This is a genomic window from Massilia sp. PWRC2 (assembly GCF_049896725.1).
GTDB lineage: Bacteria > Pseudomonadota > Gammaproteobacteria > Burkholderiales > Burkholderiaceae_D > JAFCUW01.
Map to the genome: position 1 here is coordinate 225,974 of NZ_JAFCUW010000006.1, position 95,074 is coordinate 321,047.

The 95,074-nt window shown below is 62.1% G+C and carries 94 protein-coding genes, 1 tRNA gene and 1 pseudogene; 58 read left to right on the forward strand and 38 right to left on the reverse strand.

Annotated elements, in window-relative coordinates:
- Positions 1 to 10 precede the first annotated feature (10 nt).
- Positions 11 to 1,960 (reverse strand): phosphatase PAP2 family protein, encoded by a 1,950-nt coding sequence (locus tag ACP7BZ_RS13945; protein WP_426114089.1) that lies wholly within the window; start codon positions 1,958 to 1,960, stop codon positions 11 to 13.
- 326 nt (positions 1,961 to 2,286) lie between these two features.
- Between ACP7BZ_RS13945 and ACP7BZ_RS13950 the strand changes: the two genes are divergently transcribed.
- The 5 genes and pseudogenes from ACP7BZ_RS13950 to ACP7BZ_RS13970 all read left to right on the forward strand — a co-directional run.
- Complete coding sequence (locus ACP7BZ_RS13950; RefSeq protein WP_426114091.1) at positions 2,287 to 3,174, forward strand: helix-turn-helix transcriptional regulator; 888 nt, start codon at positions 2,287 to 2,289, stop codon at positions 3,172 to 3,174.
- Positions 3,175 to 3,325: 151 nt separating this feature from the next.
- Complete coding sequence (locus tag ACP7BZ_RS13955; protein ID WP_426114093.1) at positions 3,326 to 4,360, forward strand: AraC family transcriptional regulator ligand-binding domain-containing protein; 1,035 nt, start codon at positions 3,326 to 3,328, stop codon at positions 4,358 to 4,360.
- A 167-nt stretch (positions 4,361 to 4,527) separates the two neighbouring features.
- Positions 4,528 to 5,178, forward strand: a complete 651-nt coding sequence (locus tag ACP7BZ_RS13960; RefSeq protein WP_426114095.1) for a 3-hydroxyacyl-CoA dehydrogenase NAD-binding domain-containing protein — start codon at positions 4,528 to 4,530, stop codon at positions 5,176 to 5,178.
- Between the two features lie 107 nt (positions 5,179 to 5,285).
- Positions 5,286 to 5,489: a hypothetical protein gene (locus ACP7BZ_RS13965; protein ID WP_426114097.1), complete on the forward strand. Its 204-nt coding sequence runs from the start codon at positions 5,286 to 5,288 to the stop codon at positions 5,487 to 5,489.
- Between the two features lie 422 nt (positions 5,490 to 5,911).
- Positions 5,912 to 7,339: pseudogene (locus tag ACP7BZ_RS13970) on the forward strand (IS1182 family transposase); the annotation flags it as partial.
- Between the two features lie 310 nt (positions 7,340 to 7,649).
- On the opposite strand, the gene glmS reads toward ACP7BZ_RS13970, so the two are convergent.
- Entirely contained in the window at positions 7,650 to 9,479 is a 1,830-nt protein-coding gene (gene glmS, locus ACP7BZ_RS13975; RefSeq protein ID WP_426114099.1) for a glutamine--fructose-6-phosphate transaminase (isomerizing), read from the reverse strand.
- A gap of 163 nt (positions 9,480 to 9,642) precedes the next feature.
- On the opposite strand from glmS, the gene ACP7BZ_RS13980 reads away from it, so the two are divergent.
- Complete coding sequence (locus tag ACP7BZ_RS13980) at positions 9,643 to 10,110, forward strand: Lrp/AsnC family transcriptional regulator (RefSeq protein ID WP_426114101.1); 468 nt, start codon at positions 9,643 to 9,645, stop codon at positions 10,108 to 10,110.
- Positions 10,111 to 10,125: 15 nt separating this feature from the next.
- Here the strand turns inward: ACP7BZ_RS13980 and glmU are convergent, their stop codons facing one another.
- Positions 10,126 to 11,505, reverse strand: coding sequence for a bifunctional UDP-N-acetylglucosamine diphosphorylase/glucosamine-1-phosphate N-acetyltransferase GlmU (glmU, locus tag ACP7BZ_RS13985; protein WP_426114103.1), 1,380 nt, complete (start codon positions 11,503 to 11,505; stop codon positions 10,126 to 10,128).
- Positions 11,506 to 11,533: 28 nt separating this feature from the next.
- Between glmU and ACP7BZ_RS13990 the strand changes: the two genes are divergently transcribed.
- The 5 genes from ACP7BZ_RS13990 (at position 11,534) to ACP7BZ_RS14010 (ending at position 14,766) form a co-directional block, all read left to right on the forward strand.
- Entirely contained in the window at positions 11,534 to 12,433 is a 900-nt protein-coding gene (locus ACP7BZ_RS13990) for a DUF6279 family lipoprotein (protein ID WP_426114105.1), read from the forward strand.
- 53 nt (positions 12,434 to 12,486) lie between these two features.
- A complete protein-coding gene (gene rsmD / locus ACP7BZ_RS13995; RefSeq protein WP_426114107.1) occupies positions 12,487 to 13,137 on the forward strand; it encodes a 16S rRNA (guanine(966)-N(2))-methyltransferase RsmD in 651 nt (216 codons plus the stop codon).
- A gap of 124 nt (positions 13,138 to 13,261) precedes the next feature.
- Positions 13,262 to 13,807, forward strand: a complete 546-nt coding sequence (gene coaD, locus ACP7BZ_RS14000) for a pantetheine-phosphate adenylyltransferase (RefSeq protein ID WP_426114109.1) — start codon at positions 13,262 to 13,264, stop codon at positions 13,805 to 13,807.
- 10 nt (positions 13,808 to 13,817) lie between these two features.
- Entirely contained in the window at positions 13,818 to 14,075 is a 258-nt protein-coding gene (locus ACP7BZ_RS14005; protein WP_426114111.1) for a YfhL family 4Fe-4S dicluster ferredoxin, read from the forward strand.
- Positions 14,076 to 14,169: 94 nt separating this feature from the next.
- Entirely contained in the window at positions 14,170 to 14,766 is a 597-nt protein-coding gene (locus ACP7BZ_RS14010; RefSeq protein WP_426114113.1) for a chalcone isomerase family protein, read from the forward strand.
- 78 nt (positions 14,767 to 14,844) lie between these two features.
- Here ACP7BZ_RS14010 and ACP7BZ_RS14015 read toward each other — a convergent pair whose 3' ends face one another.
- On the reverse strand, positions 14,845 to 15,132 hold the full coding sequence (locus ACP7BZ_RS14015) for a hypothetical protein (protein ID WP_426114115.1): 288 nt from the start codon (positions 15,130 to 15,132) through the stop codon (positions 14,845 to 14,847).
- Between the two features lie 162 nt (positions 15,133 to 15,294).
- Between ACP7BZ_RS14015 and ACP7BZ_RS14020 the strand changes: the two genes are divergently transcribed.
- Positions 15,295 to 16,257, forward strand: a complete 963-nt coding sequence (locus tag ACP7BZ_RS14020; RefSeq protein WP_426114117.1) for a LysR family transcriptional regulator — start codon at positions 15,295 to 15,297, stop codon at positions 16,255 to 16,257.
- Positions 16,258 to 16,283: 26 nt separating this feature from the next.
- On the opposite strand, the gene ACP7BZ_RS14025 is transcribed toward ACP7BZ_RS14020, so the two are convergent.
- Entirely contained in the window at positions 16,284 to 16,739 is a 456-nt protein-coding gene (locus ACP7BZ_RS14025; protein ID WP_426114119.1) for an Lrp/AsnC ligand binding domain-containing protein, read from the reverse strand.
- A 284-nt stretch (positions 16,740 to 17,023) separates the two neighbouring features.
- Between ACP7BZ_RS14025 and putA the strand changes: the two genes are divergently transcribed.
- Positions 17,024 to 20,665, forward strand: coding sequence for a trifunctional transcriptional regulator/proline dehydrogenase/L-glutamate gamma-semialdehyde dehydrogenase (gene putA, locus ACP7BZ_RS14030; RefSeq protein WP_426114121.1), 3,642 nt, complete (start codon positions 17,024 to 17,026; stop codon positions 20,663 to 20,665).
- A gap of 12 nt (positions 20,666 to 20,677) precedes the next feature.
- Here putA and ACP7BZ_RS14035 read toward each other — a convergent pair whose 3' ends face one another.
- Positions 20,678 to 21,505, reverse strand: coding sequence for a 5'-methylthioadenosine/adenosylhomocysteine nucleosidase (locus ACP7BZ_RS14035; protein ID WP_426114123.1), 828 nt, complete (start codon positions 21,503 to 21,505; stop codon positions 20,678 to 20,680).
- Between the two features lie 674 nt (positions 21,506 to 22,179).
- Between ACP7BZ_RS14035 and ACP7BZ_RS14040 the strand changes: the two genes are divergently transcribed.
- The 7 genes from ACP7BZ_RS14040 (at position 22,180) to ACP7BZ_RS14070 (ending at position 29,935) form a co-directional block, all read left to right on the forward strand.
- Entirely contained in the window at positions 22,180 to 23,232 is a 1,053-nt protein-coding gene (locus ACP7BZ_RS14040) for an NAD(P)H-dependent flavin oxidoreductase (protein WP_426114125.1), read from the forward strand.
- A 30-nt stretch (positions 23,233 to 23,262) separates the two neighbouring features.
- The gene (locus ACP7BZ_RS14045; protein WP_426114127.1) at positions 23,263 to 24,891 is read left to right on the forward strand and encodes a GMC family oxidoreductase; all 1,629 of its coding nucleotides are present in this window, start codon (positions 23,263 to 23,265) and stop codon (positions 24,889 to 24,891) included.
- A gap of 174 nt (positions 24,892 to 25,065) precedes the next feature.
- Positions 25,066 to 25,836: an ABC transporter ATP-binding protein gene (locus ACP7BZ_RS14050; protein WP_426114129.1), complete on the forward strand. Its 771-nt coding sequence runs from the start codon at positions 25,066 to 25,068 to the stop codon at positions 25,834 to 25,836.
- Entirely contained in the window at positions 25,836 to 26,543 is a 708-nt protein-coding gene (locus ACP7BZ_RS14055; RefSeq protein WP_426114131.1) for an ABC transporter ATP-binding protein, read from the forward strand. Before ACP7BZ_RS14050 ends, ACP7BZ_RS14055 begins: the two co-directional genes overlap by 1 nt.
- Before the next feature lie 63 nt (positions 26,544 to 26,606).
- Positions 26,607 to 27,815 (forward strand): ABC transporter substrate-binding protein, encoded by a 1,209-nt coding sequence (locus ACP7BZ_RS14060; protein WP_426114133.1) that lies wholly within the window; start codon positions 26,607 to 26,609, stop codon positions 27,813 to 27,815.
- A 242-nt stretch (positions 27,816 to 28,057) separates the two neighbouring features.
- A complete protein-coding gene (locus tag ACP7BZ_RS14065; protein ID WP_426114135.1) occupies positions 28,058 to 28,942 on the forward strand; it encodes a branched-chain amino acid ABC transporter permease in 885 nt (294 codons plus the stop codon).
- Positions 28,943 to 28,951: 9 nt separating this feature from the next.
- On the forward strand, positions 28,952 to 29,935 hold the full coding sequence (locus ACP7BZ_RS14070; protein ID WP_426114137.1) for a branched-chain amino acid ABC transporter permease: 984 nt from the start codon (positions 28,952 to 28,954) through the stop codon (positions 29,933 to 29,935).
- 196 nt (positions 29,936 to 30,131) lie between these two features.
- On the opposite strand, the gene ACP7BZ_RS14075 is transcribed toward ACP7BZ_RS14070, so the two are convergent.
- From ACP7BZ_RS14075 to ACP7BZ_RS14085, 3 genes are all read right to left on the reverse strand, one after another.
- A complete protein-coding gene (locus tag ACP7BZ_RS14075; protein ID WP_426114139.1) occupies positions 30,132 to 30,758 on the reverse strand; it encodes a DUF1294 domain-containing protein in 627 nt (208 codons plus the stop codon).
- A gap of 223 nt (positions 30,759 to 30,981) precedes the next feature.
- Positions 30,982 to 31,431: a cupin domain-containing protein gene (locus ACP7BZ_RS14080; RefSeq protein WP_426114141.1), complete on the reverse strand. Its 450-nt coding sequence runs from the start codon at positions 31,429 to 31,431 to the stop codon at positions 30,982 to 30,984.
- An 85-nt stretch (positions 31,432 to 31,516) separates the two neighbouring features.
- Entirely contained in the window at positions 31,517 to 32,674 is a 1,158-nt protein-coding gene (locus ACP7BZ_RS14085; protein WP_426114143.1) for an iron-containing alcohol dehydrogenase, read from the reverse strand.
- A 123-nt stretch (positions 32,675 to 32,797) separates the two neighbouring features.
- Between ACP7BZ_RS14085 and ACP7BZ_RS14090 the strand changes: the two genes are divergently transcribed.
- The 19 genes from ACP7BZ_RS14090 to ACP7BZ_RS14180 all read left to right on the forward strand — a co-directional run bounded on the left by ACP7BZ_RS14090 (position 32,798) and on the right by ACP7BZ_RS14180 (position 49,311).
- Positions 32,798 to 33,562, forward strand: coding sequence for a sulfite exporter TauE/SafE family protein (locus tag ACP7BZ_RS14090; protein ID WP_426114145.1), 765 nt, complete (start codon positions 32,798 to 32,800; stop codon positions 33,560 to 33,562).
- 192 nt (positions 33,563 to 33,754) lie between these two features.
- On the forward strand, positions 33,755 to 35,683 hold the full coding sequence (gene mnmG, locus ACP7BZ_RS14095; protein ID WP_426114147.1) for a tRNA uridine-5-carboxymethylaminomethyl(34) synthesis enzyme MnmG: 1,929 nt from the start codon (positions 33,755 to 33,757) through the stop codon (positions 35,681 to 35,683).
- Positions 35,683 to 36,342: a 16S rRNA (guanine(527)-N(7))-methyltransferase RsmG gene (gene rsmG / locus ACP7BZ_RS14100; protein ID WP_426114149.1), complete on the forward strand. Its 660-nt coding sequence runs from the start codon at positions 35,683 to 35,685 to the stop codon at positions 36,340 to 36,342. The genes mnmG and rsmG overlap by 1 nt, the downstream gene beginning before the upstream one ends.
- Before the next feature lie 126 nt (positions 36,343 to 36,468).
- Positions 36,469 to 37,239, forward strand: a complete 771-nt coding sequence (locus ACP7BZ_RS14105; RefSeq protein WP_426114150.1) for a ParA family protein — start codon at positions 36,469 to 36,471, stop codon at positions 37,237 to 37,239.
- A 62-nt stretch (positions 37,240 to 37,301) separates the two neighbouring features.
- Positions 37,302 to 38,183, forward strand: coding sequence for a ParB/RepB/Spo0J family partition protein (locus ACP7BZ_RS14110; protein ID WP_426114151.1), 882 nt, complete (start codon positions 37,302 to 37,304; stop codon positions 38,181 to 38,183).
- A gap of 272 nt (positions 38,184 to 38,455) precedes the next feature.
- Positions 38,456 to 38,794: an ATP synthase subunit I gene (locus ACP7BZ_RS14115; protein WP_426114152.1), complete on the forward strand. Its 339-nt coding sequence runs from the start codon at positions 38,456 to 38,458 to the stop codon at positions 38,792 to 38,794.
- 2 nt (positions 38,795 to 38,796) lie between these two features.
- Complete coding sequence (gene atpB, locus ACP7BZ_RS14120) at positions 38,797 to 39,681, forward strand: F0F1 ATP synthase subunit A (protein WP_426114154.1); 885 nt, start codon at positions 38,797 to 38,799, stop codon at positions 39,679 to 39,681.
- 95 nt (positions 39,682 to 39,776) lie between these two features.
- Complete coding sequence (gene atpE, locus ACP7BZ_RS14125) at positions 39,777 to 40,019, forward strand: F0F1 ATP synthase subunit C (RefSeq protein WP_426114155.1); 243 nt, start codon at positions 39,777 to 39,779, stop codon at positions 40,017 to 40,019.
- A gap of 71 nt (positions 40,020 to 40,090) precedes the next feature.
- Positions 40,091 to 40,561, forward strand: a complete 471-nt coding sequence (locus tag ACP7BZ_RS14130) for a F0F1 ATP synthase subunit B (RefSeq protein ID WP_426114157.1) — start codon at positions 40,091 to 40,093, stop codon at positions 40,559 to 40,561.
- 2 nt (positions 40,562 to 40,563) lie between these two features.
- Positions 40,564 to 41,097: a F0F1 ATP synthase subunit delta gene (locus tag ACP7BZ_RS14135; RefSeq protein WP_426114159.1), complete on the forward strand. Its 534-nt coding sequence runs from the start codon at positions 40,564 to 40,566 to the stop codon at positions 41,095 to 41,097.
- Between the two features lie 69 nt (positions 41,098 to 41,166).
- Positions 41,167 to 42,708, forward strand: coding sequence for a F0F1 ATP synthase subunit alpha (gene atpA, locus ACP7BZ_RS14140; protein ID WP_426114161.1), 1,542 nt, complete (start codon positions 41,167 to 41,169; stop codon positions 42,706 to 42,708).
- A 60-nt stretch (positions 42,709 to 42,768) separates the two neighbouring features.
- Positions 42,769 to 43,644 (forward strand): F0F1 ATP synthase subunit gamma, encoded by an 876-nt coding sequence (atpG, locus tag ACP7BZ_RS14145; RefSeq protein ID WP_426114163.1) that lies wholly within the window; start codon positions 42,769 to 42,771, stop codon positions 43,642 to 43,644.
- Between the two features lie 33 nt (positions 43,645 to 43,677).
- On the forward strand, positions 43,678 to 45,078 hold the full coding sequence (gene atpD, locus ACP7BZ_RS14150; RefSeq protein WP_426114165.1) for a F0F1 ATP synthase subunit beta: 1,401 nt from the start codon (positions 43,678 to 43,680) through the stop codon (positions 45,076 to 45,078).
- Between the two features lie 33 nt (positions 45,079 to 45,111).
- Positions 45,112 to 45,534 (forward strand): F0F1 ATP synthase subunit epsilon, encoded by a 423-nt coding sequence (locus ACP7BZ_RS14155; RefSeq protein ID WP_426114167.1) that lies wholly within the window; start codon positions 45,112 to 45,114, stop codon positions 45,532 to 45,534.
- 254 nt (positions 45,535 to 45,788) lie between these two features.
- Entirely contained in the window at positions 45,789 to 46,346 is a 558-nt protein-coding gene (locus ACP7BZ_RS14160) for a cysteine hydrolase family protein (RefSeq protein ID WP_426114169.1), read from the forward strand.
- A 7-nt stretch (positions 46,347 to 46,353) separates the two neighbouring features.
- Positions 46,354 to 47,358, forward strand: a complete 1,005-nt coding sequence (locus ACP7BZ_RS14165; RefSeq protein ID WP_426114171.1) for a GlxA family transcriptional regulator — start codon at positions 46,354 to 46,356, stop codon at positions 47,356 to 47,358.
- 67 nt (positions 47,359 to 47,425) lie between these two features.
- Positions 47,426 to 47,863 (forward strand): CoA-binding protein, encoded by a 438-nt coding sequence (locus ACP7BZ_RS14170; RefSeq protein WP_426114173.1) that lies wholly within the window; start codon positions 47,426 to 47,428, stop codon positions 47,861 to 47,863.
- The gene (locus ACP7BZ_RS14175) at positions 47,860 to 48,690 is read left to right on the forward strand and encodes a PPK2 family polyphosphate kinase (RefSeq protein WP_426114175.1); all 831 of its coding nucleotides are present in this window, start codon (positions 47,860 to 47,862) and stop codon (positions 48,688 to 48,690) included. Before ACP7BZ_RS14170 ends, ACP7BZ_RS14175 begins: the two co-directional genes overlap by 4 nt.
- Positions 48,691 to 48,735: 45 nt before the next feature.
- Positions 48,736 to 49,311, forward strand: coding sequence for a glutathione peroxidase (locus ACP7BZ_RS14180; RefSeq protein ID WP_426114177.1), 576 nt, complete (start codon positions 48,736 to 48,738; stop codon positions 49,309 to 49,311).
- A gap of 3 nt (positions 49,312 to 49,314) precedes the next feature.
- Here ACP7BZ_RS14180 and ACP7BZ_RS14185 read toward each other — a convergent pair whose 3' ends face one another.
- Genes ACP7BZ_RS14185 through ACP7BZ_RS14195 form a run of 3 tightly spaced genes read right to left on the reverse strand, consistent with a single transcriptional unit; the run spans position 49,315 to position 52,528 of the window.
- Entirely contained in the window at positions 49,315 to 51,150 is a 1,836-nt protein-coding gene (locus ACP7BZ_RS14185) for a chorismate-binding protein (RefSeq protein WP_426114179.1), read from the reverse strand.
- 18 nt (positions 51,151 to 51,168) lie between these two features.
- A complete protein-coding gene (gene slmA, locus ACP7BZ_RS14190) occupies positions 51,169 to 51,747 on the reverse strand; it encodes a nucleoid occlusion factor SlmA (RefSeq protein ID WP_426114180.1) in 579 nt (192 codons plus the stop codon).
- A 43-nt stretch (positions 51,748 to 51,790) separates the two neighbouring features.
- The gene (locus tag ACP7BZ_RS14195; protein WP_426114182.1) at positions 51,791 to 52,528 is read right to left on the reverse strand and encodes an HAD-IA family hydrolase; all 738 of its coding nucleotides are present in this window, start codon (positions 52,526 to 52,528) and stop codon (positions 51,791 to 51,793) included.
- A 60-nt stretch (positions 52,529 to 52,588) separates the two neighbouring features.
- Between ACP7BZ_RS14195 and ACP7BZ_RS14200 the strand changes: the two genes are divergently transcribed.
- A complete protein-coding gene (locus ACP7BZ_RS14200; protein ID WP_426114184.1) occupies positions 52,589 to 53,470 on the forward strand; it encodes a TraB/GumN family protein in 882 nt (293 codons plus the stop codon).
- 69 nt (positions 53,471 to 53,539) lie between these two features.
- Here the strand turns inward: ACP7BZ_RS14200 and ACP7BZ_RS14205 are convergent.
- Both ACP7BZ_RS14205 and argB read right to left on the reverse strand, forming a co-directional pair.
- A tRNA-Thr gene (locus ACP7BZ_RS14205) sits at positions 53,540 to 53,614 on the reverse strand.
- 165 nt (positions 53,615 to 53,779) lie between these two features.
- Positions 53,780 to 54,706, reverse strand: coding sequence for an acetylglutamate kinase (gene argB / locus ACP7BZ_RS14210; RefSeq protein WP_426114186.1), 927 nt, complete (start codon positions 54,704 to 54,706; stop codon positions 53,780 to 53,782).
- A gap of 159 nt (positions 54,707 to 54,865) precedes the next feature.
- On the opposite strand from argB, the gene ACP7BZ_RS14215 reads away from it, so the two are divergent.
- Entirely contained in the window at positions 54,866 to 55,066 is a 201-nt protein-coding gene (locus tag ACP7BZ_RS14215; protein WP_426114188.1) for a cysteine-rich CWC family protein, read from the forward strand.
- Here ACP7BZ_RS14215 and ACP7BZ_RS14220 read toward each other — a convergent pair.
- The gene (locus ACP7BZ_RS14220) at positions 55,063 to 56,298 is read right to left on the reverse strand and encodes an extracellular catalytic domain type 1 short-chain-length polyhydroxyalkanoate depolymerase (protein ID WP_426114190.1); all 1,236 of its coding nucleotides are present in this window, start codon (positions 56,296 to 56,298) and stop codon (positions 55,063 to 55,065) included. The genes ACP7BZ_RS14215 and ACP7BZ_RS14220 overlap by 4 nt on opposite strands.
- 23 nt (positions 56,299 to 56,321) lie before the next feature.
- Positions 56,322 to 56,735: a CopG family transcriptional regulator gene (locus ACP7BZ_RS14225; RefSeq protein WP_426114281.1), complete on the reverse strand. Its 414-nt coding sequence runs from the start codon at positions 56,733 to 56,735 to the stop codon at positions 56,322 to 56,324.
- 122 nt (positions 56,736 to 56,857) lie between these two features.
- Between ACP7BZ_RS14225 and ACP7BZ_RS14230 the strand changes: the two genes are divergently transcribed.
- From ACP7BZ_RS14230 to ACP7BZ_RS14250, 5 genes are all read left to right on the forward strand, one after another.
- Positions 56,858 to 57,328 carry a thioesterase family protein gene (locus ACP7BZ_RS14230; RefSeq protein WP_426114191.1) on the forward strand — a complete coding sequence of 157 codons (471 nt, stop codon included), beginning with the start codon at positions 56,858 to 56,860 and terminating at the stop codon, positions 57,326 to 57,328.
- Positions 57,325 to 57,558, forward strand: a complete 234-nt coding sequence (locus ACP7BZ_RS14235) for a DUF1289 domain-containing protein (RefSeq protein WP_426114193.1) — start codon at positions 57,325 to 57,327, stop codon at positions 57,556 to 57,558. Before ACP7BZ_RS14230 ends, ACP7BZ_RS14235 begins: the two co-directional genes overlap by 4 nt.
- Positions 57,559 to 58,014, forward strand: a complete 456-nt coding sequence (locus ACP7BZ_RS14240) for a hypothetical protein (protein ID WP_426114195.1) — start codon at positions 57,559 to 57,561, stop codon at positions 58,012 to 58,014. It abuts the gene before it with no gap.
- Complete coding sequence (locus ACP7BZ_RS14245; protein ID WP_426114197.1) at positions 58,011 to 58,937, forward strand: MBL fold metallo-hydrolase; 927 nt, start codon at positions 58,011 to 58,013, stop codon at positions 58,935 to 58,937. Before ACP7BZ_RS14240 ends, ACP7BZ_RS14245 begins: the two co-directional genes overlap by 4 nt.
- A 165-nt stretch (positions 58,938 to 59,102) precedes the next feature.
- A complete protein-coding gene (locus ACP7BZ_RS14250) occupies positions 59,103 to 60,056 on the forward strand; it encodes an NAD(P)H-dependent flavin oxidoreductase (RefSeq protein WP_426114199.1) in 954 nt (317 codons plus the stop codon).
- 70 nt (positions 60,057 to 60,126) lie between these two features.
- Here ACP7BZ_RS14250 and ACP7BZ_RS14255 read toward each other — a convergent pair whose 3' ends face one another.
- From ACP7BZ_RS14255 to ACP7BZ_RS14285, 7 genes are all read right to left on the reverse strand, one after another.
- A complete protein-coding gene (locus ACP7BZ_RS14255; RefSeq protein WP_426114201.1) occupies positions 60,127 to 61,383 on the reverse strand; it encodes a phenylacetate--CoA ligase family protein in 1,257 nt (418 codons plus the stop codon).
- A gap of 41 nt (positions 61,384 to 61,424) precedes the next feature.
- Positions 61,425 to 62,240 (reverse strand): ABC transporter ATP-binding protein, encoded by an 816-nt coding sequence (locus ACP7BZ_RS14260; protein WP_426114203.1) that lies wholly within the window; start codon positions 62,238 to 62,240, stop codon positions 61,425 to 61,427.
- Positions 62,241 to 62,338: 98 nt separating this feature from the next.
- The gene (locus ACP7BZ_RS14265; protein WP_426114205.1) at positions 62,339 to 63,652 is read right to left on the reverse strand and encodes an ABC transporter substrate-binding protein; all 1,314 of its coding nucleotides are present in this window, start codon (positions 63,650 to 63,652) and stop codon (positions 62,339 to 62,341) included.
- A 44-nt stretch (positions 63,653 to 63,696) separates the two neighbouring features.
- Positions 63,697 to 64,755 carry a branched-chain amino acid ABC transporter permease gene (locus ACP7BZ_RS14270; RefSeq protein ID WP_426114207.1) on the reverse strand — a complete coding sequence of 353 codons (1,059 nt, stop codon included), beginning with the start codon at positions 64,753 to 64,755 and terminating at the stop codon, positions 63,697 to 63,699.
- Positions 64,755 to 65,651 (reverse strand): branched-chain amino acid ABC transporter permease, encoded by an 897-nt coding sequence (locus ACP7BZ_RS14275; RefSeq protein WP_426114209.1) that lies wholly within the window; start codon positions 65,649 to 65,651, stop codon positions 64,755 to 64,757. Before ACP7BZ_RS14275 ends, ACP7BZ_RS14270 begins: the two co-directional genes overlap by 1 nt.
- 11 nt (positions 65,652 to 65,662) lie before the next feature.
- Complete coding sequence (locus ACP7BZ_RS14280; protein WP_426114211.1) at positions 65,663 to 66,514, reverse strand: ABC transporter ATP-binding protein; 852 nt, start codon at positions 66,512 to 66,514, stop codon at positions 65,663 to 65,665.
- Entirely contained in the window at positions 66,511 to 68,439 is a 1,929-nt protein-coding gene (locus ACP7BZ_RS14285) for an AMP-dependent synthetase/ligase (protein WP_426114283.1), read from the reverse strand. The genes ACP7BZ_RS14280 and ACP7BZ_RS14285 overlap by 4 nt, the downstream gene beginning before the upstream one ends.
- Positions 68,440 to 68,622: 183 nt before the next feature.
- Here ACP7BZ_RS14285 and ACP7BZ_RS14290 point away from each other — a divergent pair, with 183 nt between their 5' ends.
- From ACP7BZ_RS14290 to ACP7BZ_RS14330, 9 genes are all read left to right on the forward strand, one after another.
- Entirely contained in the window at positions 68,623 to 69,309 is a 687-nt protein-coding gene (locus ACP7BZ_RS14290) for a Crp/Fnr family transcriptional regulator (protein WP_426114213.1), read from the forward strand.
- A gap of 60 nt (positions 69,310 to 69,369) precedes the next feature.
- The gene (locus ACP7BZ_RS14295; RefSeq protein ID WP_426114215.1) at positions 69,370 to 71,217 is read left to right on the forward strand and encodes a M24 family metallopeptidase; all 1,848 of its coding nucleotides are present in this window, start codon (positions 69,370 to 69,372) and stop codon (positions 71,215 to 71,217) included.
- Entirely contained in the window at positions 71,217 to 71,483 is a 267-nt protein-coding gene (locus ACP7BZ_RS14300) for a hypothetical protein (protein ID WP_426114217.1), read from the forward strand. The genes ACP7BZ_RS14295 and ACP7BZ_RS14300 overlap by 1 nt, the downstream gene beginning before the upstream one ends.
- Positions 71,484 to 71,487: 4 nt before the next feature.
- A complete protein-coding gene (locus tag ACP7BZ_RS14305; RefSeq protein WP_426114219.1) occupies positions 71,488 to 72,231 on the forward strand; it encodes an MgtC/SapB family protein in 744 nt (247 codons plus the stop codon).
- A 22-nt stretch (positions 72,232 to 72,253) separates the two neighbouring features.
- A complete protein-coding gene (locus ACP7BZ_RS14310; RefSeq protein ID WP_426114221.1) occupies positions 72,254 to 72,832 on the forward strand; it encodes a DUF924 family protein in 579 nt (192 codons plus the stop codon).
- On the forward strand, positions 72,833 to 73,651 hold the full coding sequence (locus ACP7BZ_RS14315) for a Rossmann-like and DUF2520 domain-containing protein (protein ID WP_426114223.1): 819 nt from the start codon (positions 72,833 to 72,835) through the stop codon (positions 73,649 to 73,651). It abuts the gene before it with no gap.
- Positions 73,648 to 74,154 carry a GNAT family N-acetyltransferase gene (locus tag ACP7BZ_RS14320; RefSeq protein WP_426114225.1) on the forward strand — a complete coding sequence of 169 codons (507 nt, stop codon included), beginning with the start codon at positions 73,648 to 73,650 and terminating at the stop codon, positions 74,152 to 74,154. Before ACP7BZ_RS14315 ends, ACP7BZ_RS14320 begins: the two co-directional genes overlap by 4 nt.
- Positions 74,151 to 74,756 (forward strand): alpha-ketoglutarate-dependent dioxygenase AlkB family protein, encoded by a 606-nt coding sequence (locus ACP7BZ_RS14325; protein WP_426114227.1) that lies wholly within the window; start codon positions 74,151 to 74,153, stop codon positions 74,754 to 74,756. The genes ACP7BZ_RS14320 and ACP7BZ_RS14325 overlap by 4 nt, the downstream gene beginning before the upstream one ends.
- Before the next feature lie 300 nt (positions 74,757 to 75,056).
- Positions 75,057 to 75,617, forward strand: a complete 561-nt coding sequence (locus ACP7BZ_RS14330; protein ID WP_426114229.1) for a porin family protein — start codon at positions 75,057 to 75,059, stop codon at positions 75,615 to 75,617.
- Positions 75,618 to 75,702: 85 nt separating this feature from the next.
- On the opposite strand, the gene ettA is transcribed toward ACP7BZ_RS14330, so the two are convergent.
- Together ettA and rarD are read right to left on the reverse strand one after the other, a co-directional pair.
- Positions 75,703 to 77,370 (reverse strand): energy-dependent translational throttle protein EttA, encoded by a 1,668-nt coding sequence (gene ettA / locus ACP7BZ_RS14335; protein WP_426114231.1) that lies wholly within the window; start codon positions 77,368 to 77,370, stop codon positions 75,703 to 75,705.
- Between the two features lie 77 nt (positions 77,371 to 77,447).
- Positions 77,448 to 78,323: an EamA family transporter RarD gene (gene rarD / locus ACP7BZ_RS14340; RefSeq protein ID WP_426114233.1), complete on the reverse strand. Its 876-nt coding sequence runs from the start codon at positions 78,321 to 78,323 to the stop codon at positions 77,448 to 77,450.
- 568 nt (positions 78,324 to 78,891) lie between these two features.
- Here rarD and ACP7BZ_RS14345 point away from each other — a divergent pair.
- Complete coding sequence (locus tag ACP7BZ_RS14345; protein ID WP_426114235.1) at positions 78,892 to 80,769, forward strand: potassium transporter Kup; 1,878 nt, start codon at positions 78,892 to 78,894, stop codon at positions 80,767 to 80,769.
- A 101-nt stretch (positions 80,770 to 80,870) separates the two neighbouring features.
- Complete coding sequence (locus ACP7BZ_RS14350; protein ID WP_426114237.1) at positions 80,871 to 81,302, forward strand: FKBP-type peptidyl-prolyl cis-trans isomerase; 432 nt, start codon at positions 80,871 to 80,873, stop codon at positions 81,300 to 81,302.
- Between the two features lie 70 nt (positions 81,303 to 81,372).
- Here ACP7BZ_RS14350 and ACP7BZ_RS14355 read toward each other — a convergent pair whose 3' ends face one another.
- The 10 genes from ACP7BZ_RS14355 to ACP7BZ_RS14400 form a co-directional block, all read right to left on the reverse strand.
- Positions 81,373 to 81,906 carry a cytochrome b gene (locus tag ACP7BZ_RS14355; protein ID WP_426114239.1) on the reverse strand — a complete coding sequence of 178 codons (534 nt, stop codon included), beginning with the start codon at positions 81,904 to 81,906 and terminating at the stop codon, positions 81,373 to 81,375.
- An 87-nt stretch (positions 81,907 to 81,993) separates the two neighbouring features.
- Complete coding sequence (locus tag ACP7BZ_RS14360; protein WP_426114241.1) at positions 81,994 to 82,479, reverse strand: GNAT family N-acetyltransferase; 486 nt, start codon at positions 82,477 to 82,479, stop codon at positions 81,994 to 81,996.
- Positions 82,476 to 83,519, reverse strand: coding sequence for a histone deacetylase family protein (locus ACP7BZ_RS14365; protein ID WP_426114243.1), 1,044 nt, complete (start codon positions 83,517 to 83,519; stop codon positions 82,476 to 82,478). The genes ACP7BZ_RS14360 and ACP7BZ_RS14365 overlap by 4 nt, the downstream gene beginning before the upstream one ends.
- Positions 83,520 to 83,570: 51 nt before the next feature.
- Positions 83,571 to 85,163 carry a glutamate--cysteine ligase gene (gene gshA / locus ACP7BZ_RS14370; RefSeq protein ID WP_426114245.1) on the reverse strand — a complete coding sequence of 531 codons (1,593 nt, stop codon included), beginning with the start codon at positions 85,161 to 85,163 and terminating at the stop codon, positions 83,571 to 83,573.
- A gap of 253 nt (positions 85,164 to 85,416) precedes the next feature.
- Positions 85,417 to 87,237 carry a DUF885 domain-containing protein gene (locus ACP7BZ_RS14375; RefSeq protein WP_426114247.1) on the reverse strand — a complete coding sequence of 607 codons (1,821 nt, stop codon included), beginning with the start codon at positions 87,235 to 87,237 and terminating at the stop codon, positions 85,417 to 85,419.
- Positions 87,238 to 87,303: 66 nt separating this feature from the next.
- Positions 87,304 to 88,134: a peptide chain release factor N(5)-glutamine methyltransferase gene (prmC, locus tag ACP7BZ_RS14380; protein WP_426114249.1), complete on the reverse strand. Its 831-nt coding sequence runs from the start codon at positions 88,132 to 88,134 to the stop codon at positions 87,304 to 87,306.
- Positions 88,131 to 88,601, reverse strand: coding sequence for a disulfide bond formation protein B (locus tag ACP7BZ_RS14385; RefSeq protein WP_426114251.1), 471 nt, complete (start codon positions 88,599 to 88,601; stop codon positions 88,131 to 88,133). The genes prmC and ACP7BZ_RS14385 overlap by 4 nt, the downstream gene beginning before the upstream one ends.
- 182 nt (positions 88,602 to 88,783) lie before the next feature.
- A complete protein-coding gene (prfA, locus tag ACP7BZ_RS14390; protein ID WP_426114253.1) occupies positions 88,784 to 89,860 on the reverse strand; it encodes a peptide chain release factor 1 in 1,077 nt (358 codons plus the stop codon).
- Positions 89,861 to 89,944: 84 nt separating this feature from the next.
- Positions 89,945 to 91,219 carry a glutamyl-tRNA reductase gene (gene hemA / locus ACP7BZ_RS14395; RefSeq protein ID WP_426114255.1) on the reverse strand — a complete coding sequence of 425 codons (1,275 nt, stop codon included), beginning with the start codon at positions 91,217 to 91,219 and terminating at the stop codon, positions 89,945 to 89,947.
- 199 nt (positions 91,220 to 91,418) lie between these two features.
- Complete coding sequence (locus ACP7BZ_RS14400; RefSeq protein WP_426114257.1) at positions 91,419 to 92,108, reverse strand: response regulator transcription factor; 690 nt, start codon at positions 92,106 to 92,108, stop codon at positions 91,419 to 91,421.
- 242 nt (positions 92,109 to 92,350) lie between these two features.
- Here ACP7BZ_RS14400 and ACP7BZ_RS14405 point away from each other — a divergent pair, with 242 nt between their 5' ends.
- Positions 92,351 to 92,860: a hypothetical protein gene (locus ACP7BZ_RS14405; RefSeq protein ID WP_426114259.1), complete on the forward strand. Its 510-nt coding sequence runs from the start codon at positions 92,351 to 92,353 to the stop codon at positions 92,858 to 92,860.
- A 76-nt stretch (positions 92,861 to 92,936) separates the two neighbouring features.
- Here the strand turns inward: ACP7BZ_RS14405 and minE are convergent, their stop codons facing one another.
- From minE to minC, 3 genes are read right to left on the reverse strand one after another with little or no spacing between them, the layout of a single operon-like run.
- Positions 92,937 to 93,188 carry a cell division topological specificity factor MinE gene (minE, locus tag ACP7BZ_RS14410; protein WP_426114261.1) on the reverse strand — a complete coding sequence of 84 codons (252 nt, stop codon included), beginning with the start codon at positions 93,186 to 93,188 and terminating at the stop codon, positions 92,937 to 92,939.
- Position 93,189: 1 nt separating this feature from the next.
- Positions 93,190 to 94,005: a septum site-determining protein MinD gene (minD, locus tag ACP7BZ_RS14415; RefSeq protein ID WP_426114263.1), complete on the reverse strand. Its 816-nt coding sequence runs from the start codon at positions 94,003 to 94,005 to the stop codon at positions 93,190 to 93,192.
- Positions 94,006 to 94,029: 24 nt separating this feature from the next.
- Positions 94,030 to 94,785, reverse strand: a complete 756-nt coding sequence (gene minC, locus ACP7BZ_RS14420) for a septum site-determining protein MinC (protein ID WP_426114265.1) — start codon at positions 94,783 to 94,785, stop codon at positions 94,030 to 94,032.
- Positions 94,786 to 95,074: the final 289 nt, after the last annotated feature.

Sequence of the window (95,074 nt, forward strand, 5' to 3'; positions counted from 1 at the left end):
ACTTTTACCATCAGCTGCCCAGGCGCAGCTGCAGGCCGGTGGCGCTGTAGGTCGGCGTGACCGTAAAGCCGTCGACGGTGATGGTGTCGAACTTGCCTTTCAGGCTGGCCGCGCTGATCACCATCAGGGTGTCGCCGGATGCTGGTTTGACGCCGTCCTGGAAGGTGATGCGCAAGCTGCCGCCGGCAATGGTGGCGGTGCCGGTGACGCTCAGGCGCCCCTGCTGGGCAGCGCCCAGGCGCAATTGCAGGGTCGCGCCGGCCAGCTGCGTATATTGACCGCCGATCACCAGCACGCCAGGAGCGTTGCTAAGCACGTTGGCGCCGCTGGCGACATACACGTCGCCGCTACCGAACGCGCTGCCCGACTGCGCTTCGAGGGTGCCGGCGTCGACTTGCGCGCCGCCAGTCCAGCTGTTGTTGCCGCCCAGCTGCAGCACGCCCGTGCCCTGCTTGACCAGCTTGCCGCTACCGCTGATGTCGTTGCGCCAGCGATCGGCGGCGTTGACGCCGCCTTTGCTGGCATCCATGTTGACGACGACATTGCCGCTAAAGGCGCCGTAACCATCGGCAGCAGCGAACAAGTTTAAACGGCCCCAGCCTTCAGCGTCGTCGAGCACCGGGTAGCCGGAACCGATGGCGGTGGTTTTGAGCACCACGCGGCGCTGGGCATCGTCGAGGTAAGGCAGGCGGCTTTCGAGCAGCACTTCGGCGCCCTTCGGCACCACTGCCGGCGCACCGGTGGCGCCGATGGTCGGCAAGCCATAAGTCATGCGGCGCAGATAATTGGCCTTGTTGGTGGCGTAATCGGCAAAGCGGTCATTGGCGGCGGTGCCCGACACCGCGTAACTGGCGAAGGTGGTGGCGCTGGTGTTGGTGGCTTTCATGAGGGTGTCATGGGCCTGGCTGAGGGCGGCGGCGCGGGTGGTGGCGCCGGCGGCGATCAGGTTGGCGGCGGCGATCGCTTGCGCCTGCACGCGGCCGCTGATCACATCGAGCGGCGAGTGCATGCCGGCGAGGATGCGGTTTTCACCGAGTTCGAGACCGCGGCCGACCAGTTGCTGATAGCGCTCGGGCAGTACGTAGGCCATGGCGACAGCGTTGCGGGTGGCTTCCGCTGCGTGACCGCTGGTAAAGCCGCCGTCGGTGTTGGGGGTGGTGCTGATGGCGGGCACCAGTTGTGGCAGTACCTGCACCGCGCTACTCCAGCGGAACGGCCGCGCGTATTTATAAAACCGCTTGGCCGGCTCGGTCGAACCGTTGGTGCCCATCGCATTGATCAGGTCGATGACCTTGCCGAATTCAGGGTTGGCATCGCCACCGATGCCGTTGTTGTTACCGCCATCATCGTATTTGACGGTGGCGGCATCGGCCGGGATGCCGTTGATGGTGGTGGTCTGGCGGCTGGCCGTGCGCCAGGCAGTGGTCAGCGGGCCCATCCCTTCGGTCACGCTATAGCCCTTGCCGCGGCGGTCATCGACGTAGGCCATCAAGACTTGCTCGGCGCTGCGGTTGGCGGTGGCCTTGACGACGTAATCGATATTCGCACTGTGGACGGTGGCATTGACGATGGTGCCGCCAGCGCTGCCATCGTTGGGCACGCCGGTCCAGGCGGACGCCGCCACTGCGGCAAAGCCGTCGACGGCGGGGGCAGGGGAGCCGGCATCGACCAGTTCGGTCAACGGTTTCCAGATCGCCAGCATGCCGCCGAGCACGCGCACACCGGCATTGGTGGCCAGAGTAGCGTAGCGGGCGTCGCCGCGCTGGTTGCTGGCGACACTGTCGACGAAGGCGGTGCCAGCCGGCACTGGGGCGGTGTCGGCGGCGCCCTGGTCAGCCGGTGCTGCTGGCACCACCAGGGCAGCGTCGGTGTTGTCCGAACCGCCGCAGGCGCTCAGTACGAGCAGGGCGCCAATCGACAGGGCAAGGGGGAGGCGGCGCAGGGCGGCACGATGGTACATGAAATAATCCTTCGGTGCGTTAGTGAGAGTTGGTTACAAAACCGCTGCGATGATACGAACGGTGTGTGACACCTTGATGACTGCGCCAAACTGGCGTTCGGTGCGCCAGCGCTGTCCTGCACTGTCGTACACTGTCGTACACTGTCCTGCAGTGTCGTGCTGTGCGCTGCAGTATCCGGCGGTGTCCTGCGGTGTCCTTATTTGTCATGCCGATTGTCCTGAACCGCACTCGCGATCCATTGCGCGCACTGGGACAATGACCGGGTCTACTCCAAGGAGCCATCCATGTCCAAGCACCGACAGTCCCAACGACCATTCTGGCTGCCTTGCCGCGCCGCGCTCGCCCGGCGGGGGCGATCATGACGCCGTATGCGAGCGGGCGAGGCAGCGCGCCGGCGGGCGTGCTGGAAGCGCGCTGTGACGCCCTGCATATCTGCCTCTTTGGCCGGGTTGCCGCTGACGGTGGCGAACGCGCGCTGGCTGAGCACGAGATCACCGCGCCGCGCATACGGGCCGCCGCATTGCTGACCTACCGCGGCGCCTGCGGCACGTCGCGGCAGATCCGGGTGAGCGACCGGCATGTCTCCATCATTCCCGCCGGCCATGCTTATACGGCCGAATGGAACGCCGACGCCGAGATCACCCGTTTGAGCGTCAAGCCGGGCTTTCTCACTGCGCTGGCCAGGGCGAACGGCCATCGCGGCGTTGAAATCATGCCCCAGTACGCTTGCGTCGATCCTTTCATGTGGCATCTGGCGCGCTCGATTGAACAACAAATGCGCAGCCGGCGTGTGCTCGAGCAGTCGTACGTCGAGTCGCTTGCTATGGTCATCGGCCAGCATCTGCTGGCGACCTATACGGATACCTCGCTGTCCGCGTCGAGCCCGGGCGGGCTGCCGCGCTACAAGATTCGGCGCGCCATCGAGTTCATTCGCGCGCACTTCAAGGAAGACATCGGCTTTAAGGATATCGCCGCGCAACTGGACATGAGTCCATTTCACTTTGCGCGCATGTTCAAGGAATCGACGCAGGAATCGCCGCACCAGTTCATCATGCGTTGTCGAATCGAAGCGGCCAAGAAAATGCTGATCGAAAGCGAGCAATCGATTGCCGATATCGCCGACGAGGTGGGCTACAAAAGCCAGAGTTATTTCACCACGCGCTTTGCCCGGCTGGTCGGCTTGACCCCCGCTGCATTTCGCAGCGCTCGCTAGCGAGCTAACCGGGGGTGATGGCGCGCTGGCCGGCGCTGCCATCGATTGACTAACCAACAGTAGATATGCTACCCTGCAGCCGAAGCGACATCAGCGTGGTGCCGAAGCGGCGCATCACTCCCGGTGGTTTGCATTGGTAGGCGAGGGGCGGGTGGCAGCACTGCAAAATATCGGTTCGACCGAGCACATTTATCCGGTCTACAAGATCGCGCCATTGATTGCGTACCTGCGCACTGCCGGTATGGCGGACCAGCTCGCACTCACGGGGGCCGGCATGACCCTTGACGATTTGCGCGACCCTTACTTTTGTATCTCACGGCGCCAGGTCGCCACCGTGTTCAACAATTTCCTGCGACTGGCGCCGCCATCGACGAGCCCGCTAAAATTGGGCGCCGCATTTCAGCTGACCGATTTCGGCTTTTTCGGTTACGGCTTGCTCAGCAGCGTCGACGTCCGCCAGGCGATCGCGTTCGGCATGGCATACCGGGAACTGGCCACGCCCATCGTCGACGTCGAGTTCGACGAATCGGGCGATCAGGCGGCGTGGATCATCCGCGCCCTGCCCGACTTCGCGCTGAGCCGCGCGATGCAACGCTTCGTCGAAGAGTACCAGAGCGGCATCCTGCTGGCAGTGCACAAAAACGTCACGGGCGATGCCTTCCAGCTGTGTTCAGCGCGCTTCGCTTTCGATGCGCCGGCCTCGCTGGCACCGTATCAAGGGCTGTTGAACTGTCCCGTCGAGTTTGCCGCCGCCTGCACCGAGTTACGGTTCGACAAAGCGTGGCTGGAACGCAAACCCATCGGCGCGCATGCCGTCACGTTCCAGCTGGTTACCGACGCCTGTCATGAACTGCTCGACCGCATCGACAACCGGCGTGGCATGGTTGGCGAAATCTACCGGCAACTACTGAGTCAATCGGGCCAGTTTCCCTCGCTCGAAGCGATGGCCACGCGCCTGCATGTGCACCCGCGTACGCTGCGCCGCAAGATCATCAGCGAAGGTACGACGTATCAAAAAATCATCGACGAGGTCCGCTTCCGGCTGGCCTCGACCTATCTGACGCGCACCCGGATGAACCACGATGCGATTGCCGAACGGCTGGGCTTGAGCGACGCCTCGAGTTTTCGCCGGGCGTTCAAGCGCTGGGCACAGCTGGCGCCCACCGAATTCAAAAAGCGCGCCTGACCGCGCCACCCCTGCCGATCTACCCGACGCCAGTGACGCCCTGCGCACAGGCGCGCTAAACGCGCATGGATGCGAAAGACGCCGGCGCCGGCGCGACCTATTATTGCCAAGGGCTGTGGCGAACGCGCCGCAGACCCGTTTTCCCTTACCGCAAACGGAGAAGTCACATGAGCAACCCGATCACCAGGGTCGCCGTCGTCGGTACCGGCATCGGCACCGGCATGATTGGCGCCAGCTGGGCAGCGCTGTTGTTGGCGCATGGCCTGCAGGTGAGCGCCACCGATATCGCAGCGGGTGCCGAGGCCGCATTACGGCACTACATTGACCAGGCCTGGCCCGCACTCGAACAGCGCGGCCTGGCCGACGGCGCCGACCGTGGCAACTTGCGGTTTACCACCGACCTGGCCGATGCTGTCGCTGACGCTGAACTGGTGCAGGAAAATGCGCCCGAGCGGCTCGAGGTCAAGTTCTCTCTCTACGACCAGCTCGACGCGCTGCTACCGGCCAAGACACTGATTGCATCGAGTTCATCGGGATGGACCATGGCGGCCATCCTGGCCAGCTGCCAGCGCCACCCGGAGCGCTGCGTGATCGGCCACCCGCTCCATCCACCGCACTTGATTCCGCTCGTCGACGTGGCCGGCGGTGCGCTGACAGCGGCGTCGACGATCACGCGTGCCACGGCGTTCTATGACAGTCTGGGCAAGCGCACCATCCGCCTGCACAGGGACCTCGCGGGCCATGGCGCCAGCCAGCTGGCGACCGCAGCAGCAACGACAGCAGCGCGCATTTTTACAAGCAGTGCAGCCCTGCGCTGACGGCGCAGCCCGCGGCGGCGCGCGGCCATGACAGGTGTTCGCGCAGCAGGCGCGCTGGCAGTTTCCTCATCCATCCGACAACGCATTTGACCTTTTGGAGAATCACCATGGACGTTCGACCATTCACTTGCCTGCTGCCCTTGCTGGGATTGACGGCGTTAATCATCGGCTGCGCCACCGATCAACATGTGGCTCCAGACAATGCCGTGGCCGGTCGCTCACGGGCCGATGTGAAGGCGGAGGCGATTGCCGAGACCAGGGAACACCGGGCCACCTTGACCGTGTCGGAGGAAGCGATTTTGAAAAAATAAACTGGCGGCTGCTGGTGGGCGCCATCGTTGGGCTGCGCAGCAAACGTATGCAGCCGCACCACTACGATGGTCACCACATCGGATGAAACACGCCGGTTTAGTAAAGTCCTGCGTTCCGATACCGGCGAACGCAGGCGACTTCGAGCAAAAAGCAGGCGACCAGGCCCGCAAGACCAAAGGCGCCCTGAACAAGGGCCGCTGCCATCAGGGGCAACACGCCGAGCCAACATACGAGCTGGTAAGTCAGGGGTAGCGCTTGATAGTGACGGGCTTTTTCAGGCGACCCTCTGAATTCATGTATCAGGATTTCTACACATATTCGACTGTCCGGTTTCGGCCCAGGCTGTGTAAAAACGTAAGCCGATGTAAACGAAACCTGATCGGTAAACGTTAAGCCAGTATCTCATCACTTGGGGTGCGAAATGAAGCGCTTTATCGAAGGTGCGGACCGCGGCCAGTCGACGATGCTCCCCGAGTTACTGGACGACTATGTCGACGCAGACAACCAGGTTCGGGTGGTCGATGTATTTGTCGATCAGCTTGACCTTGCCAGCCTTGGATTCGAGCGCGTGCAGCCAGCTGTGACGGGGCGGCCTGCCTACCATCCGAGCGTGCTTCTCAAGCTGTACATTTACGGCTACCTCAATCGGATACAGTCGAGCCGGCGTCTGGAGCGCGAAGCTCAGCGGAACATCGAATTGATGTGGTTGATCGGACGTCTAAAACCGGACTTCAAGACGATCGCTAACTTCAGAAAAGACAATGGCAGATCGATGCGCAATGTATGCCGTCAGTTCGTCATTTTGTGCCAGCAGCTTGATCTCTTTTCGGATGCAGTCGTCGCTATCGACGGCAGCAAATTCAAAGCGGTGAACAGCAGCGATCGCAATTTCACCGACGCAAAGCTGAAACGGCGGATGGAAGAGATCGAAGCAAGCATCGGTCGTTACCTGACCGAGCTCGACAGCGCCGACAGGCAGGAACCCGGCGCCGCAAAACCAAAACGCGTGCGGCTGGAAGAGAAAATAACGGCATTAAAATTGCAGATGGCCTCGCTCAAGGAAATGGGAGCAAAGCTTGTAGAGACTGGCGAAACACAGATCTCGCTGACAGATCCCGATGCCCGATCTATGATGACACGCGGTAGCGGCATCGTCGGCTACAACGTGCATACTGCAGTCGATGCGAAGCACCATTTGATCGTTGAGCACGAGGTGACCAACAACGGCAGCGACCGTGATCAATTATCTGCAATGGCCAAGAAAGCACGCAGCGCAATTGGAACAACAGAGCTGACGGCGCTTGCCGACAGGGGCTACTTCAATGGCAAGGAAATACTGGCGTGCCATGATGCCGGCATCTCCACCTTGGTGCCGCCGACGAAAACCTCAAACGCCAAAGCTGATGGGCGATTTGACAAGGCCGACTTCGTCTACGATCCGGAAAAGAATGAATATCGGTGCCCGGCAGGTCAATCACTCATTTGGCGTTTTGCGACCGTCGAAAAAGGGATGACGAATCATCGATATTGGAGCTCGAATTGCAAGGATTGTCCGCTCAAAGAAAAGTGTATGCCGAGTCCGCAGCGGCGCGTGACCCGCTGGGAACATCAGCACGTGCTTGAAAAGATGCAGGCACGTCTCGAACAAACGCCGGATGCGATGCGAATTCGACGTTGCACGGTTGAGCATCCATACGGCACCATCAAAGCCTGGATGGGGGCGACGCATTTCCTGACAAAGGGGTTGGAGCGCGTGAAGACGGAGATGAGCCTGCACGTCCTTGCCTATAACCTCAGACGACTGATCGCCATCCTCGGCATTGCGGATATGATGAAGGCCATCAAGGCTTTTATCCATTTGCGAGGCTTAAAAGCGGCGCTTCTGGCGATTGCCTCGGCATTTCGAAGGGGAAGTCCGATAAAACGATACAGCGCCGTACAACGCGTTTTAGCCCCTCAAATATAGCTTGGCGGCCCGAGCTTGCGATTGTGGGAACAGGATTGCGTTTTTACACAGCCTGGGCCGAAAGCGGAAGTACCTTCTAGGAACATGTCCACCTCGGAGTCTTGTGTCAAACATCACTGTTTTGTATCGAACGTTATTGTTTTTTGTCTGACTTTATTGTTCGTCCACACCCAGTCCGCTGACCATTCCAGCGTTATTCCACCGTCACCGACTTCGCCAGATTCCTCGGCTTGTCGACATCGGTGCCCCGCGCCAGCGCCGTGTGATACGCCAGCAACTGCAAAGCCGCAACGTGCAGGATTGGTGACAACAAGCCATAGTGTTCCGGCAAGCGAATGACGTGCACGCCATCGCCTGAGGTGATGCGCGAGTCGACGTCGGCAAACACGTACAGCTGGCCGCCCCGTGCGCGTACTTCCTGCATGTTCGATTTGAGCTTTTCCAGCAGGGCGTCATTGGGCGCGATGGTGACGACCGGCATTTCTTCGGTGACCAGCGCCAGCGGGCCGTGTTTGAGCTCGCCGGCCGGATAGGCTTCGGCATGGATGTAGGAAATTTCTTTCAGTTTCAGCGCGCCTTCAAGGGCGATTGGATAGTGGATGCCGCGGCCAAGGAACAGGGCGTTTTCTTTGCGGGCAAAGTCTTCTGCCCAGGCGATGATTTGCGGCTCCAGCGCCAGCACGGCCGACAGCGCCACCGGCAAATGGCGCATCTGTTTCAAATACGTCGCTTCGTCGGCGTCGGACAAGCGGCCGTTGACCTTGGCCAGCGTCAGGGTCAGCAAGAACAGCGCGGCCAGCTGGGTGGTAAATGCCTTGGTGGAGGCGACGCCCACTTCGACACCGGCACGGGTGATGTACGCTAGTGAGCACTCACGCACCATCGCGCTGGTGGAGACGTTGCAGATCGTCAGGGTGTGGCGCATACCCAGGCTGCGCGCGTGCTTGAGCGCTGCCAGGGTGTCGGCCGTCTCACCCGACTGGCTGATGGTGACGACCAGGGTCTTGGCGTTCGGCACGCTGTCGCGGTAGCGGTATTCGCTGGCAATTTCGACGGCGACCGGCACCTTGGCCACCGATTCGATCCAGTATTTGGCCGTCAAGCCCGCATAATAACTGGTGCCACAGGCAAGGATCAGGACGCGGTCGATGTCGGCAAACACCAGCGCGGCATTGTCGCCGAACAGTTCGGGGGTGATGCCGGCGACGCCTTCGAGGGTGTCGCCGATCACGCGCGGCTGTTCGAAAATTTCTTTTTGCATGTAGTGGCGGTAGGGGCCCAGCTCGGCTGCGCCGGTGTGCGCATGCACGGTTTTGACTTCGCGGTTGGCGGCGCGGCCATCGACGTCGACGATCCAGTAGCGGCCCAGTTGCAGGTCGACGACATCGCCTTCTTCCAGGTAGACGATCTGGTCGGTGGTGCCGGCCAGCGCCATGGCGTCGGAGGCGACAAAATTTTCACCCTGGCCAACACCAAGGATCAACGGCGAACCCTGGCGTGCAGCGACCACGCGGTGCGGCTCTTCGCGGCAAAACACGGCAATGGCGTACGCACCGTGCAAGCGCTTGACGGCCTGCTGGACGGTGTCGAACAAATCGCCGTTGTACATCTGGTCGACCAGGTGGGCAATGACTTCGGTGTCGGTCTGGCTCTCGAACACATAACCCTGGGCGCTCAGTTCGGCGCGCAGTTCGTCGTGGTTTTCAATAATGCCGTTGTGGACCAGGGCGATGCGGGCCGATTCTTCGGTGGGCGAAAAATGCGGGTGCGCATTGTGCGAGGCGGGGGCACCGTGGGTGGCCCAGCGGGTGTGGGCAATGCCAGTAAACCCTTGCAGGCCGATGTCGGCCATCTGGGTTTCCAGTTCGGCCACGCGCGCCGTGCTGCGCGAGCGCTGCAGGCGGCCGTCGACGTGCAGGGCGACGCCGCATGAATCATAGCCACGGTATTCGAGACGCTTGAGACCCTCGATCAGGATCGGGGTGATATTGCGCTGCGCTACCGCGCCGACGATTCCGCACATGATTGCCTCACTTGAATTAGATGAAAGAATTGTATCCTAGATGAAACTACATGAAATATGCTAACGAGTTCTTGCTGTTTATGAAATTTGCTGTCAAGCGTGTACCGCCATGAAATATAATTTCAGGATGCGTCATAATCCTTTTTTTAAGATGAGGTAACGCATGGTGCATAGCGATTTCGACGACCTTGATCGTCGTATTTTGAACACATTGCAGCAAGACGCTTCGCTCAACAATGCGCAATTGGCCGAACGGGTGCGGGTGTCGCCGCCGACTTGTTTGCGCCGGGTCAAGCTGTTGACCGATGCGGGGGTGATCACGCGCCAGGTGGCGCTGGTCGATCCCGCCAGGGTGGGCGCCCAGCTGAGCGCGATTGTCGAGATTTCGCTGGATGTCAATGCGGCCGAAAAAATGGCCGAGTTCGAGGCGCTGGTGGCGCTCGAACCCGCTGTGCTGCAATGCTATCGGGTGGCGCCGGGGCCCGATTTTGTGTTGATGGTGCAAGTGGCGGACATGCCGGCCTACCACGCGCTGGCGCACCGGCTGTTTGCCACGCACGCCAACGTGCGCAACGTCAAAACCTATTTTTCTACTTTTAGAAGCAAGTTCGAAACACGTATCGCCGTCTAGACAATGGGCGTCTGTTTACGGCTTGGCAATTTTGACGGGACGCTGCCAGCTGTCAATGGTGATTTGCCTGGCCCGTGACATGGTCAGTTTGCCCGCCGGCGCATTGCGCGTGAGCGTGGTGCCGGCGCCGATGGTGGCGCCGGCACCCACGGTCACCGGTGCCACCAGTTGCGAGTCGCTGCCGATAAAGGCGTCGTCTTCGATGATAGTACGGAACTTGTTGACGCCATCGTAGTTGCAGGTGATGGTGCCAGCGCCAATATTGACGCGCGCCCCCACCGTCGAGTCGCCGATGTAGGCGAGGTGATTGGCCTTGCTGTGGGCAGCGACGGTGCTGTTTTTGACTTCCACGAAATTGCCGATGTGGACTTCTTGCCCCAGTTCGGCGCCCGGGCGCAGGCGCGCATACGGGCCGATCTGCGCTTGCGGGCCCACCTGCGCCCCTTCGATATGGCAAAACGGCTTGATCTGGACGCCAGCGCCAATCGCCGAATTGACCAGCACGCTATGGGCGCCCACCCGTACGCCGTTCGCCAGCGTGACAGCCCCTTCGAACACGCAGCCGACATCGATGGTGACGTCGCGCCCGCAGGTAAGGCTGCCGCGGATGTCGATGCGGGCCGGGTCCATCAGGGTCACACCCTGCTCGAGCAGGGTATGGGCCAGGTTCAGCTGGTACCGCCGCTCGAGCTCGGCCAGTTGCACCTTGCTGTTGACCCCTGCCACTTCCCATTCTGCTGCGGGCTGGGCCGATACCACCGTCATGCCTTCGGCCACCGCCTTGGCGACGATATCGGTGAGGTAGTACTCGCCCTGCGCATTGTTGTTTGACAGTGAACTGAGCCAGTCGCGCAAGCGGGCCGTCGGCGCCACCATGATGCCGCTATTAATCTCGCAAATGCTGCGCTCGGCGGCAGTCGCATCTTTTTCTTCGACGATGCGCACGATCTTGCCGTTTTCGCGCACCATGCGGCCCAGGCCAAAGGGATTGGCCTGTTCCACCGTCAAGATGCCCAGCTTGTCATTGCCGGCCGCCACCACCAGGCGGCGCAGCGAAGCGGCACTGGTCAGCGGGACGTCGCCGTACAGGATCAGGGTGGGCACACTGTCGTCGAGCTGGGGCAGGGCTTGCATGACGGCGTGGCCGGTGCCCAGTTGCGGCTCCTGCAGGGCGGTATCGATGGCGGCGTGCGCACCGGTGTGTTGGCGGGCGACCATTTCGGGCACCGCGGCGCCGCCATGCCCGTAAATCACGCATAATTTGCCAGGTGAAAGTTCACGCGCTGTATCAATCACGTGTTGCAACAATGGCTTGCCTGCCAGCGGATGCAGCACTTTCGGCAGCGCCGATTGCATGCGTTTTCCCATACCGGCAGCGAGGATGACAACGTTCATGAGCAGCACTTTTGAAAGAGTTATATAGATGAAAAATTTTAACACGGCCCATCGCGTTGCCAGCCGACTTCGCCTGCTATTGCTGATCGCACTGATGGCCAGCGTGGCCGCCTGCAGCAGCATCCGCTTCACCTACAACCACGGCGACACCGTGCTGTACTGGTGGCTGAACAACTATCTGGACCTCGACAGCGATCAGTCCGGCTTCGTCAAACGCGATATCGACAACCTGTTCCAGTGGCATCGCAAGACCCAGCTCAAAGACTATGTGCAGCTGCTGCAAACGGGACAGCGGCAGCTGGGCGGCAGCATGACGGCCACCGATTTACACGCGAACTATGACCAGGTGCGTTCGCGTACCGAATTGCTCGCTTTTAAGGCACTACCCGAACTGGCCGACCTGGCGTTGACCGTCAAACCGGAACAGATCGCCCAAATGGAACGCAAGTTTGCCAAGAACAACGACGACTACCGTAAGAAATTCATGCGCGGTGACCTCGAAGAGCAGCAAAAGGCGCGCTTTAAAAAATCGATGGAGCAGTTCGACCTGTGGTTCGGCCATTTTAGTTCAGAGCAGGAAGCAGTATTGCGCAAGGCCTCCGATGCGCGCGCGCTCAATAACGATATCTGGCTCGACGAGCGGGTCCGTCGCCAGCAGCGCATCGTCGCCGTGCTGCGCAAGGTGCAGCGCGATAAACTGGGGAAAGACGCCACCGTCACCCAGCTGCACGGCCTGGTGCGCGAACTGTTCGATCGCATGGATGCGCCCGATCGCAAGGCGTTTTTTGACAGCTATGAAGAACAAACCATTCAAATGATATTGACCGCCGTCAAGATCGCCACGCCCGCCCAAAAAGCCCATGCGCAAAAACGCATGGCCGGCTGGATCGACGACTTTAATGTGCTGGCCACCCAGCCACAAACTTGAGCGGCCACTGATCGCGCCACTGCCAATGTTATAGTTGCGTTATAGTTGCGGCCATGCAAAAAAAGCCCGCCAAAGTCCCCGTTCACCGTCCGCCGCCACCGAAGCATGTGCGCATTATCGGCGGCGCCTGGAAACGCAGCCAGTTGCCCGTGCTCGATGCACTGGGCTTACGGCCCACCCCCGATCGCGTGCGCGAAACGGTGTTCAACTGGATCAGCCACCTGTGGGATCACAGCTGGCAATCGGCCAACGTACTCGACCTGTTTGCCGGTAGTGGCGCCCTCGGTTTCGAGGCGGCCAGCCGCGGCGCGGCTGCCGTCACCGTCATCGATGCCCACCCGCAGGTGGCGCGCCAGTTGCAAGAGATCAAGGAAAAGCTGCATGCCGAGACAGTCACGGTGCAGCGCGCCGATGCCTTGACGGCAGCGGCTTCGCTGGCCGCGCGCGGTGCCCGCTACGACTTGGTATTTCTCGATCCGCCTTACCAGCAGGATTTATTGTCAAAGTCACTGCCGCTGTGCGTGCCGCTACTCAATGCTGGGGCGCTGGTGTATGTCGAGTCGGGCACCCGGCTGCCCTTTCCCGAAGGGGCGCAAGAGGGCGATGCTGCGCCGCCCGCCTGGCTGGCGCCGTGGTTGCCGGTGCGCGAAGACAAGGCCGGCGTGGTGTTTTATTATCTGTTGCAACTGCGGACGACGCCGTAAGGATGCGGTCGATTGCCCGGCGCCGCTTGCGCCAACCTGGACAATCCCAGCCCCGTTATAGGGCAGATAATCCTTTTTCGGGCATAATGCGCCTTCTATATGAGTGCATCTTCAGGGAGCCGCAATGGTTGTAGCCGTATATCCAGGTACCTTCGATCCCCTCACCCGTGGCCATGAAGACCTGGTGCGCCGGGCGTCCGGACTGTTCGAGGGTCTGGTGGTCGGCGTTGCCGACAGCAAGAACAAGCGTCCCTTTTTCTCGCTCGACGAGCGCCTCGAAATTGCCAACGAAGTCCTTGGGCATTATCCAAACGTCAAGGTCGAAAGCTTTTCCGGCTTGTTGAAGGATTTTGTTCGCAAGCACGACGCCAGGGTGATCGTGCGCGGCTTGCGCGCAGTTTCCGATTTCGAATACGAATTTCAAATGGCTGGCATGAACCGCTATTTGCTGCCTGATGTCGAAACCCTGTTTTTGACGCCTTCGGACCAGTATCAGTTCATCTCCGGCACCATCGTGCGCGAAATCGCCATCCTCGGCGGCGATGTGTCGAAGTTCGTCTTTCCCTCGGTTGACCGCTGGCTACAAAAGAAAATCGTCAGCATGGCCGAAGCGGCCGCGATTGCCGCCGATATCGCCGCCCACGTGGCAGCGCAATCGGGCACCCCTTAAGAAACACGCCATGGCACTGCTGATTACCGACGACTGCATCAACTGCGACGTGTGCGAACCCGAATGCCCGAACGAGGCCATTTATATGGGTGCGGAGATCTATGAGATCGATCCGAACAAATGCACCGAGTGCGTCGGCCATTTCGATGAGCCGCAGTGCCAACAAGTCTGTCCGGTCAGTTGCATCCCCTTCGATCCGGCCTGGCGCGAATCGCCTGAACAATTGATGGTCAAGTACGAACGCTTGGCCGCCGCCAAGCTCGCCTGATCTCGAAAGCGCTCAGCGCTTGTTACCATTGGTGTACGCCCGTGCTATATTCGGCGCGCACGAACCCGGTAATTAAACAACAACGGAGACAACCATGGTTGCGACACGACTCAATCTGAAACACTGGTGCGCCGGCACGCTGATCGCCCTGGCCGTCGCCCAGGGCAGCGTTGCCGCTGAAGTGAATGGCATCAAATTCGACGACACCACCAAAGTGGCTGGCAAGGAACTGGTCTTGAATGGCGCCGGTGTGCGCACCAAGGTCATTTTCAAGGTGTACGCGGCGGGCCTGTATCTGGGCGAAAAGAAAAACACGGTTGCCGACATCCTCAAGCAGGAAGGCCCGCGCCGCGTCACCCTCGTCATGATGCGCGATGTCAGCTCGGCCGATTTCGGCGATGCCTTTTTGAAAGGCATCAGCGACAACACCGACGCCGCCGAAAAAGCCCGCTACGCCGGCCAGATCGCCAAATTCGGCGAATTGTTTGGCGCCATTCCCGGCGTCAAGAAGGGCGATGTCATGCACCTCGACCTGATTCCCGCTGCCGGTACCCAGGCTGAACTCAATGGTAAAAAACTGGGAGAAATTATCAGCGATCCAGGCTTTTACAATGCCATGCTGCGTATCTGGCTGGGTGACAAGCCGGCCGACAGCCACCTCAAGGGCGCTTTGCTGGGTGTGGCGCGCTGAGTGGCGCGCCAGCACGCTCAACAATAAAAAAGCGGCGCCGAGGAAACCCCGGCGCCGCTTTTTTTGGTGCGACTCGTATCAGCCGCGGGCGACGATCGAATGCAATTCCGCGGTCTGGCTGACGCCCTGCGCCGAATTGATGGTTTTTTGCATCAGCTTGGTGTCGCGCAGCCGGCGCCGGGCAGCCAGCGCATCGCGCGTCAGGCGCGGCCGCAACACCAGCACGGTGGCGCGCGCGATACCGCTCAGCAGGGGTTTGAACAACAGCGCCAGGGCGGCGGTGGCGGACACGCCGAGGATCAGGTTGACGATCGGCAGGACCGGCACGCCGGCAGCGGTTTGAAACATGCTTGAAGTGAACGACACGGTAGATCCAATGAATTAGCTTACTATCGAAGAACTATAGTGCAACGCAACATATAAATCTAATTCCAATTTTCAATACCGATTATATGAACGCTGAATGGTTTGATGTATATTGGCATTTCCATGCCTGCTGCATGAATTACCAACTCTTTTATTCTTGCCATGAGCTTTCTCACCCTTGATCTGAACTTGCTGCGCGTGTTCGATGCCGTCATGACGGAACAGAACTTGACGCGCGCCGCCGGCCACCTGGCGATGACCCAACCGGCAGTGTCGAACGCCATCAAGCGCTTGCGTGAAAGCCTGGGCGATGATTTGTTGATCCGCACCGCGTATGGCGTCAAACCGACGCCCCGTGCCGAGCAACTGTGGCCGGCCGTGCGTCAGGCGCTGGCGGGGCTGGAAGCGGCGGTGGCGCCGGGCACCTTCGATGTCTCAAAAGCCAACACCACCTTCCGCATGGCGATGGCCGATGCCACCGCCGCGTTTTGGCTGCCTTCCTTGATGCGTGCCATCGAGCACGAAGCACCCGGCGTCACCGTGCGCATGGTGCCCTTGACCACGCGCGAGCCGCGGCCTTTGCTGTTACGCGGCGACATCGATCTGGCTGTCGGCTTTTTTCCCGGGGTGGCCGCGCAGTTGTCGTCCGAGACCGGCTCGCCCGTGCGTCATGAGCGCCTCTATTCAGGGCGCTATGTGTGTGTGATGCGCAAGGATCATCCGCTGGCCAAGCAGGAATTGACACTCGACCGTTATGTTACTGCTAACCATTTATTGGTCAGCTTTTCGGGCCGCGCCCATGGCTTGACCGACGAGGCGCTGGCCCAGCTGGGGCGCGAACGCCGTATTTTATTGACCGTCAACCAGTTTTTTACGGCTGGCCGTGTGGTCGCCAATTCCGACCTGATCACCGTGTTACCAAAACACTTGATTGCGTCGACCGGTACCGCCGACGCCCTGGTATGGCGCGAATTGCCGTTCAGTTTGCCGGCGGTGCACATTGACATGCTCTGGCATGAGCGCGATGCGCGCAGTCCCGCCCACATCTGGCTGCGCCGGCATTTTGAAAGCGTCAATCTGCGCGCAGCGCCGTCGCACAAGGTGGCGGCCAAGCTGCAGGATTAAGCACGAAAAATGGCAGCCGCAGCAGCTCAGCGAATCGGCAGCTTGGTGGTATTTTTGACTTCTTCCATCACCGCATAGGTGTGGGTTTCACGCACGCCTTTTTGCAACAGCGTTTTGCCGAGAAATTCGCGGTAGGCCGCCATGTCTTTGACACGCGCCTTGACCAGGTAATCGAAGCCACCTGCCACCATGTGGCATTCGAGCACTTCAGGGATCAGCTGCACGCTGTTTTTAAAGGCATCGAACACTTCCGGCGTGGTGCGATCGAGCACCACTTCAATAAATACCAGCAGCGAGACGTCGAGCAACTGCGGATTGAGCTGGGCGGTGTAACCCATGATGTAGCCCAATTCATGCAATTTGCGTACCCGTTCAAGGCAGGCGGCGGGCGACAGATTGACCCGCGCAGCCAGTTCGACGTTGCTGATACGGCCGTCATTTTGCAGTTCGGCGAGAATTTTCTTGCTGATCTTGTCAAGCATGCGGGTGCACTCCCAATATAAATATTATTTGGTTAAATTGTCTCACCAAAAACTATCTATGGCTAGCATTCCGTAATACCAGAATTAATCCAGAAGAAACCCCACTACAATCGAATCAATTTTTTGGCGTCCGGCGCCGCGCGATGGCCTGCGTGTGCTGCTGGCTCTGTGACGCGCGTTGTAACGCGCTTTGTAACGTATTTTGTAACCTTCCTTTCCTGTTGCGGTGTTTGTCTGTTTCAACACAGCTGTTTCGTACCGTTCTTGCCTATAAAGAGTTCACCATGAATATTGCCGCCCCTTCGGCCGTGACCGACCTGCCGTTTGCCGCCTTGCTCGCTGAAATCAAACCGCCGCAATCGGCACTGCGCGCCGCCGTCACCGCTGCCTACCGGCGCGCCGAAGCCGATGCCGTGGCGTGGCTGCTCGGTGAGCGTGCGCGCGCCAATGAGGACGCCGCCCCGCTGGCCCATCGGCTGGTCGAGCAAGTCCGCGCCAAGCGCACGCGGGCGTCGGGCGTCGATGCCTTGATGCATGAGTTTTCCCTGTCGTCGGAAGAGGGCGTTGCCCTGATGTGCCTGGCCGAAGCCTTGCTGCGCATCCCCGACAGCGCCACCGCTGACCGCTTGATCGCCGACAAGATCAGCAAGGGTGACTGGCGCCGCCACCTGGGCGAATCACCTTCTCTGTTCGTTAACGCCGCCACCTGGGGCTTGTTGATTACCGGTAAATTAGTCGGCAGCAACAGCGAGCAGGGCCTTGGTTCTGCTTTGACCAAATTGATTGGCAAGGGCGGCGAGCCGCTGATCCGCAAGGGTGTCGATCTGGCCATGCGCATGCTGGGCAACCAGTTCGTCACCGGCCAGACCATCGACGATGCCTTGAAAAACAGCCGCCCCAACGAGGCGCGCGGCTACCGCTATTCGTACGACATGCTGGGCGAAGCGGCGCTGACGGCGGACGATGCGCAAGCGTATTACCAGTCTTACGAAACGGCCATCCACGCCATCGGCAAGGCCTCGAACGGCCGCGGCATCAACGACGGCCCCGGTATTTCGATCAAGTTATCGGCCCTGCATCCCCGCTATAGCCGGGCCCAGCATGCGCGCGTGATGAATGAATTGCTGCCACGCGTGCGCACCCTGGTGCTGCTGGCCAAACAGTACAACATCGGCATCAATATCGATGCGGAAGAAGCCGAGCGCCTGGAGATTTCGCTCGATTTGATGGAAGCACTGGCCTTCGATCCGGCATTAGCCGGCTTTGGCGGTATTGGCTTCGTGGTCCAGGCCTATCAAAAACGCTGCCCCTTCGTCATCGATTTCCTGATCGACCTGGCGCGCCGCAGTGCTCGCACATTCATGGTGCGACTGGTCAAGGGCGCCTATTGGGATGCTGAAATCAAGCGCGCCCAGGTCGATGGCATGGCCGGCTTTCCCGTCTACACCCGCAAGGTGTACACCGATGTCAGCTATCTGACCTGCGCCCGCAAGCTGCTGTCGGCATCAGCGAGCCTGTATCCGCAGTTTGCTACCCATAACGCCCACACCCTGGCCGTTATTTATACTTGGGCAAAAGCCGACGGCATTGACAATTACGAGTTCCAGTGCCTGCACGGCATGGGCGAAACCCTGTACGACCAGGTGGTGGGCAGCGCCAATCTGAACAAGGCGTGCCGCATTTATGCACCGGTCGGTTCGCACGAAACCCTGCTCGCCTACCTGGTGCGGCGTTTGCTGGAAAACGGCGCCAATTCGTCATTCGTCAACCAGATCGTCGATCCGCAAGTGTCGATCGCTTCGCTGATTGCCGACCCGTTCGAGGTGGCGGCGCGGCTCAATGGCGCGCCCCATCCAGCCATCGCCCTGCCGCGCCAGTTATTTGGCAGCGAGCGCGCCAATTCGGCCGGGCTCGATTTGAGCAATGAAAATGTGCTCACCGCGCTGGCAGCTACCCTCAGCCGCCCACGTAGCTATGCGGCCACGCCGCTGATCGCTGCCGCGTTTGAAGCCGAAACAGCCGCGCGCACGCTGCGCAATCCCGCCGATCACCGTGACATCGTCGGCAGCGTCACCGATGCCAGCGCCGCCCAGGTCGACGCGGCACTGACCGCCGCCAGCGCTGCCGCCCCCTCCTGGCAGGGGCAAAGCCCGCAGATGCGCGCCGCCCTGCTGCTGCAAGTGGCCGACCTGTTCGAAGCGAACTGCCAGGAATTGATGGCGCTGGCCGTGCGCGAAGCAGGCAAATCGTTGCCCAATGCAATCGCCGAAGTACGCGAAGCGGTCGATTTCCTCCGTTATTATGCGCACCAGGCCGCCACCAGCGCGCCGTCGACGGCGCTGGGAACGGTGGTGTGTATCAGTCCATGGAATTTCCCACTGGCGATTTTTACGGGACAAGTGGCCGCCGCCCTGGTGGCCGGCAATGTGGTGCTGGCCAAACCGGCCGAGCAAACCCCCTTGATTGCGCACCGCGCCGTCGAGTTGTTTTACCAGGCCGGTATGCCGTTCGCTGCACTCCAGTTATTGCCTGGCCGCGGCGACATAATTGGCGCTGCCTTGACTGCCGACAGCCGTGTGCGCGGGGTGATTTTTACCGGTTCGACCGAAGTGGCGCAATTGATTAACCGCACCCTGGCAGCGCGCAGCATCAAGGAAAACATCGAGATCGCCCTGATTGCCGAGACCGGTGGCCAGAATGCACTGATCGTCGATTCTTCGGCTCTGCCCGAGCAGGTGGTGCAAGACGTCCTCAGTTCGGCATTCGACAGTGCCGGCCAGCGCTGCTCGGCCTTGCGGGTGCTGTTCTTGCAGGAAGAAATTGCCGATAAAACCATCCGCATGCTCAAGGGTGCGATGCAAGAGTTGCGCGTGGGCGTGCCCGATCGCCTGGCTACCGACATCGGTCCCGTCATTGATGCCGAAGCGCGCGACAGTTTATTGGCCCATATTGCCCGCACCAGGGCGACCGCACGCGCGTATTTTGCCCTCGAGTTGCCCGCCAGTTTGAGCGAGCACGGTACCTTCGTCGCCCCCACCGTGCTGGAAATCGGATCGCTGGCCGAATTGACCCACGAAGTGTTCGGACCCGTGCTGCACATCATCCGCTACCGCCGTGCCGATTTGCCGCAACTGGTCGAATCGATCAATGCCAGCGGTTTTGGCTTGACCCTGGGCGTCCATTCGCGCATCGATGAAACCATCGATTTTATAAGCCAGCGCGCCCATGTTGGCAATATCTATGTAAACCGCAATATTGTCGGCGCCGTTGTCGGCGTGCAGCCGTTTGGTGGTGAAGGCAAATCGGGCACCGGCCCCAAGGCCGGTGGTCCCCTGTATCTTAAACGGCTGCAACTGGCGGCGTCCGAGCTGCCGGCCGCCGGCGCGCGCGCGCCAATGCCGGTGCTGGATGCTCTGGCCGACTGGTCTGGTGCGAACGGCCACGCCGGCGTCGTCGCTCATATTCGACGCTATCAACAGGCAAGCGTACTTGGCGACAGCATCGTTTTGCCCGGTCCTACGGGCGAGCGCAACACGCTCGCTTTTGCTGCGCGGGGCCTGGTGCTGTGCGCGGCCGGTAGCGCGGCCACCTTGCTCAATCAACTTGCCGCTGTATTTGCCACGGGCAATCGCGCGGTCGTCTTGCGCGAACAGTGGATGGTGGGCTTGCCGCCAGCAGTGTTGCAGCACGTCCAAGTGGTCGACACGCTGGCAGCTGCCACTGGCTTCCAGGTGGCACTGGTCGATGCGCAGGCAGGCGCGGCGCTGGCAACGCCGCTGGCCAGTGGCGATGGTGCCCTGGTCAGCCTGATCACTACCACTGCCGAGGCTGCCATTCCCCTGTGGCGCCTGGTGGCTGAGCGCGCGTTGTGTATCAATACCACTGCGGCCGGCGGTAACGCCAGTTTGATGACGCTGGGCGTTTAATTGAGCGTGTAATCAGGCAACTGGACCGGATTGCCGGTCCGGCTTGCAACTGGGCTTGCAACTAGGCCCACAACTGAGCTCGCAAAAGCGTTGAATAATATAAAACGCATACTGGGCGGCCACCGCCTGCACGAAGTGCAGGAAATCGGTGGCCGCTGCTTCATTGGCGTTGTCGGAAATCGTGCGCATCACAGTAAACGGCACGTTCAAGTCGAAACATACCTGGGCCACCGCCGCCCCTTCCATTTCTACCGCCAGCAAACCCGGATGGTTGTCCCTGAGGCGGGCGATGCGTGCTGCGCTATCGATAAACTGGTCGCCACTGGCCACCACCCCCTGGTGTACGCGCACTTGCTGTAGACCAAACAGATGGCGATCAGCCAGGCTGATGGCAACTGCCAGATCGCTGGCGACGAAGCTGGTGCTGGCCTGCAACAGGCGCTTGGTCAAACAACGGTCGCTTTTAAAATAACTGATCCCCGTCAACGGTACTTCGTAGGCGGGGAACAGGGGACTGGCATCCATATCATGCTGCACCAGGCAATCGGCGACAACGATGTCGCCCACTTGCACCCCATTGCCACCTGAACCGGCCACGCCGGTGAATAACAGGTGAGTTATCCCAAACTTTTCCACCAACAAGGTTGCCGTCATGGCGGCAGCGACCTTGCCGATCCGGGACAGCACGCACACAGCGTCGATCCCCCACAAGGTGCCGGTGGTGTAGTCACGGCGGCCGTGGATGTGCGTGGTGGCCCCTTGCATGGCTTCTACCAGCCCTTGTTGCTCTTCCTGCAGGGCGCTAATGATGCCGAGACGGCCGATTGGATGGCGATTCATGGTGTCGGTGGCGTACAGACGATGTTAAAAAGCGGCTTGCCAGCACTTGTCCACTGCTTCTGGTTGTTTACTGTTTTATACAAAGATAGGTATACAAAGGTAGTAGTAATAGTAGGCATCGATGGCTTCTGTGGATAAGTCACTAATTATCAACAGCTTCAATGGTTTACGCGATTGACAAGAGGACTTGAAAACATTGTATCGAAGGGGGACGGTTGTTGGACAATTTTGCGACGGTGTGACTCTGACCAGGTTTTGCACAACTAGCCCTGTGGATATCCAACAGCTTATCCACAAGCGGTGTGGCAAGGGCGTTTCTGGCTCTGGCTTTCTTTTGTTGGCTTTCAGCATTTTTTTTGAAATTTAACAAAATAGTCACTTTTTTGAAGCGGTCGCGCTTTCGCGCTTTTTCGGTTTTTTTTGTTTTTTGCTCTTGTTTTGTTTACTTAACAAAGTAGGTATACAAGTTTAGTAGTAGTAGTTAACACTGCCCGTTTTCTGTGGATAAGCCCATATTTTTCCATTAAATCAAGCGCTTGCGGGTTGTACAAGGGTGTTAACGATTCTGTATGATGGCAGAAGCAATTCTGGACAAAAATAGGGCTGTGCATAAAATGGGGTTTATCCACAATCGGTGCCTGTGGATATTCAGACACTTATCCACAGGAGCCCCCATGGATGCCCTAAAACTGTTCAATTCGCGACGCCTGCCCGTCATCCAGGGCCCGATGGCTGGTGGTTTTTGTACGCCAGAGCTGATTGCTGCCGTCTGCAATGCTGGCGGTCTTGGTAGTCTGCCCGGCTCGCTCCTCTCTGTCGCCGCCTTGCGCGATCAGGTCGCCGCCATTCGCTCGTTGACCAATCAACCGTTTTTTTTGAATTTTTTTGTGCAATCGGTGCCCGCGCCCGATGACAGTGCCATCGCTGCGGCCAGCCAATTGTTGCGTCCCATCTGGCAGCAACTGGGCTGGGATGAACTGCCGCGGCCGTCACAGTGGTGCCAGGATTTTCATGCCCAGTTCGAGACCTTGCTGGAATTGCGCCCGGCGCTGGCCAGTTTTACCTTCGATATCCTGTCTTCGCAGCAGGTGGAACGCCTGCACGGCGCCGGCATCCTGGTGCTGGGGACGGTCACCACGGTGGCCGAGGCAGTGGCCTGGCAAGCGGTCGGTGCCGATGCGGTGATCGCCTCGGGCATCGAGGCCGGTGGCCATCGCGGCACCTTTATTGGCCGTCAGGAGGAGGCAACGCTGACGGCGCGCGAATTGTGGTCGCAGGTGGTCGCTGCCGTGCGTCTGCCGGTGGTTGCTGCCGGTGCCATCATGGATGGCCGTGATATCGGCGCCGCGCTGGCGCTGGGGGTCAGCGCCGTGCAAATGGGCACCGCTTTCCTGGTTAGCGATGAAGCGGCCGTTCACCCTGCCTATAAACAGCGTTTGTTGTCGGCCAATGCACAGACGCGCCTGACGCGGGCGATTTCTGGCCGCTACGCGCGCGGTATCGAAAATGACTTCATGCGCGAGATGGAAGCCGTCGAGCAGCAAGTTCCAGCGTATCCTGTACAAAATGCGTTGACGGGCAGCATACGGGCGGCGGCGGCCGCCGCCGGGAATAGCGAGTTGATGTCGCTATGGGCCGGCAGCGGGGTGAACCGGGCGCGGCCGATGTCGGTGGCCGCCTTGATGAACACCCTGGCGGCGGAGATGACTGCAACATCGTTAAAATAATATAAAACAATATAAAACAAGGAGACAGGCTTGGAATCGGCAGGACACTACGACTATATTATTGTCGGCGCAGGAACAGCTGGCTGCTTGCTGGCCAATCGCCTCACGCGCAACAAAGACCATAACGTCCTGCTGATCGAGGCGGGCGGCAAGGACGATTATTTGTGGATCCACATCCCGGTCGGCTACCTGCACTGCATCGGCAATCCCCGTACCGACTGGCTATACAAGACCGAACCGGACACTGGCCTGGGCGGCCGTTCCTTGATGTATCCGCGCGGAAAAGTGCTGGGCGGCTCGTCGTCGATCAATGGCATGATTTATATGCGCGGCCAGCAGGGCGACTATGATCACTGGGCGGAACTGACGGGTGACGCTTCCTGGCGCTGGGACCAGGTATTGCCGTTGTTCATGCAAACCGAACACCACCACGGGGGCGCCAGCGCCCTGCATGGCGCTGGCGGCGAGTGGCGGGTGGAAAAGCAGCGCCTGTCATGGCAGATTCTCGATGCCTTTCGTGATGCGGCCGGTCAGACCGGTATCCCGAAAATCGACGATTTTAATGGCGGCGACAACGAAGGCAGCGCGTATTTCGAAGTCAACCAAAAGCGCGGCATCCGCTGGAACACGGCCAAGGCGTTTTTGCGTCCTGTCGCCGGGCGTCCGAATTTAACCATCATGACGGGCTGTCATGTCGAGCGCCTGATCATTGAGCACGATGCCAGTGGCGCCGCGCTGTGCCGTGGCGTCGAGTTCAGCGGTGGCGGCCGGCGCTTTCGCGCCGATGCCGCACTAGAAACCCTGCTGGCGGCTGGCGCCATCGGTTCGCCCACCATCCTGCAATTGTCGGGAGTGGGGTCGGCGCCCGCGTTGCACGCACTGGGGATCACGCCTGTGCACGAGCGGGCAGGTGTCGGCGAAAATTTACAGGATCACTTGCAGCTGCGCATGGTGTACAAGGTCAGCAAGGCCAAAACCCTCAACACCACGGCGGCCAGCTGGTTCGGCAAGCTAAAAATTGGCATGGAATACGCGTTGCGCCAGAGCGGACCGATGTCGATGGCGCCGTCGCAGCTGGGGCTGTTTGCCAAGTCCGATCCCGCGCAGCGTTCGGCCAATTTGCAATATCACGTGCAGCCATTGTCGCTGGAAAAATTTGGCGATCCCTTGCACCCGTTTCCCGCGTTTACGGCCAGCGTGTGCAATCTGCGTCCCACTTCGCGCGGTCACGTGCGACTGGCCAGCAGTGACAGCACGGCAGCGCCGAAAATCGTCCTCAATTACCTCAGCACCCTGGACGATCGCACGGTCGCCGCGCACGCCCTGGCCTTGACCCGCCGCATCGTGGCGGCGCCGGCGCTGGCGCAGTACGGCCCGGTCGAATACAAGCCGGGTGCCGCCTACAGCAGCCAGGCGCAGCTGGCTGAAGCGGCCGGCGTGATCGGCACCACCATCTTTCACCCGGTCGGCACCTGCAAAATGGGGCGCGCCGACGATCCGCTGGCGGTGGTCGACAGCACTCTTCGAGTGATCGGCGTGCGCGGCTTGCGGGTGATTGATGCTTCGGTGATGCCAACTATCACCTCTGGCAACACCAATTCTCCCACCTTGATGATCGCGGAAAAAGCCGCGCAGTTGATTATCGCCGCGGCTTGCTAAAGTAGCGCTGCGCTGACGTGCGCACTTTCTTAAAAATTTGCAATAAACTGCCTTAAAACGCCCTAAAACAGGGCGCAAGCCTCGTATTTATACCGTATTGTGACGACCAGGGTATCTGTGTATTATCGGGTGATAATTAACACAGCAGTATCATAAAGTTATTTCGGAGACACAATGACTGACGTCATATTGGAAACCCGCAACTTGACCAAAGAGTTCAAGGGTTTCACGGCAGTAAGTGACGTGAATTTGCGCGTCGAGCGTGGTCATATCCATGCGTTGATCGGCCCCAACGGTGCCGGCAAGACCACCTGTTTTAATTTGCTGACCAAATTCCTGGTGCCCACTTCCGGCGCCATTTTGTTCAATGGCAAAGATATTACGGCCGCCGCGCCGGCGCAAATTGCCCGCATGGGCGTGATCCGTTCGTTCCAGATTTCGGCCGTGTTTCCCCACCTGAGCGTGCTGCAAAATGTGCGCATCGGTTTGCAGCGCCAATTGGGCACTTCTTACCATTTCTGGCGTAGTGAGCGCTCGCTCTCACAACTGGACGATCGCGCCATGCAGTTGCTGGCCGAAGTCGATTTGACCGAGTTTGCCGACACCATCACCGTCGACATGCCGTATGGCCGCAAGCGGGCACTGGAAATTGCCACCACGCTGGCCATGGAACCGGAATTGATGCTGCTCGACGAGCCGACCCAGGGCATGGGCCATGAAGACGTGCACCGCGTCACCGAGTTGATCAAAAAAGTGTCGGCGGGCCGCACCATCTTGATGGTCGAACACAATATGAATGTGGTATCCGGCATCTGCGACAAGATCTCCGTGCTACAACGGGGCGCCATGCTGGCCGAAGGCAGTTACGCCGAAGTGTCCAAGAATCCGCAAGTGATGGAAGCGTACATGGGCACGGTTGATGTCGCGCTGGAAGGAGCCCATTGATGGCCGCAGCACTCGAAATTAGCAAGTTGCAAGCCTGGTATGGCGAATCCCATATTTTGCATGATGTCAATTTGACGGTGAACCAGGGCGAAGTCGTCACCTTGCTTGGCCGCAATGGCGCGGGGCGCACCACCACCATGCGCGCCATCATGGGATTGACGGGCAAGCGTAGTGGCTCGATCAAGATCAATGGGGTCGAGTCGATTGCCATGGCGACCCATAAAATCGCCCACCTGGGGGTCGGTTATTGTCCCGAAGAGCGCGGCATTTTTTCGTCGCTGTCGACCGAAGAAAACTTGATGCTGCCGCCGGCCCTGGCCGGCACCGCCAAGGGCATGTCGGTGCAAGAGATTTATCAGATGTTTCCAAACTTGTATGAACGGCGCAATAGCCAGGGCACCCGCCTGTCCGGCGGCGAACAGCAGATGCTGGCGGTAGCGCGCATCCTGCGCACCGGCGCGCGCCTGTTGCTGCTCGATGAAATTTCGGAAGGCCTGGCGCCCGTCATCGTGCAGGGCCTGGCCCGCATGATTGTCGAGCTGAAAGCAAAAGGCTACACAATCGTCATGGTGGAACAGAATTTCCGCTTCGCCGCACCACTGGCGGACCGGTTTTACGTGATGGAGCACGGTCAGATCGTCGAGACCTTCGCTTCGTCTGAATTGAGCGCCAAGATGCCGGTACTGACCGAGCTGCTGGGCGTTTAAGAGTGCAGCAGTGCAGAAGTGCAACAGTGCAGTATTAATTAATAATATCCTCACGGAGACAAAATGAAACGTAACGTTATTGCTGTCGCAGCCAGCGCGCTGTGCGCACTAGGCCTGTCGACCTCGGTCCAAGCCCAAATTTCTGGCGACACCATCAAGATCGGCATGATCACCGACCTGTCGGGCACCTATTCCGACGTTGACGGCAATGGCGGCGCCGAAGCGGTCAAGATGGCGATCGCCGACATGGGCGGCATGATCAACGGCAAAAAAATTGAATTTGTCGTCGCCGATCACCAAAACAAGGCGGATATCGCCGCCAGCAAGGCGCGCGAATGGTTCGACCGCGATGGCGTCGACATGCTCATCGGTGGCACAAATTCGGGCACCAGCCTGGCCATGGCAAAAATCGCTGCGGAAAAGAAAAAAGTGTTCATTTCGATCGGCGCGGGCTCGGCCCGCCTGACGAATGAAGAATGCACCCCGTTCACCATCCACTACGCCTATGACACCATTGCCCTGGCGCGCGGCACCGGCTCGACCATCGTCAAGCAGGGCGGCAAATCGTGGTACTTCCTGACGGCCGACTATGCGTTTGGCCAGTCGCTCGAAAAAGACACGGCGGAAGTTGTCAAAGCCAATGGCGGCACCGTGATGGGCAGCGCCAAGCACCCGCTGGCGGCATCCGACTTCTCGTCCTTCCTGCTGCAGGCGCAAGGATCGAAAGCGCAAATTCTCGGCCTGGCCAATGCCGGCGGCGACACCATCAATGCCATCAAGGCAGCTAACGAGTTTGGCATCACCAAGACCATGAAGCTCGCTGGCCTGCTGATGTTCATCAACGATGTGCACTCGCTGGGCTTGAAGATGACCCAGGGCATGTATCTGACCGATGGCTGGTACTGGGATCAAAACGACCAGACACGCGCCTGGTCGAAGCGTTATTTTGCCAAGATGAAAAAAGAGCCATCGATGCTGCAAGCGGCTGATTATTCCGCCGCCATGAATTACCTGGCCGCCGTCAAAGCGGCTGGCACCGATGATCCTGAAAAAATCATGGCACAAATGAAAAAAACGCCGATCAACGACATGTTCGCCAAGGGCGGCGTGATCCGTCCGGACGGCCGCATGGTCCACGATATGTTCCTGATGCAGGTCAAGACCCAGGCTGAGTCGAAGTACCCGTGGGATTACTACAAGGTCGTCGCTACCATCCCTGGCGCCCAGGCGTATGCCACCAAGGCCGAGAGCAAATGCGCGCTGTGGAAGTAATGTAAGGGGTGGCCCGGCCGTCGCCGGGTGATAGTCAAGGAAGCGGGTCGCGTACCCGCTTCTTTTGTGATGGCCCGCTCGATTGCTGCTGTTTTACCTGAATTGTTCACGTCACTGTTTTATCAAGTCGTTCGATCTCACCGTTGCACGGCTTGCTTTGCGCTTGCGCCGTTTTGCCCCTGCGCAAAACGGCGTGTTCTTTTGTCCACGCCGGTCCCCCGGTGTTTTTGTACTGTGATGCCATGGAAATCTTCGGCGTTCCGCTTCCTGCCATGATGAGCCAGCTTTTGCTGGGACTGGTCAACGGCTCTTTTTATGCCATGTTGTCGCTGGGTTTGGCTGTCATTTTCGGCTTGCTCAACGTAATTAACTTTTCACACGGTGCGCTGTACATGGTGGGCGCGTTTCTCGCGTTCATCGGCGTCACCACGCTGGGCCTCAATTACTGGGTGATGTTGCTGGTCGCCCCTTTGATCGTCGGCATCTTTGGCATCGTGGTTGAAAAATCGATGCTGCGCTGGCTGTATAAACTCGACCATTTATATGGCTTGCTGCTCACCTTCGGCATCACCTTGCTGCTCGAAGGGGTGTTCCGCTCGTTCTTCGGCGTCTCCGGTCAGTCGATCGAAGTGCCTGAGTTATTGCAGGGCGCCACCAACCTGGGCTTCATGGTGATGCCGAATTACCGCGCCTGGGTGGTCGTCGCGTCGCTCAGCGTTTGCCTGGTCACCTGGTTCGTGATTGAAAAAACCAAGCTGGGCTCTTACCTGCGCGCCGGTACCGAAAACCCCAAGCTGGTTGAAGCATTCGGCATCAACGTGCCGCTGATGGTGACCCTGACCTACGGCTTCGGCGTCGCCCTGGCCGGCTTTGCCGGCGTGCTGGCCGCGCCTATCATTAATGTGACCCCGCTGATGGGCTCGAATTTGATCATCGTCGTCTTTGCGGTGGTGGTCATTGGTGGCATGGGGTCGATCATGGGCTCCATCCTCACTGGCCTGGGCCTGGGCATCATCGAAGGATTTACCCGCGTGTTTTATCCGGAAGGTTCGGAAGTGGTGGTGTTTGTTGTCATGGTCATCGTCCTGTTGATCCGTCCTGCCGGCCTGTTCGGCAAAGAGAAATAAGGAGTCACCATGAACCGTAAAATTGGTTTTGCCATCGCCCTCGCGGTGGCCTTAATCGCCCCCTTCGTCGGTTACCCGGTGTTCCTGATGAAGTTGTTGTGCTTCGGCCTGCTGGCCTGCGCCTTTAACTTGTTGATCGGTTACACCGGCTTGCTGTCGTTTGGTCACGCCGCCTTTTTTGGCGCCGCCGGTTACTTTACCGGCTACGCGCTGACCACCCTCGGCTTGCCAACCGAGATCGGCATCCTGGTCGGCGTGCTGGTGGCTGCACTGATTGGCCTGGTGATGGGCTGGCTGGCGATTCGGCGCCAGGGTATTTATTTCACCATGATCACCCTGGCCCTGGTCCAGATGGTGTATTTCGGCATGCTGCGGGCGCCATTCACCCACGGCGAAGACGGTTTGCAAGGGATCCCGCGCGGCAAGCTGCTGGGCATGATCGATCTGGCCAACGACACCACCATGTATTACTTTGTGCTGGCCATCGCCATCGCCGGCTTTGCCCTGATCGTGCGCATCATCCATTCGCCATTCGGTCAGGTGCTCACCGCCATCAAGGAGAACGAGCCGCGCGCCATTTCCCTCGGTTACGACGTGCACCGCTACAAGCTGACCGCCTTCGTGCTGTCGGCCGCGCTGGCGGGCCTGGCAGGGTCCACCAAGGCCGTCGTGCTGGGCTTTGAGACGCTCACCGATGTGCATTGGAGTATGTCCGGGCTGGTCGTTCTGATGACCCTGGTGGGCGGTATGGGCACGCTGGTCGGTCCCATCCTTGGCGCGTTTATTATCATTGCCCTGGAAAACAAGCTGGGCGACCTTGGCAATTTTATTGCCCGCAGCACCGGCATCGAGTGGTTTAGCACGCTCGGCGAATCGGTGGGCATGGTCACTGGCCTGATTTTTATCGTCTGCGTGCTGCTGTTCCGCCGTGGCATTGTCGGCGAAATTGGCGCTGCCATCGCCGCCGCCGCCAGAAGAAAACGCGCCGCCTGAAGGGTATGCAGGCAGCGTCAATAAAAAAAGGGACCGGCGCTCGCCGGTCCCTTTTATTTTGCCCATTCAATTGGATGTATGTCTTTGAAAAGCAGCACGTGTTCGCTCCCAGCACGGTGTTGCGTTACCGCTTCTATGTGCGCTTGCCCAAGGTGCAGACCAAAGGTGTGCAAAAGTTGAGGAGACGCTCTCGTTGTTAAAGGAATAGCGTACCCAGTAGCGCATTGCCCGAACACAGCACAAGAGCGCCCAGTGCGGCGCAGTTGATGACGACGCTGATGCGAAATGCAGTTTGAAAAGACGTTTTCTTCGATTTGTGCCGTAGCAGGTGCTGCGCCAACAGTGCGCCAGGCCAGCCACCAGCGGTGCCCAACATAAGCAATTTTTTCTCGCTGGTTCTGCGGCGTTGGGCGCCGGCAGCGGCCTTATCACGCCCATACACGATGAATGTAAGGAGGCTCATAGCCAGATAGGTGCCGAGGACGACTGCCGCCAATTGCTGCAACAGCACCAATGCGGCGAGCACCACCATAAAGATGAGCGCCATCATAATGGGCAGTGCGCCAGTTTGTCGCGGCACCTTGTGGTTGCCGCCGATGACAGCGTACGCGACGTCGGCTGCGCACGGCCGGCCCTGCGGTTTATTCCCCAGCACATAGGTGACAATCGCCGTGCAGTAGGGGCGCGGTAATCCGCTCTTGAATGAGTGGATGTGCACAAACACGGGTGGACCGCCACCGTTGGGCGCGATGAATCCGTATCCCTGCTCGTCTTTCCAGCTGCTGATGGTTCCCTGATAGCGGACGGGTTTGCGACCTTGCATGGTTTCGGGCTCGGGTGGAAATTGAAATTATGGTATCAGGTTTTTGCTAGGCAATTCGCGGCGTCTGATTGGCAAGCTGAAAGCCAGGCAGGATGAAGCGTTGCGAAATCGCCGGGGGGCCGTGGCGGCGCTGGTCGGGCAGGCTATCAAGTTGCCCGCAGGGTGGTGACATCACGGGCGTTGTTCAGCGAGCGTATGGCGTGCCATCCTTGCGCACAAATGTTCAGCCGTGCGGTTCGCGTACCGACTTCACATCGTCGCGTGGATAGCTGACGCTGTCGTCGGCCTGGCGGTCGCCCACTTCGAGGTAGCAGGCGGTCTCTCGCGTGCGGTTCACCAGCATGTGCGCGCGGCCGCCGGCCGCGAAGCCGGCGCACATGCCGGCGCCGATGATGCTTTCGTCGGTATCACGGATCAAGGTCAATTCGCCACTGAGCACATAGATCCACTCGTCCTGCACCGAGTGAACGTGCATGAGCGCCGAGCTGGCGCCCGCCGCCAGTCTGACGTGGTTGACGCCAAAACGCTGGATGCCGAACGGATCGCCCAGTGGCCGCTTGACGCGGCCGCTCATCAATGCAGCAAATGGCGGTGGGTAATGTGATGGCGTGCTGCGCGGCGTCGCCACGGCGGCGATCAGGGCAAACGGGACCATGGGGTCGGGGCCTGGCATCGTTGGTACTCCACGCTGAAAAGAGAGTGAAACTGTAGCTCAGGCGTTTCAGCAGCGCTAGTGGGGATACTTGTTAGCTGTTTAATTACAAGGCCGCCGCATAGATCGCGCGCGCATCGTGCCAGCTGACGGTGCGCGGATTGTTGCCCAGCAGGCGGGTCTGCAGCATGGCGGCGTCGGCAAGACCGTCGAGATCGGCTTCGCCAATGCCGACTTCCGACAGGCGCGTGGAAATACCAGACTGACTGGCAATTTGTTGCATCGCAACAATAAGGGCATTGGCGCGCGCTTCCTCACTGCCGCTTGCATGGGGGGCGACGATGGCAGCGAGTTCAGCATATTGCGCAGTCGCATGCGACAAATTAAATCGCAGCACATGGGGCAAGACCAGCGCATTTGACAGTCCGTGCGGCACGTGAAAAATGCCACCGACCGGGTAGGCCAGCGCGTGCACGGCCGCCACCGGCGCATTCGAAAACGCCTGGCCTGCCAGGCACGCACCCACCAGCATGGCTTGACGGGCGTCCAGGTTGTCGCCGTGTTTGCAGACGAGCAGCAGATTGTGCGACAGCAGCTGCAAGGCTTGCTTGGCCAGGCTGTCGGAGAGCAGGTTTTTTTTGTGCCGGCTGGTGGTCGCTTCGATTGCGTGGACCATGGCGTCGATCGCAGTTGCTGCCGTCACCAGTGGCGGCAAGCCGAGCGTCAGACTGGCGTCGAGGATGGCGAGATCGGCGTAGAGCTGGGCTGCCACCACGCCCGTCTTGGTGGTGGCACCCGTCGTCACGATGGCGATGTTGGTCACTTCCGAGCCGGTGCCGGCGGTGGTGGGGATTTGGACAAGGGGCAGGCGCGCACCCCTGACGTTGCCGATGCCGTAGATCTCGGCGATGGGTTGATCACTGGCGGCCAGCACGGCGATCAGCTTGGCGACGTCCATCGAGCTGCCGCCGCCAAAGCCGATGATCAAATCGGCTTCGGTGGCGCGTGCGCGCGCGACGGCGTCGAGCACCACCGCTTCCGGAGGATCGGCCACCACCTCGCTATACGTGTGGACAGCGATCCCGTGGTGCCGCAGATTGGCGATGGGTCCCGCAAGCAATCCCGTGCGCAGGAATCCGGCATCGGTCACTACCAGGGCGGTGCGCACCTGTGGAAAGCGTTCCTTGATGATCGCGCCCAGTTGGGCGGTGGCGCCGCTGTCTGCAATCAGATGGGGAACTGTACTGAATTGAAATGGGTTCATGGCGGCTATGGTGGGGGGTGGTGCTTCAAGCTTACACCAGCCGCTGTTCCACGTGGGACATGGGGATGCGAGACCACTGACAATTTCTTGAGTACAATTGTGTTTTACCCAAAGTGAGTTGCTGTGGAATATCTGGTGCTTGCGGTGGCCGCCTTTGTGGCCGGCCTGGTTGATGCTGTGGTGGGCGGTGGCGGTTTGATTCAATTACCCGTCCTGTTCTCGACCTTCCCGCGCGAGTTGCCGGCGACCCTGTTGGGCACCAGTAAGCTCGCCGGGGTGTTTGGCACCAGTGCCGCCGCCGTCAATTACGCCCGGCGGGTGAGGGTGGCGTGGAGTGCGGCGGCGCCTGCTGCGATGGCGGCATTTGCCCTGTCTTTCGTTGGCGCCTGGACAGTCACGCGCGTTCCTGGTGAATTCGTCCGCAACCTGCTGCCGCTGATTTTGATTGCGGTTGCCATCTACACATTTCGCAAGAAAGATTTTGGCGCGACCCACGCGCCCCTGCACAGCGGTCAGCGCGAACAAGTGATGGCCTTGCTGGTCGGTGCCGGTATCGGTTTTTATGACGGTTTTTTCGGCCCCGGCACTGGCAGCTTCTTGATGTTTTTGTTTGTCCGCTTTTTCGGCTTTGATTTCTTGAGCGCGTCCGCAGCTGCCAAGGTGGTCAATGTTGCCTGCAACGTCTCGGCCTTGTTATGGTTCGGCTATAGCGGTCACCTGCTGTGGCAACTGGGCTTGATGATGGCGCTGTGCCAGGTCGCCGGATCGCTGGTGGGAACGCGCCTGGCGATCCGTCACGGCAGCGTGTTTGTGCGCCGCCTGTTCCTGGTGGTGGTGAGTGGACTGATCCTCAAGACCGGGTTTGATGCCATCAAGCGCCTGCTGTGAGTGTTACTGTTTCACGTGAAACAGTGTGCCGCCGCCTTGACGAGACTGTTCCACGTGAAACAAGGGGCGCGTAAAACTGACCACTTTCGCTACCAATATGTGCGTCAACGGTCTAAAAACGGGACAGCTGCGAATTTTTGAGGCAAAAGACTCTATAATCAGGGCTCATTTCCTTCGCTTTACGCTCCCAACATGCAATTTCCCACTGAATTTGACGTCATCGTGGTCGGCGGCGGTCACGCCGGCACCGAGGCGGCCCTCGCCAGCGCTCGCATGGGCCAGGCTACATTGTTGCTAACGCATAACATCGAGACCCTCGGGCAGATGTCGTGCAACCCGTCCATCGGCGGCATCGGCAAGGGCCACCTGGTCAAGGAAGTCGATGCCATGGGTGGCGCCATGGCGCTGGCCACCGACCTGGCAGGTATCCAGTTCCGCATCCTCAATTCGTCGAAGGGGCCGGCGGTGCGCGCCACCCGCGCCCAGGCCGACCGCATTTTGTATAAGGCGGCGATTCGCGAAAAGCTGGAGAATCAACCGAACCTGTGGCTGTTCCAGCAGGCCGTCGATGACCTCATCATCGAGGGTGACCGCGTGGTGGGGGCTGTCACCCAGATCGGCCTGCAGTTCCGCGCACGCGCCGTGGTGCTGACCGCCGGTACTTTTTTGGATGGCAAGATCCACGTCGGCTTGCAATCGCACTCGGCCGGCCGTGCCGGTGACCCGCCCGCCATCTCGCTGTCGGCCCGTCTCAAGGAACTCAAGCTGGGGCAGGGCCGCCTTAAAACGGGCACGCCACCGCGCATCGATGGCCGCTCCATCGATTTTTCGGTGATGAGCGAGCAGCCCGGCGACCTCGATCCGGTACCGGTGTTTTCCGTGATGGGCAACACCACCATGCACCCGCGCCAGATTCCGTGCTGGATGACGCACACCAATGCACGTACCCACGACATCATTCGTGCGGGCCTCGACCGCAGCCCCATGTACACCGGCGTCATCGAGGGCGTCGGCCCCCGCTATTGCCCCTCCATCGAAGACAAGATCCACCGCTTCGCCGGCAAGGATTCGCACCAGATTTTCCTCGAGCCGGAAGGCTTGACGACCCACGAGTATTACCCCAACGGTATCTCGACCAGCCTGCCGTTCGACGTCCAGATCGCCCTCGTGCGCTCGATGAAAGGGATGGAGCACGCCCACATCCTGCGTCCCGGTTATGCCATCGAATACGATTATTTTGATCCGCGCGGCCTGAAAACCTCGCTTGAAACCAAGGCGATTGGCGGCCTGTTCTTTGCCGGCCAGATCAATGGCACCACCGGTTACGAAGAAGCGGCAGCCCAGGGCATGCTGGCCGGTATCAATGCGGCGCGCCTGACCCAGGGCAAGGATGCCTGGGTACCGGCACGCTCGGAAGCGTATCTCGGCGTGCTGGTCGACGATCTGACCACCCAGGGCGTGCTCGAACCGTACCGGATGTTTACCAGCCGCGCCGAGTTCCGTTTGAGCCTGCGCGAAGACAATGCCGACATGCGCCTCACGCAAATCGGCCGCCAGCTCGGGGTGGTGGGCGACGTTCAGTGGCAGGCGTTTGAGACCAAGCGCGAAGCGGTGGCGCGCGAGCTGGAACGCTTGCGTTCGACCTGGGTCAATCCGCGCGTGCTCGCTGCTGCCGAATCGGAGCGGGTAATTGGTCAGGCGATCGAGCGCGAATACTCGCTGGCCGACCTGCTGCGCCGGCCCGGGGTTGGCTACGACAGCCTGATGAGCATGCTCGGAGTGGAAGGGCAGGCGCTGGCCGGCCCTGGCGTGCGGGACGCTGCCGTGCGTGAACAGATCGAGATCCAGCTCAAGTATGCCGGCTATATCGATCGCCAGGCCAAGGAAGTCGAACGCCACGACCATTACGAAAACCTCAAATTACCAGACGGTTTTAATTACCTCGACATCAGTGCGCTATCGATCGAAGTGCGCCAGAAGCTCGACAAGCAGCGCCCGCAAACCCTGGGCCAAGCCTCGCGCATCTCTGGCGTGACGCCGGCGGCCATCTCGCTGCTGCTGGTGCACCTGAAAAAACGCGGTGCCAAGGGTTTTATCACGCTCAACGAGGAACTGGCCTAATGACGGCGATCAAAGCACCGTTCAACCGCGCCGCCCTCGCTGCCGTGCTGGAGAACGGCAGTGCGGCGCTGTCGCTCTCTCTGTCCGGCCAGCAGCATGCGCAGCTGCTTGATTACCTCGGCTTGCTGTTCAAATGGAACGCCGTCTATAACCTGACGTCGGTACGCGATCCCCTGCAGATGGCGACCCTGCACCTGCTCGATTCGCTCGCTGCCGTGCCGGCGTTTGCGGGTGCCAGCAATGTACTCGATGTCGGTGCCGGTGGCGGCTTGCCCGGCATCGTGCTGGCTATTGCCCGGCCCGACATGCAGGTGTCGCTGATCGACACGGTGCACAAGAAAACCGCGTTTTTAAAACAGGTCAAAGCCGAACTGGGGCTGGCCAACGTCACCGTCTACACCGCCAAGGTGCAGGACGTGGTGGTGCCTGCACTGTTTGACGTCATCACCTCGCGCGCGTTTGCCGACTTGTCCGATTTCGTCACCTGGTCGGGCCAGCTGCTGGCCGACGGCGGCCGTTTTATTGCCCTCAAAGGGGTGGCGCCAGCAGAAGAGCAGGAGCGTCTGCCGGCACCGTGGAAAGTGAGCCGTTTGCAGCCGTTGCAGGTACCGGGACTGGACGCCGAACGCCACCTGATGTTTATCGAAAAATTAGTATAAAACGTATAAACGGTATATATCATTTATTCCGTTTATATTTAACATATAAAATAAATTATTTATACGAACTAAACGGTAATACTTTTTGTATTGCTTTCAACTCATGCGTCGACTCTAACAACATACATGGCCAAAATATTTTGCGTAGCAAATCAGAAGGGCGGGGTGGGCAAGACCACCACCAGCGTCAACCTGGCCGCTGGCCTGGCCAAGCTCGACCAGCGGGTGCTGCTGGTCGACCTTGACCCGCAGGGCAATGCCACCATGGGTGCCGGCATCAACAAGGCCGGCTTGACGGCGTCGACTTACCAGGTGCTTCTGGGCGAAGCCGATGTCGCCGCCGCCCGCCAGCGCTCTGAGGCGGGCCGCTTCGATGTGCTGCCGTCGAACCGCGAACTGGCCGGCGCCGAAGTCGAAATGGTCGAACTGGACCAGCGCGAACGGCGCCTCAAAGACGCCCTCGCCGCGGTCGATGCCGACTACGATTTCGTGCTCATCGATTGCCCGCCGGCGCTGTCGATGCTGACCTTGAACGGCCTGTGCGCCGCCCATGGCGTCATCATCCCCATGCAGTGCGAGTACTACGCGCTCGAAGGCTTGTCGGACCTGGTCAACACCATCAAAAAAGTGCATGCCAATCTCAATCCCGATCTGAAAATCATTGGTTTGCTGCGGGTGATGTTCGATCCGCGCATGACGCTCTCACAACAAGTCTCGGCCCAGCTCGAGCAGCATTTCGGCGACAAGGTGTTCAATACCATCATCCCGCGTAACGTACGGCTGGCCGAAGCGCCCTCGTATGGCCTGCCGGGGGTGGTGTTCGACCCTGCCTCGAAAGGGGCGCAGGCGTATATCGCCTTTGGCGCTGAAATGGTCGAGCGCATCAAGTCGATGTAAGCGGCAGCGCAGACGCATTCGCACTCACCCTTGCGCAAAAAATTCTGAAAGAAGCAGCGAACATGGCAACCAAAAAACTCAAGGGCCTCGGCCGCGGCCTCGACGCCCTGCTGGGCGGCGACGATTTTAATGACAACAAAAGCGCCGAGCTGCCCTCCAAGCTGGCGATCACCCTGCTGCAAGCCGGCCAATACCAGCCACGCACGCGCATGGACGAGGGCGCCCTCAATGAACTGGCGGCATCGATCAAGGCGCAGGGCGTGATGCAACCGGTGCTGGTGCGTCCGCTGGCGTCGCAGACGGGCGCCGTGCAGCGCTACGAAATCATCGCCGGTGAGCGGCGCTTCCGCGCGGCGCAGATCGCTGGCCTCGATACCATCCCGGTGCTGGTGCGCGCGGTCGACGACCAGACTGCCGCCGCCATGGCGCTGATCGAAAACATCCAGCGCGAAGATCTCAATCCGCTCGAAGAAGCGCAGGGCATCGCCCGCCTGATCGGCGATTTTGCATTTACCCATGAACAGGCAGCGCAAGCGGTGGGCCGTTCGCGCTCGGCCGTCTCCAATTTATTGCGTCTCATTAATTTGGCGCAACCGGTACAAACCATGCTGATGGCCGGCGACATCGACATGGGCCATGCACGCGCGCTGCTGGCGGTCGACCCGGCCACCCAGATCAGCCTGGCCAGCCAGGTGGTCAGCAAGCGCCTGTCGGTACGCGAAACGGAAAAACTGGTGGCCCGCACGATGGCCGACGCCGCCAACCCGCCGGCGGCGCGCATCAAGGAAAAATCGGGCGATATTGCCCGCCTGGAAGAAGAATTGTCAGACAAACTGGCCACCCCCGTCATCTTTAAGATGGGCAACAAGGGACGCGGCCAGATGATCATTGACTTTGCCGACCTCGACATCCTTGATGGCGTTTTGGCAAGGTTGCGCGCCTAAGCGCAGGGTGCGCCCGGCATTGCTTATAAAGCTAGAGTTGCTGTCGGTAAGTCATTGACCTTGAACAAGAATCTTGATTGTCCGACCATCGCGCAATATTGACTGCACCGTAATGGAACACCTGCCGGGCCAGCGTGGTTTTTGATGCGTCTTGCGCCCTGACAAAGTGCGTCAACGTTTGACGCGTATGTGCATAGACCTTATAATCCCGCTGATTCACGCAATCTCACCATACGCAACACAGCTTTTATACGCTGCGAAAAGAACAAAAAATGTTGCGCTTAGTTTCCCTGCAATTGTTGGCAACGATCGTGGCCGGCCTCATCGCCGCTCTGCTCGGTGGCTGGCCCGCCGCTGTGTCGGCAATATTGGGGGGGGGGTGCTGTGTCGTTCCCAACGGTTTGTTTGCCCTGCGCCTGTTTGCCAACGCGCGGCGACCGGGCGGGGCGAACCCGATGACCTTCATGGTCGGGGAATTTATCAAGATTGCATTGACGTTGACTCTGTTGGGAGTCATCGCCTGGCTGTACCGCGATTTGAACTGGCTGGCATTAACCTGCGGCTTCATCGTGGCACTGAAAAGTTACATCATCTTATTGTTTAGGCGCTAGACATGACTACTGAAACCGTCGCTGCAGGAGCACAACCAGCAGGCGAGCACGCGCTCACTGCCGGGCAATACATCACCCACCACCTGGGGCACATGCGCTCGCAGGCCCAGCCGGGGATTATTGATTTTCACGTCATTAACTATGACACCATCCTGTTTTCAGTGATCACGGCGCTGCTGGCGTTTTTCTTGCTGCGCATGGCCGCAAGCCGCGTCACCTCGGGCGTCCCGAGCCGCTTCCAGGGCGCCGTCGAGTCGCTCGTCGAGCTGGTCGAAGACCAGTCGAAAGCCATCGTCCACGGTGACCGCAGTTTTATTGCCCCACTGGCGCTGACCGTGCTGGTCTGGGTCATCCTGATGAACTCGATCGACTTCCTGCCCGTCGACTTCTTCGCCACCATCTTCCGCTTGCTCGGCATCCACACTGCCGAAGGCCATGAGCCGTTCTTCCGCTCGGTGCCAACGGCGGACCTGAACGGCACCTTCGGCATGGGCATCGTCGTGTTTGCCTGCATGATTTATTACGGTATCAAGGTGCAGCACCTGGGCGGCTTCATCAAAGGCCTGTTCACTGCACCGTTCGGCGCCCATCCTGCGCTGTGGATCTTCAATTTTGGTTTGAACCTGATCGAGTACGCGGCCAAGACGGTCTCGCTGTCGATGCGACTGTTCGGCAATATGTTTGCCGGTGAGTTGCTGTTCCTGTTGATCGCCCTGCTGGGCGCTACCTGGATTGGCGTGACCACCCAGAGCGTTGCGCTGGCCGGCTTGCAGGTGTTGCTCGGTACGGGTTGGGCACTGTTCCACTTGTTGATCGTGCCACTGCAGGCGTTCATCTTCATGATGCTGACCCTGGTGTACATCGGTCAAGCGCATGAAGGTCACTAAGCAGGAACGGGTGGAATTGTAAGAATCGTAGGAAATGTAGTCTCTGTAGTTTTAACTTTAACGTTTTATTTTTTTGATTATTTAAGGAGTTTTTGATGACTAACATCGCTTTCGTAGCACTGGCTTGCGGCTTGATCATTGGTTTGGGTGCTATCGGTGCATGTATCGGTATCGGCATCATGGGCGGTAAGTTCATCGAAGCTTCGGCACGTCAACCAGAATTGATGAATACCCTGCAAACCAAAATGTTCCTGCTGGCTGGTCTGATCGACGCGGCGTTCCTGATCGGCGTTGGTATCGCAATGATGTTCGCTTTCTCGAACCCATTCGGCGCTTAATCGTCAATTCTCAATAGCCGGGCGCGCAACTTTGCCTGCCCGGCGTATGTCATTCTGAGAAGGAAAAAGCTTTGAACTTAAATTCGACAATGTTCGTCCAGGCGATCGTCTTCCTGATCCTGGCGTTCTCGATTGCAAAATTCGTCTGGCCGCCGATGATGGCAGCGCTCGACGCACGCGCGAAGAAAATCGCCGACGGCCTGGCCGCCGCCGACCAGGGCAAGCAAGCCATGGCCGCCGCTGAAAAACGCGTACAAGCCGAACTGGCTGGTGCCCGTGACGAAGGCCAGAAACGCATCGCCGACGCCGAAAAGCGCGCGACGATGGTGGCTGACGAAATCAAAGCCAATGCCAACGCCGAAGCGGGCCGCATCATCGCCCAGGCCAAGGCTGACGCCGATCAGCAAGTGACCAAAGCCCGCGAAGAACTGCGCGCGCAAGTTGCCGGCCTCGCCGTCAAAGGCGCCGAGCAAATTCTGAAACGTGAAGTGAACGCAGCGGCCCACGCCGACCTGTTGTCGCAACTGGCAACCGAGCTGTAATCATGGCAGAACTCGCAACCGTCGCCCGTCCTTACGCCGAAGCGCTGTTTCGTGTCGCCCAAACGGGTGACATGGCGGTCTGGTCCACTCTGGTGAGCGAGCTCGGCAACATCGGCGTCAATGCCGACGTGCAGGATTTCGCGCGCAACCCCAACGTCACGCCGGCCCAGGTCGCCGAGACGTTTGCCGCGCTGATCCAGTCGCCAGTATCGGCCGAAGCCACCAACTTCATCGCCATCCTGATCGAAAACCGCCGCATTGCCCTGCTGCCTGAAATCGCCGCGCAATTCGCCGTGCTCAAGAATGCACAGGAAGGCGCCGCCGATGCCCACGTTACCAGCGCGTTCGACATGTCGAGCGAGCAGGTCACCCAGCTGGTGGCGAGCCTGGAAAAGAAATTTGGCCGCAAGCTCAACCCGACCGTGACAGTGGATGCCTCGCTGATCGGTGGTGTGCGCGTGGTGGTCGGCGACGAAGTGCTCGACACCTCGGTACGCGCCAAGCTGCAACAGATGAACGTTGCGCTGACGTCGTAAGCGACATCGAACCAGCACTCGCCGGCATCACGCCCTTGCCCTACGCACAAGAAACTATTAGGAGTTAGCATGCAACTTAACCCATCTGAAATCAGCGAACTGATCAAGAGCCGCATCCAGGGCCTCGAAGGTTCCGCTGAGATTCGTAATCAAGGCACGGTTATCTCCGTGGCCGACGGTATCTGCCGCATTCACGGTCTGTCGGACGTGATGCAGGGCGAGATGCTGGAATTCCCGGGCAACACCTTTGGCCTGGCCATGAACCTCGAGCGCGACTCTGTCGGCGCCGTGATTCTGGGTGCTTACGAGCACATCTCCGAAGGCGACACCGTCAAGACCACCGGCCGCATCCTCGAAGTGCCGATCGGTCCTGAACTCAAAGGCCGCGTGGTCAACGCCCTCGGTCTGCCGATCGATGGCAAGGGTCCGGTCAACGCCAAGCTGACCGCCCCGATCGAAAAAATCGCCCCGGGCGTGATCGCCCGTCAATCGGTGTCGCAGCCAATGCAGACCGGCTTGAAATCGATCGACTCGATGGTACCGATCGGCCGTGGTCAGCGCGAGCTGATCATTGGTGACCGCCAGACCGGTAAATCGGCAGTGGCAATTGATGCGATCATCAACCAGAAGGGCCAGAACATGACGTGTATCTACGTCGCGATCGGCCAGAAGGCATCGACCATCAAGAACATCGTGCGCTCGCTGGAAACCCACGGCGCCATGGAATACACCATCGTCGTCGCCGCTTCGGCGTCGGAATCGGCCGCCATGCAGTACATCAGCCCGTACTCGGGTTGCGCCATGGGCGAGTACTTCCGTGACCGCGGTGAAGATGCACTGATCGTCTACGATGATCTGTCCAAGCAAGCCGTCGCTTACCGTCAAATCTCGCTGCTGCTGCGCCGTCCACCAGGTCGCGAAGCCTACCCTGGCGACGTGTTCTATTTGCACAGCCGCCTGCTCGAGCGCGCAGCCCGCGTGAACGCCGACTATGTCGAAAAGTTCACCAACGGCGCTGTGGTTGGCAAGACCGGTTCCTTGACCGCCCTGCCGATCATTGAAACGCAGGCAGGCGACGTTTCCGCCTTCGTGCCGACCAACGTCATTTCGATTACCGATGGCCAGATCTTCCTCGACACCTCGCTGTTTAACGCTGGCGTGCGTCCAGCGATTAACGCCGGTATTTCGGTGTCGCGCGTCGGTGGTGCTGCCCAGACCAAGGTCATCAAAAACCTGTCCGGTGGTATCCGTACCGACCTGGCCCAGTACCGCGAACTGGCTGCCTTCGCGCAGTTTGCGTCCGACCTCGACGAATCGACCCGCAAACAGCTCGACCGTGGCGCCCGCGTCACCGAGCTGCTCAAGCAGGCACAGTACTCGCCGCTGTCGATCTCGCTGATGGCCGTGTCGCTGTTTGCAGTGAACAAGGGTTACTTCGACGACATCGAAGTCAAGAAGGTACTGGCATTCGAAGCTGGCCTGCATGGCTACATGAAGACCAAACAAGCCGCCCTCCTGGCCAAGATCGAAGAAACCAAGCAACTCGACAAGGATGGCGAAACCGCCATGGCTGCCGCTGTTGCTGACTTCAAGAAATCCGGCGCATATTAATGTTTTGATGGCGCCGCCGTCGTTGGGCGGCGCCGGATGGCGCAAAAGGAGTAAGGACTCATGGCATCAGGCAAAGAGATACGAGGCAAGATCAAGAGCGTAGAGAATACGAAGAAGATCACCAAGGCGATGGAAATGGTCGCCGCGTCCAAAATGCGCAAGGCGCAAGACCGGATGCGGGCCGCCCGTCCCTACAGTGACAAGATTCGGAATATCACCGCCAATCTGGCCAAGGCAAATCCGGAATACACCCACCCGTTCATGGCGCAAGCCAAGAGCGGCAAGGCGAATGCCGTTGGTTTCATCGTCGTCACCACCGACAAGGGTCTGTGCGGCGGCATGAACACCAACGTGCTGCGGATGATGACGCAGAAAACGCGCGAGCTCGAAGCAGCTGGCAACAAGATTGAAGCGGTTGCCATTGGCAACAAGGGTTTGGGTTTTTTGAATCGGGTTGGCATTCGCGTGGTATCGCACGCCGTGCAAATCGGCGATACGCCGCACCTGGAAAAGTTGATCGGACCTGTCAAGGTCATGCTCGACGCCTACCAGGAAGGCAAGCTCGACGCCGTCTACCTGTGCTACACCAAGTTCGTCAACACGATGAAGCAAGAGCCGATGGTGGAGCAGTTGCTGCCATTGGCCGCCGACAAGCTCGAAGGCGACAAGGGAAATCATTCCTGGGATTACATCTACGAGCCGGAAGCGCAAACCGTGATCGACGAGCTGCTGGTGCGCTACGTGGAAGCGTTGGTCTACCAGGCGGTTGCTGAAAACCTCGCCTCCGAGCAATCGGCGCGCATGGTCGCCATGAAGGCGGCAAGCGACAACGCCGGTAGCGTCATTGGCGAGCTGAAACTGGTCTACAACAAGACCCGCCAGGCAGCGATTACCAAAGAACTCTCTGAGATCGTCGCCGGTGCGGCAGCGGTCTAAACCCGATTTAAACTAAATATTGAAGGAACGAACATGGCTGATGGCAAAATCGTTCAGTGTATCGGCGCGGTGGTGGACGTTGAGTTCCCACGCAATGCAATGCCGAAAGTCTTCGACGCACTGAAAATGGCAGGCTCCGAGCTGACCCTGGAAGTACAACAGCAGCTCGGCGACGGCATTGTCCGTACCATTGCACTGGGTACCTCCGACGGTCTGCGTCGCGGCATGGCAATCCAGAACACCGGCAAACCCATCATGGTGCCAGTCGGTAAAGCGACCCTCGGTCGTATTCTGGACGTGCTGGGCAACCCCATCGACGAATGCGGTCCCGTCTCGCACGAGCAAACCGCATCGATCCACCGCGTGGCCCCGGCCTACGACGAATTGTCGCCGTCGCAAGACCTGCTGGAAACCGGCATCAAGGTGATTGACCTGGTGTGCCCGTTCGCCAAGGGCGGTAAAGTCGGCCTGTTCGGCGGCGCCGGCGTCGGCAAGACCGTCAACATGATGGAACTGATCAACAACATCGCCAAGGCACACTCGGGCGTGTCCGTGTTTGCTGGTGTCGGTGAGCGTACCCGCGAAGGTAACGACTTCTACCACGAGATGGCCGATGCAAAAGTGGTCGATCTGGAAAACCCGGAAAACTCGAAAGTGGCTATGGTCTATGGTCAGATGAATGAGCCGCCAGGTAACCGTCTGCGCGTCGCGCTGACCGGTCTGACCATCGCTGAATCGTTCCGTGATGAAGGCAAGGACGTGCTGTTCTTCGTCGACAACATCTACCGCTTCACCCTGGCCGGTACCGAAGTGTCGGCACTGCTCGGCCGTATGCCGTCGGCCGTCGGTTATCAGCCAACCCTGGCCGAAGAGATGGGCCGTCTGCAAGAGCGCATCACCTCGACCAAGACCGGTTCGATCACCTCGATCCAGGCCGTCTACGTGCCAGCCGACGATTACACCGATCCGTCGCCAGCGACCACTTTTGCTCACCTCGATTCGACCGTTGCCCTGTCGCGTGATATCGCCTCGCTGGGTATCTACCCGGCCGTCGATCCACTCGATTCGACCTCGCGTCAGCTCGACCCGCTCGTCGTCGGTCAGGAACACTATGACACCGCGCGCGCCGTCCAGGGCACCCTGCAGCGTTACAAGGAATTGCGCGACATTATCGCCATTCTGGGCATGGACGAACTGGCACCGGAAGACAAACTGCTGGTCGCTCGCGCCCGTAAAATGCAGCGTTTCCTGTCGCAGCCGTTCCACGTCGCTGAAGTGTTTACTGGTTCGCCAGGTAAATATGTGTCGCTGAAAGATACGATCAAGGGTTTCAAAATGATCGCCTCGGGCGAACTCGATCACCTGCCTGAGCAAGCGTTCTACATGGTTGGCACGATCGAAGAAGCCATCGAAAAAGCCAAGAAGCTCGGTTAATTCGACTTTTATCCGACATCCGATAGGACACACATGGCACATACCATTCACGTTGACGTCGTCTCCGCCGAGTCCCTGATTTTCTCGGGCGAAGCAGAGTTCGTCGCGTTGCCGGGTGAGTCGGGTGAGCTGGGGATTTATCCCAAGCACACCCCGCTGATCACCCGCATCCGCCCGGGTGCGGTACGGATCAAGAAGGTCGGCAGCGATGAAGAAGAACTGGTCTTCGTCGCTGGCGGCATTCTGGAAGTGCAACCGAACGGCGTGACCGTTCTGGCTGACACCGCCATCCGCGGCCACGACCTTGACGAAGCCAAAGCACTCGAAGCGAAGAAACTGGCTGAAGAGTCGATGGTCAACAAGGACTCGAAAATCGACTACGCCAAGGCGCAGTCGGAACTGGCGACCGCAATCGCCCAACTGGCGGCCATCGCCCGCCTGCGCAAGACCAAGTAATTGTTGGTTTGCACAAACAAAAGGCAGCTTCGGCTGCCTTTTTTATTGCGTGTTTCACCCAATGTGCGGCAGACGACTGGCCGGGCCACGCCTGGCCGGGCCACGCTGGCACCTGCGCTGCCGGTGGCAATTTTTCGTCATCCGCCACCGCCTGTCCGAATCGGTCCCCATCGTGTCCCGATCCCGTCTTTCGCCCGCTTGCTCCGCGCCGTAAGATCATGCCATCATCCACCCCACGGAAACGGAGCTTCACCATGAAAACCGCACTGCTCGTCATCGACGCCCAAGACACCTTCAAGCACACGCCGTACTGGTCCGATGCGGACCTGCCCGAGTATCTGGCCCGGCAACAGGCCTTGATCGACGGCTGCGTCGCCCGCGACGTTCCCGTGGTGCAGATTTTTCACGTCAGCACCAAGGGCCCGTTCGCCGTCGCCGAGCACGCCTGCACCCTCGACGGTTTGACGCTCTCGCCGACCGTTACCTTTCATAAAAACGTCCACAGCGCGCTGACCGGCACCGGCCTGATGAGCTGGCTGATCGCCCACGGTATCAGCCGCCTGATCATCAGCGGCATCCGCACTGAACAGTGCTGCGAAACCACCACCCGCCAGGCAGCCGACAGCGGCTTCCAGGTCGATTTTGTGAGCGAAGCGACGCTCACCTTCGCCATGCAGCACGCGCGCAGCCAGCGCCGGTATACGCCCGCAGAGATCCGTGAACGGACCGAACTGGTCCTCGAAGGGCGCTTCGCCCGCATTGCCAGCGTGGCCGAGGCGCTCGCCGCCCTCGACAGCGCCGCCGCCCTTTAAGGACCGCATGCTAGCGCGCGCCACCCCGGTGTTGTTCGTGCTGCCCCAGCACGTACTGATGCTCGATCTGGCGGGACCGGCCGAGGTATTGCGGGTGGCGTCGCAACTGCAGGCCGACGAGGTGGGGCAGGCGCCCCCGCGTTACCAGCTCAGCTTTGCGGGACCGGCGGCCGCCATACAAAGCTCGATCGGTTTACCGCTGGCCGGGCTGGCGCCGCTGCCCGCCACGCTGGAAGCCGGCACCATGATCGTGCTGGTGGGCGTGGCCGGCAGCACCGATCTGGCCCTGCGCCAGCAGATCGACGCCGCCAGCGCGGCCGTCGCCAGCTGGCTGCGCCAGGTATTTAGTAGCCGCGAACACCAGCTGCTGTGCATTTGTTCGGGCGCCCTGATCGCCGCCCGCGCGGGCTTACTCGACGGCCGCCGTTGCACCACCCACCACAGCCTGTGTGCATCGCTGCAGGCGCTGGCGCCGCGCGCCAGCGTGCTGGAAAACCGTTTATACGTCGCCGACGGCGCCATCTGGTCCAGCGCCGGCATCACCGCAGGTATTGACATGATGCTGCACGTGCTGAGCGAGCAGGCCGGCCCGCGCGCCGCCGCCGCCGTCGCCCGCAAGATGGTGGTGTACATGCGGCGCGCCGGCGCCGATCCGCAACTGTCGGCCTGGACCAGCGGCCGCAACCACCTGCACCCGGGCTTGCACCGCGTGCAGGACGCCATCGCCGCCGATCCCGCGCGCGAGTGGGGCGCCAATGAGATGGCGCAGCTCGCCTGCAGCAGTACGCGCCACCTGTGCCGGCTGTTCCAGGAATACACGCACGGCAGTCCACTCGATCATGTGCACCGGCTGCGGGTGGCGCTGGCGCGCGAGCTGATCATGCAGTCGTCGCTCGACCTGGAAAGCGTCGCCCGGCAGACCGGGCTCGGTTCGGCGCGCCACCTGCGCCGCATCTGGGGCAAGTACCATGCGACGCCGCCATCGGCGCTGCGCCAGGGCGATGTTCACTGAGGCGTGGCAGCACGCCGCCCCATAAAATGCTACGCTGTTAATACTTTTAACTGCGCCCATAGCTTCCATGAAATCGATCAGCGACATCCTGCAAGACGCCAAGACCATCGCCGTGGTCGGCATGTCCGACAAGCCCGAGCGGGCCAGCAACGAAGTGGCCGCTTACTTGCAAGACGCCGGCTACCGCATTATTCCCGTCAATCCGCTACTGGCTGGTCAAACGGTACTGGGCGAACGGGTCTATGCCAGCCTGGCGGACGCTGCCACCGCGCTGCATCGGGACGGTATTGCGATCGATGTGGTCGACTGCTTCCGCAAGGCAGAAGACATCGACGCCATCGCCCGCGACGCCATTGCGGTACGCGCCGGCGCCCTGTGGATGCAGCTCGGTATCGAAAATCAGGCCGCCGCCGATGTCGCCAGCGCCGCCGGGCTGGCCGTGGTGATGAACCATTGCATGAAACTTGAGCACCGCAAACTGCGCGGCGCGCTGGACCAGGCATGAAGCTGCGCGAGCGCCTGCGCGCAGGCAAAAATTTCAAGTTGCGCGAAGAAGATGCCGACGACAAGCCCTTGCGCGATAAAAGCAATGGCGACTCGAAGGCCGCCACCAAGGACGAAGAGCGCGCCGCCACCGAGCTTGCGAGCGGCCAGATCGCCGCCTTGCAGGAGATGCTGTACGCCCAGCGCAAGCACAAGGTACTGCTGGTATTGCAGGGCATGGACACGGCCGGCAAGGACGGCACCATCACCGCCCTGTTTCAGGCGATTAACCCGATGGGCTTGCGCGCGGTGGGTTTCAAGGCGCCTTCGCCCATCGAGCTGGCCCACGATTTTCTGTGGCGCATCCACCCGCACGTGCCGGTGCCCGGTGAAATCGCCATTTTTAATCGCAGCCATTACGAAGACGTCCTCATTACCAGTGTGCAGGGCATGATCGACGACAAGGAGTGCAAGCGCCGCTACCAGCACATCATCGATTTTGAACGGATGCTGGTCGAGACGGGCACGCAAATCATCAAGATTTTCCTGCACATTTCCAAAGACGAGCAGCGCGCGCGCCTGCAGGCGCGCATCGATGACCCGAACAAGCAGTGGAAGTTCGACCCGAACGACCTGGAACAGCGTAAAAAATGGGACGACTACCAGCAAGCCTACCAGCGCACCATCGTCGCCACCGACACCGAGCAGGCGCCCTGGTACGTCATTCCCGCCAATTCGAAGACGCACCGCAACCTGTTGATCTCAACGCTGCTGCTGGAAATTTTGCAAGACTTGAATTTGCGTTATCCTGATCCCCAGCCCGATGTGGGCAAGATCAAGGTGGTCTAGCTCTGCTGCCCTGCACTCCCGCTCTCACTTCTCACTGGAATGACCATGCTCAAAATGACCTTCGCCGCCGTGTTATCCCTGTCGACCGTGCTCGCCGCCGCGCCCGCCTTTGCCCAGACGCCTGCCGCTGCTGGCAAAGCGTGCCCCGCCATCCTGCACCAGAGTTTTAATCGCCTGCAAGATGAAGCGCCCCAGGATCTGTGCCAGTACGCTGGTAAAGTGGTGCTGGTTGTAAACACCGCCAGTTACTGCGGTTTTACCAGCCAGTACCAGGGACTGGAAAAACTGTATGCCAAATATGGCAAGCAGGGGCTGGTGGTGCTGGGCTTTCCATCGAATGATTTCGGCAAGCAGGAGCCGGGCAGTTCGAAAGAAATCGCCGACTTTTGCTACAACACCTATGGCGTGAAATTTCCCATGTTCGCCAAGTCGTCCGTCAAGGGCGCTGCCGCCAATCCCCTGCATGCCAGCCTGATCAAGCAGACCGGCAAGGAGCCAGGCTGGAATTTTACCAAGTACCTGATTGACCGTACTGGCAAGGTGGTCGAGTATTTCCCCAGCAAGGTTGAGCCGGAAGACAAGGTACTGGTGAGTAAAATCGAAGCGGCGCTGGGCTCGTAAGCCTTAGAGCAAATATGCCCGCAGCGGCCCGCGCAGGGCGTTGCACACCACGATCTCGTCGGCCGCCTGCAGCATGGCGCGGCTGATCACCGCCTCGCGCGCCTGCCACGCAGGGTCGTCGAGCAAGACGGCGCGCATCACGCCCGGCAGCACGCCGCAGGCCAGCGGCGGCGTCAGCCATGCGCCGCCGCTGCGCACAAACACATTCGAGCGGCCCCCTTCGGTGAGTTCATCGCGCTCATTGAAAAACAGCGTGTCAAAGCCGCCCGCCGCTTCGGCCGCGCGCCAGGCATCGTCGTAGCGCGCGCGCACGCTGGTTTTATGGCGCAAAAATACGTCGGCGGCGGCCATGCAGTCGCTCGCCAGCAGCAGCCCCACCGGTTCCTGCACGGGGGCCAGCGGTGCTGCCTGCACTGACAGGGCGCCGTCCGCCTGCAGCGCCAGCCGCAGCCGGTAAGCCTGGTCAAGCGCCAGCGTGGCGCAGCCATGATCGACAGCCTGGCTGGCGACGCCGTCATCGAACGGCATGCCAAAATACCGCGCCGATGCCGCCAGCCGCGCCAGATGGCGTGCGGCGTGGCGGGCGCCCGTGCGGGCATCGGCGTGGATGGTCTCGAACAGTTCGAACGCGGGCGCCAGGCCGGTCAGAAAGCGCGCCTTCAACTGGCACTCGGCGTATTCGTCAGCAGGGTCGCTGTCGTAGACGATGCCGGCGCCCACCCCCATTTCACCGCGCCGCACGCCATCGCCTGGCGCCTGCAGGCTGAGGGTGCGGATCGGCACCGACAGGCAAAAGTCGCCAATAGCGTTGCCTTGTTTGGGCGGGTCGAACCAGCCGATCGCTCCGGTATAAATGCCGCGCGGGGTACTTTCCAGTGCATAAATGATTTCCATGGTGCGCCGCTTGGGTGCACCGGTGATCGAGCCGCACGGGTACAGCGCAGCGAACAGGTCGGCCAGCGTGATGTGCTGGCGCAGGCGCGCACGCACGGTCGAGGTCATCTGCAGCACGCCGCTAAAACGGGTCACTGTAAACAGCGCGCTGGCGTCGACGCTGCCGGTGGCGGCGATGCGCCCCAGGTCATTGCGCAGCAGGTCGACGATCATCAGGTTTTCGGCGCGGTTTTTCGGATCGGCCGCCAGCGCCTGCGCGCGCGTGGCGTTGACGCCATCGTCGTCGGACGCGGGCGCGGTGCCCTTCATGGGCCGCGCCGTCAAAGCCCCATCGGCATGGCGGACGAACAGCTCGGGCGAGAACGATAGCAGGGCGCCGCCATCGGGCAAGGCCACCAGCGCGCCATACGGCACCGGCTGGCGCGCGCGCAGACGGGCGTACAGGGCGAAGATGCCGCCATAGGCATCGAAGCGCAGGCGGTAGGTGTAGTTGACCTGGTAGGTGTCGCCGGCGGCGATGTAGTCGTGGATGCGGGCGAGGGCGGCGTCAAACTGCGCCTGGTCGACGCTCGCTGCAATGGCGGCGATGCCGGCCACCGCATGGTCAGGATCGGCTGCCTTGCGCCCGTCGAGCCACTGCGCCACCTGCGCTGGCGTCATCAGATCGCAGCGCTCGAACAGCAGCACGGTCGCCAGCGCGCCATCGACCGGGTGGCTGGCGATGCCGAGCAGCTGGCCGCCCAGCTCATAGGTCAGCAGCGGCACCGCATACAGACCGCGCGCCAGCGCCGCTGCCATCTGCGCCAGCACGGCTGGCCAGTGGTCGATCGTGCGGCAGGTGAGGGTGCCCGCATGGCCGGTGTAGAGCCGCGAGCCGGTGCCATCGACCGCAGCGTCGGCGCTGGCATCGTCGAGCAGGGCAAAGCAGTCAGGGACGTCGTTCATCAGCACCGCTTTATCGAATTACGCCGCCAGCAGCAGCGACACCTGCAGGGCAAAGCCCTCGGCCGGATGTTGTTTAAAACCGCTCTTGGCGTAGCGGTGCCAGCGGCCGACGATATAGCTCACCAGCAGGCTGGCGCGGGCGGCGACGTCGGCCTCGTTGCCGTGGCCCTGGCTGGCAGCGATCCGCAAGGTTTGTTTGAAGGCCAGTTCGAGCTTGTCATAAAACTGGTTCATGCGCAGCTGCAGGCGCTCGTCTTCGCCGACCAGGGCGTCGCCGATCAGCACCCGCGTCATGCCGGCATTGTGCTCGGCAAATTGCAGCAGCATCTGCAGGCTGGCGTGGGCCTGGTTGACGCCGCTCTCTTCGCGTTCGGCGATGCGGTTGATCAGGCCGAACACGCTGGCCTCGATAAAATCGATGAGCCCTTCGTACATCTGCGCCTTGCTGGCGAAATGGCGGTACAGCGCAGCCTCGGATACGGCCAGCCGCGCGGCCAGCGCCGCGGTGGTGATTTTTTCGCTTTTCGGCTGTTCCAGCATGGCCGCCAGGGCCTGCAGAATTTGCGTTTTGCGTTGTCCCGGCTTGGTGCTGGCCATGTGCTCTCAATGAAAAGTGAAGGGATCAATCAGGGATCAATGTTCAGCGCAGCAGGTGCAGGCGGGCGGGCAGCTGACGCACCGATTTTACTTTGACATTGACGTAAGCGGGCCTTTTTAGCATGCGCGCCAGGCTGGCGCTGCCACTGGCGTCGCGCACCCGCAGGTATTGCGTGACCCAGGCGGTGCGCATGCCCAGCTGGCGCGCCGGGCGCAGATTGGCCAGGGTGTCTTCCACCAGAATGCAGCGGCCAGCGGCCAGGCCGTGCTTGCGCAGCAGGCGGCGCAGCATCAGCTTCGATGGCTTCGGGCGCAGCTGGCGGTGCACCTGCATGTCTTCGATGGCGATGTGGCGCTCGAAGTGACGCTGCAGGCCGAGCTGGCGCAGCACCGCGCGCGAGTACAGGCGCGGCGCATTGGTGAGCAAAATTTTACGGCCCGGCAGGCGCCGCAGCAGGCGGCCCAGACCCCGTTCGAACTGCATCAGGCGGCCCAGCGCAGCCGCGCTGCCCAGCGCGTGCGTCTCTTGCAGAAAATGGGCGGCGTCGACCTGGTGGTGGCGCACCATGCCCAGCAGGGTGGCGCCGTAACGCTGCCAGTAGCCGATGCGGGCGGCATCGATCTGCGCCTGGGTCGGCGCGCCATCGACGTTGGTGAGCACGCGGGCAATATACACATTCATGTTGGCGCTAATGGCCGGAAAAATGGCGTGCGAAGCGTCGTGCAGGGTGTTGTCGAGATCGAACAGCCAGACGGGGGCGGATGCGGGTATATTTGGCAAGGGCGAGCTCAGGTGAAAAGCGCGTGGCGACAATCGGCAGTCAATGGCGACGGGAGTGGCATGGGGCAGATTATAGTGGGATGGTGTGGATTGCTGCTGGCGCTGCTGTTTTCGAGCGCCGCCGGCGCCACCGAGCGCGGCGCCCTGTTCAAGGTCAGCGGCCACGGCCACACCGTGTATTTGTTTGGCACCATGCATGTCGGCCAGGCCGATTTCTATCCGTTCGAGCCGCGCCTGGCGGCGCTGCTGGCCGCCGCCCCCACGCTGGCGCTGGAAATCGATCCGGGTCTCCCCCCCGAGGTGGCCGCACGCGCGCTGCAAAAATATGCGCTGGCGCAGCCCGCTGCTGCCACCCCGCCGGCACTGGCGGCGCGCCTGTCCAGCGTGCTGGCGCAGGCCGGCATCGATGAACACAGCATGGCCCCCTACAAACCGTGGCTGATTGCCATCGCCCTGTCGGTGGGGGAATACACGCGGCAGGGTTACGACACCGCGCTGGCGGTCGACAGCCAGCTGGCGGCGCTGGCCCGGGCCCAGCATGTGAAGGTGATTGAACTCGAATCGCTCGATACCCAGCTGGCGCTGTTCGACAGCCTGCCAGTGGCGACGCAATGGGCCTTCCTTGAGCAGACCATCAGCGAGATCGAATCGGGCACCCAGGGCGTGCAGGCGCGCCAGATCGCCCTGGCCTGGGCCAGCGCCGACCGCGCCGCGCTCGAGGCCATCGCCGCGCGCTTCGATACCGACAGCACGGTGAGCGGCCGCTTCATGCGCGACGTGCTGCTCGATGGCCGCAACGGCGGTCTCACCGACGCCATCGTCGCCCTGCTGGGGCGCGAAGACAATAGCGTGGCGGCGATCGGCGTGCTGCACCTGGTGGGACCACGCAGCGTGCCGGCGCTGATGCGCGCACGCGGGCTGACGGTCGAACAGGTATATTGAGCAGTAAAAAAAAGCGGAGTAAAGAGCGAACTGAATGGCGGACTAAAAAGCGCGGGAGGGTGCTGCAGATGGTGCCCTTGACGTGGATCGAACACGTGGCCTCTCCCTTACCAAGGGAGTGCTCTACCACTGAGCTACAAGGGCATGTGGTGGGATGTCGAACAGGCTACTGCGCGGTCCGCCATCGCGTTTGCGTTGCTCGCCGTACGCTGGTACGGCTGCGCTGCTCAACGCGATGGCGAACCGCTCGCGACGCTTTTTCGACATCCTGTGACGCCGGTTGTAATACGTTTCCGGCGCCTAAAAAACTTAGTGCGACCGGATCATAGTGCCAAACGCCTGTTCGGTCAAGACTTCCAGCAGCAGCGAGTGCTCGATGCGGCCGTCGATGATGTGCACGGTGTTCACGCCCGACTTGGCGGCGTCGAGGGCCGACGAGATTTTTGGCAGCATGCCACCCGAGATGGTGCCGTCGGCGAACATCTCATCGATTTCGCGCGCTGACAGGTCGGTGACCAGATTGCCCTTCTTGTCCTGCACGCCGGCGATGTTGGTCATCATGATCAGCTTTTCCGCTTTCAGGATTTCGGCGATCTTGCCAGCGACGACGTCGGCGTTGATGTTGTAGGCCTGGCCGTCCTGGCCGAAGCCGATCGGCGAGATGATGGGAATGAAGGCGTCGTCCTGCAGCGCCTTGACCACGGCCGGGTTGATGGCGTCGATTTCGCCGACAAAACCGATGTCGAGAAACTCGCCCGGCTTTTCGCGGTCCGGCATCGACATGCGGCGCGCGCGGATCAAGCCGCCGTCCTTGCCGGTCAAGCCCACCGCCTGGCCGCCGTAGTGGTTGATCAGCATGACGATGTCTTGCTGGACTTCGCCGCCCAGCACCCACTCGACCACTTCCATGGTCTCTTCGTCGGTGATGCGCATGCCCTGCACGAAGGTGCCCTGCTTGCCGATTTTTTTCAGCGCGTTGTCGATCTGCGGTCCACCGCCGTGCACCACCACCGGATTCATGCCCACCAGCTTGAGCAAAATGACATCGCGGGCGAAGCCGTGCTTGAGGCGCTCGTCGGTCATGGCGTTGCCGCCGTATTTGATGACGATGGTCTTGCCGTGGAAGTTGCGGATGTACGGCAGCGCCTCGGCCAGGATTTGCGCCTTGATCTGGGGAGAGACGGCAGCCAGGTCATTCTGCTGGGCAGCGGTGAGGGGGGGCAGGGCAGCGGTCATGGCAGGTCCGAAAGAAATTTGTCGAGATTCTACAGGCAAGCGGAGCTCGCCGTTGCGCATTATAAAGCGCGCATGTTGTATTTTAATTCGTCATCGTCTAAGGTGCACCCCTATGCTCCCCATTTACTCTGTTGCCGCGTGCTGCGCGGGCCGGCCCACATGAGCGCCTGCAGCCGCTGCGGCGCGCCGTTCGACTGCGCCATGGTCGATGGCAGCCGCGCGCCGTGCTGGTGCATGGCGCTGCCGGCGGCGTTGCCGGTACCGGGCCCGCTGGCAGCGTGCTGGTGCCCCGCGTGCCTGTACCAGCACATGGCCGAACTTGAAAGGGCGCGCGCCGCCGCAGCAGCCCCCGACCATTAACGCTTGGTCTGAAAAAACCGCATCATTTCACGGCTGGCGTCAGGCCCCTTGCCATCGGTATAACTGCCGCGCGCGCTGCCGCCCGACCAGGCGTGGCCGGCGCCGTGGATCAGCCACTGTTCTGCCTGCGGCGTGCCATCGGCGTGGCGGTGTACGGTGCGCGTGTAGGCATGGCCTTCGGGCACCTTGCCCGGTTCGATGACGATATCGCGCGCACCCTGGCGGCCCTGGGCGATGACGGCGTCACCGGCGGCCGGCGAGACGGTGGTATCGCGGTCGCCATGAAAGACGATGATGGGGGTGGCGCGCCCGCTCGTTGCCGGCGGCGTGCCGAACCTGCCCTGCATGGCCGCCAGTGCCGATGGCAGGTCGTGCGCGGCGGCAAATGGCAAGCCCGAATGGACGCCCACCGCCGCATACAGGTCCGGGTACACCGTGCCCATGATGGTGGCCATGGCGCCGCCGGCCGACAGCCCGGCCACGTAGACCTGCGCCGCATCGACGTTGTGGCTGGCGATGATGTCGCGGGTGATGCCGGCGATGATCGAGGGCTCGCCCTGGTCGCGCATCTGGTCCTTTTCGTGAAACCAGTTCCAGCAGCGGCTCGAATTGGCTTGCTGCGATTGCGCCGGATAGGCAACCAGGCAGCCCAGTTCTTCGGCCAGCTGGTTCATCTGGGTGCCGCTGGCGAAATCGACCGGGTTCTGGGTGCAGCCGTGCAGCATCACCACCAGCGGCACCGGGCGCAGGCCGTCGTAATTGCTCGGTTCATATAACTTGTAGCTGCGCGTGCCGGCGCCGTTGGTATGGCTGCCATCGCTGAAGGTGCCCGGCAAAGCTTCGGCGGCGGCGTGGCTGCCACCCATGGCGGCGTGCAGGTCGAAGCTGGGCATCTCGAAGTGCGGCATGGTGAACGCCGCTTTGCCGGCCTCGCTGGCGCGGTCGAGATTGGCCATCATTTCTGGCACCAGCTTGCGCATCATGGTTTCATAGGCTGGCGTTGAGGGTGGCGCTGGCGCTGCTGCTGCCTGCGGCTGCGGCGTTGCAGCGGCCGAGGCCGGCGGCGAATTGATGTCACGCATGGCCGGTACTGGCGTTGTCGCTGCAGCGGTGGCCGCACGACTGCCGTGCAGCACCCGCGCGATGGCGGCGGTGGCGGCGGTCGGACCCTGCGTCAGCAGGGAGCGGGTTGCCTGGCGCATGCCGGCAATGAGTTTGTCGTTCAGTTTCATAGGGCCTTCCTTTGTCGTCGCATTTATAGAATGCGGCCTGCCAGTGCGGTTTTCACTGCCGTGCTGGCATGCAGTGAGCCCAGCACGAAAATCGATTCGATCGTCGCCACCGCCAGTTCGGCAGTGACATCGCTGGCAATGCTGGCCATGCCCAACACCTGGATTTGCAGGCGCTCGCCTCTGGCGCGCGCCGCTTCCAGATCCACCCGCGAATAATGGTGCAAGCCGAGCACGAGACTTTTCCGTGCCACTGTTTGCCTGACCACTTCCGCGTGGGTGTTGAGCTGATTGCGAATGGCCGTACGGATCAGGTCCGTCCGGTTCGAATAAAAGCCTTCATTGACCAGCAAGTCAATCTGGCCGAGATCGATCAGGCCGAGGTTAATCGTGATTTTTTCCGAATCTTGCGTCTTCGGTCTTGTTTCTCTGTGCTCCATCATCGCCATCGGGGTCCCTGTTTTGTCGTCGTGGCATCCATATACCATCTGTGTGGATGGTATTTTACGCCAGTTCGCGTGCATGGCAAGCGCGATTCGATTGGATACGCTAACCTAGCTACATGAGCTCATCACTACAAGCAGGCCTGCGCTTTAGCTGGCGCTACACCGTTCCCGAACGCGCCAGCGTGCCGGCGCTGTACCACGACACCGATTTTTGCCGCGACATGCCAGCCGTGCTGGCCACCGGTTACCTGGTCGGCATGATGGAACTCGCCTGCGTGCACGGCATCATGCCCTTCGTCGACTGGCCGCGCCAACAGAGCCTGGGCACCATGGTCAATTTCCGCCACCTGGCGCCGACCCCGCCCGGCATGGAGCTGCGTATCGAAGGCGAAGTGCTGGCGGTCGATGGCCGCCGCCTCACTTTCCGCGTTGAAGCGTGGGACAACCTTGAACGGGTGTGCGAAGGCACCCATGAACGCATGCTGATCGAGCCGCAGCGCTTTGCCGCCAGGCTGGCCAGCAAGGTGGCGGCGGCGCAATTGTCCTCGCCGCTGTCTTCTGCCCTGCCACCGCCGGTGCCTGCATGAGCGGCCCCTCCATGCGCTCCGGCGCGTCGTCCACGCTGCCGCCGGAACTGCAAACGCCGGTGCCGTCGCCGTGCGTGAGCCTGTGCCAGATGGTCCCCAGCACCGGCCTGTGCAGCGGCTGCCTGCGCACCCTCGAGGAAATCGTCAACTGGGGCAGCGCCGACGACCATTACAGGCGCGCCGTCTATGCCGCCATCCGCCGCCGCGAACAGCATCTGGAGTTCCGTTAAATGCATCGCTACCAAGGCGCCCAGCCAGTGTCCGGCCCCGCCTATGCGGGGCCGTTTAAAATCGTCTCGACCGTCATCGTACTGGTGTTGCTTGGCTATGGCTTTGCCATCGCCCTGCGCTTTCCCCTGCTCAGTTACGGCTTCGGCGTCAAGCTGGTGCTGGTGGGCGCCACCTCGCTGCTGATCGCCAGCTGGTACTGGTTCATCCGGGGCACCACCACCATCGACGCCGACGGCATGCGCCAGAGCGCCATGATCGACAAGCGCGTGCGCTGGGACGAGGTGCGCAGCGCCAAGATGCTGGGCGTGCCCTTCCTCGGCTGGCTGTTCCCGCCACGCCTGGTGGTGCGCAGCAGTAACGGATTTACCACCTTCAATGGCGGCTCGCAGGCGCTGCTGATCGAATTTGCGAACATTGCGCTCGCCTCGCAGCGCCAAGACCCCGCTGCGCCATGAGCACGCCAGCGCTGGCGCTGCCGCCGACGATGCGGGTGTTCGAGCGCGGCTGGCTGTCGTCCAACAACATTTTATTTAGCGGAGACCATGGCAGCGCACTCGTCGACAGCGGCTACCTGAGCCACGCGGCGCAAACGGTGGCGCTGGTCGAGCACGCGCTGGACGGTCGGCCGCTCGATCTGTTACTCAACACCCACCTGCACTCCGACCACTGCGGCGGCAACGCCGCCCTGCAGGCGCGCTACCCCGACTGCATCACCGCCATCCCGGCCGCCGAGGCGGCAGCGGTGGCAGCCTGGGACGAAGCTGCCCTCAGCTACCGCGCCACCGGCCAGCAATGCGCCCGCTTCGGCTTTACCCGCACCATCGCCGCTGGCGACACGCTCACGTTGGGCGAGCTGGAATGGCAGGCACTGGCCGCACCCGGCCACGACAACGCCGCGCTGGTGTTGTATTGCGCCCGCCATGCCATCCTGATTTCCGCCGACGCCCTGTGGGAACACGGCTTCGGGGTGATTTTTCCCGAGCTCGATGGCGACTCCGGTTTTGCCGAGGCCGCCGCCACCCTGGCGCTGATCGACAGTCTCGATGTGCGCGTGGTGATCCCCGGCCACGGCGCGCCATTCACCGATATACAGGCGGCGCTGGCGCGTGCCAGCTCGCGCCTGGCGTACCTGCGCGCCGACCCGCGCCGCAATGCCGACAATGCCGTGCGCGTGATGCTCAAGTTCCTGCTGCTCGAGCGCCGCCAGCTCAGCATGGCCGAGGTGACTGCCATGTTCGAGCACAACCCGCTGATGGCCGGCGCCCGCCGCCGCTTTCTCGGCGGCGACGCTGCCGCTGCTGCCGAACACACCGCCGCCGCCCTGGTGCGTGCCGGCGCTGCCCGCCGCGATGGCGTGTTGTTGATTGACTGCGTTTGATTGTCTGCGCTTGATTGACTGCGCTTGATCGGCGGTGCTTGTTCAACTCCGGCCGCACGCCGCCGGCGGCGCATTAAATTCCCGCACGATCGTTCTTTTTTAAGCCATAATGTGCTGGCTTATTTCCATCCATCCATCCATCCATCCATCTTCAGAGAGTCCGCCATGGCGCTGCCGATCGCACTGCAACACCTGTCCATCCCCGTCATCGCCTCGCCGATGTTCATCGCCAGCGGCCCGGCGCTGGTGGCGGCCCAGTGCAAGGCCGGTATCGTCGGCTCATTCCCGGCCCTGAACGCGCGCCCGGCCGAACTGCTTGACACCTGGCTGACCGACCTGAAGACCGAACTCGATGCCTACCGCCTGGCCCATCCCGACGCCATCGTCGGCCCGATCGCCGTCAACCAGATCGTCCACCAGTCGAATGACCGCCTGGCCCACGACATCGAGGTGTGCGTGCGCCATCAGGTGCCGATCATCATCTCGTCGCTGCGGGCGCCGCCGAAAGAGATGTTAGATGCCATCCACAGCTACGGCGGCATCGTGCTGCACGACGTCATTTCGATCCGCCATGCGCATAAAGCGCTCGAAGCGGGCGTCGATGGCCTGATTCTGGTGGCCGCTGGCGCTGGCGGCCATGCCGGCGCGCTCTCGCCGTTCGCCCTGGTCGGCGAAATCCGCAAATTTTTCAAGGGTCCCATTGCGCTGTCGGGTGCCATCGCCACCGGCGACGCCGTGCTGGCCGCGCTGGCCATGGGCGCCGACTTTGCCTATATCGGCTCGCGCTGGCTGGCCACCAAGGAGTCGAACGTGTCGGACGACTACCGCGACGCCATCGTCGAGTCGAGCGCCGCCGATGTCGTCTACACCAACCTGTTTACGGGGGTGCACGGCAATTACCTGAAAAAATCGATCGTCAACGCCGGCCTCGATCCCGATGCGCTGCCCGAATCGGACAAGAGCAAGATGAGTTTTGGCTCCGGCAGCGCCAAGGCCTGGCGCGATATCTGGGGCGCCGGCCAGGGCGTCGGCCTGATGGACGATGTGCCGACGGTGGCCGAGATGGTGCAGCGCCTGATCGCTGAATTTGACGCCGCCAAGGCCCGTCTTTCGCTGTGAGTTTGCGGTGTTGCGCTGGCGCGCCGGATCGACCGGCCGCCGCGCTGTCGTTCGCTGTGGTGCAATCGCGTCAACGGTAATCGCGGCGGTCTTCGATCACGTTACCGTCGTCAGCCAGGCTGCCGGGCGCCGCCCAGCACACTTCGCCGCGCAGCTTGGTGACGTCGCGGATCGAGGCCACCAGCGCCGCCGTCTGCGCTGCATCGAGTGGTGCTGGCGCCTCGCAGTGCAGCGTCATCACATCGTTGGCCATGCGTCCCGTCACCACCAGGCGCGCCTTGCTGATGGCCGGGTGGCGCCGCACGATGTCGGCCACCTGCGCCGGGTGGACGAACATGGCGCGCACCTTGGTGGTCTGGTCGGCCCGTCCGAGCCAGCCGCGCATGCGTGCGTTGGTGCGCCCGCACGGTGACGGCGCAGCGTCGACCAGCATGGCCGACATGTCGCCAGTGGCAAAGCGGATCAGCGGGTAGTCGGCGTTCAATAGCGTCACCAGCACTTCGCCGATGTCGCCCGGCGCCACCAGTTCGCCGCTGCCGGGGCGGACGATTTCGACGATGACGTCTTCGTCGAGCAGCAGGCCGGGATTGACCACGCCATCGGTGGCGGTTTCATAGGCGACGCAGCCGATATCGGCCGAGGCATAGGTTTGCAGCACCAGTGGCACACCGTGCGCGTGAAACCAGCTGCGCAGCGATTCGGGCAGCGCCTCGGCGCCCATCAGGGCCTGCTTGACGCTGCTGATGTCGGCGTTCATGTCGCGCGCTTTTTCGATGATGATGCGTAAAAATGACGGCGTGCCGATGTAGGTGTCGGGGCGCAGGTCGACCATCGCCTGCACCTGCATTTCGGTCTGGCCGGCACCGGCCGGGATCACCGTGCAGCCGATGCGGGCCGCGCCGCCTTCGACCATGAAGGCGGCCGGCGTGAAGTGGTAAGAAAAGCAGTTTTGCAGCAGGCCGCCGGCGCGCACGCCGGCCGCGTACATGGGACGGGCGAAGCGCCACCAGTCGGCGCCGCTCCCTTCCGGATCGTAGATCGGACCGGGCGATACATACATATGACGCAGCGCGCGCGGGGCAGTGGCGGTCAGGCCACCGAAGGGCAGGTCGGCGCGCTGCAGGTCGTGCAGCTGCGCCTTGCGGGTGACCGGTAGCGTTGCCAGCGCCGCGCGGCTGTCGATGGTGGCGGCATCGACTCCGTGCAAAATGCGCGCCCAGCCGGGCGCCTGCTGGGCGCGCGCCACTAGCTGCGGCAGGCGCGCCATCAGTGCGCGTTCGCGCACGGCCGGTTCGCGCGTTTCCAGGCTGTCGAGGGTGCTGTTCATGGCGTCCTTGCTGTCAATGTCGGTGGCGGAGTGAGTCGACTTCAGGCCAGCCAGCGCTTGCGGCGGCGATAAAATTTCATGTCCTTAAAACTCTTGCGGCCGGCGCCGGAGACACCCAGATAAAATTCCTTGACGTCTTCGTTGGCCGCCAGGTCCGCCGCCGCCCCTTCCATCACCACCCGGCCGTTTTCCAGGATGTAGCCAAAGTCGGCGTAGCGCAGCGCCACCGTGGTGTTCTGTTCGGCCAGCAGGAACGACACCCCTTCGCGCACATTGAGGTCTTTGACGATGTCAAAAATCTCTTCGACGATTTGCGGGGCGATGCCCATCGATGGCTCGTCGAGCAGGATCATCGATGGCTTGGCCATCAGCGCGCGGCCGATCGCACACATCTGCTGCTCGCCGCCCGAGGTGTAGCCGGCCATGCTGGCGCGGCGCTCCTTCAGGCGGGGAAAATAAGCGTACACGGCGTCGAGCGACGCCTTTTGATCGGCGCGCGAATCGCTGCGCGTGTAAGCCCCGGTCAGCAGGTTTTCTTCGATGGTCAGGTGGCCGAAACAGTGGCGCCCTTCCATCACCTGCGACAGGCCACGCTTGACCAGTGCGCTGGGCGTCAACTGGTCGATTCGCTCGCCATTAAAACGCACTTCTCCCTTGGTGACGTCGCCGCGTTCGCCGCGCAGCAGGGTCGAGATGGTTTTTAGGGTGGTCGATTTGCCGGCGCCGTTGGCGCCCAGCAGGGCCACGATTTTCCCCTTCGGCACCTGCAGCGACACCCCCTTGAGTACCAGGATGACGTGGTCGTAAATGACCTCGATGTTGTTCACCGAGAGGTAGGGCAGGCTGTCAATCGTCATGGTCGGTGGTCGGTGGTCGATGGTTGATGGTTGATGGTTGATGGTTGATACGGCGGCGCGGCGTGATGGCGACGCGCCGCTGGGGTAGGCAGGCTTGCCTAGTTCAGGCAGGCCGGGGTGATTTTCTTTTCCGCCGCATATGCCAGCGACGATTCTTCCAGCAGTCGGCGGGTCAGCGCGCGGTCGCCCACCACCCAGTTCGGGGTGATCGCCTTCCACGCCTTGCCATCCCACTGCTGCACCTTGACGGCGCCCGAGCCTTCATGGTCGTCGCAGCTGGTTTTCACGGTCGGGAACATGCCGAAGGCACCCAGCGCCTTTTGCCGTGCTTCATCGATGTTCAAGTGTTCCAGGCCCCAGCGCACCTGCTCGCCCGTCATCACTTTGCCCTTGCCGTATTTCTCCTGCGCCGTGCGGATCGCTTCGGTCCACAGGATCCCCAGCGTCATGCCGCGCATGTGATAGACGGAACCGATGCGGCTTTGTTCGGCCAGATCTCCCTTGCCGGTGGCGTAGATTTTCTTGCGCAGTTCGTCCAGCACCGGGTAGTTACCTGGCGTATTAAACGTCATCGACGTGTAGCCCTTGGCGGCGTCGCCCGATGGCACCGTGTCTTCTTCGGAACCGGCCCACCACACGCCCAGCATTTTCTCGCGCGGGAAGCCGTTGCGCTGGGCCGTCTTGATGGCCACCGAATTCATCACCCCCCAGCCCCACAGGATCACGTAGTCCGGCTTGGCCTGGCGGATCTGCAGCCACTGCGACTGCTGCTCGCTGCCGGGCGGCGTCACCGCCACCTTGATCAGTTCAAAGCCGTGCTCCTTGGCCAGGGCGTCGAGCACCGGCATCGGCTCTTTGCCGAACGGCGAATCGTGGTACAGGTAGGCGATTTTTTTGCCTTTCAGTTTGGCGTAGCCACCTTCCTTGTCGCCGAGGTACTTGATCATCGCTGCCGCCTGGTCCCAGTAGCTGGTGATCAGCGGGAACACATACGGGAACACCTTGCCGTTGGCGGCGTCCGAGCGGCCATAGCCCAGCATGGTCATGGGGATCTTGTCGGTGGCGACGCGGTCGAGAATGCCGTAGGCGATGCCGGTTGACAGCGGATCGACCAGGGTGGCGCCACCGTTTTTGGTTTTCAGACGCTCATAACACTCGACCCCGCGCGACGGGTTGTACTCGGTCTCGCACTCTTCCCAGGCGATCTTGACGCCATTGATGCCGCCGTTGGCATTGACCAGATTAAAGTAATCGATGGCGCCGCCATAAAAGCCGGAGCCGCCGGCGGCGTAACTGCCGACCCGGTAGGACGGCAAGGCCACGAACTGGTCGGCGGCGATGGCGCCGTTGGCGGCGCCGGCCAGTGCCGCGCACAGCAGGATGTTTTTAATCGTATGTTTTATGGTGCTCATTGTCGTCTCCTCAAAATCACTGCACTGGTGCTGCTGCCATCGCCTTAATGGGGAAAAGGCCACAGGCGCAACTTCTCTTTACCCACTTGCCACAAGCGCGCCAGACCGTGCGGTTCCACGATCAGGAAAAAGATGATCAACGCGCCAAACACCATCAACTCCAGGTTCGATGCAAAGCTGGTCGGCAGGCCCAGCCCATGACCGACGATATTGAGCATCACCGGCAGCAGCACGATGAAGGCGGCGCCGAGGAAGGAGCCGAGCACCGAGCCGACGCCGCCGATGATGATCATGAATAAAATGCGGAACGACAGGTCGAGGTTATAGGCTTCCGGCTCCACCGTGCCGAGGTAGGCAAACGCGTACAGAGCGCCCGCCACGCCGCAATAAAACGAACTGACGGCAAACGCCAGCAGCTTGGTGCGCAGCGGCCGAAAGCCGATCACCTCGGCGGCAACATCCATGTCGCGCACTGCCATCCACGAGCGTCCCACGTTCGAGCGGATCATGTTCTTGGCCAACAGTGCCAGCACGCCGACAATCACCAGCACCAGCAGGTATTTGCTCTGCGGGCTGTTGAACTGGTAGCCGAGGATCTGCATTTTTTGCACCGTCACCACGCCGGAAGCGCTGTAATTGGTCAGATACGGGATCTTGGTCAGGCACCAGACCACGAAAAACTGTGTGGCCAGGGTCGACGCCGCCAGATAAAAGCCGCGCACCCGCAGCGACGGCAAGCCGAACACGATGCCGACCACCGCCGCGCACAAGCCACCGAGAACAAACGCCAGCAGCAGCGGCATGCCGGGGACGCGGGCGACAAAGTTAAAGGCGGCGTAGGCGCCGACCGCCATGAAGGCAGCGCTGCCGAGCGAGAGCTGGCCGCAGTAACCGGTGAGGATATTCAGACCCAGCGCCGCCAGCGCAAAAATCAAAAAGGGGATCAACAGCGCCGACAGCAGATACGGGCTGGCCAGCAGCGGCACCAGCACGGCGGCCACCAGCAGCACGATGGCGATCGCATAGCGGTCCTGGCGGATCGGGAAAATCTGGTTATCGGCTTGGTAGCTGGTTTTAAATTGCCCGGCTTCGCGGTAGAGCATCAAATCCTCCGGATCAGTTTTTCGCCGAACAGGCCTTCCGGCCGCACCAGCAGGAACAGCAGGGCCAGCACGTAGGGGAACCAGCCTTCGATACCACCGCCGACCAGCGGACCGAGATAGACCTCGGCCAGCTTTTCAGAGGCGCCGATGATCAGGCCACCGACAATCGCCCCCGGCACCGAGGTAAATCCGCCCAGGATCAGCACCGGCAGCGCTTTTAAGGCAATGAAGGTGAGGGCAAACTGCACGCCGTTGCGGGCGCCCCACAATAACCCTGCCACCAGCGCCACCAGCCCCGCCACCGACCAGACGATGGCCCAGATGCGCTGCAGCGGAATGCCGACCGCCAGCGCGGCCTGGTGATCGTCGGCGACGGCGCGCAGGGCCCGTCCCACCTTGGTTTTCGAAAACAGCAGCGCCAGCGCCGTCACCATCAGCGCGCAGATGGCGGCGGCGCTGACGTCGAACTGCGAGACGATGATATTGAAACGGTCCATCAGGAAGGCGATCGGCACGTCTTCGATGGGCAGGTCGAGTTTATGGACTTGCGAGCCCCACAGCAGCTGCGCCAGGCCCTCGATAAAAAACGCCAGGCCGATGGTGGCCATGAACAGGGTGATTTCCGGCTGATTGACCAGCGGTCGCAGCACCACTTTTTCAATCACCAGTCCCAGCACGATCATGACGACGCTGGTCAAGGCAATCGCCAGCCACATCGGCACGCCCCACTTGTCGACCATGCCAACGCAGGTGAGGGCGGCAAAGAACACCATCGCGCCCTGGGCAAAGTTGAACACCCCCGAGGCCTTATAAATGAGCACAAAGCCGATCGCCACCAGGGCGTACATGATCCCCGAGAGCAGACCGCCGATCAGCACTTCAAAGAAAAAATTCATCTGTCGTCCTGTCAGTGAGCCGCGCCGAGGTAGGCGCGAATGACCTCCTCGTTGGCGCGCACGGCGTCGGGGGTGCCGTCGGCGATCTTGCGGCCGTAGTCGAGTACCACCACGCGGTCGGAGATATCCATCACCACGCCCATGTCGTGCTCGATCAGCACGATGGTGGTGCCGAGCTGGTCGTTGACGTCGAGGATGAAGCGGCACATGTCCTGCTTTTCCTCGACATTCATGCCGGCCATCGGCTCGTCGAGCAGCAGGATGTCCGGTTCTGCTGCCAGCGCCCGTCCCAGTTCGACGCGCTTTTGCAGGCCGTAGGGCAGGCGTCCCACGGGCGTCTTGCGAATCGCCTGGATTTCCAGAAAATCGATGATCGCCTCGGCCCTTTCGCGGTGGGCGATTTCTTCGCGCCGCGCCGGTCCCAGGTACAGCGCCTGCAGCAGAAAATTCGAGCGCATTTTGAGGTTGCGCCCGGTCATGATGTTGTCGAGTACCGTCATGCCCTTGAACAGCGCGATATTCTGAAACGTGCGGGCGATCCCCGCCTTGGCGGCGGCGTGGCAATCCATGTTGCGGCGCGCTTCACCGCGCAGGGTGATGCGGCCCTGCTGCGGGCGGTAGACGCCATTGATCACGTTGAGCATCGATGACTTGCCGGCGCCATTCGGACCGATGATGGCGCGGATCTCGTGCTGGCGAACGTCGAACGAAATGTCGGTAAGCGCCTTGACACCGCCGAACGCCAGGCTGATGTTGGCGAGGTCGAGGATCACCGGGCCGATGTGGCGGCCGGCGGCAGCTGGCAGCGCCGCTGGCCGATTCGCTGGCCGATTCGCTGGCAGGTTCGCTGGTGTGTGCATCATGCCACCGCCAGTGCCGGATAGCTGGCCGCCGTGCAGATGCGCAGGTCGGCGCTGGCGCTGCCGACGCGGCCATCTTCAAATTTGACCTGGGTGCTGATGAACTGGCTGGTCTTGCCCGTGTAAAGCGCATCGATGAGCACCGCGTATTTACTGGCGATGAAGGTGCGGCGCACCTTGCGCGTTCGGGTCAATTCGTCGTCATCGGGATCGAGTTCCTTGTGCAGCACCAGGAAGCGGCAGATCTGCGTACCGGCCATGCCGTCCTCGCGCGCGAGGTCGCCATTGACCTGTTCGACGCATGCGCGCACCAGCTCATAGGTGAGGGCGTGGCCGGCCAGGTCGGTGTAGCCGGCGTAAGCGACGTTGCGGCGCTCGGCGTAATTGCCGACCGCCTCCATGTCGATATTAATGAAGGCGCACACCTCGTCGCGGCCATTGCCGAAGGCGACCGCCTCCTTGATAAACGGGAAAAATTTAAGCTTGTTTTCGATGTAGTTGGGGGCGAAGATGGCGCCGCCATTCATCTTGCCCACATCGGCGGCGCGGTCGATGATTTTTAAGTGGCCGTCGCGGTCGAACACGCCGGCGTCGCCCGTATGAAAATAGCCGTCGGCGTCGATCACTTCGCTGGTCGCATCGGGCCGTTTGAAGTAGCCCGTCATGGTGGCGGGCGACTTGACCAGCACCTCGCCGCTGGCGGCGATTTTCACTTCGACGCCGGGCGCGGGCAAGCCGACGCTGTCGAACTTGATATTGCCGTCCGGTTGCAGGCAGACGTAGGCGCAGGTTTCGGTGGAGCCGTACAGCTGTTTTAGATTGACGCCGATCGAGCGGTAAAAGCGGAACAGGTCGGGACCGATGGCGGCGCCGGCGGTGTACGCCACCCGCACGCGCGACAGGCCCAGCACATTTTTCAGGGGCCCGTACACCAGCACGCTGCCGACGGCGTACTGCAGGCGGTCAAGCGTGCTGACGGCCTGGCCGGCGAGCAGGGCGGCGCCGCAGCGGCGCGCCACCGCCATAAAATGGTGGAACATGCGGCGCTTGATGGCGCTGGCGTCTTCCATGCGGATCATCACGCTGGTGAGCATGTTTTCAAACACGCGCGGCGGTGCAAAATAATAGCTGGGGCCGATCTCGCGCAAATCGGTCAGCACGGTGTCGCCCGATTCCGGGCAATTGACGGTAAAGCCGGCCACCAGCGCCTGCGCCAGCGAAAACAGGCAGTCGCCCACCCACGCCATCGGCAGATACGACAGGATGTCTTCGCGATCGCTCAAGCGGTCGAAGCCGACCCCACCGCTGCCGGCGGCCAGCAGCGCCGCGTGCGACTGCACCACCCCTTTCGGTTTGCCGGTGGTGCCGGAGGTGTACAGGATGATGGCGGCGTCGCCGCCGCTGCCCGCTTCGACGGCGGCGTCGAAGCGGCCCGGGTTGGCGCTATCCCACACTTGCCCCAGTTCCTGCAGGCGAGAAAGCGACAGCAAACCGCTATGGCTGTAGTGGCGCATGCCGCGCCCATCTTCAAAGACGATCTGGTGCAGCTGCGGGCACAGCGCTTTGAGTTCGAGCAGCTTGTCGACTTGCTCCTGGTCTTCGGCCACCGCAAAGCCGATCTCGGCATCGTTGAGCACATACGCCATGTCGGCGGCCGGGGCATCCTGGTAGAGCGGCACCGGCACCCCGCCCAGGCATTGCGCCGCCAGCATGGCCCAGTACAGGCGCGGCCGGTTGTCGCCGACGATGGCCAGGTTCATGCCCCGTTTAAAACCCAGTGAAGCCAGGCCGCAGGCGATCAGGCGCACCTCGACATTGACCTGCTGCCAGCTCCAGCTTTGCCAGATGCCCAGGTGCTTTTCGCGAAAGGCGGGGCGGCCCGGCCGCTGCTGGCCGTGGTTGCGCAACCGTCGCGGAAAGGTGTCCATGCGGGTGCCCGATTGGGTATCGCTAGCTGCTGCCACTGCGTCTCCTTCAGTCTGCGCGCGGTCCTTCACGACAGTAACCGGCGCTGTTTTTGTGCTGCTTTTGTGTAATGATAGTAGCTTGCGCAAGGCCTTCATGTTGTCTTTTGGGTGACAATTGCCCTACTTTCGATGGTGCGTCGCACAATGTCTGCCAACCCGGTTTCCCTGCTCGATCACCTGCGCGCGACCATCTGGTCACGCCGCCTGACGCCGTTTGAAATGGCGCGCGTCGAAGCCGATTGCTACGAACAGTTCGTGCCGCGCGGCGGTTATGTATGCCGCAAGGGCGAGCCGATTACGACGTGGGTCGGCATCGTCGACGGCCTCGTTAAAATTAACAATTTCTCGGCCGCCGGCAAAAGCGTCACCTTCACCGGCGTCACCCCCGGCAGCTGGTTTGGTGAAGGCTCGCTGCTCAAGGATGAACGCCGGCGCTACGACGTCATGGCCCTGCGCGACACCCGGGTGGCGCGCATGCCGCGGCCGACTTTCGAGTGGCTGCTCGAGACGAGCCTGCCCTTCAACCGCTTTTTGCTCATGCAGCTCAACGAGCGGCTCGGCCAGTTCATCGCCCAGGTCGAGAGCGACCGCACCCTCGATGTCGACACCCGGGTGGCGCGCTGCCTGGCGGCGCTGTTTCACCCGCACCTGTATCCGGGACTCGAAGCGCTGGTGCAGCTGTCGCAGGAGGAAATCGGCTACCTGTCGGGGGCCTCGCGCCAGCGCGTCAACCAGGCCTTGCAGTTGCTCGAAAAAGAGGGCATGTTGCGGCTCGATTACGGCGGCATCCGCATTCTCGATCTCGAGCGCTTGCGCCTGTTTCAGGCCTGAGCTGCAGCGCCGCCGCGCAGCGGTTGGGAGTATCATACGGGGATGACCAAGCAGATGACTATGCAGATAAATACGCCTTCTCTCGCCGCCGCCGCCGCCGCCGCCGCCGCCGCCGGCCGCGCCGATACCCTGGGCCGGCTGCGCGCCGCCATGGCCGCCGCCGGCGTTGCCGCCGTGCTGATTCCGTCGGCCGACCCGCACCTGTCCGAATACCTGCCGGGGCGCTGGAAGGGCCGCGAATACCTGTCGGGGTTTACCGGCTCGGTCGGCACCATGATCGTCGGCGCCGACTTTGCCGGTGTCTGGACCGATGCCCGTTACTGGGACCAGGCTGCCGTCGAACTGGCCGGCAGCGAAGTCCAGCTGATGAAAATCGCGTCCGGCGCCAGCCTGCTGTACATCGACTGGCTGGCCGAACACGTGGCCGCCGGCGCCCAGGTCGCGGTCGACGACCGCGTGCTGGGACTGGCCACCGCGCGCGTGCTGGGCGACGCCCTGACGGCACGCGGCATCACTGTGCGCCGCGATCTCGACCTGCTCGATGCCGTCTGGAGTGAGCGTCCCGGCCTGCCCGACGCCGCCGTGTTCGAGCACGGCGCGCCGTACGCCAGCAGCAGCCGCGCCGAGCGGCTGGCGCTGGTGCGCGCCGCCATGGCAGCACACGGCGCCGACCGCCATCTCATCTCCACCCTCGACGACATCGCCTGGCTGTTCAACCTGCGCGGTGCCGACGTCAGCTTCAATCCGGTGTTCTTGGCCCACGCGCTGATCGCGCCACTGTCTGCCACGGTGTTTGTCGGCGCCGGCAAGGTGCCCGCTGATCTGGCGGCGCGGCTGGCCGTGGACGGCGTCGTCATCGCGCCCTACGAACAGGCCGCCGCTGCACTGACCGCGCTCGATCCTGCCAGCGTGCTGCTGATCGATCCGCGCCGCGTCACGGCCGGCATGCGCGCGGCCGTGCCTGGCGCCGTCAAGGTGATCGAGGCGATCAATCCCAGCACCGTGGCGAAATCGAAAAAATCGGCCGCCGACATCGCCCACGTGCGCGCCACCATGGAACACGATGGCGCTGCCCTGTGCGAATTTTTCTCGTGGCTGGAGCCGCGCCTGCTCGACGTTCGCCGTGGTCCGTTGACCGAACTCGATGTCGACACCCATATCTGCGCCGCGCGTGCACGCCGGCCCGGCTTTGTCAGCCCCAGCTTTGCCACCATCGCCGGTTTCAATGCCAACGGCGCCGTCATGCATTACCGCGCCACCGAGCAGGCCCATGCCGACATCGAAGGCGATGGTCTGCTGCTCATCGATTCGGGCGGCCAGTACCTCGGCGGCACCACCGACATCACCCGCGTGGTGCCGGTCGGCACGCCGTCGGAGGCGCAAAAGCGCGACTTCACGCTGGTCTTAAAAGGCGTGATCGCGCTGTCGTCGGCGCAGTTTCCCTCTGGCACCCGCTCGCCCCTGCTCGACGCCATTGCCCGTGCGCCGATCTGGGCTGCCAGCGCCGACTATGGTCATGGCACCGGCCACGGCGTCGGTTACTTTTTGAATGTGCACGAGGGACCGCAATCGATATCGCCCACCACCATGCCGGAGCCGCACACGGCGATGCAGGCGGGCATGATCACCTCGATCGAGCCGGGCATTTACCGGCCCGGCCGCTGGGGCATTCGCCTGGAAAACCTGGTCCTCAACGTCGCTGCCGGCAGCAGTGAATTTGGCGATTTTTTGCGCTTTGAGACACTCACCCTGTGTCCCATCGACAGCCGCTGCCTCGACCTGGCGCTGCTGCGCGAAGATGAACTTGACTGGCTCAATGCCTACCACGCCGAAGTGCGGCGCCGCTTGCGTCCCCACGTCGATGGCGCCGCGCTGGCATGGCTCGAACTGCGCACCAGGGAGATCTGATGGCCAGCGCCCGTTCCACCCGCGCCAGCAGCGCCGTCGACCGCCTGAAAAACCGTAGCGGCCAGCAGGGCTGGTCGATGTCGATCACCGGCGACGGCCTGTTTTATATCAGCGAGCTGCCCGCTGCGGCGCCGCTGTGCGCGCCGCTCGAACTGGACGACTTCGTCCGCTTCGTCAATGCGCTGGGGCCGCAGATCGCCCGCCGGGTCAGCAAACTCGATGTCAAATTCGAACAGCAACTGGTGAAAAAGCCAGTCGCCAAATAAGGCCATGCCGACCCAGGCCATGCTGGCGGCGTACTGGACCGCCCACCAATTGCAGGTCAACGGCATCATCGTCCTCAATTTGCTCGGCGCCCTGCTGCTCGGGCTGATGGTTGGCTACGAGCGCTCCTACCACGGCCGCGCCGCCGGCATGCGCACCTACGGCATCGTCTGCATGGCGTCGGCGGCGCTGACCATCATTGGCGGCTATCCCGATTTATGGTTCGGCGGCCATGGCGGTGCGCTGATCGTGTCGGACCCCACCCGCATCATCCAGGGCGTGGTCACCGGCATCGGCTTTCTGGGCGCTGGCGTCATCATGCGCGAAGGTTTTAATATCAGCGGGCTGACCACGGCGGCCTCGATCTGGGCCTCGTCGGTGATCGGCATCCTGGTCGGCATCGGCTTTTATGCGGCGGCCATCGTGCTGGCGGCGCTGTCGGCCGTCATCATGATCTATCTGCAGCACCTCGAAGCGTGGCTGCCGTCGCGCCATGCGGTGGCCATCATGCTCAAGTTCAAAAGCGAATACATCCCCCGTGAAGGCGTGCTGCGCACCCTGATGCTCGAACGGGGCTATGATTTCGCTGGCGGCTCGCTGTCGATCGGCGCCGTCGGCGGCGCCCAGGAATGGCGCTTTGTCGCCGTCGCGCTCTCGCGCAGCAGCGGCGTCAGGTTGTCCGAGCTGGCCGATGAACTGAACCGCTTCGATGGCCTCGACAGTTTTCAGCTGGCGCACGCGCGCAACTGACATGCCCTTATCAGGATTGCCCATGCAAGCACAAGACGTTCTCGATTTCTGGTTTTTACCGGCCAGTGACCCGCAATACGGCGGCGAGCGGCCACAGTGGTTCCGCAAGGACGACGCCTTCGATGCCGCCATTGGCGCGCGCTTTGGCACCGTCATCGATGTGGCCGTCGCCGGTGGCTTGCGCGAGTGGGATGCGGGTGGCCCGGAAGGGGTGCTGGCGCGTATCCTGGTGCTCGACCAGTTCACCCGCAATGCGCAGCGGGGCCAGCCGGCGTCGTTTGCCGGCGACGCGCTGGCGCTGGCCGCTGCCACGGCGCTGGTCGACAGCGGCGTCGATACCCGCCTGACGCCGTACCAGCGCTGGTTCGCCTACATGCCATTCGAGCACGCCGAAGACGCCCGCATGCAGGAGCGCGCCGTCAGCCTGTTTGCGGCGCTCGCCGGCGTCGACGCCCGTTGTAACGGCGCCCTCGACTACGCCGTGCGACACCGCGCCGTGATCGCCCGCTTTGGCCGCTTCCCGCACCGCAATGCCATCCTCGGGCGCGCCTCCAGCGCCGATGAACTGGCTTACCTGCAGTTGCCCGGCGCCGGTTTTTAAATGACCCCGCCCGCCGTGCTCACCCTCAACCTGATCGGCGGCGGCCAGCTCGGTCGCGCCATGGGCCGGCTGTTCGCCAGCAGCGGCGCCTGCATCGTGCAGGACGTGCAGACCCGCTCACTGGCCAGCGCCGCCGCCGCCGTCGCCTTTATTGGCGCGGGCCGCGCCGTCGCCCCGCAGGCGCCGCTGCGGCGCGCCGACATCGTCCTGCTGGCGGTGGCCGATGACCAGATCGAGGCCGCCTGCGCCAGCCTGGCGGTGGCGGCCGGCATGGTGGTGTTTCACTGCAGCGGCGCCAGTTCGTCGGCGCTGCTCGCTGCTGCTGCTGCCGCTGGCGCCTACACCGCCAGCGTGCACCCGGTGCGCAGTTTTGCCGATCCGGCGCGGGTGGCGGCCGATTTCGACGGCACCTTTTGCGGCGTCGAGGGCGATGCGCGCGCGCTGGCCGTGCTCGCGCCGCTGCTGGCAGCGATCGGTGCGCGCAGCGTGCCCATCGATGCGGCCGCCAAGACGGTCTACCACGCCGCCTCGGTATTTGCCGCCAATTACCTGGTGACGGTGATCGACGCCGCCCTGCGCGCCTACCGCGCCGCCGGCATCGACGACGCCGTGGCGCGCCAGCTGGCGGCGCCACTGGCCACCCAGACGCTCGACAACGTGCTGCGGCTCGGTGCCCGCGCCGCCTTGAGTGGCCCGATCGCCCGCGGCGACCTGGCCACCGTCGAGCGCCAGCAGCGGGCGCTCGAGCAATGGGACCCGGCCACCGGCGCGCTGTACCGCGCGCTGGCAATTGCCACCACCGAACTGGCGCAGCGATGATGCGCCCCGCTACCGGCGCCGACCGCGCCGCCATCATGGCGCTGTACCGGCGCGTGGCGGGCGTGCCCGACGGGCTGGCGCGCACCCCGGCTGAAATCACGGCCGCGTATATCGATGGCTTCATGGCGCGCGCCGCCAGTGACGGCGTCGAGCTGGTGTGGGAAGCGAACGATGGCAGCGGCCAGCTGCTCGGCGAGATCCACGCCTCGTCGCCCGGCATCGCCTCGCTGGCGCACCTGCTCACCGACCTGACCATCGCCGTCGACCCGCAGGCGCAGGGGCAGGGCGTCGGCCGCGCGCTGTTTCAGGGCTTGCTCGAGCACGTGCTGCTGCAGATGCCGCAGATCAGCCGCGTCGAGCTGTTCGCCCGCGCCAGTAACCGGCGCGCGCGTGCTTTGTATCTGTCGCTTGGTTTTGTCGACGAAGGCGTGCTGCGCCGCCGCGTCAACAATGCGCGCGGCGAAGCGCAAGACGACACCATCATGGGCTGGCTGCGGCCGTGAACGGGCCGGACCTGTTGACGGCCGCCGATGCGCTCACGCCGATCGCCGTGCGCGACGGCCGCCTCGCTTTCATGACGCAGTTGCCGCTGCCGCTGTCGAACGCCGCCGTGCTCGAGCAGCTCATCGCCGAGACCGACTGGCGCAGCGACACCATCACCTTGTGGGGCAAGCAATTCCTGCAGCCACGCCTGACCGCCTGGTACGGCGAGGCCGCCTACCGCTATTCCGGCCTGAGCCTGGCGCCGCAGCCGTTTACTGAACTGCAGCTGCGCATCCGCGCCGCCGTCGAAGCAGCCACCGGCTGCACCTTTAATAGCGTGTTGCTCAATTATTATCGCGATGGCCGCGACAGCATGGGCATGCACAGCGATGACGAAAGTTCGCTGGGGCACGAGCCGGCGATCGCCTCGGTCAGCTTTGGCGGCGCCCGCACCCTGATTCTTAAACACAAGGCCAGCGGCGAGCGCCTGCGCCTGGCGCTGACCGATGGCAGCCTGCTATTGATGGCCGGCAGCTTGCAGCAGCACTGGTCGCACGGCATCAACAAGACTGCAAGCGAGGTCGCCGGGCGTGTCAATCTGACCTTTCGCCGCATCGTTTGAGCACTGTTGGCGCTCTCGTCACTACTTACATCTGATATGCATGGCGGCGCGCGCCGGCGCACGCCAGATGCCGCTTTATTTGATTAAATTCGTCTAAGTTTCACCAAAAGACAGTGATCTGCTGGCATTGCCTCTTGCAAATAAGTGAATGTCGGGTCAGTTATTTTCGATTTTGCTTACATTCCCTTACATTTCTTACTGAATCGCCGAGGACGTGGCCCTTCCGGTTTGCTATCTTGACTATCTCGCGATTCATTGTGAATGGCGAGCCAGACGATTAACCAGTTCAAAGGATCTCGCATGAAAAAGCTCATTCTCGCCCTCGTCGCCGCAACGGCAGTCATTGGCTCGGCACAAGCAGCCCAACCCGGCCCCTACGTCGGTGTCGGTATCGCCAACGCTGATCACAGCGCCTCGATCCCGGGCACCTCGGCGTCGAGCAGCGACGGCTACAAGTCGTCCGGCAAAATTTTCGGTGGCTATGAATTCGACCAGACCTTCGGCGTTGAGGTCGGCTACACCGATTTCCGCAGCTCGGATTACAGCTACACCCTGAACGGCGTCAACCGCACAGGTTCGAGCGACGGTAAATCCTATTATGTCGCTGGCAAGGCCAGCGTGCCGGTCAACGAACAGTTCTCCGTGTTCGGCAAGCTGGGCGCCGCCAACAACAAGCGCAACTACAGCGACTCGCTGCTCAGCGGTGACGAAAGCAAAACTGAACTGTATGCCGGCGTCGGCGCGCAGTACAACTTCAACCCCAAGGTTGCTGTGACGCTCGAATATGAGCGCTATGGCAAAAACCAGAACATCGGCGCCAAGTCCGATGTTATCACCCTCGGTGCCAAGTACTCGTTCTAAGCTGCCGGCCTGACGTCGCCGACGTCGTACCAAAAGCAAAAGCCCGCCGGATCGCTCCGGCGGGCTTTTTTGTTGGCAGCGATGCTTATACCGTCAGCGGCTTGTAGCGAATCCGCTTTGGCTTGGCGCCTTCTTCACCGAGGCGCTTTTTCTTGTCCGCTTCGTATTCCTGATAATTGCCGTCAAAGAAGGTGACCTGCGAATTGCCTTCGAAGGCCAGGATATGGGTGGCGATGCGGTCGAGGAACCAGCGATCGTGGGAAATTACCATCACGCTGCCTGCGAACTCGAGTAACGCGTCTTCCAGCGCGCGCAGGGTTTCGACGTCGAGGTCATTTGACGGTTCATCGAGCAGCAAGACGTTACCGCCCTGCAGCAGGGTTTTTGCCAGGTGCAGGCGGCCCCGTTCACCACCGGACAGGTTGCCGACGATCTTTTGCTGGTCCGAACCTTTGAAGTTGAAACGACCGAGATAGGCGCGCGACGGCATGTCGAAGCGGCCCACGGTGAGCGTATCGGCGCCGCCGGCGACGTCGTCGAACACCGTCTTGCTGTTGGCCAGGTCGTCGCGGTTCTGGTCGACGATCGACACGCGCGCCGTCTGGCCAATCGCCACTTCGCCACTGTCGGGCTGCTCTTTGCCCGTGATCATCTTGAACAAGGTCGATTTACCGGCGCCGTTGGGGCCGATGATGCCGACAATGGCGCCTGGCGGCACGGTAAACGACAGGTTGTCGATCAACAGGCGGTCGCCGAAGGCTTTCGAAACGTTCTTGAACTCGATGACTTCATTGCCCAGGCGCTCGGCGACGGGAATGAAGATTTCCGAGGTTTCATTTCGTTTCTGGTATTCGTGCTCGGACAATTCATTGAAGCGCGCCAGCCGGGCCTTGCTCTTGGCCTGGCGTCCCTTCGGATTCTGGCGCACCCACTCGAGTTCCTTGGCGATGGTTTTTTGACGCGACGATTCGGTCGCTTCTTCCTGCTTGAGGCGGTTGCTCTTTTGTTCCAGCCAGGAGCTGTAATTGCCCTTCCAGGGAATGCCATGACCGCGGTCGAGCTCGAGAATCCATTCGGCGGCGTTGTCGAGGAAATATCGATCGTGGGTGATGCCGACCACGGTGCCGGGAAAACGCAACAGGAACTGTTCAAGCCAGTCGACCGATTCGGCGTCGAGGTGATTGGTCGGTTCGTCGAGCAGCAGCATGTCGGGTTTTGACAGCAGCAGGCGGCACAGCGCCACGCGGCGCTTTTCACCGCCCGAGAGCACACCGATTTTCTGTTCCCACGGCGGCAGGCGCAGCGCATCGGCGGCCATTTCCAGTTGCAGGTTGAGGTTGCCGCCATCGGACGTCGAGATGATCGCTTCCAGACGCGCCTGCTCGGTGGCGAGCGCATCGAAATCGGCGTCTTCATCGGCATAGGCAGCGTACACGGCGTCCAGTTTGCCTTGCGCCTCGAACACTTCGCCCAGGCCCGATTCAACCACCTGGCGTACCGTCTGCTCGGGGTCGAGCTCCGGTTCCTGCGGCAGGTAGCCGATGTTCAGGCCCGGCATGGGTACCGCTTCACCCTGGATGTCGGTGTCAATGCCGGCCATGATTTTAAGCAGGGTCGATTTGCCGGAACCGTTCAGGCCCAGCACGCCGATCTTGGCACCCGGGAAGAAGGACAGCGAGATGTCTTTGAGAATCTGGCGCTTGGGCGGGACGATTTTGCCCACGCGGTTCATGGTATAGACGTAATTGGCCATTGGATTGGAATGCTCTGAGGACGGGAAGGTGCACAGCATACCGGAAAAGGGGGGCGGGCGGCCACCCCGCGGCCCTGTCAATCCTGTTTGCGTGCGCGCCACAAACCTTCGGCTGCGTACAGCGCCAGCGCGCTCCAGATCAGGCTAAAGCCAACCAGCCGGTCAGCCGTGAACGCTTCCTGGAACAGCCACACGCCCAGCAGGAACTGGATGGTGGGGCCAATGTACTGGATCATGCCCAGCACGGCCATGGGAATGCGGCGGGCGCCGGCGGCAAACATCAGCAGCGGAATGGCGGTGATGGGGCCGGCAGCGACCAGCAGCCAGCGGGTGCTGTCGTGCGGCGTGCTGATAAACACGTTGGCGCCGTGCACGGTCAGCCAGCCAACGTAGCCCAGCGCCAGCGGAAACAGCACCATGGTTTCAAAAGCGAGCCCTTCGAGCGCACCGAGGGCGGCGGTCTTGCGCAGCAGGCCGTAGCCGCCGAAGGTGGCGGCCAGCGCCAGGGCGATCCACGGCACCGTGCCCGCCTGCCAGGTCAGCCACAGCACGCCGGCAGCGGCCACCGCGATGGCGGTCCACTGCAGGCGGCGCAGGCGCTCGCCCAGCACCACGTAGCCCAGCATGATATTGATCAGCGGATTAATAAAATAGCCGAGGCTGGCGTCGATGACGTGGCCGTGGTTGACCGACCAGATATAGATCAGCCAGTTGACACTCAGTAACAGGGCGCTGGCAACGAAGCTGAACACCACGCGCGGCCGCCTGATTACTTCCGGCAACCAGCGCCACTGGCGCCGCACCGTCAGCACGATGACCAGAAACACCAGCGACCATAGCACGCGGTGCGCCAGGATCTGCCCGGCCGGTACCTCGTTGAGGGCGTGAAAATACAGGGGAAACAAGCCCCAGCTGAGGAAGGCCAGGGAAGCGTAGATGATGCCGGTGCGCATGGAGGGACGATCGAAGATTTGCCGGTTGACATTATCTCCGAATTGAACGGACCTTGCCGATTAGCATCCTCAACGCTGGTCTGGACCGATAGACAGTCTCAGCGTACCGATTGCACCACAATTTCCAGCTGCTTGACTGAGCGCACGATGTTGCAACGAGCTACACTAGCGGGCCGCCAAAGGATCAGGCGGCGGCGTGCCCGGGCAGCGCCTGAACTGCCTGTGGACAAAGCTGTGGGCAAGCCTGGTAAAAGCGGCTGACAAGCTGGTGATAAGCGGTTGATAAGCTGGTGATAAGTGGCCGATCAGCTGGTGACAAGCTTGTGGACAAGCCTGTGTACAAGCACCGATGGCAGGCTCTTGTGGCCAGCAGCACAGGCCGCCCGCGCGTGGTCGATCGTGGCGCGCGACCACAGCAGCGGCGTTAGGGCAGACTTGCGCCAGCCCCTGCTGTGCCACTGCAAAACCTTGCAACTTTGAGAGAACCTTTTGTGAACCGAAATCCACTTGCAATTTTCACCATGTGGGACTATTGTGCGATGCACCAAAACAACAATATGGTGCAATCTTGACCCCAGAACACAAGAAAGCCAGCCTGGCGACCATGACCCTGGCCGCCGTCGGCATCGTCTACGGCGATATCGGTACCAGTCCCCTGTACACCCTCAAGACCATTTTTGATCCCGAACATGGTCTGGCCCTGAATACCTTCAATCTGCTCGGCGTGTTGTCCCTGATTTTCTGGGGGCTGACCATGATCGTCGCCCTCAAATACGTCACCCTGATGCTGCGCGCCGATAACCGCGGCGAGGGCGGCATCATGGCGCTGATGGCGTTGACGCTCAGCTCGGTAACGCGCTCGTCCAAATGGTTCACGCCGCTGCTCATGCTCGGTGTGCTGGGCGCCACCATGTTTTATGGCGACAGCGTGATCACCCCGGCCATTTCCGTGCTGGGCGCCATCGAGGGCCTGGAAGTGGCGGCGCCGGCGCTGTCGCGCTACGTGGTGCCGCTGACCATTGTCGTGCTGGTGGCGCTGTACTGGGCGCAAAAGCATGGCACGGCCGGCATTGGCCGCTGGTTCGGGCCCATCATGGTGGTATGGTTCGCCGCCCTGGCCATCATGGGCGTGATCAACATCGCCGCGGCGCCGCAAATCCTGGCGGCCTTAAATCCCCTCAACGCCCTGCTGTTCATGCTGGAGAACCGCTACATTGCCTTCGTCGCCCTGGGCGCCGTGGTGCTGGCGTTCACCGGCGCCGAAGCGCTGTACGCCGACATGGGCCACTTCGGCAAGAAGCCGATCCGCGCCGCCTGGTTCATCGTGGTCTTTCCGGCGCTGGCGCTGAACTATCTTGGCCAGGGCGCGCTGCTGATCGTCCATCCGGAAGCGATTGCCAACCCGTTCTTCCAGCAGCTGGGACCATGGAGCGTCTACCCGCTGGTGCTGCTGTCGACCATGGCGGCGGTGATCGCCTCGCAGGCGACCATTTCCGGCACCTTCTCGATGACCAAGCAGGCGATCGCCCTCGGCCTGTTGCCGCGCATGCGCGTGCTGCACACCTCCGAGAGCGAGATCGGGCAGATCTACATCCCCGCCGTCAACTGGCTGCAGCTGATCGTGGTGCTGCTGGCGGTGATCGGTTTCGGCTCGTCCGACAAGCTGGCCGGCGCCTACGGCATTGCGGTGACCGCCACCATGCTGTGCACCACCGTGCTGACCTTCTTCCTGACCCGCTTCCGCTGGCATCTGCCGCTGTGGGTGTGTTTCGGCGCCACCGGCTTTTTCCTGGTCATTGACTTCATGCTGTTCTCGGCCAGCACCCTCAAACTGCTGCATGGCGGCTGGTTCCCGCTGCTGCTGGGCGCCGTGTTGTTTACCGTGATGGTGACCTGGAAGCGTGGCCGCGAACTGGTGTTCGAAAACCTGCAGAAGCACGCCATCCCGCTGGAAGATTTTCTGGCCTCGCTGTTCGTGGCGCCGCCGGCGCGCGTGTACGGCACCGCCATCTTCCTGCGCGGCGAAAGCGACGGCGTGCCGCACGCGCTGTTGCACAATCTGTCGCATAACAAGGTGCTGCACGAGCGCGTGGTGTTCCTCACCGTGCACATGCGCGAGCTGCCGTGGATCCCCGCCGAAGAACAGGCCACCGTGGTCGAACTGGGCCACAACTGCTACCAGATCAATGTCGAATACGGCTTCAAGGACGAACCGGACATTCCCAAGGTGCTGGCCCAGTGCGAGCGCCTTGGCCTGCCGTTCGAGATGATGGAGACATCCTTCTTCATCGCCCGCCAGACGGTGATCTCGGCGCCCGGCGGTGGCATGGCGCCATGGCGTGAACACCTGTATGTGGCGATGTCGCGCAATGCGCGCGGTGCCGCCGACTACTACCAGATCCCGCCGAACCGGGTGATTGAACTCGGTACCCAGGTAGAAATTTAAGGCCCTCTTTACCTGAATTTACAACTTGACGACAGGCGGCGGTAGATTGCCGCCGTGCCCCTCTGCTACACTTGCAGCGCACTTTTTAACCAAGGATTTCCATGAATTTCAAGCTTCCCCTGATCGCCGCGTTTGTTGGCGCCTTGAGCCTGTCGGCCTGCGGCGGCGGTAGCAATAGCAGCACGCCGACGACCTCCGTCAGCAGCCCGGCCAGCCTGGTCATCAACGACATTACCGTCGGCACCGGCGCCACCGTCACGGCCAGCAGCAGCGTCACCATCAACTACACGATCTCCCTGTATAAGGCCGATGCCGCCAACTTCACCGGCACCCAGATCGAAACCGGTCCGTACTCGTTCACGGTGGGTGTCAACACCATTGCCGGCGTCTCGGCCGGCATCGTCGGCATGAAAGTGGGCGGCCGCCGCGTGCTGCTGATTCCCGCCAGCCAGGCTTACGGTTCCGCCGGCTCTGGTGCGATTCCGCCGAACTCCGGCGTGGTGTTCGATATGACGCTGGTCAGCGCGAAATAAAATACCCAGCGCAGCGCGTAGTAAAAAAAAGCGGCCGCTGCGACGGGCCGCTTTTTTTCGGGGCTGCGCCCTAGCGCCGCGGCGCCCGCCCAGCCATGCGCGCCCAGAAGGCACGGCCGACCGTCGCGCTGTGCACGAGCAGTCCCAGCACGTGCAAGGCAATCAAGCCAATCAGGCACCACGCCAGCACCCCGTGCAACTGCTCCATTCGCTCCTGCCACAGGGGGGAAGCGGCCAGCGGACTGGCAAAGCGGATCAGGTCGAACACGCCGATCGGGCGGCCGCCGAACCACTGCATCAGCACGCCGCTGACCAGCATCGCCGCCAGCGTCACCATCAGCAACAGGTGGGCGGTGCGCGCCAGCGCCATCAACGGCGTCGGCGTGCGCGACAGCAGCCGCCAGCCGATGCGTAGCGCCACCAGTGGCAGCAAGCTGGTGCCGATGGCGATGTGCAGGGTGCGCCAGAAGGTGCGTGCGCTGCCGGTGGGCAGATCAATAAACACCAGGCCAATGGCCAGCATGGCCAGGATCAGGAGCGCGCCCAGCCAGTGGTTGATCCGTGAGACGGCACCGTAGGCGTGGGCAGAGTCGCGAAGTCGCATGCGCGCTCCTGTTTCATTAAACCCCAATTATGCGCAATGAATTTCCTGCACGCAACAAGGCCTGTAACAATTACGCGCCCTTTGGGATTATCGCAACATATCGATGTGCATGATGCCGTCTTCTTCATACGGCGCGCTGATGGTGGTAAAGCCAAAGCTGGCGTAAAAGCGTTCGAGGTACTGCTGGGCGCCGATTTTGATGCGCGCCTGCGGATACAGGCGTGTCAGCTGCGCCAGTCCCTTCTCTACCAGCGCGCGGCCGGCGCCGCCGCCGCGGGCGACGCTGGTGGTGAGCACGCGGCCGATCGATGCCTCGACGTACTTGGCGCCGGGCGCCAGCACTCGCAAATACGCCACCAGCTGGCGCTGACCATCGACCACGGCCCAGCCGAGCAGGTGGTGGGCATCGGTGTCAAGGCCATCAAAATCGTTCCACAGGCACTGCTGCTCGAGCACGAACACGTGCAGCCGCGCCGCCATCATGGCGTAGACGTCGTGGTTCGTGAGCTGATTAAAACTGGCCCATTGCCAGTCGATGGGGGAGGCGCTGACGGCGGCAGTATCTTCACTCATGCGGCGGTTTCAAATCCTTCGAGAACGTTGACGACATTGATGCCCAGTTCGGCGACGGCGTAGCCGCCTTCCATGACGAATACGGTGGGCAGTCCGAGGTGGGCAATTCGCTCGCCGACGCGCAGGTAGTCGCCGCTTTGCAGTGCAAAATGGGTCAGCGGATCGCCGGCGAAGGTATCGACGCCGAGCGAGACGACGAGGGCGTCGGCGCCGAACGCGAGCAGCTTGTAGCAGGCTGTCTCGAGCGCGGCAAACCACTGCGCCGAGGTGCTGCCGGCGGCCAGCGGCAGGTTCATGTTGTAGCCGGCGCCGGCGCCTTCTCCCGTTTCGTCGGCGTGGCCCAGATAAAACGGGTAGTCGCTGCGCGGGTCGGCGTGAATCGACGTAAACAGCACGTCGCTGCGCTGATAAAAAATGCTCTGGGTGCCGTTGCCGTGGTGGTAGTCGATGTCGAGGATGGCGACTTTACGGGCGCCGTCGTCGAGCAGGTGCTGGGCTGCCAGCGCGGCATTGTTGAGGAAGCAGTAGCCGCCAAAAAAATCGGCGCCGGCGTGGTGGCCGGGCGGGCGCGTCAGCGCAAAGGTGCCCCGTTCGCCCAGCCGCAGCGCGTGGGCGGCGTTGACGGCGCAGTCGGCGCCGGTCTTGGCGGCGATCCAGGTGCCGCTGGTGAGCGGTGTGCCGCTGTCCATCGAATAGAGCCCCATGCGGGCGGCAAAATTGTCTGGCTCGATGTCTGCACGCAGCGTGCGGATCGGCCATACCGAGGGAAAGGCGTCGCGCGCGGCGTTCTCTGGATCGAGCGCCAGCCAGTCGCTCCAGGCATTACGCAAAAAATGCAGGTAGCGCGGGGTGTGGATTTTTTCCAGCGACGTCAAGGGCACGCCGTGCGGCGTGACGATCTGACCGAGCCCGCGGCGGCCGAATTCGGCCACCACCATGTCGGCCCGTTCGGGCTGTTCAAAGGCGGGCACCAGCGCGCCGCGAAACATCTCGTGGCGGCCGCGGTGCTGTGCGTGGTGCTCGTTATAAAAAGCCAGCATGCGGTCCTCGCAAAAGTAAGCAGGAAGTGAGCCGGCAGGGCCGACCAACCATCACTCACAGCATAAAGTACTGGTGTTGTAGGCCGCCACAAAATCGTCGAAGGCGGGGCCGGGCGCCGCCTCGATGGCGGCCTGTTCGGCCAGCGACGCCGCGCTCATCTCGTCGAACAGCGCCAGCTCGGCCGGCATCAAGGGATCGTGGCGGAAGAACGCCGCGTGCAGTTCGCTCTGGCGCAGGCCGAAAGCGGCTGACGAGCCCAGTGCCGTCACCTCGGCCAGCACGCGCGCCGAGGGCGTCAGTGCCGGGTTGTCGATCTTGGCCTGCTGGGTCGCCAGCGAGGCTGCATGGACGCCCGCCTCGTTGTGCTGGACGTCGAGCAGGGCCGCCACCGGGGCGATGCGCTGCAGCAGTTCGCCGGCCCAGTCGCGCAGGGCGATCTGTGCATCGCCACGGGTGAGCAGCAAGCCCGGACGGCGGCCTTCCTTGACCGTGTGGGCGAAATTGCTGGCGTTGGCGGCGCTCTCGTTGACGGTGACGACAGGGCTGTCGTCGAGCGCGCAAAACAGCAGGAAGGCGTCGAGGAAGCGGCCGGTTTCCAGGCTGATGCCGACCGGCTCGAACGGATCGACATCCATGCAGCGCACTTCGATGTACTGCACGCCGCGCCGGCACAGCGCCTGGATCGGCCGCTCGCCCGTTTTGATCACGCGCTTGGGGCGGATGGTCGAGTAGTACTCGTTCTCGATCTGCAGCACATTGGTCGACAGCTGGATCCAGTCGCCGTCCTTTTTGGTGCCCAGCTGCTGGTAGGGTGCATACGGCCGGTTGACCGCATCCATCAGCGTCGAGACATAGCTTTCCAGGCTGTTTTCGTGCGGCGTCAGGCCCGACTGGGCATCGTTCTGGTAACCCAGGTCGCTCATGCGCAGGCTGGTCGCATACGGCAGGTACAGGGTGTCACTTGATAAGGTCTCGAGCTTGTGCGGGCGGCCGCGCAAGAAATCGGTCGACAGTGCCGGCGAGGCGCCGAACAGGTACATCAGCAGCCAGCTGTAGCGGCGGAAGTTGCGGATCAGGGCGATGTAGCTTTCCGACTGAAAGTCGCGCATCGCGTGACGGCGCTCCTGCGCGATGCCTTCATTGGCCGACAGCAGCTGCCAGAGGGCGTCGGGCAGCGAGTAATTGTAGTGAATGCCGGCGATGCACTGCATCGCTTTGCCATAGCGCAGTGCCAGGCCGCGCCGGTACACGTGCTTGAGCATGCCGATATTCGAGCTGCCGTAGTTGGCGATCTCGATGTGCGCTTCGTCGGGCAGTTCGCATGGCATCGATTCGCTCCACAGCATCTCGTCGCCCAGCTTGGTGTAGGCGTAGCGGTGGATGGCGTCGAGCTGGTTGAGGGTGATGCTGATGTCGTGTTCGGCCGGGGTGATGAATTCGAGCAGCGCTTCGGCGTAGTCGGTGGTGATCTGCGGGTGCGTCAGGGCGGCGCCGAGGGCGTGCGGGTGTGGCGTTTGCGCCAGCTTGCCGGCACGGTCGACGCGCAGGGTTTCGCGCTCGATGCCGCGCAAACCCTGGCCGAGCAGGGCGCGGTGATCGTCATCGTCAAGCAGTGCCAGTCGGCGGGTCAGGAGGTTCGGCACGGGTCTATCCTTTCAGGTACTGCATCTAAATATGGTGTCGGCATTGCGATGCGCGCCTAAGAGCGCCTAACAAAACCTGCATGACGGCGTGGCTCAGGCTTGCCGCACGGTCGTACCGGGTTCGCCGTCGCGCCTTGTTTCGAAGGTTTTGTCAGGCGCTCTGCAAATCGCTCTGCAAATCGCTCTGCAAATAATTGGTGCAGAGATTAACCGAAAACCGCCTTCTTCGCCCGCGCCCCTGTAAAAACTGGCGCTATTGCGCTGGCGCCGGCGCTTTGGTGCCGGCGCCCGCTGCCGCCAGCGTGGCCTGCTGCCAGCGCTCGACTTGCCGCTCGAGCAGCGCCAGCGGCAGGGCGCCGTTGTCGAGCAGCGCCGCGTGAAAGCGGCGAATGTCGAAGCGCGCACCGAGCCGTTCCTGCGCCCTCTCGCGCAAGGCCTGCAAACGCAGCTGCCCCAGTTTATAGGACAGTGCCTGGCCAGGGGCGGCAATATAGCGGTCGACCTCGACTTCGTTGTCGGCGTGCGCATTGGCGGTGTTGGCATTGAGGTACTCAAGCGCTTGCTGGCGGCTCCAGCCCAGCGCGTGCAGGCCGCTGTCGACCACCAGCCGTGCCGAGCGCAGCAAGTCCGAATTGAGATGGCCAAAGTCGGAGAACGGCTCGCCATACATGCCCAGCTCCGCCCCCAGGCTTTCGGCGTACAGTGCCCAGCCCTCGCCGAACGGTGCATACCAGCCGTAGCGGCGAAACGCCGGCAGCGCCTCGAGCTGGCGCGCGCGCGTCACCTGCAGGTGGTGGCCGGGCACCCCTTCGTGCAGCACCAGCGTCTCGGTTTCCCACAGCGGGCGGCTGGCCAGCCGGCTGGTATTGACGACGATGGCGGCGGCGCGCACTTCGCTGGCCGCCTCATAATAGGCGGCGCCCTGATCGGCGGCGCCGGCGTCGATGGTGCGCACCTCGAGCACGTCGGCCGGCACGTTGTCGAACAGGCGCGCAGCGGCCGCATTGGCGCGCGCCAGCTGGCGGCGGTAGCGTCGCACCAGTTTGTCGGCATCGCTGGCGAACAGGCGCGGGTCGCTGTTGGCAAAGGCGGCAAACTGCGTGAAATTGCCCTTGAAACCGGTGCGGGCGATGGCCGCCCCCATCGTCGCCTGCAGGCGTGCCACTTCGCGCAGACCCAGCGCGTGCACGGCCTGCGCCGTCAGCGCGGTGCTGTCGCTGAGCAGAAAACGGTAGTACTCGGCGCCCCCTGGCATGGCCAGCATGCCGACGCTGTCGCGTGCCTGCGGCAGCGCTTCGAGGCGCACGTAGTCTTCCAGTTTTTGCAGGGCGGGGATGGCGCGGTTGTTGAGGGCGCCGGCGCCGGCGGCGGCCAGTTCGAGCCGCACGGGAGCGGCAATGGTGGCGACGATTTCGCGGAACGGCCGCTCCAGCGCGCCGCCGGGGACACTCTCGCGTAACTGGCGCAGCAGCTCGGGCACCAGGCGCAGGCTGGTTTTCGGCGCGCTCCAGCCCAGCTTTTGTGCTTCGCGCATCTGCTCGATCAAGCCGTCGACGTGGGCCGGCAGCGCGTCCAGCCGCGCCAGGTAGGCGCGGTAGTCGGCTTCGTCTGTAAATGGCATTTGTACCACCAGGCGCGGCAGGGTCAGGTGCAGGCCGTCCTGGTTGGTGAGCGGCGCATAACGGTAGGGGTACAGAGCGGCGGCGCGCACGCGCCGCTCTTTCTGCTCGATGAAGACGTCGAGCGACAGGCCGGTGGCGGCGTCGAGTTGGCCGTCGCTGGCGGCGAGCAGCTGGCGCGCCTGCTCAAGTACCAGTTTTTCGTGGGCGCTGGTGGCCAGGCTGGCCGCCAGCGAGGTGTCTGACAGAAGGTGATGAAAACGCTTCTGGCCCAGCGCCGTGGCCAGCTCGGGCTGGTTTTGCAGGCGCCACTGCCAGTCGGCGGCGAACAGCGCGTGCGCCTGGCTGTCGGCGGTGTCCGTCAGTGGCGCCGGCGTGGCCACCCCCGCGCGCGCCTGCAGGGGCAACAGCAGGATGAGCGACAGCGACAAGAATGGCACAAGCAGGGCGTGCATGGGGACTCTGGGCATGCGGGCTATCGTAGCAAACATGACGAGGGCGGCGCGCCAGCCACGGCCATCTCAGGGGGCAACGCCGCCCGAGACCCGTTCGATGGCGGCCAGATCGCACCATGACTGCACCGCGCTGAAGCCGAACTGCAGCAGCAGCGCGCGCACGGCGGCGGCCTGGTCGTAGCCATGTTCGAGCAGCAGTACGCCGCCACTGACCAGGTGATCGCCGGCGCCGGCGATGATGGTGTGCAGGTCGCGCAGGCCATCGGCATGGTCGGTGAGGGCGTCGACCGGTTCGAAGCGCAGGTCGCCCTGCGCCAGGTGAAGGTCGCCGCTGGCGATATACGGTGGATTGGCGACGATGACGTCAAAGCGTGCCAGCGCTTCGCCATCGAGGGCGCCATACCAGTCGCTCTCGAGCAAGCGCACGGCGACGCCGTGGCGGGCGGCGTTGGCGCGGGCGACAGCCAGGGCGCTGCTGCTGGCGTCGAGCGCGCTGATGGCGGCGTCCGGGCGGCTGTGCGCCAGCGCCACCGCGATGGCGCCGCTGCCGGTACCCATGTCGAGCAGCGTGCCGCCTGGCGGCAGGCGCGCCAGCGCCAGCTCGACCAGCAGCTCGGTGTCAGCGCGCGGAATCAGCACGGCGTCGTTGACGGCGAAGTCGAGGCCATAAAATTCGCGCTTGCCGACGATGTAGGCGATCGGTTCGCCGGCCAGGCGGCGCGCCACCAGCGCATTGATCGCTGCCGCATCAACGGCGCTGACGGTGTTCTGCGAACCGGTGATCAGGCCGACCCGCGTCAGGCCGAGCGCGTGACCGAGCAGGATGCGGTTTTCCAGCGCCACCAGCGGCAGCGCCGCCTGCGCCGCCGCCACCGTCATGCCGGCAGCGACGCTCATCGCTGGCGCCGCGCCAGCAGGTAGATCAGGCTGAGCGTGATCAGCACGAACGACAGCGCCGACCACTGCGGGATCGATAAGCCGAGCAGGGTGTCGCGGGCGTCTTCGCACAGGCCATCGGCCTTGAACAGCCAGGGCAGCAGGGTGGCGCTGGGGATTTTGTTGAGCGCCGTTTCCATCGGGTCGATGCCGCACGACAGACCGGGGTGGGCCAGCACCCACAGGTGTTTGCCGACCACGCCGAGGCCACCGAGCGCGCCGATCAGCGCCAGCGCGGCGCCGGCTTTCGGTTTGCCAGCCCAGGCGCCGATGGCGCAGCAGACGGCGACGGCGAGGAACAGGTAGCGCTGGATCACGCACAGGGGGCACGGCAGCAGGCCCTTGACGTGCTGCAGATAGAGGGCGACGGCAACCAGGCCGAGGCAGACGGAGGCGAGGGCGAGCAGCAGGCTACGGAGACGGATCATGGCAGGATGTGAGGAAGAGGAAAGGGAGACGATTTTCGCATGGTTTTGCGGGGCCGATCAGCGCTGGCGGCAGCTTTAAGGCAGGCTTAATTGGCGACCCGAGTTGGGACCGCTACCGGGCGCAGAAGGGGGCTGGTGCGCAGTCACCTGTCCGCATGCGCCGCACCGACCACCATCGATGCTTACTCCCCCAGCGCCGCCAGCAACTCCGCCTGATGTTCGGCCGCCAGCGCATTGGTCAATTCGCTCAAATCGCCATCCATGATGAAGTCCAGTTTATATAACGTCAGGTTGATGCGGTGATCGGTCATGCGCCCCTGCGGAAAATTATAGGTGCGAATGCGCTCGCTGCGGTCGCCCGAACCGATCAGGCTTTTGCGGGTGGCCGCCTCTTTCGACTGCTGCGCGCGCAGCTGCACGTCCTTGATGCGCGCGGCCAGCACCTTCAAGGCTTGCGCCTTGTTCTTGTGCTGCGAGCGGTCGTCCTGGCATTCGACCACGATACCGGTCGGCAGGTGGGTCAGGCGCACCGCCGAATCGGTCTTGTTGATGTGCTGACCACCGGCGCCGGAGGCGCGGAAGGTGTCGATGCGCAGGTCGGCCGGATTGATGTCGACATCTTCGACTTCGTCCGCTTCCGGCATCACCGCCACCGTGCAGGCCGAGGTGTGGATGCGGCCCTGCGTTTCGGTGGCCGGCACCCGTTGCACGCGGTGGCCGCCCGATTCGAACTTGAGCTTTGAATAGACACCATTGCCGACCAGGCGCACGATCACTTCGCGGTAGCCGCCCAGGTCGGACGCCGATTCGGACACCATCTCGACCTGCCAGCGATTGCGCTCGGCGAAGCGGCTGTACATGCGCAGCAAGTCACCGGCGAACAGCGCCGACTCGTCGCCACCGGTACCGGCACGGATCTCGAGGAAGATATTGCGCTCGTCGTTGACGTCCTTCGGCAGCAGCATGGTTTGCAGGTCGATTTCGAGCGCCGCCAGGCGCGCCTTGGCCGCTTCGATTTCTTCCTGGGCGAATTCCTTCATGTCCGGGTCGCCCAGCATCTGCTGCGCCTCGGCCATGTCGGCGCTGGCCTGGCCGAACTGGCCGTACAAGGCCACCAGCGGGCCGATCTCGGCATGCTCGCGCGTCATCTTGCGGTAATTGTCCATGTTGGACGTGGCCGTCTCACTGCCCAGCAGTTCGTCGAGTTCGACAAGGCGGTTGGCCAGTTGATCCAGCTTGGCCAGCATCGATGGTTTCATAGGGGGCTTCGGAAAGAGAGAGGGGCAGCGTCATTCAACGATGCCGGCAGCGGCCGGCGCCAAGCGGAAGGTCAGACGGTGGCGCTAACGGTGGCCGCGAAACAGCTGCGGCAGCAGCGCCGCCAGGCGCGCCCGTTCGTCGCCTTCGGCGCGGTGCAGCGCCTGCTGCGGGCCGTGCAGGAATTTCGCCGTCAAGCCTTTGGAGAGCGCTTCGAGCACTGCTTCGACGTCGTCGCCGCGGGCGAGCATTTTGCGGGCCCGTTCGAGTTCGATCAGGCGCAGCGCCTCGCTCGATTCGTGCAGGTGCTGGATTACCGGTACCACCGCGCGGTCGCCGACCCAGTGCATGAACGACTGCACGCGCGTCTCGATGATCGCTTCGGCTTCGGCCACTGCCGCCTGGCGGTGTTCCATGCCGCTCTGGACCACCTGGCCGAGGTCGTCGACGGTGTACAAAAAGACGTCGTCGAGCCGGCCCACTTCCGCTTCGATATCGCGCGGTACCGCCAGGTCGACCATGAAGATGGGCTTGTGGCGGCGTGCCTTGATGGCGCGCTCGACCAGGCCGAGGCCGATCAGCGGCAGCGACGACGCCGTGCATGAAATGACGATGTCGAAGCTGGCCAGCTGCTCGGGCAGGGCGGCGAGCGTGATGGCGCGGCCGCCAAAGCGCTGCGCCAGCGCTTCGCCCCGTTCGAGCGTGCGGTTGGCCACCGTGATCGACTTCGGCCGCTGGGCGCCAAAGTGGGTGGCGCACAGTTCGATCATTTCGCCGGCGCCGATAAACAGCACGTTCTGGTCGCCCAGCTTGTCGAAGATGCGCTGCGACAGGCGCACGGCGGCGGCCGCCATCGACACGCTGTGGGCGCCGATGGCGGTGGTCGAACGCACTTCCTTGGCCACCGAAAACGAGCGCTGGAACATCTGGTGCAGATAGGTGCCCAGGCCGCCCGCTTCATCGGCCATGCGCACCGCGTCTTTCATCTGGCCGAGAATTTGCGGCTCGCCCAGCACCATCGAATCGAGGCCGGACGCGACGCGGAAGGCGTGGCGCACGGCGGCATCCTGCGGCAGCATGTACAGGTGCGGGCGCAGGTCGGCAACGTTGAGCTTGTGATAATCGGCGAGGAAGTGGGCACTCGCATCGAGACCGTTGGGGACCCGGCTGGCTGCGTACATTTCGGTGCGGTTGCAGGTCGACAGGATGGCCGCTTCGTCGGTGCCGTTGTGGTCAAAGCGGGCAAACCAGCCGCGCGCGGCGCGCACCGCCTGACCGAGCTGGTCAGGCGCCAGCGCCAGCTGCTCGCGTAGCGAGACCGGTGCGGTGGTGTGATTGAGGCCGACAGCGAGCAGTTGCATGTAAAAGGGGAGCGACGGGATAACGGCCCATTATAGCGCGGCTGTGGCGGCGGGGCGGCGGGGCGGGCGTCTGGCCGTCGTTGCCGTTCAGTTAAACAAAAATGGGACAGCCACCTTTCAGTGCCAGTCCCCAAGCGGCTGGGGCGACTGGCACCCAGGGTGCCGGTCCTATGCGTGCTTGACTGAACCGGATAACGGCCTAGCCGCCCATCTTCTCGAGGCGGTAGCCGTAACTGTAGACTGGCACCAGTCTGAAGCCATTTTCAGGGCGCAGGCGCAGCTTGTTGCGTACCCGCGAGACGTGGGTGTCCATGGTGCGCGACGGCACGGCGGTGTCGCGGATCCACACGGCTTCATGGATGAAGGCACGCGACAGGGGCCGTCCGATATTGCGGAAGAACAACAGCGCGAGCGAAAATTCCTTGTGGGTGACGTCGATCACGTTGCCGTCGATCAGCAGGCGGCCCGGGCGCGTCTCAAACACGTAGGGGCCGAATTGCAAGTGCTCGGCGCCGTTTTGCGACGGGTAGGCACGGCGCAGCAGCGCCTGCACGCGGGCCAGCAATTCGCCCCGCCGCAGCGGCTTGATCAAATAGTCGTCAGCGCCGGCGCCGACCCCTTCGACGATGTCGTCTTCGGCTGAATTGTTAGTTACAAACATCATCGGCGTCTTCGACGGCAGTTTTTCCTTGGCCCGGCGCAGCACCTCGCTGCCTGGCAGGTCACTGACGTTCCAGTCAAGGATCAGCATGTCGGTACCGTCCTTCTTCAGGCCGCCGAGTAACTCCTTGGCGCTGTCGAAGGACTGGCAAGTGTGGCCGGCACCGGAGAGCACCTGGCAAATAAGATCCGCTTGGGCGGGATCGCTATCGAGAACTGCTATGCGCATAATGGGGTATAAAAGGGCAGTGGACACTGAGATAAAAGTCTTACTCTAAGTAAGCTATCTTTTGCCGGAATATAACAGACATTTACAAACGTAGTGCTAATTTAAGTTTCAGTTTTTTGTATCCAGTGGTGACTTCGCAGGCGTGCAAATGAAACGCGTCGTCAAAGGTATACTCAACAAACAAGGTTTTCAATACCCGGTGTTGTTAGCTAGATTATTTCCAAAAAGTGAGGAAGCAAGCGATGAACGAGGCACAAACGGGTGACTGGAGCTTAATTCCTGGTAACGATCAGGCACTGTTGACAGTGCGCGAGCGTTGCCGGCAGATGGTGCGCCGGCGCGCCATGCTGGCGGCCGGCTTTTCCGCCGTGCCGCTGCCGGGGCTCGATCTGGTGTCGGACCTGACGCTGTTCACTGGTCTGATCGAGGAGGTCAACAGCCAATTTGGCCTCAGCGAAGGGCAAATCCTGCGCCTGCAGCCGAAATACCGCCTGCTGGCCTACGAGGCGGCGATCGGCGTCGGCGGCATGATGGTGGGGCGCCTGGTGACCCGCGATGTGCTGCTGCGGATCTTTAAAAAAGTCGGGGTGCGCATCGCCAGCAAGACGGCGGCCAAGCTGGTGCCGGTGGCCGGCTCGGTGGTGTCGGCGGCGATTGGTTTTACGGTGTTTCGCAAGCTGGGCTACCAGCACGTCGAAGCGTGCGTGCGGGTGGCTGAACAGTTGAACCAGGCGCGCACGCTGGGCACCTAGGGCACCTGGGTGCGGCGGCGGCGGCCCGGCCGCGGCTGAACCCCAGCCGGTCCACGGCAAGGCACTGGCGCCTGCCTCAGGCGTCCGGCAGCACCACGTTCACTTCGAGCACTTCGAGGTTGCCCTGACGGTCGAGCGAGAGCTTGATATCGTCGGCGCTGACCTTGGTGTACTTCGAAATGACTTCGATCAGCTCACGGTGCAGGGCGGGCAGAAAATCCGGCCCGGCGCGGCTGCTGCGTTCGCGCGCGATGATGATCTGTAGACGCTCCTTGGCTTCGCTGGCGCTTTTGGCCTTGGGCGGGAACAGGAAGGAAAGCAGGGCCATCTTACTTTCCTCCGAAAATACGCTGCAGGAAGCCTGGCTTTTCGTAGCTGGTAAAACGCAGCGGCAAGTCTTCGCCGAGGAAACGCGAGACCACGTCTTCGTACGCTTCAGCAACGTCGGTGCCCTTGAAGTGAATCGCCGGGTTGCCCTGGTTGGAGGCGTGCAGCACCGATTCCGATTCGGGGATGATGCCGATCAGGGGAATGCGCAGGATTTCTTGGACGTCCTGGTAGGACAGCATTTCGTCATTCTCGACCCGCTTCGGCGAATAGCGGGTAATGAGCAGGTGTTCCTTGACCGGCTCGGCGCCGCTCTGGGCGCGCCGCGACTTGGCCTGGATGATGCCGAGGATGCGGTCGGAATCGCGCACCGACGACACTTCCGGATTGGTGACGATGATCGCTTCGTCGGCGAAGGTCAGCGCCATCAGGGCGCCGTGCTCGATGCCGGCCGGCGAATCGCAGACGATGTATTCGAAACCCATGTTGATCATGTCGTGCAACACGCGCTCGACGCCTTCTTCGGTGAGGGCGTCCTTGTCGCGCGTTTGCGAAGCGGGCAGGATGAACAGGTTGTCGCAATGCTTGTCCTTGATCAGCGCCTGGTTGAGGGTCGCTTCACCATTGACGACGTTGATCAGGTCGTACACCACGCGGCGTTCGCAGCCCATGATCAGATCGAGATTGCGCAGGCCGACGTCGAAGTCGATCACGGCCGTCTTGTGACCGCGCGAAGCCAGACCGGTGGAAAAACTGGCGCTGGAGGTGGTCTTGCCGACCCCGCCCTTGCCGGAAGTCACAACAATAATTCGTGCCACGGATAAATCCTTTTCAATAGGGGGTCAAGGGCGCGCGATCGGGCCGAGCGAGCGGATATCGATGCGGTCGCCCACCAGGCGGATCTGCACGGGCTGGCGCGCCAGCTCGGGCGGAAAGCCGTCGTCGAACGTGCGGTAGACGCCGGCGATCGACACCAGTTCCGGCGTCAGCGACAGCGCAAAAATGCGCGCCTCGGCGTTGCCCGAGGCGCCGGCCAGCGCGCGCCCGTGCAGCTGGGCGTAAATATGGATACTGCCGTCGGCGATCACTTCGGCGCCGTTGTTGACGGCGGCGGTGATGATCAAGTCACAGCCGCGCGCGTAAATACGCTGGCCGGCACGCACCGGGGTGTCGATGATCATGGTGCCGAGCGCCGGCGCGCTCGACACCGGCGTAGCGGCCGGTGCCGCTAGCGGTAGTGGCGCGGCGGCCGGCGTCGGTACCGGCGCCCGCACGCCGCTGCTGCCATCGTCGAGCGACAGGCCGTGTGCCTTGATGGCCGCAGCCATGTCGGCGCTGGCGCCGCGCACGGCGACGGCGTTCAGGCGGTATTTTTTGAGCAGATCGACCAGCGCGCGCCAATCGATGGGCGGCGCCGTCGCCGCAATCGCGCTGATGTCGATGACGGCGAACTCGTCATCGAAAAAGTCGGCCACGCCGCCCGTCATCTGCTTCAAGGCGGCGTCGATGGCCAGCGCATCGGCGCTATGCAGGATGGTCGAAATGGCGACCACCGTGGAAATCTTGATTTCAATCGGCAGGGACGGACTTTTTGGCATACACGCTTTTTACGGGGGGCGGAGGAAGGCCCATTTACTGAAGGCACGTGCATTCTACTGTGAAATTTGCCGGATGGGGAGCTTCGCCATACACGTTCTGGGCGGCAATAAAGCTTTCTGGAAACAGTCAGAGTTTGAGATGGATCAGCAATTAATGCGATCGGGGTAATCCCACCTCGTTATACATAAGTCTTGGCATTGGCTCGGTCGCGTAATTTCTCCATCGTTTTGGCTGCAACGTAGACATCCTTCATTCCGAGCCAGATAGTCTTGACGCCGGGTTCGCCGT

Bases quoted from the DNA above. Each gene is read 5' to 3' on its own strand.
- ACP7BZ_RS13945 (WP_426114089.1), bottom strand. From the start codon at position 1,960: ATGTACCATCGTGCCGCCCTGCGCCGCCTCCCCCTTGCCCTGTCGATT.
- ACP7BZ_RS13960 (WP_426114095.1), top strand. From the start codon at position 4,528: ATGAGCAACCCGATCACCAGGGTCGCCGTCGTCGGTACCGGCATCGGC.
- ACP7BZ_RS13965 (WP_426114097.1), top strand. From the start codon at position 5,286: ATGGACGTTCGACCATTCACTTGCCTGCTGCCCTTGCTGGGATTGACG.
- glmS (WP_426114099.1), bottom strand. From the start codon at position 9,479: ATGTGCGGAATCGTCGGCGCGGTAGCGCAGCGCAATATCACCCCGATC.
- ACP7BZ_RS13980 (WP_426114101.1), top strand. From the start codon at position 9,643: ATGGTGCATAGCGATTTCGACGACCTTGATCGTCGTATTTTGAACACA.
- glmU (WP_426114103.1), bottom strand. From the start codon at position 11,505: ATGAACGTTGTCATCCTCGCTGCCGGTATGGGAAAACGCATGCAATCG.
- ACP7BZ_RS13990 (WP_426114105.1), top strand. From the start codon at position 11,534: ATGAAAAATTTTAACACGGCCCATCGCGTTGCCAGCCGACTTCGCCTG.
- rsmD (WP_426114107.1), top strand. From the start codon at position 12,487: ATGCAAAAAAAGCCCGCCAAAGTCCCCGTTCACCGTCCGCCGCCACCG.
- coaD (WP_426114109.1), top strand. From the start codon at position 13,262: ATGGTTGTAGCCGTATATCCAGGTACCTTCGATCCCCTCACCCGTGGC.
- ACP7BZ_RS14005 (WP_426114111.1), top strand. From the start codon at position 13,818: ATGGCACTGCTGATTACCGACGACTGCATCAACTGCGACGTGTGCGAA.
- ACP7BZ_RS14010 (WP_426114113.1), top strand. From the start codon at position 14,170: ATGGTTGCGACACGACTCAATCTGAAACACTGGTGCGCCGGCACGCTG.
- ACP7BZ_RS14020 (WP_426114117.1), top strand. From the start codon at position 15,295: ATGAGCTTTCTCACCCTTGATCTGAACTTGCTGCGCGTGTTCGATGCC.
- ACP7BZ_RS14025 (WP_426114119.1), bottom strand. From the start codon at position 16,739: ATGCTTGACAAGATCAGCAAGAAAATTCTCGCCGAACTGCAAAATGAC.
- putA (WP_426114121.1), top strand. From the start codon at position 17,024: ATGAATATTGCCGCCCCTTCGGCCGTGACCGACCTGCCGTTTGCCGCC.
- ACP7BZ_RS14035 (WP_426114123.1), bottom strand. From the start codon at position 21,505: ATGAATCGCCATCCAATCGGCCGTCTCGGCATCATTAGCGCCCTGCAG.
- ACP7BZ_RS14040 (WP_426114125.1), top strand. From the start codon at position 22,180: ATGGATGCCCTAAAACTGTTCAATTCGCGACGCCTGCCCGTCATCCAG.
- ACP7BZ_RS14050 (WP_426114129.1), top strand. From the start codon at position 25,066: ATGACTGACGTCATATTGGAAACCCGCAACTTGACCAAAGAGTTCAAG.
- ACP7BZ_RS14055 (WP_426114131.1), top strand. From the start codon at position 25,836: ATGGCCGCAGCACTCGAAATTAGCAAGTTGCAAGCCTGGTATGGCGAA.
- ACP7BZ_RS14060 (WP_426114133.1), top strand. From the start codon at position 26,607: ATGAAACGTAACGTTATTGCTGTCGCAGCCAGCGCGCTGTGCGCACTA.
- ACP7BZ_RS14065 (WP_426114135.1), top strand. From the start codon at position 28,058: ATGGAAATCTTCGGCGTTCCGCTTCCTGCCATGATGAGCCAGCTTTTG.
- ACP7BZ_RS14070 (WP_426114137.1), top strand. From the start codon at position 28,952: ATGAACCGTAAAATTGGTTTTGCCATCGCCCTCGCGGTGGCCTTAATC.
- ACP7BZ_RS14075 (WP_426114139.1), bottom strand. From the start codon at position 30,758: ATGCAAGGTCGCAAACCCGTCCGCTATCAGGGAACCATCAGCAGCTGG.
- ACP7BZ_RS14080 (WP_426114141.1), bottom strand. From the start codon at position 31,431: ATGCCAGGCCCCGACCCCATGGTCCCGTTTGCCCTGATCGCCGCCGTG.
- ACP7BZ_RS14085 (WP_426114143.1), bottom strand. From the start codon at position 32,674: ATGAACCCATTTCAATTCAGTACAGTTCCCCATCTGATTGCAGACAGC.
- mnmG (WP_426114147.1), top strand. From the start codon at position 33,755: ATGCAATTTCCCACTGAATTTGACGTCATCGTGGTCGGCGGCGGTCAC.
- rsmG (WP_426114149.1), top strand. From the start codon at position 35,683: ATGACGGCGATCAAAGCACCGTTCAACCGCGCCGCCCTCGCTGCCGTG.
- ACP7BZ_RS14105 (WP_426114150.1), top strand. From the start codon at position 36,469: ATGGCCAAAATATTTTGCGTAGCAAATCAGAAGGGCGGGGTGGGCAAG.
- ACP7BZ_RS14110 (WP_426114151.1), top strand. From the start codon at position 37,302: ATGGCAACCAAAAAACTCAAGGGCCTCGGCCGCGGCCTCGACGCCCTG.
- ACP7BZ_RS14115 (WP_426114152.1), top strand. From the start codon at position 38,456: ATGTTGCGCTTAGTTTCCCTGCAATTGTTGGCAACGATCGTGGCCGGC.
- atpB (WP_426114154.1), top strand. From the start codon at position 38,797: ATGACTACTGAAACCGTCGCTGCAGGAGCACAACCAGCAGGCGAGCAC.
- atpE (WP_426114155.1), top strand. From the start codon at position 39,777: ATGACTAACATCGCTTTCGTAGCACTGGCTTGCGGCTTGATCATTGGT.
- ACP7BZ_RS14135 (WP_426114159.1), top strand. From the start codon at position 40,564: ATGGCAGAACTCGCAACCGTCGCCCGTCCTTACGCCGAAGCGCTGTTT.
- atpA (WP_426114161.1), top strand. From the start codon at position 41,167: ATGCAACTTAACCCATCTGAAATCAGCGAACTGATCAAGAGCCGCATC.
- atpG (WP_426114163.1), top strand. From the start codon at position 42,769: ATGGCATCAGGCAAAGAGATACGAGGCAAGATCAAGAGCGTAGAGAAT.
- atpD (WP_426114165.1), top strand. From the start codon at position 43,678: ATGGCTGATGGCAAAATCGTTCAGTGTATCGGCGCGGTGGTGGACGTT.
- ACP7BZ_RS14155 (WP_426114167.1), top strand. From the start codon at position 45,112: ATGGCACATACCATTCACGTTGACGTCGTCTCCGCCGAGTCCCTGATT.
- ACP7BZ_RS14160 (WP_426114169.1), top strand. From the start codon at position 45,789: ATGAAAACCGCACTGCTCGTCATCGACGCCCAAGACACCTTCAAGCAC.
- ACP7BZ_RS14165 (WP_426114171.1), top strand. From the start codon at position 46,354: ATGCTAGCGCGCGCCACCCCGGTGTTGTTCGTGCTGCCCCAGCACGTA.
- ACP7BZ_RS14170 (WP_426114173.1), top strand. From the start codon at position 47,426: ATGAAATCGATCAGCGACATCCTGCAAGACGCCAAGACCATCGCCGTG.
- ACP7BZ_RS14175 (WP_426114175.1), top strand. From the start codon at position 47,860: ATGAAGCTGCGCGAGCGCCTGCGCGCAGGCAAAAATTTCAAGTTGCGC.
- ACP7BZ_RS14180 (WP_426114177.1), top strand. From the start codon at position 48,736: ATGCTCAAAATGACCTTCGCCGCCGTGTTATCCCTGTCGACCGTGCTC.
- ACP7BZ_RS14185 (WP_426114179.1), bottom strand. From the start codon at position 51,150: ATGAACGACGTCCCTGACTGCTTTGCCCTGCTCGACGATGCCAGCGCC.
- slmA (WP_426114180.1), bottom strand. From the start codon at position 51,747: ATGGCCAGCACCAAGCCGGGACAACGCAAAACGCAAATTCTGCAGGCC.
- ACP7BZ_RS14200 (WP_426114184.1), top strand. From the start codon at position 52,589: ATGGGGCAGATTATAGTGGGATGGTGTGGATTGCTGCTGGCGCTGCTG.
- argB (WP_426114186.1), bottom strand. From the start codon at position 54,706: ATGACCGCTGCCCTGCCCCCCCTCACCGCTGCCCAGCAGAATGACCTG.
- ACP7BZ_RS14215 (WP_426114188.1), top strand. From the start codon at position 54,866: ATGAGCGCCTGCAGCCGCTGCGGCGCGCCGTTCGACTGCGCCATGGTC.
- ACP7BZ_RS14220 (WP_426114190.1), bottom strand. From the start codon at position 56,298: ATGAAACTGAACGACAAACTCATTGCCGGCATGCGCCAGGCAACCCGC.
- ACP7BZ_RS14225 (WP_426114281.1), bottom strand. From the start codon at position 56,735: ATGGAGCACAGAGAAACAAGACCGAAGACGCAAGATTCGGAAAAAATC.
- ACP7BZ_RS14230 (WP_426114191.1), top strand. From the start codon at position 56,858: ATGAGCTCATCACTACAAGCAGGCCTGCGCTTTAGCTGGCGCTACACC.
- ACP7BZ_RS14235 (WP_426114193.1), top strand. From the start codon at position 57,325: ATGAGCGGCCCCTCCATGCGCTCCGGCGCGTCGTCCACGCTGCCGCCG.
- ACP7BZ_RS14240 (WP_426114195.1), top strand. From the start codon at position 57,559: ATGCATCGCTACCAAGGCGCCCAGCCAGTGTCCGGCCCCGCCTATGCG.
- ACP7BZ_RS14245 (WP_426114197.1), top strand. From the start codon at position 58,011: ATGAGCACGCCAGCGCTGGCGCTGCCGCCGACGATGCGGGTGTTCGAG.
- ACP7BZ_RS14250 (WP_426114199.1), top strand. From the start codon at position 59,103: ATGGCGCTGCCGATCGCACTGCAACACCTGTCCATCCCCGTCATCGCC.
- ACP7BZ_RS14255 (WP_426114201.1), bottom strand. From the start codon at position 61,383: ATGAACAGCACCCTCGACAGCCTGGAAACGCGCGAACCGGCCGTGCGC.
- ACP7BZ_RS14260 (WP_426114203.1), bottom strand. From the start codon at position 62,240: ATGACGATTGACAGCCTGCCCTACCTCTCGGTGAACAACATCGAGGTC.
- ACP7BZ_RS14265 (WP_426114205.1), bottom strand. From the start codon at position 63,652: ATGAGCACCATAAAACATACGATTAAAAACATCCTGCTGTGCGCGGCA.
- ACP7BZ_RS14270 (WP_426114207.1), bottom strand. From the start codon at position 64,755: ATGCTCTACCGCGAAGCCGGGCAATTTAAAACCAGCTACCAAGCCGAT.
- ACP7BZ_RS14275 (WP_426114209.1), bottom strand. From the start codon at position 65,651: ATGAATTTTTTCTTTGAAGTGCTGATCGGCGGTCTGCTCTCGGGGATC.
- ACP7BZ_RS14280 (WP_426114211.1), bottom strand. From the start codon at position 66,514: ATGATGCACACACCAGCGAACCTGCCAGCGAATCGGCCAGCGAATCGG.
- ACP7BZ_RS14285 (WP_426114283.1), bottom strand. From the start codon at position 68,439: ATGGACACCTTTCCGCGACGGTTGCGCAACCACGGCCAGCAGCGGCCG.
- ACP7BZ_RS14290 (WP_426114213.1), top strand. From the start codon at position 68,623: ATGTCTGCCAACCCGGTTTCCCTGCTCGATCACCTGCGCGCGACCATC.
- ACP7BZ_RS14295 (WP_426114215.1), top strand. From the start codon at position 69,370: ATGCAGATAAATACGCCTTCTCTCGCCGCCGCCGCCGCCGCCGCCGCC.
- ACP7BZ_RS14300 (WP_426114217.1), top strand. From the start codon at position 71,217: ATGGCCAGCGCCCGTTCCACCCGCGCCAGCAGCGCCGTCGACCGCCTG.
- ACP7BZ_RS14305 (WP_426114219.1), top strand. From the start codon at position 71,488: ATGCCGACCCAGGCCATGCTGGCGGCGTACTGGACCGCCCACCAATTG.
- ACP7BZ_RS14310 (WP_426114221.1), top strand. From the start codon at position 72,254: ATGCAAGCACAAGACGTTCTCGATTTCTGGTTTTTACCGGCCAGTGAC.
- ACP7BZ_RS14315 (WP_426114223.1), top strand. From the start codon at position 72,833: ATGACCCCGCCCGCCGTGCTCACCCTCAACCTGATCGGCGGCGGCCAG.
- ACP7BZ_RS14320 (WP_426114225.1), top strand. From the start codon at position 73,648: ATGATGCGCCCCGCTACCGGCGCCGACCGCGCCGCCATCATGGCGCTG.
- ACP7BZ_RS14330 (WP_426114229.1), top strand. From the start codon at position 75,057: ATGAAAAAGCTCATTCTCGCCCTCGTCGCCGCAACGGCAGTCATTGGC.
- ettA (WP_426114231.1), bottom strand. From the start codon at position 77,370: ATGGCCAATTACGTCTATACCATGAACCGCGTGGGCAAAATCGTCCCG.
- rarD (WP_426114233.1), bottom strand. From the start codon at position 78,323: ATGCGCACCGGCATCATCTACGCTTCCCTGGCCTTCCTCAGCTGGGGC.
- ACP7BZ_RS14350 (WP_426114237.1), top strand. From the start codon at position 80,871: ATGAATTTCAAGCTTCCCCTGATCGCCGCGTTTGTTGGCGCCTTGAGC.
- ACP7BZ_RS14355 (WP_426114239.1), bottom strand. From the start codon at position 81,906: ATGCGACTTCGCGACTCTGCCCACGCCTACGGTGCCGTCTCACGGATC.
- ACP7BZ_RS14360 (WP_426114241.1), bottom strand. From the start codon at position 82,479: ATGAGTGAAGATACTGCCGCCGTCAGCGCCTCCCCCATCGACTGGCAA.
- ACP7BZ_RS14365 (WP_426114243.1), bottom strand. From the start codon at position 83,519: ATGCTGGCTTTTTATAACGAGCACCACGCACAGCACCGCGGCCGCCAC.
- ACP7BZ_RS14375 (WP_426114247.1), bottom strand. From the start codon at position 87,237: ATGCACGCCCTGCTTGTGCCATTCTTGTCGCTGTCGCTCATCCTGCTG.
- prmC (WP_426114249.1), bottom strand. From the start codon at position 88,134: ATGAGCGTCGCTGCCGGCATGACGGTGGCGGCGGCGCAGGCGGCGCTG.
- ACP7BZ_RS14385 (WP_426114251.1), bottom strand. From the start codon at position 88,601: ATGATCCGTCTCCGTAGCCTGCTGCTCGCCCTCGCCTCCGTCTGCCTC.
- prfA (WP_426114253.1), bottom strand. From the start codon at position 89,860: ATGAAACCATCGATGCTGGCCAAGCTGGATCAACTGGCCAACCGCCTT.
- hemA (WP_426114255.1), bottom strand. From the start codon at position 91,219: ATGCAACTGCTCGCTGTCGGCCTCAATCACACCACCGCACCGGTCTCG.
- ACP7BZ_RS14400 (WP_426114257.1), bottom strand. From the start codon at position 92,108: ATGCGCATAGCAGTTCTCGATAGCGATCCCGCCCAAGCGGATCTTATT.
- ACP7BZ_RS14405 (WP_426114259.1), top strand. From the start codon at position 92,351: ATGAACGAGGCACAAACGGGTGACTGGAGCTTAATTCCTGGTAACGAT.
- minE (WP_426114261.1), bottom strand. From the start codon at position 93,188: ATGGCCCTGCTTTCCTTCCTGTTCCCGCCCAAGGCCAAAAGCGCCAGC.
- minC (WP_426114265.1), bottom strand. From the start codon at position 94,785: ATGCCAAAAAGTCCGTCCCTGCCGATTGAAATCAAGATTTCCACGGTG.